Below are 111,697 nucleotides of genomic sequence, written 5' to 3'. Positions count from 1 at the left end.
GGTTGTGGCCGAAGGGCTTCTCGATGACGGCGCGCCGCCAGGAGCCCTCCTTCTGCGCCAGCCCGTGGTCCTTGAGCTGCTGGACCACCTTCGGGAAGAACTTCGGCGGCACGGACAGGTAGAAGGCGAAGTTGCCGCCCGTCCCCTGCTGCTTGTCGAGCTCCTCGATCGTCGCCTTCAGGGTCTCGAAGGCCTGGTCGTCGTCGAAGTCGCCCTGGACGAAGCGGCAGCCCTGCACCAGCTGCTGCCACACCTCTTCACGGAAGGGTGTGCGCGCGTGCTGCTTGACGGCCTCGTACACCTCCTGGGCGAAGTCCTCGTGCTCCCACTCCCGGCGGGCGAAGCCGATCAGCGAGAAGCCCGGCGGCAACAGGCCGCGGTTGGCCAGGTCGTAGACGGCGGGCATCAGCTTCTTGCGCGACAGGTCACCCGTAACGCCGAAAATGACCAGACCGGACGGTCCCGCGATGCGCGGGAGCCGCCGGTCCTGTGCGTCACGAAGCGGGTTCGCTCCGTTTACAGACAAAGTGCTCAGGCCTCCGTGGGAGCGAGGCGCTCCAGCTCCGCCTCGGTGGACTTCAGCAGGTCGTTCCAGGACGCCTCGAACTTGTCGACGCCCTCGTCCTCAAGCAGCTGCACCACATCGTCGTACGAGATGCCGAGCTTCGCGACCGCATCGAGCTCCGCGCGCGACTGCTCGTAGGTGCCGCGCACCGTGTCGCCCGTGATCTCGCCGTGGTCGGCGGTGGCCTCCAGGGTGGCCTCGGGCATGGTGTTCACCGTGTTCGGGGCGACCAGGTCGACCACGTACAGGGTGTCCTTGTACGCCGGGTCCTTGACGCCGGTCGAGGCCCACAGCGCGCGCTGCTTGTTGGCGCCCAGACGCTCCAGGGCGGCCCAGCGGTCGGAGGAGAAGACCTCCTCGTAGGCCTCGTAGGCCAGACGGGCGTTGGCGAGCGCGGCCTTGCCCTTCAGGGCCTTGGCCTCGTCCGTGCCCAGCGCGTCCAGGCGCTTGTCGATCTCGGAGTCCACGCGGGACACGAAGAAGGAGGCGACCGAGTGGATCTCGGACAGGTCCAGGCCCGCGGCCTTCGCCTTCTCCAGACCCGTCAGGTACGCGTCCATGACCTCGCGGTAGCGCTCCAGCGAGAAGATCAGCGTGACGTTGACGCTGATGCCCTTGCCGATGACCTCGGCGATCGCCGGCAGGCCGGCCTTGGTCGCCGGGATCTTGATCAGCGTGTTCGGGCGGTCCACCAGCCAGGCGAGCTGCTTGGCCTCGGCGATCGTCGCCGCGGTGTTGTGGGCCAGGCGCGGGTCGACCTCGATCGACACGCGGCCGTCCTGGCCGTCGGTCCGGTCGAAGACCGGGCGCAGGATGTCGGCGGCGTCGCGGACGTCGGCCGTCGTGATCATGCGGATGGCCTCGTCGACGGTGACCTTGCGGGCGGCCAGGTCCGCGAGCTGCTGCTCGTAGCCGTCACCGCTGCTGATCGCCTTCTGGAAGATCGACGGGTTGGTGGTGACGCCGACGACGTGCGACTCGTCGACGAGCTCCGCCAGGTTGCCCGACGTGATGCGCTTGCGGGACAGGTCGTCCAGCCAGATCGCCACGCCCTCGTCGGAGAGGCGCTTGAGTGCGTCTGTCATGGGAATTGCATCTCCTACTGGTGTTCGTACCGGCGTCAGCGCGCGGCTTCGATCGATTCCTTGGCGGCCGCGGCAACGGCCTCGGCGGTGAAGCCGAACTCGCGGAACAGCACCTTGGCGTCGGCCGAGGCACCGAAGTGTTCGAGGGAGACGATGCGGCCCGCGTCGCCCACGTAGCGGTGCCAGGTCAGGCCGATGCCGGCCTCGACCGCGACGCGCGCCTTCACGGCCGGCGGCAGGACGCTGTCCTTGTACGCCTGGTCCTGCTCCTCGAACCACTCGACGGACGGCATCGACACGACCCGGGTCGGGATGCCCTCGGCCTGCAGCGCCTCACGGGCGCCCACGGCGAGCTGGACCTCGGAGCCGGTGCCGATGAGCACGACCTGGGCGTTGCCGCCCTCGGCCTCGAACAGCACGTAGCCGCCCTTGGCCGCGTCCTCGTTGCGCTCGTAGGTCGGGACGCCCTGGCGGGTCAGTGCAAGGCCGTGCGGGGTGCCCTTGCCGAAGACCTTGGTGTGGCGCTTGAGGATCTCGCGCCAGGCGATCGCCGTCTCGTTCGCGTCGGCCGGGCGGACGACCGCCAGGCCCGGGATGGCGCGCAGCGAGGCGATGTGCTCGACCGGCTGGTGGGTCGGGCCGTCCTCGCCGAGGCCGATGGAGTCGTGCGTCCACACGTACGTCACCGGCAGGTGCATCAGGGCCGACAGGCGCACCGCGTTGCGCATGTAGTCGGAGAACACCAGGAAGGTGCCGCCGTAGATACGGGTGTGGCCGTGCAGGGCGATGCCGTTCATGGCGGCGGCCATGGAGTGCTCGCGGATGCCGAAGTGGATGGTGCGGCCGTACGGGTCGGCCTCCGGCAGCGGGTTGCCCTTCGGCAGGAACGAGGAGTTCTTGTCGATGGTGGTGTTGTTCGAGCCGGCCAGGTCGGCCGAGCCGCCCCACAGCTCCGGGATGACCGCGCCGAGGGCGGCGAGCACCTTGCCGGAGGCGGCGCGGGTGGCGACACCGGTGCCGGGCTCGAAGACGGGGAGCTTGTCCTCCCAGCCCTCGGGCAGCTCGTTGGCCTGGATGCGGTCGAACTCGGCCGCGCGCTCCGGGTTGGCGGTGCGCCAGGCGGAGAGGTCCTTGTCCCAGGCGGCCCGGGCCTCGCGGCCGCGGTCCAGCGCCTGGCGGGTGTGGCCGATGACGGCGTCGGAGACCTCGAAGGACTGCTCCGGGTCGAAGCCGAGGACGCGCTTGGTGGCCGCCACCTCGTCGTCGCCGAGGGCCGAGCCGTGGGAGGCCTCGGTGCCCTGGGCGTCCGGGGCGGGCCAGGCGATGATCGAGCGCATCGCGATGAAGGAGGGGCGCTCGGTCTCGGCCTTGGCGGCGGCCAGGGCCTCGTACAGGGCCTTGGGGTCGATGTCGCCGTTGGCCTGCTGCTCGATGCGCTGGACGTGCCAGCCGTACGCCTCGTAGCGCTTGACGGTGTCCTCGGAGACGGCCGTCTCCGTGTCGCCCTCGATGGAGATGTGGTTGTCGTCCCACAGCAGCACCAGGTTGCCGAGCTTCTGGTGGCCCGCGAGGGAGGAGGCCTCGGCGGAGATGCCCTCCTGGAGGCAGCCGTCACCGGCGATGCAGTAGACCATGTGGTCGAAGGGGGAGGTGCCCGCGGCGGCCTCCGGGTCGAACAGGCCGCGCTCGTAGCGGGCGGCCATCGCCATGCCCACCGCGTTCGCGACACCCTGGCCGAGCGGGCCGGTGGTGGTCTCGACGCCCTTGGTGTGGCCGTACTCCGGGTGGCCCGGGGTCTTCGAGCCCCAGGTGCGGAAGGCCTTGAGGTCGTCCAGCTCCAGGCCGAAGCCGGCCAGGTAGAGCTGGGTGTAGAGGGTCAGCGACGAGTGACCGGCGGAGAGCACGAAGCGGTCACGCCCGACCCAGTCCGGGTCCGCCGGGTCGTGCCGCATCACCTTCTGGAAAAGGGTGTAGGCGGCCGGGGCGAGGCTCATCGCCGTGCCCGGGTGGCCGTTCCCGACCTTCTGGACCGCATCGGCGGCCAGGATGCGGGCGGTGTCGACGGCCCGCTGGTCCAGATCGGTCCATTCGAGCTCTGTGGTCGTCGGCTTGGTGGTCACCGTGGGTCAGGGCTCCTCTCCAGATGTCGGTTCCCGGTCACGTACCGTGCACCGGCGATTCCGAGCCTACCCCCGCCGCGGCGTGCAGCTATTCGAGTGCGCGCAGTCCGTCAGAACGTTGCCGACCGCGATCGGACCAACACGAGGCGACCCCCGCGCAGGGCGCGCAGAGCGCAACGTCTAAAGTGGCGTGGTACGCGCAAGTCTTTACCGGTCCAACATGTCCGGAACTTGCTGGATTCTCTGTCAGGGGTGTGCGTGACGGCCGTCGAATCCCGTCCTTCGGGGGTGCTCGGGACGAGCCCCGGCCACCGGCCGTTCGGGGCCCGTGCGAAGGCTTTTGTGGCTTTGACCAAGCCGCGAATCATCGAACTTCTGCTGATCACCACAGTGCCGGTGATGTTCCTCGCGGAGCAGGGCGTGCCGTCGCTGTGGCTGGTCCTCGCGACCTGCTTCGGCGGCTACCTGTCCGCCGGCGGCGCGAACGCGCTGAACATGTACATCGACCGCGACATCGACGCGCTGATGGACCGCACGGCGCAGCGGCCCCTGGTCACCGGCATGGTCAGCCCCCGCGAGTGCCTGGTCTTCGGCATCACCCTGGGCGTGGTGTCGACGCTGTGGTTCGGGCTGCTCGTCAACTGGCTGTCCGCCGCCCTCGCCCTCGGCGCACTCCTCTTCTACGTCGTCGTCTACACGATGCTGTTGAAGCGGCGCACCACCCAGAACATCGTCTGGGGAGGCATCGCGGGCTGCATGCCGGTGCTCATCGGCTGGTCCTCGGTGCGCGACGAGGTCTCCTTGGCCGCCGTCATCCTCTTCCTCGTCATCTTCTTCTGGACGCCCCCGCACTACTGGCCGCTGTCCATGAAGGTGAAGGACGACTACGCGCGCGTCGGCGTGCCGATGCTGCCGGTCGTCGCCGGCAACCAGGCCGTCGCCCGGCAGATCGTCCTCTACAGCTGGGTGATGGTCGGCGTCTCGCTGCTGCTGACCCCGCTGGGCTACACCGGCTGGTTCTACACCGCGGTCGCGCTGGCGGCGGGCGGCTGGTGGCTCTGGGAGGCGCACGCGCTGCACGCGCGGGCGAAGGCGGGCGTGACCGGCGCGAAGCTCAAGGAGATGCGCCTGTTCCACTGGTCCATCACCTACGTGTCGCTGCTGTTCGTGGCCGTGGCCGTGGATCCCTTCCTCCGCTGATTACTCGCCGGTAGCATGCTGTCCATGGCTGACACCACCGCAGAGACCAAGAAGCAGGACCGGGCCGCCGCGAAGCTGGCCAAGCAGATCGGCGCCTTCGCGCGGCAGCACGGCGGCGCCGAGGGCCAGCTGGCGCACATCGGCCAGGCCGGCACCCGGATCGTGCTCGTCGGCACGGACGGCGGCTGGGGCGACCTGGTCGCCCCGAGCTACGCGGTGGCCGAGAAGGCCGCCGAGAAGGCCGGGCTCACCCTCCACGAGGAGTTCGACGGCGACTTCGCAGCCCGCGTGAAGACCGGCCCGTACGAGTGGACCCGGATGGCCGGCATCCAGCTCGGCGGGACGGCCAACCCGGCCGCCTGAGCCCGTACGGTGGCCGCTCGGTCAACAGCGCGAGCAACACCTCACACCCCGCTCACCCGTTAGGACGTGTGGAAGCCCCCCACGTCCGCAACGGGATGCCCGGATGATCGAAACGCCGCCCCTGGTGGACCAGTACTGCCACGGACTGCTCCGCACCGAGCTGGGCCTGGGCACCTTCGAGGCCCAGCTGTCCGCCCCGGCCGGGCCGCCCGCCCCCGGGACCACCTTCTTCGACACCCAGACCGGCTTCGCCGTGCGCCGCTGGTGCCCGCCGCTGCTCGGTCTGGAACCCCACTGCGCCCCCGCCCGGTACCTGGCCCGGCGGCGCGAACTCGGCGCGGCCGAGACCGGGCGCAGACTGCTGCGCGGCTCCGGCGTCGCCGCCCGCCTGGTCGACACCGGCGCGCCGGGCGACCTCACCGGGCCCAAGGAACTCGCCCTCGCGGGTGACGCCGAGGCCCTCGAACTCGTCCGGCTTGAGCCGCTGGCCGAGCAGGTCGCCGACACCTCGGGGACCGTCGCCGCCTTCCTCGCCAACCTCGCCGAGGCCGTCCACCACGCCGCCGCCGGCGCCGTCGCCTTCACCTGCGGCCCCGACGCGGGCTACCCCGCCGCCCTCGCCCACTGCGCCGAGCCGCCAGGACCGGGGGAGGTGCGCGGGGCCGCCGGGCGGTGGCTGGCCCAGCGCCCCACGGGCGGGGCCGTACGCGATCCCGTGCTGCTGCGACACCTGCTGTGGAGTGCGGTGGCGACCGGGCTGCCGCTCCAGCTGCACACGGGCGGCGGGGAGCCGGGGCGGCGGGCGGAGCAGGTCGATCCGGCGCTGCTGGCCGACTTCGTCCGGGCCACCGAGGGGCCGGGGAGCCGGTTGGTGCTGCTCGGCGGGTACCCGTACCACCGGCGCACCGCCCGACTGGCGGCCGCGTTCCCGCACGTCCACGCCGACCTGGGGGCGGCCCTCGCGCAGAGCGGCGCCCGGGCCCCGGCGGTCCTCGCCGAGCTGCTGGAGATCGTCCCGTTCGGCAAGCTGCTGTTCTCCAGCGGCGGGCGGCGGCTGCCCGAACTGCACGCGGTGGGCGCACTGGCGTTCCGGGAGGCGCTCGGCCGGGTGCTCGGCGGCTGGGTGGGGGAGGGGGCCTGGTCCCGGCGGGACGCCGAGCGGGTGGCCGCGATGGTCGCGGCGGGCAACGCCCGGCGGGTCTACCGGCTCGACGAACGCCCCTGACCCGGCCGGCGCCGCAGGAGCCGCGGGCACGACGGAGCCGGGCCGCCACGGAGGACGGCCCGGCTCGGGTGCGCGGTCAGCTGTCGGACCGGGCGGGTCAGAGAGCGGAGAGCTGCGGGTCGCTCTGCGCCGGGATCTCCGGCTGCTCCACCGGGCGCTCCCGCAGGCTCAGCGCCACGCGGAGCACCGCGATCCACACCAGGCAGGAGCCCAGCATGTGGGCGCCGACCAGGACCGCGGGCAGGTCCGTGAAGAACTGCACGTAGCCGATGGCGCCCTGCGCGAGGAGGACGAGGATCAGGTCCCGGGCGCGGGCCCGGGTGTCGTCCGGGGCGTCCACCACCCGCAGCACCAGCCACATGGCGACGGCGAGCGCGCACACCGCCCAGGCGGCCACGGCGTGCACGTGCGCCGTGGTCTCCCAGTCGAACGGCATGCGCGGCACCTCGCTGCTGTCCCCGGCGTGCGGCCCCGAGCCGGTCACCACCGTGCCCGCGGCGATCAGCACGACGGCGGCCGCGAGCAGGGCCCACGACAGCTTGCGCACCGGACCCGGCACCCGCGGCTTGGCGGCGCCGTCGCCCTCACGGGCGCGCTGCCAGGTGAGCGTGGTGACGGTGATCAGCGCGGTGGCGAGCAGGAAGTGCCCGGCCACGCTCCACGGGTTGAGCTTCGTGTGGACGGTGATCCCGCCGAGCACGGCGTTGGCACCGACGATCCAGAACTGCGCCCAGCCGAGCTTGGTCAGCGACCGGCGCCACGGCTTGGCGCACCGGGCGGCCAGGATGCACCAGCCGACGGCCGCGCTCACCACGTAGGTGAGCATGCGGTTGCCGAACTCGATGGCGCCATGGATGCCCTGGGCCTGGGTGGTGATCAGGCTGTCGTCGGTGCACTTGGGCCAGGTGTCGCAGCCCAGACCGGATCCGGTCAGCCGCACGGCGCCGCCGGTGACGACGATGACGACGGTCATGGCGAGTGCGGCGAGTGCGGCACGCTGGACGATCCGGGGTGAGGGCGTCCAGCGGGCGGCGAGGTAGGCGAGGGGGTTAAACACGCCCCTATCGTAGGCGGCCCCTTGTGCAAACTTTCACGAGGGGGTCGCCTCGGGGCCGCCCCCGCGCGGTTCGGGGCCGACGAGCAGCCGGAACCGGGCCCCGGAGGGATCGCCCTCCTCGTGCCACCAGACGAGGACGCGCCAGTAGGCGCTGTCACCGGGATGGTCCGGGGACGCCCGGAAGCTCCGTACGAGTTCGGTCCCGATGTCCTCGGCCGTCCGGTTCCGCACTTCGGCGCTGCCGCGCCAGGGGTCCCCCTGGGCCTCCCACAGCCCGTCGGGGCCGCGCACCTCGACGCGCCACACCGCCAGCCACGGGGTGACGTCCAGCATCGTCCCCACCTGCTCGGCGTCCAGCCGCAGCCGGTCCGCGATCACGGCCTCGGCCGCCCCGCCGACCCGGGCCGCCACCACCGCCTGCGGCAACAGCCGCTCGGGCAGCAGCCCCCGCCCGCGCAGGTTCACCAGCGCGTCGAGGGACAGCAGGCGCAGCCGCAGCCCGAGCTGCCGGCCGATGTGGTCGAGGGCCTCCTCCGCCTCCCGGGCCTCCTCCGGGCCGGGGCCGGCGAGCAGCATCCGGCGGAAGCCCTCCTCGGCGTCCACCGCCCACGCCACCGCCTCCTCGGCGAGGCCCAGCTCCGCCAGCCGGTCCGCGAGGAACACCTCGGCCTGTGCCAGACCCCGCCGGTTGACCGGGTCCTCCCGGTCCAGGCCGCCCCAGACCTCCACCGCGGCGCGGGTCAGGTCCCGGGCCCGCTCGCCCGCCGCCCGCTCGATGGCGCTCGGGCCGTGCTCCGCCGCCGCGCCCAGCGGGTAGCGGGGGAGCCGGTCGGCGTCGCTGAGCGGCCAGGCCAGCCACACCCCCTGGTTGATCAGTCCCCGCGCGTACCAGCGGGCGTACTCCGGAGCGTGCCCGGCGGCCTGCTGCGCGTACCGCAGGCCCTCCTCGATCGCCGCCAGCGCCCCGGCCCGGTCCCCGCCGGAGAACCGGCGGGCCGCCAGGTCGCCCAGCCGCAGCCCGAGCCGCGCCGCGCACTCGGGATCGCCCGCGGCCGGCTCCCGCAGCGCGGCGATCAGATCCCCGAGCAGCGCCTCCGCCGCGGCGTACTCGGCCGGCTCCGCCCCCGACCGGATCCGTGTCCACTGTTCGTCCAGCCGCAATGCGGCTTCCCGTTCCCCCATCTGTCCGCCCCCCGGCGTTCTGGTGGGCGCCGCCCCTGTACGGCGGCGCCGGTGGTCAGCATGACCAACGTCCGGAGGCCGGGAATCACTCCCAGCGGAAGAGCTTCCCGGCGGCGCCCAGGCCGAGGACGGCCCACCCGGCCAGCACGGCGACGTCGTCCCACGGCAGCGCGGCCCCGTGCCGGAGCACCTCGCGCAGCCCGTCGGACAGGGCCGAGATCGGCAGCAGGCCGAGTACCGCCTGGACCGCGCCGGGGAACTTCTCCAGTGGCACGATCACCCCACCGCCCACCAGGAGCAGCAGGAACACCAGGTTCGCGGCGGCCAGCGTCACCTCGGCCTTGAGCGTGCCCGCCATCAGCAGCCCCAGCCCGGAGAACGCGGCCGTGCCCAGCAGGAGCAGCAGCGCCACCGACAGCGGGTTCCCCTGCGGGGACCAGCCCAGGCCCAGCGCGATCACGGTCAGCAGTACGACCTGGAGCACCTCCGTGACCAGCACGGACAGCGTCTTGGCGGCCATCAGCGCCCAGCGCGGCAGCGGCGAGGCGCCGAGCCGCTTGAGCACGCCGTAGCGCCGGTCGAAGCCGGTGGCGATGGCCTGACCGGTGAAGGCGGTGGACATCACGGCGAGCGCGAGCACGCCCGGGGCCAGGAAGTCCACGGACTTCCCGTCCCCGGTGTCGACGATGTCGACCACGGAGAACAGGGTCAGCAACAGCGCCGGGATGATCACCGTCAGCAGCAGCTGCTCCCCGTTGCGCAGCAGCATCCGGGTCTCCAGCGCCGTCTGGGCGAGGATCATGCGGGACACGGGCGCGGCCCCCGGGCGGGGGGCGAACGTACCGGTGCTCATGCGCGCAGCTCCTTACCGGTGAGCTCCAGAAAGACGTCTTCGAGGGTGTGCCGCTCCACCGAGAGGCTGTCCGGCATGACCCCGTTCTGGGCGCACCAGGAGGTGACGGTGGCCAGCAGCTGCGGGTCGACGTCGCCGGTGACCCGGTAGACGCCCGGGAGGAGCTCGGCGGCCTGGGTGCCGTCGGGCAGCGCCTTGAGCAGGGAGGCGAGGTCGAGGGAGGGGCGGCCGGTGAAGCGCAGGGTGTTCTCGGCGCCGCCGCGGCACAGCTGCTCGGGGCTGCCGTGGGCGATCACCCTGCCGGCATCGATGACGGCCACCTCGTCGGCGAGCTGCTCGGCCTCGTCCATGTGGTGGGTGGTGAGCACGACGCCGACCCCGTCGGTGCGCAGTTCCCGTACGAGCTCCCAGGTCGCGCGGCGGGCCTGCGGGTCCAGGCCCGCGGTCGGCTCGTCCAGGAAGACCAGTTCCGGGCGGCCCACCACGGCCATGGCCAGCGACAGGCGCTGCTGCTGGCCCCCGGAGAGCCGGCGGTAGGGGGTACGGCCGCAGCCGCCGAGCCCGAGCCGCTCGACCAGGCCGTCCACGTCGAGGGGGTCGGCGTGGAGCCGGGCCATGTGGCGCAGCATCTCGACGGCGCGGGCCCCGGAGTAGACGCCGCCGGACTGGAGCATGACGCCGATCCGCGGGCGCAGGGCCGCGGCCTGGGCGAAGGGGTCGAGGCCGAGGACGCGCACGGTCCCGGCGTCGGGGCGCAGGTACCCCTCGCAGGTTTCGACGGTGGTCGTCTTGCCCGCGCCGTTGGGGCCGAGGACTGCGGTGACCGAGCCCCTGCGGACGGTGAGGTCGAGACCGTCGACCGCCGTTTTGGGGCCGTACCGCTTCACCAGTCCGCGGATCTCCACGGCGGGGTCGTTGCTCATGCGGGTGAGTCTACGGAGCGGTAGGGCTGCTCAGGGGCGTCGGGGCAAGGTTCCCCCGACCGGGCATCACCGCTGGCCAGGCGCCTGGGTACCGGCCCTTTCCTCACTCTCCGTACATAGGTTAGGTGACCCTTAGTGATGGAGGACACCAGGCGTGGCGTCCGTCACGGCTTGTCGGTCCTCAGGTAATTACGCAACAATGGCGTTGTGAAATACGGCGAACGGCTGATGGAGACCCCCCAGGGGGAGCTCGCTACCGGGGAGCGGTCAACCCGCAACCGGGTCGCGCGGTCCATCCTGGACCACGGTCCGTCCACCGTCGCCGACCTCGCCGCGCGCCTCGGCCTCACCCAGGCCGCCGTCCGCCGCCACCTCGACACGCTCGTCACCGACGACGTCGTCGAAGCACGTGAGCAGCGGGTGTACGGCACGCGCACCCGAGGCCGGCCGGCCAAGGTCTTCGCGCTCACCGACTGTGGCCGCGACGCCTTCGACCAGTCCTACGACTCGCTCGCCGCGGACGCCATGCGCTGGATCGCGCAGTCGGCCGGCGGGGGCGAGAAGGGCGAGGCGGCCGTGGCCGCCTTCGCCAGGGCGCGCATGGAGGCCCAGGCCGAGGCGTACCGCAGGTCGGTCGACGCAGCGGCCCCCGCGGACCGCACCGAGGCCCTTGCCAAGGCGTTGACCGCGGACGGGTACGCTGCTACGGCGAAGAGCGCTCCCGGTCCGCACAGCGGTGAACAGCTCTGCCAGCACCACTGCCCGGTGGCCCACGTAGCCGAGCAGTTCCCGCAGCTCTGCGAGGCGGAGACCGAGGTCTTCTCCCGTCTGCTCGGGACCCATGTGCAGCGCCTCGCCACCATCGCGCACGGCGACGGGGTGTGCACCACCTTCATCCCGCGTGGCGCGGGCACAGCACAGTCCAACACATCAGCATCTGCAAGCACGGCCGGGAGGAACCCCGCATGACCACGGAGACTGCTCACCCTGAGCTCGAGGGTCTGGGCAACTACGAGTACGGCTGGGCCGACTCCGACGAGGCGGGCGCAGCTGCCAAGCGAGGCCTGTCGGAAGAGGTCGTCCGGGACATCTCGGGGAAGAAGAACGAGCCCGAGTGGATGCTGAAGCTCCGCCTCAAGGGCCTGAAGCTCTTCGACAAGAAGCCCATGCCGACCTGGGGCTCCGACCTGTCCGGCATCGACTTCGACAACATCAAGTACTTCGTGCGCTCCACCGAGAAGCAGGCCGCTTCCTGGGAGGAACTGCCCGAGGACATCAAGAACACGTACGACAAGCTCGGCATCCCGGAGGCGGAGAAGCAGCGCCTCGTCGCCGGTGTCGCGGCCCAGTACGAGTCCGAGGTCGTCTACCACCAGATCCGCGAGGACCTGGAGGAGCAGGGCGTCATCTTCGTCGACACCGACACCGCGCTGAAGGAGCACGAGGAGCTCTTCAAGGAGTACTTCGGCACCGTCATCCCGGTCGGCGACAACAAGTTCGCCTCGCTGAACACCGCCGTGTGGTCGGGCGGCTCCTTCATCTACGTGCCGAAGGGCGTGCACGTGGAGATCCCGCTCCAGGCCTACTTCCGCATCAACACGGAGAACATGGGCCAGTTCGAGCGGACGCTGATCATCGTCGACGAGGACGCCTACGTCCACTACGTCGAGGGCTGCACCGCCCCGATCTACTCCTCGGACTCGCTGCACTCCGCCGTGGTCGAGATCATCGTGAAGAAGGGCGGCCGCTGCCGCTACACGACGATCCAGAACTGGTCGAACAACGTCTACAACCTGGTCACCAAGCGCGCCGTGGCCTACGAGGGCGCGACCATGGAGTGGATCGACGGCAACATCGGTTCCAAGGTCACCATGAAGTACCCGGCCGTCTACCTGATGGGCGAGCACGCCAAGGGCGAGACCCTGTCCATCGCCTTCGCGGGCGAGGGCCAGCACCAGGACGCCGGCTCCAAGATGGTCCACATGGCGCCGAACACCTCCTCGAACATCGTCTCCAAGTCGGTGGCGCGCGGCGGTGGCCGCACCTCCTACCGCGGCCTGGTCGAGATCGGCGAGGGCGCGGCCGGATCGAAGAGCAACGTCCTGTGCGACGCCCTGCTCGTCGACACCATCTCCCGCTCCGACACCTACCCGTACGTCGACGTCCGCGAGGACGACGTGACGATGGGCCACGAGGCGACCGTCTCCAAGGTCTCCGAGGACCAGCTCTTCTACCTGATGGCCCGCGGCCTGAGCGAGTTCGAGGCCATGGCGATGATCGTGCGCGGCTTCGTCGAGCCGATCGCCAAGGAGCTGCCGATGGAGTACGCGCTGGAGCTCAACCGGCTGATCGAGCTGCAGATGGAGGGCTCGGTCGGCTAGTCCCGGCCGCCCCCGCAGCACATTCTTTGACGTAGGCAGTGTTCTTTCAAGAGAGTGAGCAGAACGACAGCCATGGCTGATGCTCAGAACATTCCGGTGGGCTCCACCACCGCCGGCTCCATCGCGGTGGCCGCCGAGTCCACCGTCGCCACCCGGATGAGCGCGCCGCCGTCCTTCGACGTGGCGGACTTCCCCATCCCGCACGGCCGCGAGGAGGAGTGGCGCTTCACCCCGCTGGGGCGGCTGCGCGGACTCCACGACGGCACCGCCGTGGCCAACGGCAGCATGAAGGCGCAGATCGACGCGCCCGAGGGCGTCACCGTCGAGTCGGTCGAGCGCGACGACGAGCGCATCGGCAAGGCCGGCACCCCGGTGGACCGGGTCGCCGCCCAGGCCTTCTCCTCGTTCGCCAAGGCCACGGTCGTCACCGTGCCCAAGGAGACCGTGCTCGCCGAGCCGATCCGCATCGCCCTGCATGGCGAGGGCGGCACGACCTTCGGCCACACCGTCTTCGACATCAAGCCGTTCGCCGAGGCGATCATCGTCATCGACCACACCGGTGACGGCGTGCGCGCCGCCAACGTCGACGTCCTCGTCGGCGACGGCGCCAAGGTGACCTTCGTGTCCGTGCAGGACTGGGACGACACCGCCGTCCACACCTCCCAGCACAACGCGCTGCTCGGCCGCGACGCCAGCTTCAAGTCGGTCGTCGTCACCTTCGGCGGTGACGTCGTCCGCATCCACCCGCGCGTGCGCTACGCCGGCCCCGGCGGCGAGGCCGAGATGCTCGGCCTGTACTTCACCGACGCCGGCCAGCACCAGGAGCACCGCCTCCTGGTCACCCACGACGCCCCGCACTGCAAGTCCCACGTGGTCTACAAGGGTGCGCTCCAGGGCCAGGACGCCCACGCCGTCTGGATCGGCGACGTCCTGATCGAGAAGAGCGCCGAGGGCACCGACACCTACGAGATGAACCGCAACCTCGTCCTCACGGACGGCGCGCGCGTCGACTCGGTGCCGAACCTGGAGATCGAGACCGGCGAGATCGTCGGCGCCGGCCACGCCTCCGCGACCGGCCGCTTCGACGACGAGCAGCTGTTCTACCTGCAGGCCCGCGGCATCCCCGCCGACGAGGCCCGCCGCCTGGTCGTGCGCGGCTTCTTCGCCGAGCTCGTCCAGCAGATCGGTGTCGACGACATCGAGGAGCGCCTCATCGCCAAGATCGAGGCCGAGCTCGAGGCGTCCGTCTGATGACGACCTACATCAAGGCCTGTGCGCTGAGCGAGCTGGAGGAGAACACCCCCAAGCGGGTGGAGCTCGACGGCACGCCGGTGTCCATCGTGTCCACCGAGGGATCGGTGTACGCGATCAACGACATCTGCTCGCACGCGAACGTCTCGCTCTCGGAGGGCGAGGTCGAGGACTGCATGATCGAGTGCTGGCTGCACGGATCGGCCTTCGACCTGCGCACCGGCAAGCCGTCCGGCCTGCCCGCGACGCGCCCCGTTCCCGTATACCCCGTAAAGATCGAAGGGGACGACGTGCTCGTCTCCCTCACCCAGGAGTCCTGAGGCACCCATGGCAACGCTTGAAATCCACGACCTGCACGTCTCCGTCGAAGCGGAGAACGGCGCCCGCGAGATCCTCAAGGGTGTCGACCTCACCGTCAAGCAGGGTGAGACGCACGCCATCATGGGCCCCAACGGCTCCGGCAAGTCCACCCTGGCGTACTCGCTCGCCGGCCACCCGAAGTACACCATCACCGGTGGCTCGGTGACCCTCGACGGCGAGGACGTCCTGGAGATGTCCGTCGACGAGCGCGCCCGCGCCGGCGTCTTCCTCGCCATGCAGTACCCGGTCGAGGTCCCCGGCGTCTCGGTCTCCAACTTCCTGCGCACCTCCGCCACCGCCATCCGCGGCGAGGCCCCCAAGCTGCGCACCTGGGTGAAGGAGGTCAAGGAGGCCATGGAGCGGCTCCAGATGGACCCCGCCTTCGCCGAGCGCAACGTCAACGAGGGCTTCTCCGGCGGTGAGAAGAAGCGCCACGAGATCCTCCAGCTGGAGCTCCTCAAGCCGAAGATCGCGATCCTCGACGAGACCGACTCCGGCCTGGACGTCGACGCCCTGCGCATCGTCTCCGAGGGCGTCAACCGCGTCCGCGAGTCCGGCGAGGTCGGCACCCTGCTGATCACCCACTACACGCGCATCCTGCGCTACATCAAGCCCGACTTCGTGCACGTCTTCGCGAACGGCCGCATCGCCGAGTCCGGCGGCGCCGAGCTGGCCGACCAGCTGGAGTCGGAGGGCTACGACAAGTACGTGAAGGGTGGCGCGACCGCGTGACACAGCTGCCTGGCCTCCTCGACATCGAGGCGATCCGCAAGGACTTCCCCCTGCTGGATCGTGTGGTCCATGACGGGAAGAAGATCGTTTACCTGGACTCCGCGGCGACCTCGCAGAAGCCGCGCCAGGTGCTCGACGCGCTGAACGAGTACTACGAGCGGCACAACGCCAACGTCCACCGTGGCGTGTACTTGGTCGCCGAGGAGGCCACGGCACTGTACGAGGGCGCCCGCGACAAGGTGGCCGCCTTCATCAACGCGCCGAGCCGCGACGAGGTGATCTTCACCAAGAACGCCTCGGAGTCGCTCAACCTCGTCGCGAACATGCTCGGCTGGGCCGAAGAGCCCTACCGGGTCGACCGCGAGACCGAGATCGCCATCACCGAGATGGAGCACCACTCCAACATCGTCCCGTGGCAGCTGCTGTCGCAGCGCACCGGCGCGAAGCTGAAGTGGTTCGGCCTCACCGACGACGGCCGGCTCGACCTGTCGAACATCGAAGAGGTCATCACGGAGAAGACGAAGATCGTCTCCTTCACGCTGGTCTCCAATCTGCTCGGCACCGTCAACCCGGTCGAGACGATCGTCCGGCGCGCGCAGGAGGTCGGCGCGCTGGTGCTGATCGACGCCTCGCAGGCCGCTCCGCACATGCCCCTGGACGTCCAGGCCCTCGGCGCCGACTTCGTGGCCTTCACCGGCCACAAGATGTGCGGCCCGACCGGCATCGGCGTCCTGTGGGGCCGCCAGGAGCTCCTGGAGGACCTGCCCCCGTTCCTCGGCGGCGGCGAGATGATCGAGACCGTCTCGATGCACTCGTCGACGTACGCCCCGGCGCCCCACAAGTTCGAGGCGGGTACGCCCCCGATCGCCCAGGCCGTCGGCCTCGGCGCGGCCGTGGACTACCTGTCCGCGATCGGCATGGACAAGATCGCCGCCCACGAGCACGCGATCACCGAGTACGCGGTGAAGCGCCTGCAGGAGGTCCCCGACCTGCGGATCATCGGCCCCACCACGGCCGAGGACCGCGGGGCCGCGATCTCCTTCGTGCTCGGCGACATCCACCCGCACGACGTCGGCCAGGTCCTGGACGAGCAGGGCATCGCCGTCCGCGTGGGACACCACTGCGCCCGCCCGGTCTGCCTGCGGTACGGAATTCCTGCGACCACGCGAGCGTCTTTCTACCTGTACTCCTCTCCGGCCGACGTCGACGCGCTGGTCGACGGGCTGGAGCACGTACGGAACTTCTTCGCGTAGGAGCGCTGCACTGGTGAAGCTGGATTCGATGTACCAGGAACTGATCCTGGACCACTACAAGCACCCGCACGGGCGTGGCCTGCGCGAGGGCGACGCCGAGGTGCACCACGTCAATCCGACGTGTGGCGACGAGATCACGCTGCGTGTGAAGTACGACGGCGAGACGCTCACCGACGTCTCGTACGAGGGCCAGGGCTGCTCGATCAGCCAGGCCAGCGCGTCCGTGCTGAACGAGCTGCTCGTCGGCAAGCAGCTGTCCGAGGCGCAGCGGATCCAGGCCACCTTCCTGGAGCTGATGCAGTCCAAGGGCAAGATCGAGCCGGACGAGGAGATGGAGGAGGTGCTGGAGGACGCGGTCGCGTTCGCCGGCGTCTCCAAGTACCCCGCGCGCGTCAAGTGTGCTCTGCTGAGCTGGATGGCGTGGAAGGACGCGACCGCCCAGGTGCTGGGCGGCGCGGAGAGGAAGACGGCATGACCGAGAACGCGACGCCCGAGGCGTCGATCAAGCCGGCCACGGAGGAGGAGGTCCGCGAGGCCCTCTACGACGTGGTCGACCCCGAGCTGGGCATCGACGTCGTCAACCTGGGCCTGATCTACGGCATCCACATCGACGACGCGAACATCGCCACCCTCGACATGACGCTGACCTCGGCGGCCTGCCCGCTGACGGACGTCATCGAGGACCAGGCGAAGTCCGCGACGGAGGGCATCGTCAACGAACTGCGCATCAACTGGGTCTGGATGCCGCCGTGGGGCCCGGACAAGATCACGGACGACGGTCGTGAGCAGCTGCGCGCGCTCGGTTTCAACGTCTGACACCTTCCGCACACCGCGGAGCGGGACCCCGAGGGCCCCCGGCACGAACGTGCCGGGGGCCCTCGCTGTTCGTGCGGCGGACGCGCGGCGTGCACCGGGAGTTGGCCACCGCGGCCGAATCTTCTCGACGGCCGTCAGGGGACGGCCCTCGTCCGGATCCGAACGCGGGGGTCACCGATGAAGAAGCAGTTGTCCATCACCGGAATCGCGGCGCTGCTGCTCGCCGCGGTGAGCATGCCGGCGCAGGCGGTCACCTACGGCACTCCGACCATCGCGCTGTCCGCCTCCTACCTGTCGGGCGCCGTCGGAGCCGTCGGCGACCCGGTCGTGGGCGTGACGGTCGGTCAGAGCGGCGCCGAGGCCTCTGCGCTGACGGTCAGCGCCACCGCGTCGAGCAGGGCCTCGGTCGCCGGGACCGGGGACGTCACCGTCACCGGAACCGGGGCGGTGCGCCAGCTCGCCGTCGCCGCCCGGGGCCGCGGCTACACCGACCTCACCATCAAGGTGGCCGGCCTGGGCGGAAAGAGCGCCACCAGGACCCTCTCCTACGCGGCCTCGGCCGCCGTCCAGAACCCGGCCGACGCGCGGTACTTCACCGGCTCGGCGGACGCCTCGGCCGCCGTCGAGGTCGGCGGCGGGTACGCGGTCGTCGCCGACGACGAGTCCAACGTCCTGCGGCTGTACGACCGTTCCCGCTCCGGCGCGCCCGTGCGCACCTGGGACTTCAGCTCGCAGCTGGGCGTCACCAAGGAGGTCGACATCGAGGGCGGGACGCTGGTCGGCGACACCATCTACTGGACCGGCTCGCTCGGCAACAACAAGGACGGCGAGTACAAGGCCCCGCGCAACACCGTCTTCACCACCAAGCTGACCGGCTCCGGCTCGGCGGCGCAGCTCACGTACGGGCGCGCGTACAAGAAGCTCCGCGACGACCTGGTCTCCTGGGACGCCGCGAACGGCAACCGCTACGGCTTCGCCGCCGGCACCGCCGCGGGCCAGGCGCCCAAGCAGGTCGACGGCTTCAACGTGGAGGGCCTGGAGTTCGCCCCCGGCTCCGCCACCACCGCCTATCTCGGCTTCCGGGCCCCGCTGGCCCCGGCCTTCCCCGGCGGCAAGGCGCTGCTCGTCCCCGTCACCAACTTCGACAAGGTGCTCTCCAGCGGGGCCGAGGCGGCCTTCGGGGCGGGCGTCGAGCTGGACCTCGGCGGGCTGTCCGTACGGGACGTGAAGAAGAACGCGGCCGGGCAGTACCTGATCCTGGCCGGCTCCTGGGCCGCGGACGACAACTCCGACCCGTACGCCCTCTACCAGTGGGACGGCGTCCCCGGCCATGCCCCGGTCAAACGCGCCGACCTGCCGACGACCGACCCGGGCGGCTGGGAGGCCATCGTCGAGGTGCCGGACCTGTCGGTGCCGGGGGCGCGGGTGCAGCTGGTCACCGACTCGGGCTCGGCGGACCTGTACGGCGACGGGATCGAGGCCAAGGGCCTGACGCACCCGGAGTGGAAGAAGGCCCGCGCGGCCTGGTTCACGCTGGGCTGACGGCGCTCGGACCCTCCCGGCGTCCAGGGCGTGTGTACGGTCGTCCACAACGTTGTGTACTGTCGTGCACATGCCCTACGTGCTGCTTGCCGCCGCCATCGCCGCAGAGGTCGCCGGGACCACCGCCATGAAGTTCAGCGACGGGTTCACGAAGCTGTGGCCCTCGCTGGCCACGGTCGTGGGGTACCTGGTCGCCTTCACGCTGCTCGCCCAGACCCTGAAGTCGATGTCGGTGGGCACCGCCTACGCCATATGGGCCGGCGTCGGCACCGCCGCCATCGCCGCCATCGGGATGGTGTTCATGGGGGAGGCGGCGACCGCCGCGAAGCTCGCCGGGATCGCGCTGATCATCGCGGGGGTCGTGCTCGTCAACCTCAGCGGGGCCCACTGATGGGCGCCTCCGGGGTCCGCCGCCACGACCCGGAACGGCGGCAGCGGATCATCGACGCGGCGATCCGCGTGGTTGGCGCCAAGGGCATCGCCGGGCTGAGCCACCGCACGGTGGCCGCGGAGGCGGACGTCCCGCTCGGCTCGACCACCTACCACTTCAGCACGCTGGACGACCTGCTGGTCGCCGCGCTCCGGCAGGCGAACGAGGGCTTCGCCGAGTCCGTCGCCGCCTCGCCCGCCCTGGCCGACCCGGAAGCCGGCCTCGCCGGGGCGCTCGCCGCGCTGCTGGGTGAGTTCCTCGGGGCGGACCGGGGGCGGGCGGAGCTGGAGTACGACCTCTACCTCGCGGCGCTGCGCCGTCCCGCGCTGCGGCCGGTGGCCGCCGAGTGGTGCGAGTCGGTGTCCGCGGCCCTGGCGGAGCGGACCGATCCGGTGACCGCCCGGGCGCTGGTGGCGGTGATGGACGGGATCAGCCTCCAGGTGCTGCTGGCGGACGCGCCGTACGACGAGGGGTACGCCCGCGAGGTCCTGGGCCGCCTCCTCGCCCCGGCCCCGCGCCCGGAGGGCTGACCGGACCGCCCGGTGCCGCCCTCAGGCGGCGCCGCGGACCGCGGCCAGGGCGGCGGCGACGCTCGCCTCGATGTCCGTGATCGGGTAGATCACCTCGCGCACCGTCCGCTCCCGGTCCAGCACCAGCGTCAACCGCTTGATCCGGCTCACCCCCGCCGCGCGGAACGTCGGCAGGCGCAGGGCCGCCGTCAGGCCCAGCTCCGCGTCCGAGAGCAGCGGGAAGCGCAGCCGCTCGGCCTCCGCGAACTCCCGCTGTTCGTCGGGCCGCTGGGTCGAGACCCCGTGGACCGTCGCACCGGCCGCCGTGAACTCCGCGAGCTGGTCGCGGTACGTGCACGACTCCAGCGTGCAGCCCTTCGCGCCCGGGATCCCGGCCCAGCCGGGCGGGTAGGACGCGGCCCGGGCGTAGGCGCCGGGGAAGCAGTACAGGACCGTGAACGGGGTGTCGCCCGCGACCGGGTCCCGCAGCTCGCCGAACCGGTCCGGCAGCAGCAGCTCCGGTACGCGCCGGCCGCTCAGCCCGTGCACCCGCTCCGCCTCCCGCGAGGCCTCCTGCGTCGTCGCCGTCATTTCTCCCTCTCCCAGGACCCATGCGTCACCCCAGTCCTGGAGGGCGACCAGGACCGGCAGCAGCCCCCGTCCACGCGGGGTCAGCCGGTATTCGTGCCGCACCGGGCGCTCCTGGTACGGCTCGCGCGTCAGCACCCCGGCCTCGACCAGCAGCTTCAGCCGCTCGGCCAGCACCTTCCGGGACATCCCGAGCTCCCGCTGGAACTCCTCGAAGCGGTGCAGTCCGCGCGCGGCGTCGCGCACGATCAGCAGCGTCCACCAGTCGCCCACCACGTCGAGGGCCTGGGCGATCGAGCAGTCGGCGTCGCCTAGGTGCGTGCGCTGGGCCATGGGCACTCCTTCGTCCGTTGACCCAAGGCTGTCATGCTGACATAGTCCGTTCCCAAAAGGAACTCACTGATCATCCACTCATAATCGCGGGGGAGCGGCCGGCATGGTGCAAGGACTGAGGGACGTGCCCAAAGTGGTGTGGCTGCTGGCCGCCGGCGTGTTCGTCAACGCCGTCGTCAGCTTCACCTTCGTCTTCGTCTTCCTGTACCTGACCGGCCCGCGCGGCCTCGGCACCGCCCAGGCGGGACTGGTCACCGGCATCGGCGGCATCGGCCTCGTCGCCGGGAACTTCACCGGCGGCTGGTACGGCGACCGCTTCGGCCACCGCCGGGTGCTGCTCGCCGCCTCCGCCCTCGGCGGCCTCACCCTCACGGCCTTCCCGCTGCTGCCCGCCGCCGGGCTGTACGCCGCCCTGCCGCTCGCCCAGTACGCCTCCGGCGTCGTCAGGGCCGCCAACTCGGCGCTGGTCGCGGTGACCGTCCCCGAGGGCGCCCGCCGCCAGGCCTTCGCCGTCGTGCGCTGCGTCTCCAACGGCGGCTTCACCCTCGGCCCGCCGCTCGGCGCACTGATCGCGACCGGGCTCTCGTACGACTGGCTCTTCCTCGGCGACGGCCTCGGCACCCTCTTCTTCGCGCTGTGGACCGCACGGGTCGTCCCCGCCCGCGCCGCCGCCCGCACCCCCGCCGCCACCCCGGGCGGGGCGCCCGGCCTGTGGACGGAGCTGCGCGCCCGGCCCGCCGTGCTCGTCCTCCTCGGCGCGATCCTGGTGACCGACCTCGTCTACCGCCAGCAGTACGGCACCTTCCCCGTCTACCTCGCCGACCACGGCCTCGACACCCGGGACTTCGGCTACGTGATCGCCCTCAACGGCGCCGTCATCCTGCTGCTGGAACTGCCCGCCGCCGTCGCCCTGCGCGCCCAGCCGCCGCTGCCCGTCATCGGGGCCGGGCTGCTGCTGGTCGGGGCCGGCTACGCGGCGCTGCTGCCCGGAGCGGGGGTCGGGACCGCGGCCTCGATGATCGTGCTGCTGAGCCTCGGCGAGATCCTCTACAAGACCACCGCCACCGCCTACGTCGCCGACCAGGCGCCCGAGCACGCCATCGGCCGGTTCCAGAGCCTGTACGCCGGGGTCTCCGTCAGCGGCGTCGTCCTCGGCCCGCCGCTCGGCGGCGCCCTGTACGCGGCCGCGCCCGGGCTGCTGTGGCCGCTGTGCGCGCTGCTGGCCGGCGGGGCGGGCGCCGCGGTGCTGTACGCGGCCCGGCGTCCGGCGCGACACGGCCTTCGCCCGGCACCTGAGACCGGTTCGCTCCCTCGGGCCGCGGCCGGTTAGGTTTCCCGTATGACTGCTTCCCGTACCACCGGCGCCGCGGCCGCCGGACTTGCCACCCTCGCCGCCGACGGCACCGTCCTCGACACCTGGTTCCCCGCTCCCGAGCTGGTCGCCGAGCCCGGCCCCGCCGGCACCGAGCGCCTCACCGCCGAGCAGGCCGTCGAACTCCTGGGCGCCGCCGCGGCCAAGGCGATCCGCAAGGACGAGGTCCGCGGCGTCGAGGTCGTGGCCGTCCGCACCGTGATCGCCTCCCTGGAGGACAAGCCGCTGGACGCGCACGACGCGTACCTGCGCCTGCACCTGCTCAGCCACCGCCTGGTCAAGCCGCACGGCCAGAACCTGGACGGCGTCTTCGGGCTGCTCGCCAACGTCGCCTGGACCTCCCTCGGCCCGGTTGCCGTGGACCAGGTCGAGACCGTGCGCCTGAACGCGCGCGCCGAGGGCCTGCACCTCCAGGTCACCTCGATCGACAAGTTCCCGCGGATGACCGACTACGTCGCCCCCAAGGGCGTGCGCATCGCCGACGCTGACCGGGTCCGCCTCGGCGCGCACCTCGCCGAGGGCACCACCGTCATGCACGAGGGCTTCGTCAACTTCAACGCCGGTACCCTCGGCACCTCCATGGTCGAGGGCCGCATCTCCGCGGGCGTCGTGATCGGCGACGGCTCCGACATCGGTGGCGGCGCCTCCACCATGGGCACCCTGTCCGGTGGCGGCAAGCAGATCATCTCGGTCGGCGAGCGCTGCCTGATCGGCGCGGAGGCGGGCATCGGCATCGCGCTGGGCGACGAGTGCGTCGTCGAGGCCGGCCTCTACCTCACCGCGGGCACCCGCGTCACCCTGCCGGACGGCGAGATCGTCAAGGCCCTGACCCTGTCGGGCGCCAGCAACATCCTCTTCCGTCGCAACTCGGTCACCGGCGCCGTCGAGGCCCGCCCGAACAACGCGGTCTGGGGCGGTCTGAACGACGTCCTCCACAGCCACAACTGACCCCTGCGGTCGGCCGCGCGGCCGGTGTGCGCTCCCTCCCCGAGCGGGGGAGCGCACACCGGCCGCGCGTGTTCCGGGGGCCGGGCCGGGGTCGGGGCCGGGCGGCGGGTCAGTGCTGGGGGAGGCTGCGGATCGAGCGGACCAGGCCCGCGAAGGCCTCCTCCTCCGCCTCGGTCAGCTCGACCGACTCCATCGGGTGCGCGTCCCGGCGGCGCTGCGCGGGGATCGCGCTGAGATCGGCGCGGCCGACGCGGGACTCGGGCTCCGGCTGGTCGTGGAAGCGGGGGCCCCCCAGCATGCGGCCGCAGCCGGCCAGCCACAGGCCGACGGCCACGAGCAGGATGGCGAGGCCGATTTCCTGGGCGGGGGAGATCGAGGGGAGCACGCGGACCTCCGGGCGACGGGCTGGGCAAGACCGGGCGTGCACTCACTCAACACCACAACCCGGGCCCAAGGGGCCGGGATGTGGCGAGCGTCACGCCAGGGGCAAAAGTCCCCAACTCCCCCGGTGTGCCCGTTTTCCCGGTTTCGGAACCACCGGCCCCGGTCAGGGGCTGCCCGCACCTTCGCTCACGGCACCGGGCGCTGGTCGCTCACGGCTCCGGGTGCCGGTCCGGGCCCTGGCCCAGGTGCAGTTTGAAGCCCTCGTGGCTGCGGGCGAAGCCGAGCCGCTCGTAGAACCGGTGGGCGGCGCCGCGCCGCTTGTCGCTGGTGAGTTGGACCAGTCCGCAGCCGCGCCCGCGGGCCCGCTCCACGGCGAGCCGCATCAGCTCGGCGCCCAGGCCGTCGCCGCGCCGGTCCGCGCGGATCCGTACCGCCTCCACGAGCGCCCGCTCGCGGCCGCCCTGCCCGAGGCCGGGGATGTACGTCAGCTGCAGGCAGCCCACCACCTCGTCCCCGTCGACGAGGACCAGCAGCTCGTTGCGGGCGTCCGCCTCGATGGCGGCGAAGGCCCGCTCGTGGGCCCCGCCGACCCCGGCCCGTTCCGTCCCGTCGTCGGCGAGCAGGGCGAGTACGACCGGCAGGTCCTGGCGGGTGGCCTCACGGAAGATCATGACCGGAAGTGTGGCAGGGGGCCCGGCCGGGACGGCGGCCGGGCCCCCTGCGGACCGGAGGCCGCAGCCCCGTGGGTCGTCCCACGGGGCTGCGGCTGCATGGCGGTGCGGTGCGGTGGTGTTACGGGCGGAAGCGCAGCACCTGCGGGTCGTGGTCGCTGTTCTGCGCCGAGAACTCCGCGTTGATGTGCACGCTGTCGTACGTGTAGCCCTTGACGGCCGGGCTGACCAGGATCTGGTCCAGCACCTGGGCGTTGCCCTGGAAGACGTACGAGTAGCGCTCCGACTTCGGCAGCGACTTGATGGCCGAGTACAGCGCGCCGCCGTCCTCGAGCGCCTTCGCCGTGTCGGAGAACTCGAAGTCGTTGATGTCGCCGAGGGCGAGGACCTTGGCGTCCTTGTCGGCCGCCAGGAGCTCCTTGACGAAGGTGTTCACGGCCTGCGCCTGCTGCAGCCGCTTGGCCTCGGAGGAGCGCACCGGCGGCTGGTGGTGGGAGGTCAGGGCCTCGTCGCCGCCCTTCGAACCGAAGTGGTTGGCGATGACGAAGACGGTGCGGCCGCGGAAGACGAACTCGCCGGCCAGCGGCTTGCGGCTGTCCTTCCACGCGGGGTTCGCCGGGTCGATGCGGCCCGGGGAGTGGGTGAGGGCCGCGTGGCCCTTGTCCGTCGTCACGCCGGTCGCGGTGGTGGCGTCCCCGGCAGCGCGGTCGGTGAAGGAGACCCGGGCGGGGTTGAAGAGGAACACCTGGCGGATGTTGCCGCCGGGCTCGCCGCCGTCCTGGTTGTTCGACGGGTTGATGGTGCGCCACTGGTAGGACGGACCGCCCGCGGCCGCGATCGCCGCCGTGAACTTGGTCAGGGTCTGCTCCGCGGACACCGTGCCGTCGTTCTTGGCGCCGTTGTCGTCCTGGATCTCCTCCAGGGCCAGGATGTCGGGCGAGGCCAGGTTCTCCACGACCGCCTTCGCGAGCGCGTCGAACTTCTCCTGCGGGTCGGTCGGGTCGAGGTTCTCCACGTTGTACGTGGCGACCGCGAGCTCGCCCTGCGCCTGCGCCTTGGTCTTCTCGGGGGCGATGGTGCCCTTGGCGAGGGTGCCCAGGGTGCGGGCCACCAGGGTGTAGCCGCCGAACTGGTTGAAGTCCAGCGGGCCCTCGGTGGTGCCCGTCAGCTTGTCGCCGACGTTGGCGACCGGGAAGGCCTGCTGCGCGAGCGGGGCCAGCTGCTGGACCTTCAGGCGGCCGGTGTTCTGGGCCTCGTACGAGCCGTAGAGGGTGCCACCGCGCTTGACGTTGTTCTCCCAGCCCTTGACGGTGACCCACAGCTCGCCGTACTCGGCGGCGGTGGCGCCGACCACGCGCGAGGTGCCGATGGAGACGTTCATGCCCTCCAGGGACTCGTAGAAGTCCAGGGCGTAGCGCGAGGGGTCCAGGGTCAGGCCGTTGATGCTGCCGGCGGCGGCCGCGTCGCCCGCGGGGGCGTACGCGGCGGGCACGGTGTACTCGTTGACGGCGGCGGCCTCGGGCAGGGCGTTGCCCGAGGAGACCACGGTGACGGCCGGCTTGGAGATCTGCGTCACCGACTGGTTGCCGGAGCTCACACCGCCGGGGATGTACTCGCCGACCAGGCCGGAGACCTTGACCGCGTCGCCGACGGCGACGGTCGGGGCCGAGCCCGTGAAGACGAAGATGCCCTCGCTGGTGGCCGCGTCGTCGTCGGCGTCGGGGTCCTGCATCCAGAAGCCGCGCGAGCCGTAGGTGCGCACACCCGTCACGATGCCCGCGACGTCGGCGACCTGCTTGCCGTTCAGCGGGGATATCCGGGTGGTGCCCTGGATGTCGTGGATGCGGACGGCCCCGTCGGTCGCGGTGCCTTCGGCCGCGTCGGCCGTGCCCGTGAGCAGGCCGGTGGCGAGGGCGCCCGCGACGAGGGCCGCGACGGCGGCGGAGCGGGGGTGCGAGGAGTGCATGGTCAGGTACTCCGGTGTGTGGAGGAGGAAAGCGGAGGGTCGGTCGCGGTACTGCGCGTGCGGTACAGCGGCGTGCTGTGGTGCCGTGCTGCGGTACTGCGGTGCGAAATGGCCGGGAATCTACGGTGGTCGACGGGCCGGCCGTGGCCGGTCCGCAGGGATCCCCGGGGTCCCCCTAATGTCTACGCGCGTCAATTTCCTTGTTGATCAGTGATGTTGTCAAGACCTCCAGGACATACGGAAGCCGACTGTGAGATGAACCAAAGGTATGACCGCCGGACACGTCCGAATTGCGTCTACTCTGGTGCGCCGGACGGCCGCTGACGGCCTCCGACCGACCGCGCCCGCGAGGAGACCCATCCCATGTCCGCAGAGCCGCGTTCCACCCTGCCGCCGGTACGGCTGCCCTCCGACGCGGAACTCGCCCGGGACGCCCTCGGCGCCCCCCTGTTCGCCCGCGCCGTGCGGCTGGCCCGCTGGGTCGGCCCCGGCACGCAGGTCGACGGCAACGGCGAACTCGACCCGGCGCAGCTGCCCGAGGCCGCCGCGGCGCTCGGACTCGACCCCGCCGACGAGGACGCCCGCGCGGACGCGAGCCAGGCGTGGCGGGTGGCCCTGGACACGGGCCTCGTGGAGCTGACCGGACCGGAGGCGGACGGGGCGGAGACGGACGGGGCGGAGGGACCGCAGTCCGGCGGGGCCGGGGAGTTCGGCGGTGCAGCGGCCGGCGAGGACCTGGCGCTGGTCACCGGCGGCGCGCCCGCCGAGGTGCTCGACCTGTGGCTGTCCGCCCTGGACGCCGTCCTCGCCGACGCGGCGGTGCCCGAACTGGACGACCTCGTCGAGGCGCTGGACCAGGGCGGCACCATCGACTTCGACCGGCTCGACTGGAACCCGCAGCGCGAGGCCGACTTCCTCGACGGGGTCCTCGCCAACCTCTACCTGCTCACCGTCGCCGAGGGCGGCGCCGAATGGGGCCCCAGCGCGGTGCCGCTGCCCGTGCTCGCCGCCTCCATGGTGGTTCCGGACGGCATGGCCCGGCCCACGGACGCCGTGCTGGAGCAGGTCTCGGACGCGATGATGCGCCTGGACGACCAGTTCCGGCAGCTGGAGCCGATCGGGCTGGTCGAGTACCGGCCCGTCGACGAGGCGGTGTTGGCGGAGACAGACGACGAGGAGCCCGCCGCCGGGACCGGCCCGCGCGAACTCGACGCGGAGGAGGTGTCCCGGTACGGGATGGTCCGCCTCACCCCGCTCGGCCTGTACGGGCTCCGCGCGCGCATGCGGGAGGCCGGGATCGGGGCCCCCGCCGTCGGTGAACTGGCCGACAAGGGTGCGGACGCGCTCCTCGACGCGGTCTGCGACTACCCCGAGGGTGCAGCCCAGGCGGAGATCGAGCAGTGGCTCACCGGGCGCGAACTGCCCGCTGCCGTCGCCGAGCTGCTGGCCGCGGCCCGCGGCGCGGACCAGGGCGCCCCGCTGCGCCGGCTGCGCTGCCAGCAGGCCCTCGCGTCGGCCGGCCCGGACGCCGAGCCGGCGGTCCGGGCGGTGCTGGACGACCCGGAGCTGGGCGGGCTCGCCCGGGTGTGGCTCGCCGAGCGCGGGGCGGCCGACGTCCCGGCGCCGGACGGGGCGATGGTGTACTGGCTGACCGTCGACACGATCGCGGCGCAGCTGGCCACCGACCCGGACGCGGTCGAACTGCCGCTGCTGATGGAGTCCCTGACCGCCCACCACGCCGGGTTCTTCGACCAGGCCTGGCGGGTGGAGCACCCGGCGGCGGGGGAGGTGCTGGAGGCGATGGGTCGTCTGCACCCGGACAAGAAGGCGGCCAAGGAGGCCCGCAAGGCGGCGTACAAGGCCCGCTCGCGGCGCATCTGAGGCGCAGGGGGCCGCATTGCGAGGCCACGAAGACGGTATCGGGGCCGCGGGGGCCGCAGGGGCCGCGGGAGGGCGCCGCGCTGCGGGAGGGCGCCGCGGCGCGGGCGGAGGGGGCGGAACGAGACGTTCCTGAGTGGGTGTCGGTCATTGCGGCCGGGCGGTGAACGGACGGTTCCGCGCCGGGGGTAATTCAGCCGCCGTTCACGTGCGGGCGCGAGCGTGTGCGCCGCGCGGCAGCCCCCGGCCGCCGCGCGGCACCTCCGACCGCGAACGACAGGCGCACCACCTCCGACCCCCTGGAGTGACCCGATGCCGCTCAGCCGTAGAGACTTCACCGCCCGTACCGTCCTCGCCGGTGCAGGAGTCGCGCTCACCGGGGCCGTAGGCGCCCTCGCCACCGCCCCGGGGGCGCTGGCGGCCGACGACGGCTCGCACCGCGACGAGCACGGCCGTCCCTGTGAGCCCGGCTACGGCCCGCTCCTGTCCGACCCGGCCGGGATCCTCGCCCTCCCCGCCGGATTCCGGTACCGCATCCTCACCCACAGCGGTGTCACCACCCTCGAATCGGGCGAGTCCACCCCGCAGAAGCACGACGGCACGGCCGCCTTCGAGGGGCCCCGCGGGGTCACGCTCCTCGTCAACAACCACGAGCTCAAGGGCAAGCGGGTCGACTGGGCCCACCCCGTCCCGCTCACCGAGGGCCTCGTCTACGACCCGGCGGCGGCCGGAGGGTGCACGGTCGTCGAGGTCCGCCGCGGCGGCGGGCTCGCCGAATGGGTCGGCATCGCCGGTACGTCGACCAACTGCGCCGGCGGCGCCACCCCCTGGGGCACCTGGCTCACCTGTGAGGAGACCGAGGACCGGGCCGGCAAGAACGGCATGACCAAGGACCACGGCTACGTGTTCGAGGTCGACCCGCACGACCGCCGCGCCAACCGGGACCCGCAGCCGATCAAGGCCCTGGGGCGGTACGCGCACGAGGCCGTCGTCATCGACACGCGCCTCGGCCACGCCTACCTGACCGAGGACGCCTCCGGCCCCAACGGGCTGCTCTACCGCTGGACCCCGCCGAGAGGCTTCCGCCACGGGCGCGGCAGGCTCCGTACCCTCGCGGCCGATGCGGGCGTGCTCGCGGCCGCCAAGTGCTTCGACAGCGGCGGCCGGTTCGTGGACGACCTGTCGCGGGCGACGAGGACCGGCACGGTCTACGGGGTCGACTGGGTCGTCGTGCCGGACCGCGACGCGCAGACGGTGTCGGTGCGCAAGCAGTTCGGGGACGGTGCGGTGACCCGTGCGCGCAAGCTCGAAGGCATGTGGTGGGCCGACGGCGGCGCGTACTTCGTCTCCTCGTACGCGCGGGAGGAGAGCCCGGGCGCAGCGCACGACGGGCAGGTGTGGTTCCACGACCCCGAGCGGCGCACGATCACGCTGAAGGTGCTGCTCGGGGTGAACCCGGACCCGGCGGGGGGCGCGGCCGGTGACGGCCCCGACAACATCACGGTGTCCCCGTACGGCGGGCTCGTCATCGCGGAGGACGGCGAGGGCCTCCAGCACCTGCTCGGCGCCACCGAGTCGGGCCGCACCTATGCGATCGCGCGCAACGAGCTGAACATCGGGACGGCGGAGGAGCCCGAGTACTCCGAGTTCGCGGGGGTCTGCTTCTCGCCCGACGGGCGCACGCTGTTCGCCTGCATCCAGGAGCCGGGCATCATGCTGGCCATCACCGGGCCGTGGCGGCGCGGGCCGCGCTGACGGACACGACCGGGCCGGGGATACGGCTGCGCCGCCGCCCTCATGGGGCGGCGGCGACCTCGACGGTGTCGGCGCGGCTGGCGCTGGCCCATTGCTCGAGCAGGAACTCGTAAGCCGCTGCGGGCCATTCGTCATCCACCCGGGTCTCGACGAGGTGCCGTATCGCCTCGTTCGCCTCTGCGGCGGACGGGCGGGCGGGACCCGCGGGCCTGAGTGTGCTGTACATGGTTTCCAGGCTACGGGCGGACACGGACCGTCACCCCCGGTTTAAGGGTGTAATCCATCACCTTCGCCGGCGGCCGGGCCGCCGGCGCTCGCTCCACGTGCCCGCCCACCTGCTCAGAGTGTCTCGGCGCCGGGCTTCACCATGCCGCGTACTGTGCGGGACTTCACAAACTCGCCGATGGCCGTCATCTCCCATTCACCCGAGAACTGACGGATCAGCTTCGCCATCATCACGCCGGTCTGCGGTTCGGCGCTGGTGAGGTCGAAGCGGACGAGCTCCTCGCCGCTGGCCGCGTCGATCAGGCGGCAGTAGGCCTTGGCGACCTCGGTGAACTTCTGGCCGGAGAAGGAGTTCACGGTGAAGACCAGGCCCGTCGCCTCGGCGGGCAGCCGGCCGAGGTCCACGGTGATCACCTCGTCGTCCCCGGCTCCCTCGCCGGTGAGGTTGTCGCCCGAGTGCCGGATGGCGCCACCCAGGATGGTCAGTCTGCTGAAGTAGCAGCTGTCGATGTGGTTGCGCTGCGGGCCGTACGCGATGACGGACGCGTCGAGGTCGATGTCCCGGCCCTGGTAGGCGGGTTCCCAGCCGAGGCCCATCTGCACCTGGGAGAGCAGCGGGCGGCCGTTCTTGACGAGGGACACGGTCTGGTTCTTCTGGAGGCTGACCCGGCCCTTGTCGAGGTTGATCTTCCCGGTGCCGGCCGGTGCGGCGGCGGGTGCCGCGGGTGGTGCGGGTGCGGCGGGCGGGGCCGCGACCGGAGTCGGGGCCGGCGGGGGGACGGTGACCGGCGGGGCGACCGGGGGAACCGGGGCGGCGGGGGTCTGCGGGGCGGCCGCGGGGGCCGGGGCGGCCGGTTCCTCGTCCACCGAGACCCCGAAGTCGGTGGCGATGCCGGCGAGGCCGTTCGCGTACCCCTGGCCGACCGCGCGCACCTTCCACACGCCGCCCCGCTGGTAGACCTCGACGACCACGAGCGCCGTCTCGGTGCCCAGCTGCGGCGGGGTGAAGGTGGCGATCACCGCCCCCGTGTCCGCGTTGCGCACGGTGGCGGTGGGCTCGACGCCCTGGAAGGTCTGCCCCGCCGCATCCGGGCTGGCGGTGACCACGATGCGCTCGATGCCGGGCGGCAGCCCGCCCGTGTCCACGGTGACGGAGTCGGGGGCCGTCCCGCCGCCGGAGCGGTGGCTGACACCGGGCCCGGACGGCTGGTTGTAGAAGATGAAGTCGGCGTCGGAGCGCACCTTGCCGTCGGCCGCGAGGAGCAGCCCCGACACGTCGAGCCGCACCGGGGCAGCCACGTCCACCGTCACCCGGACGGCATTGAGCGGCAGATTGGAACCAGGGGTCATAGCGGTCATGCCCGGAGAACGACCGGGGGTGGCGTGCCGTTCCCTCCGGAATCCCGTGGAACGGCCGGGTGGGGGATGCCTCAGCGCCGGTTGCGGGGGTGGTTCTTCGCCGTGCGCTCGTTGCCGAACTTGTACGCGCCGGTCCAGCGGGCCATCACGAGCTGCGCGTCGCCGGCCTCCACCTCGGCCAGGAACGTCTCGGCGCGGGCTCCGCGCAAGGTGCCCGCGGCCCGGCCGCGGTGGGTGATGACGACGCTGCCGTCGCCCCTCTGCTCGTACGTGAATCCCTGCGGTCTCGGCATGGAGCGCAGCCTGCCCGCCCGGAGCAGGGGCAGCAACGGGTTTTGCGGGGCGGCGGCGCCGGGCCGCCCGCTCCCCCCTCGGTTCGTCGGGTCGACCGGATCGGCCGATCGACGTGATCGGCCGGTCCCGCCGGTCCCGCCAGCCCCGCCGGCAGCGTCGGATTCACCTGATCGGCTGCTCCGATGCCTCGGTGACCCGGCGCGGCAGCCCCAGCGGGTTCGCCTCGCGCAGCTCCGCCGGAAGCAGCGGGTCCGGCACCGACTGGTAGGCGACCGGGCGCAGCCAGCGCTCGATCGCGGTGGCCCCGACCGAGGTGGAGTGCGAGGTCGCGGCCGGGTAGGGGCCGCCGTGGTGTTGCGCCGGGGCCACCGCGACCCCGGTCGGCCAGCCGTTGACCACGACCCGCCCGGCCAGCGCGGTGACGCGGGAGACCAGCTCCGCCGCCGGGCCGGGGGCGCCCTGCGCCTCGGCGGCGGACAGCTGGAGGGTGGCGCTGAGGTTGCCGGGGAGCCGGTCGAGCACCGCCCCGGCCTCGTCCTGGTCGGCGTACCGGACGACGACGGTCACCGGGCCGAAGCACTCCTCCAGCAGCACCTCGTACGCCGAGCCCGCCAGCAGGCTCGCGGCGGACACGGCCAGGTAGCCCGCGCCGACCGCGTGCTCCCCGGCGGGGCCCGGCGTGACGGGCGCGGTGACGCCGGGCAGCGCGGCCCGCTCGGCGACGCCTGCGACGAAGTTGTCCCGCATCCGGTGGTCGAGCAGGACGCCTGTGCCGGTCTCGCCGAGCGCCTTGGCGAGGGCCGCGGCGAGCCGGTCCCCGGCCGTGCCCTCCGGGACGAGGACCAGGCCCGGCTTGACGCAGAACTGGCCGACGCCGAGGGTCACCGAGCCCGCGAGCCCGGTGCCGATCTCCTCGGCGCGCTCGGCGGCGGCGTCCGGGGTGACGACGACCGGGTTGAGGGAGCCGAGCTCGCCGTGGAAGGGGATGGGGACGGGGCGTGCGGCGGCCGCGTCGAACAGCGCGCGCCCGCCGCGCAGGGAGCCCGTGAACCCGGCGGCGGTGACGAGCGGGTGGCGGATCAGCTCCAGGCCCGCGTCGAAGCCGTGGAGGACGGTGACCACTTCGCCCGGCAGGCCGGTGGCCACCGCCGCCCGGCGCAGCAGCGAGGCGCACAGCTCGGAGGTGGCCGGATGGTCGGGGTGCGCCTTGACGACCACCGGGCAGCCGGCGGCCAGCGCGCTGGCGGTGTCCCCGCCGGGGACCGAGAACGCGAGCGGGAAGTTGGAGGCCGCGTAGACGGCGACCACGCCGAGCGGCACCTTGTAGCGGCGCAGCTCGGGGCGCGGCGGGGTGAGGGCGGGGTCCGCCCGGTCGATCCGGATGTCGAGGTAGCCGCCGTCGGCGACGGCGGCGGCGAAGGCGCGCAGCTGGCCGGTGGTGCGGGCGAGTTCGCCGCCGAGCCGGGCCGGTCCGAGCGCCGTCTCGGCGTCGGCGGCCTCGACCACCCGCTCCGCGGCCGCGTCGAGCAGGTCCGCCGCGGCGCGCAGGAACGCGATGCGGGCGGTGCGGTCCGCGAGCGCCGTGCGGGCGGCGTGCGCCGCGCGGACGGCTTCGTCCACCTCCGGGGAGCCGGCCTCCACGGCAACCTGGGCCCGCTGCTTCCCGGTGCGGGGGTCCACACTCCAGACTGGTGTCCCTGCCATGCCGCACTGCCTCCTGGATCTACGCCGACCCGCACGGCGGCGTTCAGTATTCTGAACGCCGTTCCGATGGGTGAATGATCTCCATCCGTTCCGGACTCTATTTCCGCGTCTTTCGCGTGACAAGAGAACAAGAGGGGCAGGAAGGCGAATGGCCAGAGGTGAGCGCATCGAGTTCGACGGGGCGGCGGCGGTGGCGGTGGACGGGGGCGGCGGTCCGGGTGGCCCGGGTGAGCCTGGCGGCTCCGGCGGCTCCGGCGGGGTGGCGGGCGCGGCTCCGGCGGCCGTCAAGTCCGCCGTCCGCACGGTGGTGTTGCTGGAGCACTTCGCGGCCCGGCCGGGCCTGCACAGCCTCGCCGACATCCAGCACGACCTGGACCTGCCCAAGTCCAGCCTCTACATGCTGCTGCGCACGCTCGTGAACCTGGGGTGGGTGGAGACGGACGCCACGGGCACGCGGTACGGCATCGGCGTGCGGGCCCTGCTCGTCGGCAGCTCCTACATCGACGGGGACGAGGTGGTCGCGGCGGCCCGGCCCACCCTGGACCGGCTCTCCGAGGACACCACGGAAACGATTCACCTGGCCCGGATGGACGGGCGGAGCGTCGTCTACCTGGCCACCCGCCAGTCCCAGCACTACCTGCGGCCGTTCACCCGGGTCGGGCGGCGGCTGCCCGTGCACTCGACCGCGCTGGGCAAGGCGCTGCTCGCCACGCACACCGACGACGAGGTGCGCGCGCTGCTGCCGCGGCGGCTGGACGCGGTCACCGAACACACCGTCACCGACCGGGAGCAGCTCGTCGAGGAGCTGGCGGCGGTGCGGGAGCAGGGGTACGCGGTGGACCGGGAGGAGAACACGCTCGGGCTGCGCTGCTTCGGAGTGGCCGTGCCCTACCGGACGCCGGCGCGGGACGCGGTGAGCTGCTCGGTGCCGGTGGCCCGGCTGACGGCGGAGCACGAGGAGGCGATCAAGTCCGCGCTGTTCGCGGCCCGGGACCGGCTGTCGGTGGTGACCCGGCGCATGTGAGGGGGCAACCGGGATGAGGGCGCCTCCCCCGCGCGGGGGAGGCGGTTCACCTTCACGGGGGAGGTGACGGGGCGCCGGGCACGCGACTGTTGAGCCATGACGACACGAGCGATGCGACGCATGACCGACCCGCCCGGCGACCACCCGACGAACCCGCCCGCCGCGCCACCGAGCGCCGCACCACCGGGAGACCCGCCGACCGGCCCGCCGACCGGCCCGCCGACCGGCCCGCCGACCGGCCCGTCGGCCGGGGCGGAGCCGAGAGCCCGGACGGGCACGGTGCGTCCGACGAGCACGGTGCCCGCGGGGACGGGGGTCCTGCGGGCGGCGGCCGTCATCGCCACCGTGCCGTACCTGGCCCTGAAGGGGGCCTGGCTGGCGGGGAGCCGCATCGGCATACCGGACGGCAGCGTGCTGCTGGAGCCCGGGCCGCTGCCCGCCGTGGCCAACGCCGTCACGATGGCGATGGACGCCTGCGTGATCGTGCTCGCCCTGCTGCTCACCCGGCCCTGGGGCAGACGGGTGCCCGGCCCGCTGCTGATCGTGCCCGTCTACACGGCCACCGGGCTGCTCACCCCGATCCTGACCGGCTTCCCCGGCCAACTCGTGGTCAGGGCGCTGGGCCTGGGGGCGGGGGACGCGGTGAAGGCCGCGCGGGGGCCGTTCCTCGACGACTGGGTGTACACCGTCGTCTACGGCGGCTTCATCGTCCAAGGACTCGCCCTGGCCGGGCTGTTCGTGCCCTATGCGCGCGAGCGCTGGGGCCGGTGCTGGCAGGGCACGCCGGGAACGCGGCTCCCGTCGCCCACGGGGGTGGTGGCGGGGGCCGCGGCCACGGTCGGTGCCGCAGTGGGCGCGATACACCTGTACTGGGCGTTCGGCGGGACGGCTTGGCTGAGCGCGCGGCAGGTCGCGCAGTACTCGGCGGAGAGCGGCGTGGTCTCGGCGGTCCACGGGCTGTGCGCGATGGCGGCGGGTGCCGGGGCGCTGCTGCTGGCCCGGGGCGGGGGAGTTCGGGTGCGGGGGCCGCTGGCCCTCGCCTGGATCGGGTCGTCGGCGTCGCTGGGCTGGGGGTTGTGGCTGCTCACGGCGGTGCTGGGGCCGGGGTTCGGCGACTCCGAACGCCTCTCGCCGATGATCTTCCTCGCCTACGCTGGCCAGGTGACCGTCGGATGCCTCTCCGCGGCCGTCCTGGCCCGGTTCACCCGTTCACGGCTCGCGGCCTGAGCCGGCCGCACGGGAGCGGACCGGCACGGCACCGGGCGGCGCGAGGGGACGGACCGGAGCGGGCCCGGACCGGTGGGAGATCCGGCCCGGCGGGGGCGGAGCGACGGGCGGAGCGATGAGGGGGGTCGGGTGAGGGGAACGGGGGCGCCGGCGGCCCGGATGCCGGGCGGGTCGGGGCGACTGCTGGGGTCGCGGGCCCGGCTGCGCTGGGTGCACCTGATACTCGGCGGGGCGCTGCTGATGCCGTACTTCCTGGTGGCGCAGGTGGTGGTCGGCGTCATCGCCGGGACGAACGCGCTCGCCTCCACCCGGCTGACCTTCATCGCCTACGGGGTGTCGGTGCCGCTGGCCGCGGTGACGGGCCTCCTGGGGCTGGTCCGGCAGATGTCGGTGGTCGTGGTGCGGGCGCTGTGCGGGGTGCCGGGGGAGCGGCTGGCCGACGGGCCCGCCCGGTCCTGGGCGGCCCGGGGGAGGACGGCCGCCTGGTGGTCCCTGCACCTGGGGATCGGCGCCCTGGTCAGCGGGATGAGCCTCGCGGTACCGCCCATGGCGGTGGTGCTGCTCCTGCTGCCCTTCGTGAGCGCGCTGCGGGACATGCCGGTCGGCTCGGGCTTGCTCAGCACCGCCGCCGACCCCTACGTCGCCCCCTTCCTCGGGATCGGCCTGCTGGCGGGGCTCGTGCTGTGCGCCGCCGGGGCCGGGGTGCTGCTGGCCCGGCTCGCCCCCGTCCTGCTGGGGCCGACGCCGGCGGACCGGCTGGCCGCGGCCGAGGAGCGGGCCGCCGACCTGGCCGTGCGCAACCGGCTCGCCCGGGAGCTGCACGACGCGGTCGGGCACGCCCTGAGCGCCGTCACCCTCCAGGCGGTCGCGGCCCGGCGGGTCCTCGACAGCGACCCCGCGTTCGTACGGGAGGCGCTGGCGGCGATCGAGGACACCACGCGGCGCACGGTGGGCGAGCTGGACACCGTTCTGGGCCTGCTGCGGGACGGGGACCCGGCCCGGCCGGACGCCGCGCCCGCGCCGACCCTCGCCGCCGACCTGGACGGGCTGCTGGCCCGTACCCGGGCCGCGGGCACCACCGTCACCTCCCGCCAGGACCCCGGACCGGCGGGGGACTGGGCGCAGCTCCCGGCGATCGCCTCCCGCGAGGCGTACCGGATCGTGCAGGAGGGCCTGAGCAACGCACTGCGGCACGGCGCCGGCCCCGTCGAGCTGCACATCGCCGTCACGGACGCGCGGGACGCCCCGGGCGGCAAGGACAGCACCCACCGCGAACTGGAGATCACCATGACCAATCCACCGGGAACCGGGGAGGCCCTCCCGGACCGCACCACCGGGGGCCGCGGGCTGCGCGGCGCCGCGGAGCGGGCGGCCCTGCTGGGCGGCACCGTCGAAGCGGGCCCGCACGAGGGGCTGTGGCGGCTGCGGGCCGTCCTCCCGCTCGGCGGGGGTCCCGGCGGGGGCGCCCGATGAGCCGGCCGCCGCTGCGCATCGTGCTCGCCGACGACGAGCGGATGGTCCGCACCGCCCTGCGGGTCATCCTCGAAGCGGAAGCGGACCTGGAGGTCGTGGGGGAAGCGGCCTCCGGCGCCGAGGCCGTCTCCGTGGTCCGGCAGCTGGCCCCGGACCTGGTACTGATGGACGTCCGGATGCCCGGGATCGACGGCATCCGGGCCACCGAGCAGATCCTCGCCACCCTGCCCGAACCGCCGCGGATCATCGTCGTGACCACCTTCGAGAACGACGCCTACGTGTACGACGCGCTGCGCGCGGGCGCCTCCGGGTTCCTGCTGAAGCGGGCCGATCCGGACGAGCTGCTCGGCGCCGTCCGGCTGGTGGCCCGCGGCGACTCGCTGCTGTTCCCGGCAGCGGTCCGCTCCCTGGCCGCCTCCCACGCGGCCACCGCGGCCGGCGCCCCCGCCCCGTGGGTGGCCCGGCTCACCGACCGGGAAGCGGACGTGCTGCGCCTGATGGCCGGCGGGCTGTCCAACCACGAGATGAGCGCACGCCTCGGGGTCGGCCCGCAGACCGTCAAGACGCACGTCGCCGCCGTCCTGGCCAAGACCGGCTCCCGCGACCGCACCCAGGCCGTCATCGCCGCCTACGAGGGGGGCTTCGTCGTGCGGGGGGCGGCAACATGAAGAAAAGCTGAGAACCCGGCCACAATCGGGACAGGGCGGAACGCCCGGACGCACTCGCACGTCCTTCCGGAAGATGAACAAGACGATCAGGCGTGCGTCGGTCTTCTGCCTGCTCCTCGTGCTGGCCCTGCTTCTCCGGGTCACCTGGGTGCAGGCCTACCAAGGCCAGGCCCTCGCAGACAACGAGAACAACCGGCGGAACCTCATCGGGCAGTACGAGAACCCGCTGGGCAACATCATCGTGGGCGGGGAGGCGATCACCGGCTCGGTCAAGACGGGCGGCAAGGACTTCGGGTACAAGCGGACCTACGTCGACGGCCCGCTGTACGCGCCGCTCACCGGGTACAGCTCGCAGGCCTACGGCACGAGCATGATCGAGGGCGTCTTCAAGAAGGTCCTCAACGGCTCGGACGACCGCCTGAAGACCGTGATGGACATGCTCACCAACCGGCGGGCCTCGCCGGGCAACGTCCTGACCACCGTCGACAAGGGCGTCCAGAAGGCCGCGTACGACGCGCTGGACGGCAAGCAGGGCTCCGCCGTCGCGATCGACCCCGCGACCGGCGAGATCCTCGCCCTCGTGAACAACCCCTCCTTCGACCCGGGCCGCATCTCCGGTGCCAACGACGCCGAGGCCTGGAAGGAGCTGTCCGCCGACAACGGCAAGGCCATGGAGAACGTGGCGCTGCGCAAGCCGCAGGCGCCCGGCTCCACCTTCAAGCTGGTCACCCTGGCGGCGGCCATCGAGAACGGGCTGGTCACGAACCTGGACGCGCCGACCGGCACCCCCGACCCGTACACCATCCCGGGGACGAGGACCCAGCTGCCGAGCGAGGCCGGCTCCGCCGCCTGCAACAACGTGTCGGCGCGCACCGCCCTGCGGCTGTCCTGCAACAACGTCTTCGCCGAGCTGGCGTCCAAGCTGGGCCAGGACAAGATGCGCGCAACGGCCGAGAAGCTCGGCTTCAACACCAACGTCGAGACCCCGGTCACGACCCGGGTGCCGAGCAAGTACCCGTCGAAGAAGATGTCCGTCGACCAGGTCGCGCTCACCGGCATCGGCCAGTTCGACGTGCAGGCCACCCCGCTGCAGATGGCCATGGTGACGGCCGCGATCCAGAACGACGGCAAGCTCGTCGCCCCGCACTCGGTGTCCGAGGTCACCGACTCGGGCGGCACCGTGCTGGAGAGCTTCAAGAACCCGAAGGTCCAGCAGGCCATGAGCCCGAAGACGGCCGCGATGCTGCGGGACGCCATGAGGACCGTCGTCGCCGAGGGCGGCGGCAAGCCCGCGCAGGTGTCGGGCGCCGAGGTCGGCGGCAAGACGGGCACGGCCCAGCGCGGCGTGAAGAACAGCCTGCCGCCGCTGGCCTGGTTCACCTCGTACGGGAAGGCGAACGGCAAGCAGATCGCCGTCGCCGTGATGATCGAGAACTCGGACACCGACCGCTCCGAGATCGGCGGCGGGCGGCTGGCCGCCCCCATCGCACAGAAGATGATGGAGGCCTGGCTGAAGAAGTAGCCGGCCTCCGCGCACCGCCCGGCGCGCCGGGAACCGACACGGTTCCCGGCGCGTTCCTGCTCCATGATCAGAGCTGCGCACGCCGCCGACGTCGATGCCATAGCCGCCCTCCACGCCAGGGCCCGGGCCACCTACTACCGGGGCCGCGTCCCTGAGGCGGCCTACGCGGGCGAGGCCGAACTCGTGCGCTCCCGCGAGGGCTGGACCCGTGCCGTGGCCCGCAGCGCGGCCGAGGGGAAGGTGCTGTGCGCGGAGGAGGACGGCCGGCTGACCGGGGTCGCAGCGTTCCGCACCGCCGCGGACGGGACCACCCTGACCCAGCTCCACGTCGACCCGACGCACTGGCGGCGCGGCACGGGCGCCGCCCTGCACGCCGCATGCCTCGACGCCTGGCGCGCCGCCGGCGTCGACCGGGTCCGGCTGGAGGTGTACGAGCACAACCTCCGCGCCCAGGCCTTCTACGCCCGCCACGGCTGGCGCCCGGATCCCGACCTCCCCCGCTCCGGCTCGCACCTGACGCTCTGGCTGGAGGTCGCACCCCGCTCCGGGATCGGACCCCGGTCCGGGGAATGAGACGCTCCGGCTGGTGGTTGAACGTGAAACCGCCTCGGCCCCCGGCCGGGGCGTCCACCTGAACCGAGAGAACCGAGAGAAGAAGGAACATGCGCGTCGAGATCTGGAGCGACATCGCCTGCCCGTGGTGCTACATCGGCAAGGCCCGGTTCGCCAAGGGGCTGGCCGCCTTCGCGCACCGCGACGAGGTGGAGGTCGTCTTCCGGTCCTTCGAGCTCGACCCGAACAGCGCCAAGGGCGTCACCGCGCCCGTCGTGGACATGCTCGCCAAGAAGTACGGCCGCACCCCCGACGAGGCGCGCGGCATGGAGGAGCACGTCGCGGCGACCGCCCGTGCGGAGGGGCTGGAGTACCGCACCGAGGGCCGCGACCACGGCAACACGTTCGACATCCACCGGCTGCTGCACCTGGCCGCCGCCCGCGGACGCCAGGAGGAACTGCTCGACCTGGCGTTCCGCGCGAACTTCGCCGAGGAGCGGTCCGTCTTCGACCCCGAGGTGCTGGTCGCGCTCGGCGTCGCGGCCGGCCTGGAGGAGGCCGAGGTCCGCGCCGTCCTCGCGGACGACTCCGCGTACGCCGCACAGGTGCGGGCCGACGAGCGGGAGGCCGCGGAACTCGGCGCCAACGCCGTGCCGTTCTTCGTCCTGGACCGCCGGTACGGGATTTCCGGCGGGCAGCCGGCCGAGGTGTTCACCCGCGCCCTGGAGCAGGCCTGGGCGGGTCGCGAGCCGGTAGAGCCGGCCCCGACGGCCGACGCCTGTGACCCGGACGGCGCCTGCGCCGTTCCCCAGGCGTAACGGCCCCGCAGCCCCTGCCCCTGCCCCGTCCCCGTCCGGACGCGGGCGGGGGCCCGCGGGCACCGGGGTGGGGAGGGGCTCAGCCCGTGGCCGCCGCCGCCCAGGCCCCGTCGGCCGCGGCCAGCGCTTCGGCCGGGTCCGTCGACAGGGCCGCGGCGAGGGCCGCGAGGGCGGCGCGCACCGCTTCCCGGGACGCGGCCGGGCCGTAGTGGTTGACCCGGAGCATCTCCCCGGCGAGCGCACCGCCCCCGGCCGCGACCGGGGCCGACGGGTCGGCGGCCAGCGCCTTGGCCGCCACCTCCGAGGCGTCCGCCACGCGCAGCGTCGTGGCCACCGGCGCGGCCTGCGCGGTGCGTCCCACGAACGGGGCGAGGCCCAGCGCCGCCGCACCCGCACGGGTGGCCGCCGCTGCCGCCGCATGACGGCCCGCCACGGCGGGCAGCCCCTCGGCCGCGATCCGGTCCAGGCAGGCCTCCAGCGCGAGCATCTCCAGCTGCGCCGGCGCGTGCAGCAGCGCCGTACGGCCGCCGTCGATCCAGCGCTCCTTCCAGTCCAGCAGGGACAGGTAGGAACGGCGCGGTGCGGCCGGGTTCCCCGCGAAGCGCTCCCACGCCCGCTCCGACACCGACACCGCGGAGACTCCGGCCGGGCCGCCCATCGCCTTCTGCGCGCCGATCACGCACAGGTCGACGCCCCACGCGTCCACGAGCAGCGGTTCCGCGGCCACCGACGCGACCGCGTCCAGCATGAACAACGCCCCGTGGGCCCGTACCGCCTCGCCGATCTCCGCGACCGGGTTGGTGTTGCCGGTCGCCGCCTCCGCGTGCACCAGTGACACGAAGTCGATCTCCGGGTGCTCCTCCAGCGCGGCCGCGACCTGCCCGGCGCTCACCGCCGTGTCGAAGGGCACGGCCAGGTCCACCACCGTCGCCCCGCAGTCGCGCAGCCAGTTGCCGAAGGTGTTCCCGTACGGGCCGGTGACCACGTTCAGCGCGGTCGAACCGGGCCGGGCCCCGGAGCGGATGCACCCCTCCAGCGGCAGCAGCGCCTCGCCCTGGGTGATCACCACGTCCTGGCGGGTGCGCAGCAGGTCCGCGACCTTCCGTTCGATCGACGCGAAGTGCTCGGCGGTGAGCGGCGGAAGGTCCAGCAGGGGGTGGGTCACGGCGGTGCTCATTTCGTCCGGGGTTGCCGGACGAGCCTATCGACCGCGCACGTACAGTGCGGACATGACCGATGACGTGCTGCATGTGAAGGGGCGGGTGCTCGTCGGCCCGGACGACGTGCGCGACGAGCTCTGGGTGGTCGGCGGCCGGATCTCCTACGAGCGCCCGGCCGGCGCCCGCGGGACGACCACGGTGTCCGGCTGGGTCCTGCCGGGCCTGGTCGACGCGCACTGCCACGTGGGGCTGGACGCCCACGGCCCGGTCGACGCGGAGACCGCCGAGCGGCAGGCCCTGACCGACCGCGACGCCGGCACCCTGCTCATCCGCGACGCCGGTTCGCCCTCGGACACCCGCTGGATCGACGACCGCGACGATCTGCCGAAGATCATTCGCGCGGGCCGGCACATCGCCCGCACCCGCCGCTACATCCGCAACTACGCGCACGAGATCGAGCCCGCCGACCTCGTCGCGTACGTGGGCCGCGAGGCGCGGCGCGGCGACGGCTGGGTGAAGCTCGTCGGCGACTGGATCGACCGCGACGCCGGCGACCTGACGGCCTGCTGGCCGCGCGCCGAGGTCGAGGCGGCCATCGCCGAGGCGCACCGGCTGGGCGCCCGGGTCACCGCGCACTGCTTCGCGGAGGACTCGCTGCGCGACCTGGTCGAGGCGGGCATCGACTGCATCGAGCACGCCACCGGGCTCACCGAGGACACCATCCCGCTCTTCGCGGAGCGCGGGGTGGCGATCGTCCCGACCCTGGTGAACATCGCCACGTTCCCGAAGCTGGCGGCGGGCGGCGAGGCCAAGTTCCCGCGCTGGTCGGCGCACATGCGGCGGCTGCACGAGCGCCGGTACGACACCGTGCGCGCGGCCTGGGACGCGGGCATCCCGGTCTACGTCGGCACGGACGCGGGGGGCTCCCTGCCGCACGGCCTGGTCGCGGACGAGGTCTCGGAGCTGGTGCGGGCCGGGATCCCGCCGCTGGACGCCCTGTCGGCGACCACCTGGGCGGCGCGCGCGTGGCTCGGCAGGCCGGGGCTCACCGAGGGCGCGCCCGCCGACCTCGTGGTGTACGGCACCGACCCGCGGGCCGACGTACGGGCGCTGGCGCAGCCGCTGCGGGTGGTCGTGAACGGCACCGTCCGCGCCTGAGCGCGACAGCACGGTTGACGGGGTCGGTTGACGGCACCGGTTGACGGCGCGTGACCCGGGCGTCCCGGCGGTCGTTGAGAACGGCCGACCGGGGCTCCGGGGCGGACGCGACGCACCGGTGCCTGTGGCGGAAATGAACTCCCGTTCCTTGTGGTGCCCAATTAATCGAATACATGCATGGAAACCACCCGTTGGAATGAACTCACCTCAGGTGGCTGTCCGTTCACTCTCCGTGCGTAAAAGATTCCGGGGGTAGTAGGCCGTTCGTGCGCGATGTCCCCCATTGGCGCGCGACGGCCCCGTCTCCCTGGGGGTTTCCCACCGTGAACCGCAACACCTTCCGCACGCCCGCGGCCGCCCTGCTCGCCGCAGGGGCGGTCGCCCTGCTCACCGCCCCGCCCGCCGCCGCCACGGGCGGCGGCCCCGGCGCGGGCGGCGGGGGCGAGGGCAGGGCCGGCGCCGTCGTGCTGCGCGCCGGACTGGACGTGGGCCTGCTCAACAAGGCGGTCCACGTGCCGCTGAAGACCACGCTGAACGAGGTCAGCGCCCCGGCGACCGCCGAGAAGACCGCCCTCACCGTCGCCGTGGACGGCGCCGAAGGAGGAAAACCCGTCAGCGTGCTCCGCGCCGACGTGGCCACCTCCAAGGCCACCGCGGACAAGCAGCGTGCCGTGGCCGAGGCCCAGCTGGCCCACGCCCGGGTGCACGTGCCCGGACTGCCCGCGCTCTCCCTGATCGAGGTCGAGGAGGTCACCTCCAAGGCCGTGTGCGAGGCCGGGAGGAAGCCGCAGGCCGAGGCCAACGTGCTGGGCGCGGCCACCGTGCTCGGCAAGAAGGTCACCCTGTCCGCGGGCGGCCCGTCCAAGGTGGAGGTCCCGGGGGTCGGCCTGGTCAGCCTGGACCTCTCGGCGAAGGAGACCACCTCCACCACCGCCGCCGCGGCCGCGCTCCGCCTCAAGGTGTCCGTGAACCCGCTGGACCTGAACGTGGCGCAGGTCGAGGGCGAGATCGTCCTCGCCGAGGCGCGCTGCGAGTCCCCGGCCGGGCCGCCCCCGTCAGCGGGCCCCGACGCCGAGCCCGCCACCGGCACGGGCGGCCAGCCCGACGTCAAGCCGCAGACCGGCGCATCCGGCACCGGATCCGGCATCACCACGGACGCCGACCTGGCCGAGACCGGCGGCGGTTCGCTCACCCCGTTCGTCGCCGGAGGCGCACTGGTGCTGCTCGGCATCGGAGCGGTCGCGCTCGTCGTGACCCGGCGCGGCCGCACCTCGTGACCGGGCGCGGCCGCACCTCATGACAGGGGGCGGCCGTACCCCGTGACGCGGGGCGCGGCCCCGCAGCCCGCGGCGGCGCGGACCCGGCCCGGCTGGAGGGGGCGGGCCGGCTCAGCGCGTCGCGTGCTGCAGGCCCTGCTTGTCGGCTCCGCGCGACAGCACGGCCTCGCTGACCTGCTTGTCGACGGCGGCGTACTCGGACCGCTTGGCCCCGGACCCGCCGCCGTCGGCGGCGCAGGAGGTGCACACGACGCGGAACGGGCCGCCCCGGTCCGAGAACTGGGTCAGGTACTCGGCCTTGACCACGTCCCAGCGGCCCGGGTGCACGGTCGACGGGGCGAACGTGAACCGGGGGATCGACGACATGTTGCCGCGCAGCTTCTCGGGCTCGTAGAAGCTGGCGATCTGGTCGCCCATGCCGAAGACCACCCAGGTGCCGTTGATCTTCTCGTAGGGCTGCGGCACGTGGTTGTGCGTGCCGAGGATCAGATCGATGTCCGGGAGCCCGTCCGGGCCGCGCGAGGCGGTCAACGCCTGCGCCAGGTCGCGCTGCTGCTGGTCGGGCGCCGTCTGCCACTCGGTGCCCCAGTGGACGCTGAGGACGACCACGTGCGCCCCGGCCGCCCGCGCCGCCCGCGCGTCGGCGATGATCCGGTTCTGGTCGAGGAGGTTGACGGCCCAGGGCTTGCCGGACGGGAGCGGGATGCCGTTCGTGCCGTACGTGTAGTCCAGCTGGGCGACCTTGGCGCCGCCCGCCGAGAGCACCGCCGGGGCCTTGGCCTCCTCGGCGCTGCGGGCCGAGCCGACGTGCTTGATGCCGACCCGGTCGAGGTGGTCGAGGGTGCGGACGAGACCGTCGTAGCCGTCGTCCAGGGTGTGGTTCGAGCCGGTCGAGCAGCTGTCGTAGCCGGCGTCCTTCAACGCGTCGGCGAGCTGGTGAGGGGCCTTGAAGGCCGGGTACCCGGTGTAGGGGCCGCCGGGCCGGCCGTACGGTATCTCGTGGTGGCATATCGCCAGGTCGGCGGCGGCCACCAGGGGCTTGACCCCGGCCAGTACCTTCCGGAAGTCGTGGCTCTGGCCGCTGCCCTTCGCGTCGTCCGCCGCCTGCTGGATGATCGACGGGTAGGGGATGGTGTCGCCGGTCCCGAGCAGCGTGAACGGGCGGGCGTCGGCGGGCGCTGCGGGCCCCGCCTGGTCCTTGCCCTCCCCCTTCCCGCTGCCCTGGCCGGACCTGCCCCCGGCGAGCCGCTGCTCCCCGGCCGTACCGCGGTCGTCCCCGCCCCCGTCCAGCAGGGTGGAGGCGGCGAACACCGCGCCGCCCACCACTGCCAGTCCTGCCACTGCCACGCCTGCCTTGGCGGCTGCCTTCATCGCGGATCCCCCCGTGTCTCCGTGCCGATGCGCCGATCATCACCCACACGGGCCCGTACCGCCAATCGGGTCCCCGGCGACGGATTCCGCTTCTCCGCAGGTCAGAGCCGTGCACCGGGGCCGGAGGTCAGGGCCGCGGGCCGGTTTCGGGGGGGCGGGGGGGGGGGAGGGGGGGGGGGGGGGGGGGGGGGGGGGGGGGGGGAGGGGGGCGGGGGGGGGGGGGGGGGGGGGGGGGGGGGGGGGGGACCACCCCCCCCCCCCCCCCCCCCCCCGCCGCGCTATACCGACAGCGCCAGTAGCTCGTTCAACGAGGTCCGCGCCCGGGCCACCCGGGAGCGGACCGTGCCGACCGGGCAGCCGATGGCCCTCGCGGCATCGGCGTACGGCAGCCCCAGCAACTGGGTGAGGACGAACGCCTCCCGGCGCTCGTCCGGGATCGCCGCCAGCAGCTCGGCGAGCGCTATGCCGTCCTCGAAGCCCGGCACCCCGCGGGGCTGGCACTGCTCCGCGGCGGCCTGCCAGTCGTCGCGGTCGGACACCTTGGGCCGGGCGGCGGCGTACCGGAGGCTGTCCGCGACGGTGCGCCGGGCGATGGAGAGCAGCCAGGTGCGGGCGGAGGAGCGGCCCTCGAACCGGTGCAGGCTGCCGAGGGCGCGCAGGAACGTCTCCTGCGTGAGGTCGTCGGCGGCCTGCCGGTCGGCGCTCAGGTAGGCCACGTAGCGCCAGACGTCCCGGTGCAGGGCCCGGACGAACCCGTCCACGGCGCGGCGGTCGCCGCCCCGCGCGGCGAGCGCGAGCCTCGTCACCCGTTCCTCGGTACACGCGGTGCGCGTGGTGTCGGTGCTGCGGGAGGTGTGCACGGGGTGCGTGTGGTGTGTGGGGTGTGTGGTGTGGCTGGGAGCAGTGGGGGTGTCGGGCGTGCTGAGAGTGGTGCGCGTGCTGGGCAGGCTGAGGGCAGGGGTCATCGCCACAGGTCCTTCACGAGGAGTCGGGATCCGGCCCGGCGCGATCGGCGCGGTGGTGGCGATCGGGGCGCAGGGGCCGGTGCGTCGTACGGCCGCTGCCGGACGGCAGGGCCGAGACCCGAAGCGCGGGGGTGTCCCGCGCCTTCGAGTGAGCCGGCTGTCAGACGACAGCGATCCCGGACGGCGGACCCCTGGTGCCGAACGCGTGGGCGAGCAGCAACCCGCGGAGCGTGGCGCTGTGGTGCGGCCGCCGCGAGCGGATGCGGGGCCGGTGGGGGAGGACGGCGGGCATGCGGGGCAGCAGCCCCAGCGGTGCGAGGAACCAGCCGGCGAGCGCCCGCAGGATGCGGAAGGCGGCCTGCTCGCCGTACGCGAGCCACAGGCCGCTCAGCAGCGCGGCCAGCAGGTGGGCCGCGAGCATGCCGCTCGCCGACATGTCGGCCATGGCGTGGGCGCCGTCCATGCCGGCCACCCCGTGCATGCCGGCCATCCCGTCCACGCCGGGGGCTCCGCCCAGGGCGTCCATGCCGGTGGCTGCGGCCGTCGTCCCGTGTCCGCACGGCGTGCCGTGCCCGGCGTGAAGGCCGGTACCGGCCGCCGTCGGCGGGTGGTGCGCGGGCGTCAGCGGGGAGTGGGACCCCGCACGGCCGGTCCCGGCCAGCGAGAACAGCCCGTGCAGCACGGCCTGGACGGCGACGGCGGCCGCCGTCACCGCGGACAGGCGCCGCTCCCGGCCCGCCAGGGCCCAGGCCGCGCCGGCCGTCGTCGCGAACGCCGCCGCCAGGGCCCCACCCGGCACACCGGTGCCCGACATGAGGGTGTGGCCGACGGCCGCGAGCAGCACACAGGTGGCCGCGAACACCGCGGCCCGCACTGCTCGACACCATCGGCCAGACGTCATGACGGGCTCATCCTTGCACTCCCGGATCCGGCGGACACAGGTCGGTGGGGGCAAATCCGGCGGCTGTCAACGCGTTCTCGCGGCTGTGTCGTACGCCACAAGTCCCCTCGGGAACCCGAGAGTTGCCGCTTCCGACTTCTGTCCCACGGCCACGGGCCGCTGAAACGGTGCGGAGACGGTACGAAGGAGGAAAGGCGTGGAGCAGGCCCCTGCCCCGGGCACGGCGACGGGTGCGCCCGGCGACCCGCCGGAGCGCCGTCCGCCGACGGCTCTGCTCACCTGCGCGACGGCGTTCCCGATGCTCCGGCTGTTCCCGCCGGGGGCGCTCGGGCCGTTGTCGGTGGACGGGTCCGGCGTCTCCACGACCCTGCTGGGCCTGACCACGGCGGTACGTCCCGGCACCGCCGCCGCACTGCCGCCGGTGAGCGGACGCCCGGTCGACCGGATCGGTCCGCGGCGCGCCCTGGTCGTGCAGGGCGGGCGCCGCAGGCCTCGGCGAACCCCGCCCACGCTGCCGCACCGGCCCGGCACGGGGGCGGTGACCTGCCTGCGGTCCGGTACCCGACCGGACGCCTCGGCGGGCCGCTCGCCGCGACCAGCAGTGCCAGACCGGCCCGCCGTACGGGTACCAGTCGGAGCGGGGCGCCGGGATCGGCGGTGGCGCGGATCACGGGACCTTCCGCAGCTGCCCGGTGGCCTTCGCCTGGCCGGCGAGGTCGAGGGCGGCGGGTGGGCTCCTCCGCGAGCAGCACCCCGGCCCCCACGGCGATGCAGCCGCCCCCGCAGACGGCCCGGGCGAGATGCGCGAGCGAAGGCCGACCGCCGGGAGCGGGTACGCGGTGGGCCCGCTCGGCATGGGTGCGGGCGGTGCGGCCGCCGACCGGGATGCGACCGGCGGCGGGCCGGCGCGGTCCGGGGACGGCACGCAGCAGCATGGTCTTCCCGGGCCCGTCCGCTCCGGTCGGCGCCACCCGCTCGCCGGCCGCGCCGGGATCGGTCGGCGGCGGGCGGGATCCGGTCAGCGGGGGTGGGCGGGGGCGTCGGCGGGGTCGGTCACCAGCCGAAGCGGCGGTCCACCACGGCGGAGAACTCCTCGAAGGTCAGGACGCGGTCGCCGTTCTGGTCGGCCGCGTCGAAGAGGGCGGAGGACTCGGCGTCGTCCCCCACTCCCCAGAAGGGGATCACTCCCTGGGCGGCGAGGGTCGGGCCCTTGGCCCGGAGCGCCCCGATGACCTCGACACGCGTCAGCGTGCCGTCCTGGTCGAGGTCGAGCGCGTCGAAGAGCTTGCGAGCCTTTTCGCTCATCACCATGTCCTGCTTCCGTGGGGCCGTACGCGTCGTCGGGTCGGTGGCCGCGTCCTGTGCAGAGGGACGCAGCGGCCGAACGCCGGGTTGCGCGCCGGCCAGGGGTGGCGGGCACGCCCGGCGGCGCACACGCCGACGGGGGCGTACCCGCCGGTCCGGCGGGTACGCCCCCGTGGGGAGCGGGCGGGGGAGGACCCGCTCAAGGGTTGATCAGGACCGGTCCGCGGTCTTCGGGGCGCTGTCCGCGGCCGCGGCCCGCGCTGCGATCTGCGGGTTGCGGGACTTCAGCACGGCCCAGCCGATCGCCAGGCAGACCGCCCAGCCGGCACCCACGTACAGGGAGACGCGGCTGTCGGGGTCGATGGCGATCATCGCGGTGACGAGCAGCAGGAACGCGACGGCGATCCAGCTGCACACCGTGCCGCCGGGGGCCGGGAAGGAGGAGGCGGGCAGCTTGCCGGCGTCCACCGCACGGCGGTAGCGGATGTGGCTGACGAGGATCATCAGCCAGGTCCAGATACCGGCCGCGGTCGCCACCGAGGTGACGTAGCCGAAGGCCTTCTCCGGGACGATGTAGTTGAGGACGACGCCGATGCCCATGAGGGCGACGGAGAGGGTGATGGCGATCGCCGGGGTCTTGGTGGAGCTCAGCTTGCCGAGCACCTTGGGGGCCTCGGCGTTGGCGGCGAGGTCGCGCAGCATGCGTCCGGTGGAGTACATGCCGGAGTTGCAGGACGACAGGGCCGCGGTGAGGACCACGAAGTTGACGATGGCCGCACCGGCCGGGATGCCGATCTTGGCGAAGGCCGCCACGAAGGGGCTGACGCCCGGCTGGAACTCGGTCCACTTGACGACCATCAGGATCACGCTGAGGGCACCGACGTAGAAGACGATGATGCGCCACGGCAGGGTGTTGATCGCCTTGGGGAGGGTCTTCTCCGGGTTCTCGGACTCGCCCGCGGTGACGCCGACGAGCTCGACGGCCAGGTACGCGAACATGACGCCCTGCAGGGTCATCAGGCTGGAGCCGACGCCCTTCGGGAAGATGCCGTCGAAGGCCCAGAGGTTGGACACGGCGGCGGTGTCACCGGCGGCGCTGAACCCGAAGGTCACGACGCCGATACCGATCACGATCATGCCGATGAGGGCGGTGACCTTGACCATCGAGAACCAGAACTCGATCTCGCCGAAGATCTTCACCGAGATGAGGTTGGCGACGTAGAGGACCACCAGGAACACCAGGGCCGTCACCCACTGCGGGATGTCCGGGAACCAGAAGTGCACGTAGATCGCCGCGGCGGTCAGCTCGGCCATGCCGGTGACCACCCACATGAGCCAGTACGTCCAACCGGTCACGAAACCGAAGAACGGACCGAGGAACTCGCGGGCGTATTCCGCGAAGGAACCCGAAACGGGCCGGTACAGGAGCAGCTCGCCGAGTGCCCGCATGATGAAGAAGACGATCACGCCGGCGAGGGCGTACATCAGGATGAGGCTGGGCCCGGCCTTCGCGATGTTCGCGCCCGCGCCCAGGAAGAGGCCGACGCCGATGGCGCCGCCGATGGCGATCATCTGGACCTGGCGGCTGCCGAGCCCGCGCTCGTAGCCCTCCTCGGGCGTGTTGCCCGCGGCCGTGTTGTCGCCGTTGTGCTGTTCGACCTGCGTCGAGGTCATGCTGTGGTGCGCCTTTCCGCTCCATGCCGGTCCGCGCCGCGCACGGCTGCGAACCGGGTTCCGATCCCCCGGATGCTGATGGAGTTGCTGCCGGCGGTGGCCGGCTCCAGCGCCCCTGCTCGGACGTGGGTGGTGTCCGGCAGGCGGTCGTGAAGATGTACCACGGCTGGCGACGACGGGCCGTGGCGTACATCACCGGCATAACGGTCATTCGCCTGTGACCAGGCCGAAAGACCCTCCCTCGGTGACTCGATCGTTATCCGGATCTGAGCCTCCGCTGAGCGAACACCGATTGCCATCAAGGCAATACATGTCAGGGTGAACGCGCCCGTAACGGACGGTGAACACGGAGCGTGGCCATATCCGCCTGGTCCGGTTTCCTGGGCATTGATGCTGTCTTGTGCGCATCTCCACCGTTCGACGCGCGGGTCGGGCGCGCCGGTCGCAACCGCGTAACCGTACGAACACACCCGCCCGCGACCGCAGTTGACGGCAGCCGGACCCCCGGCGGAGGACGCGGCCCCCATCCGGGTCGTCCTCTTCCCGGCCGCCCTGCCAGCCGCCGACACCTTCACCGTCACCGTCGGTGTCGGTGAAGGTGGACGGCGTGCGCGGGGGACCCTGGGCCGGCCCCCGCGAGGCTCCGCGTCGGCGGGCGCTTCCGTCAGGCCCGTGGCGCGGGGCCGAGAGTGCCCATCAGGGCCTGCACGGCCTCGACGGCGCTGCCGTCGTGATCGCTGCCCGCCGTGCCGCGGCTGCGGTACTGCACGTTGGCGGTGCGGTCGACCTCCAGGACCGAGTCGGCATGGGAGTTGTCGACCACCGTGATCAGACTCCCGTCGGCCGCCGCGGGCACCGCCGCCGCACCGAGCAGGGCCGCCGCGAGCACCGGCGTGGCCGCCGAGCGCAGCCGACCGCCCCGCCGGCTCACACCCCCACCCGCTCGGGTACCGGGCGCAGCCGGGCGACGTTGTCCTCCAGGAGCCGGGTCGCGGCGGCGACCCCGATCCCGTCGTCGGCGGTCACCGGGGGCAGCCGTCCGTCGTCGCGCCGCAGGTCGCGCAGCGCCGAGTCCATCGCCTCGTGCGCCGCGAAGAGGCACGGCGTGCTGTAGATGGCCACGTCCACCCCGAGGGCGGCCAGCTCGCCGAGCGAGAGCCGGGGCGATTTTCCGCCCGCGAGCTGGTTGAACAGCAGCGGCTTGCTGCCGACCACCTCCCGGATCCGTCGGATCCACTCGACGCTGCGCACCCCGTCGACGAGGACGACGTCGGCTCCGGTGGCCGCCAGTCGCTCGGCCCGGTTCAGGATGTCGGCCTCCTCCGTGGCGTCCGTGCGGGCCACCACGACCATGTCCGTGCGGACGGCCAGCACCATCTCCAGCTTTTCGAGGTACTCGTCGAGGGGCAGCACCTGCTTGCCGTCCGCGTGCCCGCACCGGCGGGGCCGCCGCTGGTCCTCCAGGATCACGCCGGAGGCCCCGATGCGCTCCAGCCCCTCCACCACGTGGCAGGCCACCTCCGGGTCGGCGTAGCCGTCGTCGATGTCCACGAGCAGGTGGTGCCGGGGGAACGCGCCGCGCAGGCGCTGCACGAAGGCGACCATGTCCGGCCACGCGATGAACCCGATGTCCGGCAGCCCGTAGTAGGACGCGGCGAAGCCGAATCCGGAGACGAACATCCCGTCGTAGTGGCGGGCCGCGATGGACGCCGAGTACATGTCGTACACGCCGATGAGGGGGGTGGTTCCCGGTGCGGCGATCTGTTCCCGCAACTTGTTCCCGTAGGTCAACGCCTGACTCCTCGTCATGGTGAAGCAGCACACGGACGTGGCGGGACCGCCGCAACACGACGGTCCTTTACCAAAGCCCGATACTTTCGTGGGAGAACCGGGAAACTCCTGAGGCGAGCGCTTTACTCACTCTCCAGGGGGAGCGATTTCACCAGAGAAACGTCACTGGGACCGGCCGGCCGCGGAGCACTAGCCACCGTTGCGGGGCAGATGGGCCCGGGCGTCCTCGTACGTGGCCGTGCCCGGTTCCGCGGCGGGGGCGTAGAAGAGGTTCAGCACACCCGACGGGAAGGTCTCGCCGGACACCAGCCGCAGCGGCAGCGGTGCGCCGCCCTCCTCGAACAGGCGCATGCCGGAGCGGACGGCGATCGGGTGCACCAGCAGGTTCAGCTCGTCCAGCAGTCCCGCCGCGAGGAGCTGGCGGACGACCGAGACCGAGCCGCTGATCCACACGGTGGAGCCGGTCCCGCCCTTCAGCACGGTGACCGCCTCGACGAGCCCGCCGTCGAGGACCTCCGCGTTCCGCCAGGTGGGCGGCAGCGGCCGGTGCGTCACGACGATCTTGCGGGCGTCGCCGAGGAGAGTGGCGAAGGGGGCGTCCTCCCCGCCGGCCGCCTCCCGCTCCGGCCAGGCGCCCGCGAAGCTCTCGTACGTCCGGCGGCCGAGGAGCAGCGTGTCCGCACTGCCGAGGGTGGCGTCGACGGCCGCCCCCATGGCGTCGTCGAAGTACGGGAAGTGCCACCGGTCGGGTGCCTCGACCACCCCGTCGAGCGAGATGAACAGCTGCGCGGAGATCTTCCTCATGCCGGCTCTCCCGGGACGCGGTGGGTCGGTGCACCTCCAGTAGACGACGCCGCACGCTGCGCGACCACCGGTCTCAGCGGTCGTCGCGCATGTCGTCCAGGTCTCCCTCGCTCAGCTCGTGCATCACGTCGCGCATCGTCGCGTCCTCCCGGCCGCGCTCGTGCGCCACCTCGTCGGGGCTGCGCGGCCGGCCGCCCGTCCTCAGCTGCTCCGGGTCCGGAGACCGCCCGCGGATCCGGTCCCTGTCCTGCCTGTCGCTGTCGCCGCCCATGACCTCTCACACTCCCGGGCTCTGCCGCGTCACCGCGTGGGCGCAGCACTCGACGGCGGCTGTCGCCTCCGCCGACCGGCGCCTAACCGTTTCCCCACGCGCCAAACCCCTCCCGGCACATCGGGGCCGGGGCCCGTACCGGGCTTCGTTTCCGCCGGAGCCCGACGGGCAGACGCCGTGCACCGGGGGCGGGACGGGGCGGGGACGGGGGCGGCGACGAGGCAAGGCGGTGATCGGCATGGCCAGACCGGTCTGGACCGGCGTACTGAGCTTCGGGCTCGTCAGCGTCCCCGTCGGCATGTACACCGCGACCGACAGTCACACCCTCCGCTTCCACCAGCTGCAACGCGGCACGGCCGACCGGATCCGCAACCGCCGGGTCAATGAGCGCACCGGCGACGAGGTCGCCCCCGACGACATCGTCAAGGCCTTCGACACCGGCGAGGAGTACGTCCTCGTCGAGCCCGCCGAACTGGACGACATCGCACCCGGCCGCTCCAGGACCCTGGAGATCAGCGGCTTCGTGGAACTGGACGAGATCGACCCGATCTTCTACGACCGGACCTACTACCTCGGCCCCAAGGGCAAGGAGTACGCCAAGGTCTACGCCCTGCTGCAGCGGGCCCTCGCGCAGGCCGGCCGGGCCGGCGTCGCCACCTTCGTCATGCGCGGCCGCGAGTACCTCGTCGCCCTGAAGTCCGAGGACGACATCCTCACCCTGCACACGCTGCACTGGGCCGACGAGATCCGCGATCCCCACGAGGAGGTCCCGGACCTGCCCACCGCCTCCGGCACCAGGACCGGGGCGAAGGAGACGAAGATGGCGGAGCAGCTCGTCACCGCCCTCGGCATGGACTGGGACCCGGAGGAGTTCCACGACAGCTACCGGGAGAAGGTCGCCGCCCTGATCACGGCCAAGAAGGCGGCCGAGACGGTCGAGAAGGCCGAACTCCCCGCGGAGCCGACCAACGTGGTGGACCTGACGGAGGCCCTGCGCGCCAGCGTCGAACAGGCCCGCGGCGGTGCCCCCGGACGTCACCGCGGCGGCCGTACGGAGCGGCGCGGCAGCGAGTCGGGGAAGTCCGCCCTGGCCTCGCTCACCAAGGCCGAGCTGTACGAGAAGGCGGCGTCCGCCGGCATCCGCGGCCGCTCCGGCATGACCCGCGACGAACTGGCCGGGGCCCTGGCCGCCCGCACGGACGAGGCCGCATAGGCCGCCGTGCACCGTGCGCCGTCCCCCCCGCTGTGAGCGGCCGCGGTCGTTTGCCGTAGGGCAGCGGGGGCAGGCGGGGCCACGAGGGCACACCGGAGGGAGGAACCACCCCATGTCGCAGAAGATCCGAGAGATCATGACGGAGCGGCCGGTCACCACCGCCGTACAGGTGTCGGTGGCCGAGGCCGCGCGCCGCATGCGCGATCAGGACATCGGCGACGTCCTCGTCGTCGACGACGGCCATCTGAAGGGCGTCGTCACCGACCGGGACCTCGTCGTCCGCGTCCTGGCCGAAGGCCGGGAACCGGAGAAGACGACCGTGGCCGAGGTGTGCAGCGAAGTGCTGGTCACCGTCGCCCCGGACGACGACATCGACAAGGCACTCGGCCTGATGCGCACCCACGCGCTGCGCCGGCTGCCCGTCACCGAGAAGGAACGCCCGGTGGGCATCGTCTCCCTGGGCGACCTCGCCATGGACCGCGACGACACGTCCGCACTCGCGGACATCAGCGCGGCCCCTCCCAACTCCTGACACACGACCCAACTCCTGACAAACGACCTCCTGATACACCACGCCCACACACGGCTCCGACCACGCACGATTCCGACCCCGCCCGCCCGGCGCCGTCCCTCGGAGCCCGGCGCAGCAGCCGCACCACAGGTCCTTCCTGGTCGGGGTTGCAGGCGGCGCCGCCCCGGTCACGGGCTGCTCCCCGGGGCGGTCCCGGCGGCCACCTGACCGAGGGTGCGGCCGCTGCGCGCCGAGCGGGCGCGCCGCGGATCGGTGGCGCCGGCCGCGCGGGCACGCCGGTCGGCGTGCTTGACGAGCAGCCAGGCCTCCCGGTCCCCTTCACGGCCGCCGCGGATCCGGGTGAGCGAGTAGCCGCCGTGCAGCTTGCGCCCGTCCAGCCGGAACGAGGCGTGACCCCGTTCCAGGGCGTCGGCGAAGGGGACCTCCCGGCCGGCGCGGTCCGTGGTCAGGTTCCGGTAGGTGCCCTCGTCCCAGACGATGACCGTGCCCGCGCCGTACTCGCCCGGCGCGATCAGCCCCTCGAAGTCGCGGTACTCCAGTGGATGGTCCTCGGTCGGCATGGCCAGCCGCTTGTCGTGCGGGTCGGCCGACGGCCCCTTCGGCACCGCCCAGGACTTCAGCACGCCGTCGACCTCCAGCCGGAAGTCGAAGTGCATGGCGGTCGCGTCGTGGATCTGCACCACGAACGAGGGCGTCCCGCCCGGGCCCGCGGCCGCGGGCCCGCCCTTCGGCTCGTCCGTGCGGGAGAAGTCGCGGCGCCGGCGGTACTCGCTCAGCGCGTCGGTTGCCTCGGGACTCACGGTCCCTCCTCCCGGGTCGGGCCCGGCCGGCGTCTACCCGTTCACAGGGCCAGGATGATGCCGTAGGCGAGGAAGAACAGGGCGACGACGAGGGCGAGCGCGACGATCAGGGCGAGCGGGCAGCCCGCCCAGCCCCGCTTCAGGGGGCGGTACGGACCGGCACCGGTCGCGGTGCTGGCCTCGGCCGGCGGCGTCTCGCCCGGGGGCACGGCGCCGCCCGGCGTCAGTCCCGTGGTCCACCGCGGGTCGGGGTCCGGATTGCTCGGGGAACGGTCTCTGTCCATGTCCGGCGCCTCCCCCCGAAGGGCGCGGCCATGCGCCGCCGGCCCACAGCGTTCGCGGACTCAAGCCGGGGCGCCCCCGTGCCGATGCAGGAGGGGCACCTGTGTTCCCGCAGCCGAACCCCAGGAGCCACTCGTGCCGGAAGCCGGCCCCGGCCTCGACGCCTTCAACGCCGCACTGGACGGACCCGTGTACGTGGTCACGGTCGCCGCCGGCGGCAGGCGGGCCGGGTGCCTGGTCGGGTTCGCCTCGCAGTGCTCGATCTCCCCGCCCCGCTTCGTCGTCTGGCTGTCCACCGCGAACCACACCCACGGGGTCGCGCGCGGTGCCCGGTACCTCACGGTGCACCTGCTGCGCCGGGACCAGCGTCCGCTCGCGGAGCTCTTCGGCGGCCGGACCGGGGACCGCGTGGACAAGTTCGCCCGCACCGGCTGGCGGCCCGGCCTCGAGGGCAGCCCCGTGCTCTCGGACGTGTCCGACTGGTTCACCGGACGCGTCGAGGGCGTGCTCGCGGGCGGTGACCACGACGGGTTCCTGCTGTCACCGGTCGACGCACCCCCTCCGCCGGCTGCCGCCCCGGCCACCGCGGCCGCCGTCCCACCGCTGCGGTACGCCGACGTGCGCGACCTGGACCCCGGCCATCCGGCCTGAGCGGGCCCACCGGCAACCGCGCCGGCCGCGCCGCACCCGTTCTCAACCAGCGGGCGGTGGGAGCGGGAGCCGCAGCGCGGACTCGTTCCGCTCCCAGGCCGCCGTGACGTGCGCGTCGAGGCGCTCCTCCAGCAGGACCGTCGCCGCGCAGCCGAAGGCCGCGTCGGCCTCCAGCCGGGGCTCGTCGGCGAGCAGCCCGCCGATGACCTCGCGGCGCACCACCTGCTCGTGGACGGCGTCGGCCTCGACGTGCTCGGCGTAGAACCGCTCGGCGGCCGGGCCCGCACCGCACCGCCGCATCGCGTGCAGCAGCCGGCGGGACCCCGGCGAGGAGGTGACCTCGACGCAGGCGAAATGTCCCACCAGTGCCCCGCGCAGCGACCGGTGCAGGCCGAACAGCGACATGAGGTTGACCGTGGCGAGCAGCGGGGCCGGAGCGTGCTTCAGGTACCTGCCGTACGCGGGATCGAGGCCGAGGTCGGCCATCAGGTCGGCGAACAGCCGTGCGTGGACGTCCTCGGCGCGCCCGGCACCGAACTCGTCGTACTCGACGGCGACCATGGCGGCCTTGGCCCGGCCGGTCAGACGCGGGACGACCCACAGGTGGGGGTCCGCCTCCTTGAGGTGGTACAGCGAGCGCAGGGCGGCGTACTCGCGCAGCTGCCACAGGGTGCCCCGCCGTTCGAGGTGGTGGCCGGCGCTCCCGCCCGGGCCGGCGGACTCCACCAGCAGGGGGCCGAAGGCCTCCGCGACACTGCCCGGCCCGCCGCGCAGTTCGCCGCGCAGGGCGTCGAGCATCGCGGTCTCCAGGATCCGGCGCAGGCGCAGCAGGTCCGGGTCCCATTCCCGTTCGTCGGCGGCCTCGTGGAAGCCCCGGTAGTGCAGCTCGTACAGCAGGTACAGCGCGAGCTGGAGGTCCTCGCCCCACGGGTCGGCCCGTGCGGCCGTGTCGGGGCAGTACCGGGGCGGCCGCCCCCCCCGCAGGGCGTCCACCACGGCCTGCGACAGCTCTCCGCGCCCCGGCACGAGGGCGGGACCCCGCCCCGTCATGGCGCGCCCCCGTCTCCGGACGGCGCCGCACCGCCCCGGCGGCGCGGGCGGTGACTGGTGTCGCACCAGGGCAGGTTCCGGCTGCGACGGCAGGTGCACACCGCGACGGTGAAGCGGTCCGAGCGGGCGACCGTACCGTCCTCCAGCACGATCTCCACCGGGCCCTCGACCAGGACGGGGCCCTGCGGGACCACGGTCACGCGGCGGGCGGGACACGACGCGGACGCGGAGGACGTCGCTGCGGCCGAAGCCTCGGCCGCGGCTGCGGACGCCGGGGGGCGGTCAGGGTTGCCGGGCACGGATGACCACCAGCTCTTCCCATTCCTCGCCCGCGTCCGCCAGGCCCCGGCCCTCCAGCCAGGCGCGGCGGGAGCGCAGCACCGGACCCCATGGCACGGCCGCGCGCAGCAGGACGCCCGCGCGCAGGCCGGCCCCTTCCAGGAGCCGCACGGTGGCGGGCGGGCCGCACAGGGCGGACTGCACGATCAGGAGCACGCCGCCGGGCCGGAGCACGGCCGGGGCCCACGAGCAGATCCGGTCGATGACCAGCCGCCCGGTCGGCCCGGCGTCCCAGGCGCGGGCGGCGCCGCGGACCGGCGGCCCCGGGTCGGGCGAGGGGACGTACGGCGGATTGGCCAGGACGAGGTCGAACCGCCGACCGTGCGTCCGGGCGGCGAAGTCCCCATGCAACACCCGCACCGGCAGCCGCCGCCGCAGCGCGTTGGCGTACGCGGTGAGCACCGCCGGCCAGGAGACGTCGACCGCGGTGACGCGCGCCCCCCGGCCGGCCGCGAGGAGCGCCAGGGCCCCGGTTCCGGTGCCGACCTCCATCACCGTGGTGTCGGGGCCCAGCTCCTCCCGGTCGAGGGCCGCGGCCAGGAGCCGGGTGTCCGCCTGCGGGCGGTACACCCCCGGCGGGGCGAACAACCGGGGGAGACGGGGAGTAGCCGGGACGACGGGTGGTGCGATGGACTGCGTCATGTCCCCGCGGCTACCCGCACCCCGCCGGGCTACCCCTCGTCCGCCGGATCGCGAGTACCGGGCATGAGGCGCGGGTGACGGGGCAGGCGCCTGCCAGTGGCGTCCGGGCGACCGTCCCGGACCACGTGCTGGGAGGCACCCCATGGGACACGGTGGAGACGCCGTCAAGGAACTCACCGCCGACCACGACGAGGTGAAGGACTACTTCGCCCAACTGCGCACCACCACCGAGGGCGACCGGCGGCGGCAGGTGGCCGACCTGCTGACCATCGAACTCGTCCGCCACTCGGTCGCGGAGGAGCAGTACCTCTACCCGGCGGTGCGCGAGCACCTCGACGGCGGCGACCGGATCGCCGACAAGGAGATCGCCGACCACGCCCGTGCGGAGAAGATGCTCAAGGAGCTGGAGGAACTGGATCCGACCGGCCCCGAGTTCGAGCGGTGCGTGAGCGAACTGCGCACCGAGGTCCTCGCCCACATCAAGGACGAGGAGGAGAACCTCTTCCCCGCCCTGCGGCACAACTGCCCGCAGCAGGACCTGGACGAGCTCGGCGAGCGCATCCGGCGTGCGAAGAAGGTCGCACCGACCCGGCCGCACCCCGGCAGCCCCTCCACCCCGCCCGCCAACAAGCTGCTCGCCCCGGGCCTCGGCCTGGTCGACCGGGCACGCGACCTCGTCACCGGGCGCGGCAAGACGGCCTGAGCCGCCACCGCGCTCCCGTCCACGAACGTACGGAAGGAGAAGCCATGCCCCGCGGCTCTTCCCCGAAGCGGGAACGACAGTACGAACACATCAAGGACTCCGCGTTGGACCGCGGCGAGTCCGAGAAGCGGGCCGAGGAGATCGCCGCCCGCACGGTGAACAAGGAGCGCGCCCGCTCCGGCGAGTCCAAGACCGCCAGCCGCTCCTCCACCCAGGACATGTCCTCGTCCCGGCGCGGTGGACAGCGGTCCCACAGAGGCTCCGAGGGGCCGACGAAGGAGCAGCTGTACAACGAGGCCAAGCAGCGGAACATCAAGGGCCGCTCCCAGATGGACAAGGCCGAGCTGAAGCAGGCCCTGGGCCGTTGACCCGGGCCTGCCGCCACCCGTCTCCTCGCTGACCGCCCCGCGTCAGCGGGAGGCGGCGCCCGGTGCGGCGTTGCGCCAGACCGTCACGTCCAGCGTGAGGTAGGTGCTGGGCGAGCCCTCCGGGGACAGGCCGCGGACCGTGACCAGGCCGATGTGGCCGGTCCCGGTCGTGAGGCACACCTGGCGGCCCGGGCCCAGCCGGTTGACGTAGACGTTCTCCGTGAAGCGGGTCTCGGCGCGGCAGGCGGCGAGGGACCCCTCCTGGCCGGGGTCGAGGAGGGCGAAGGTGCTGCCGGTGCTCTCGGCGTCGAGGTAGCCGCCGGTGTCGTACGAGAGCTCGTACCCCCCGTCCTCGCCCTTCTGCGGGTGTACCGGGTCCTCCCCGAGGGTGAGGTGGTAGCCCGCCGTCAGGTTGATGTTCTTGTAGTCGGCCGGCGTCGGGTCGGGGCGGGCCCCGCTCGCGGAGGGCTTCGCACCGTTCCCCGTACCGGTGGCGCCGTCGGCGGCGCTGCTTCCGCCGGAGGCCGAGGGGCCGCCTCCGGCGTCCTTGCCGTTGACCAGCCCGTACACCACGGCCCCGCCGATGACCGCCGCCGCGATGACCGCGGCCACGGCCGCCTTGCCCCGGCCCTTCGGCTGCTGCCCGTTCCCGGGCTGCGCCGGGAAGGGCGGCTGCGGGGCGAAGTAGCCCGTCTGCGGATGCGCCTGCGGGTGCGCGTGGGGCGGGTGGGCGGGCGGCGGTGCGGGGGAGAACTGCGTGGCCGCGTACGGGTTCACTGCGGGCTGCGGTTGCGGCTGCTGCGGTGCCCGCGGAGGGACCGTCGGCGGCCCGGACACGGGTGGGACCGCGGCCGCCGTCGGGGCGTACGTCGGCCCGCCGGCTGCGGTCGGAGCGTACGCCGGTCCGGACGGCGCGGTCGGCGGATGGGCCGGCATGCCCGGCGCCGTGGCCGCGGGCGCCACCGGGGCGGCCGCTGTCGCGGGCCGGGTGGAGGGCGCCGTGGGCGGCGCGGCCGGGACCGGGGCCGGAGCGGGGATCGGGCCGGGGGCGGCGGATCGGGCGGCGATCTCGGCTGTGACCGCCGCCGGAAGCCAGTCCTCGGCCCGGCGCAGCGAGGTCGCGTCGTTCGCGGACTGGCACAGGGCGATCACCTCGGCGACCGACGGGCGGTCCGCCGGGTCCTTGGCGAGGCAGCGGGTGACGAGCTCGGACAGCCGCGGCGGCACGTCCGACAGGTCGGGCTCCTCGTGCACGATCCGGTAGAGCACCCCGTGCGAGGAGCCCTCGCCGAACGCGGGCGCGCCGGTGGCGGCGTACGCGGCGACCTGGCCCAGCGCGAAGACGTCGGTGGCGGGCCCGACGGCGCGGCCGGCGGCCTGCTCGGGCGCCATGAACGCGGGCGTGCCGACGGCCACCCCGCTGCCGGTGAGGGAGGTCGCGTCGGCGGCGTGCGCGATGCCGAAGTCGATGACGCGCGGCCCGTCGGCGGCCAGCAGGACGTTCGACGGCTTCAGGTCGCGGTGCACGATGCCCGCGCCGTGGATCACCTGGAGCGCCTCCGCGATGCCCGCCACGAGCAGCAGCACGGTCTCGACCGGCAGGGCGCCGTGCGCCGACACGGCCGCGGCGAGGGAGGGCCCCGGCACGTACGCGGTCGCCAGCCACGGGTGCGGCCCGTCGGTGTCGGCGTCGATGACCGGTGCGGTGAACAGGCCCTGGACGCGTTGGGCGGACCGGATCTCCTGGGCGAACCGGCGCCGGAACTCGGGGTCCTCCGCGAACTCCGGCCGGATCACCTTGATCGCTACGGGTCGGCCGCCCGGGGTGTGGGAGAGGTACACCTTGCCCATGCCGCCGGCGCCGAGCCGGGCGCCGATCCGGTACCCGGCCACGGTCGCCGGGTCGTCCGGTCCCAGCGGCTCGAAGTACGCGGCCGGAGCGTCCGCGCGGCCCATGCCGGCTCCGGCGTCCGGATGCTGACCGTTCGTCACCTTGCTCTTCCCCCGTCCTGCCCGTGCGATGCGCACCGCACCCTATCCGAGCCACGACCGTCCGGAACCCCCGAGGCCGCCGCGAACGGGCACTCGTGTGGATCACTCGATAGACTTTCCGGTATGGGCACGGCGTCGAACCTGAGCCTGTACACGGGCGGCCGCGGCTCCGGCCTCATCGGGAAGCAGATCGCGGGGTACCGGGTCGAGCGCATGCTCGGCCGCGGCGGCATGGCCGTCGTCTACAGTGCGAAGGACCTGCGCCTGGACCGCACCGTCGCGCTCAAGCTGATCGCCCCGGAACGGGCCCGCGACGACACCTTCCGGCGCCGCTTCACCCACGAGTCGCGGGTGGCCGCTTCCATCGACCACCCCCACATCGTGCCGATCTACGAGGCGGGCGAGACCGAGGGCGTCCTCTACATCGCCATGCGGTACGTCTCCGGCCTGGACATGCGGGCCCTGCTGGACCGGGAGGGCCCCCTCCCCGTCGCGACCGCCGTGCGCATCGCCGCCCAGGTGGCGTCCGCACTCGACGCGGCCCACGAGCACGACCTGGTCCACCGGGACGTCAAGCCCGGCAACATCCTGGTCGCCGCCGGCACCGACAGCGACCACCCCGAGCACGTCTACCTCACGGACTTCGGGCTGACGAAGAAGTCGCTGTCGCTCACCGGGTTCACCACCGCCGGCGAGTTCGTCGGCACGCTCGACTACATGGCGCCCGAGCAGATCTCCGGCCGGCCGGTGGACGGCAGGTGCGACCTCTACAGCCTGGCCTGCGTGGTCTACGAATCCCTCACCGGCGGGCCGCCCTTCGAGCGCGAGGAGGACGCGGCGCTGCTGTGGGCCCACCAGTACGATCCGCCGCCCCCCGTCACCGAGAAGCGGCCGGACATCGCACCCGCCGCCGACGAGGTCCTGGGCAAGGCCCTGGCGAAGGTGCCCGAGGACCGCTACGACTCCTGCCTGGAGTTCGTGGCCGCCCTGCGCGCCGCCACCGGGACCGCCGCCCGGCACTCGGACCCCGACTCCGGGGCGCTGCGCCGGGCCCCGGAGATCCGGGTGGACGACGATCCGCCGCCGCGGCCCCCGGCCTGGGCCGCCGCGGTGTTCCACGTCCGACCGACCGAATGACCGACCGGTGGGCCGCCGGCGGTGGCGTGGGGCGGCCGGCTTTCCGCTCGCGGCGCCGTCACAGTCCCATGGAGACGGCCAGGCGGGTCATCTCCGCCGTGGTGTTGATGCCCAGCTTGGCGCGGATGCGGCGCAGGTAGGCGTCGACCGTGTGCTTCGAGAGCCCCATGTTGCGGGCCGTCTGCAGGTAGGTGCAGCCGGAGGCGATGTGGCGCAGGGCCTCCTGCTCGCGCGGGGCCAGCGTGGTGGTGGCGGTTTCGGCGGCCGGGGCGGTCGGGGCGGTCAGGGTGAGGCTCATGGGATTTCCTCCGACGAATCGGTTCGGTCATCACTGCTCACACCCTCGGAAGCAGGGGATCTATACCTGAATGTCGGTATTTGTCCCTGCTCAAAAGACTGACCGCGCGACGTCATGGCCGTGTCCGTCGACTGTCACAGGCGTGTCACAGGGCACTTCCGTCCCGTTTCACCCGTGTTTGCGCGGTGCGCAGTGGCCGGCGGGCGCCCGCGGTACGCCGCCCCGCGACGCCCTCAGAACCCGGCGAGGGACTGCTCGGCCCAGATCGTCTTGCCGATGGGGGCGGGCCGGGTTCCCCAGCGCTGGGCGAGCTGGGCGACCAGCAGCAGGCCCCGCCCTCCCTCGTCGAAGGTCCGGGCCCGCCGCATGTGCGGGGCGGTGCTGCTGGAGTCGGAGACCTCGCAGATCAGCGTGCTGTTCTGGTGGATCAGCCGCAGCTGGATGGGCGGCTGGCCGTAGCGGATGGCGTTGGTGACCAGCTCGCTGACCAGCAGCTCCGTGACGAAGGAGGCCTCCTCCAGCCCCCAGGCCGTCAGCTGGTCCGTGGTGAACCGGCGGGCCTGGCCCACGACGGAAGGGTCCGACGACAGGTCCCAGACGACGACCTGGTCGGCGTGCAGGGCCCGGGTCCGGGCGACGAGCAGGGCGACGTCGTCGTCGGGAGGGTGGGTCAGCAGGGCGGTCAGAACGCGGTCGCAGACCGTGTCCAGCGTGGCGGCCGGCCGGTAGAGGGCCGCGAGCATGCTGTCCAGGGCCTCGTCGATGTCCCGGTCCCGGGTCTGGAGCAGCCCGTCGGTGTACAGGGCGATGACGCTGCCCTCGGGGAGTTCCGCCTCGACCGTCTCGAAGGGCAGTCCCCCCAGCCCCAGTGGCGGGCCGGCCGGTACGTCGATGAGGTACACCGAGCCCTCCGGGGAGACGACGGCCGGCGGGGGGTGGCCGGCCCGGGCGAGGGTGCAGCGCCGGGTCACCGGGTCGTAGACCACGTACAGGCAGGTGGTGCCGATGCCCCCGGCGGCCTCCCCGCCGGGGTCCTCGTCGCCCTCGTCCGCGGACAGGTGGATGATCAGGTCGTCGAGGTGGGTGAGGAGCTCGTCGGGCGGCAGGTCGACGTCGGCGAGGGTGCGCACGGCGGTGCGCAGCCGGCCCATGGTGGCGGCCGCCCGCATGCCGTGCCCGACGACGTCGCCCACGACCAGCGCCACCCGCGCCCCGGAGAGCGGGATCACGTCGAACCAGTCGCCGCCCACGCCGGCCTCGGTGCCGGCGGGCAGGTAGCGGGAGGCGATCTCCAGCGCAGCCTGCTCGGGCAGCGAGTGCGGGAGCAGGCTGCGCTGCAGGGTCATGGTGGTGGTGTGCTCGCGGGGGTGCCGGCCCGCGTCGTGGATGCCGGCGGCCGCCCGGTGCCCCAGTTCCTCGGCCAGCCACAGGTCCTCCGGCTGGAAGGGCTCCCGGTGCAGCTGGCGGCCGAAGAGGGCCACGCCGAGCGTGGTGTCTCCCGCCCGCATCGGCACCACCATCATGGAGTGGGTCCCGTACTCGCCGATCCAGGCCGCCCCGGCGTCCTGCTCCGCCCACCGGACGACGGCCGGATCGCCCGCCCCGTACACGGCGCCGCGCCCCGCGGCCAGGCACTCGGCGGGCGGCGACAGCGGTGGGTACACGGTCGTCTCCCCGATCGCCACCCGGGACTGCGGACCCCCCTCCAGGACCGACCGCACCGCGGTGCGGCTGACCGTGACCGGCCCCGCCCCCGGTACGGAGGACGGCTCGTCCCCGCGCGGGAGCGGTTCGAGGAGGTCGACGACCGCGAAGTCGGCGAGCCGGGGGACGGCGACGTCCACCAGTTCCTGTGCGGTGCGGGCGCTGTCCAGGGTCGTGCCGATGTGGGCGGCGACATCGGCCGGCAGGTGGAGGTGCTCCCGGACGCCCTTCCCCGACCCGGGCCGGTCGTGCGCGGCCAGGCAGACGGCGCGCACCCGGCCGTCCGCGTCCCGCAGCGGGGCCAGCGAGGCCGCCCAGCCGTGCTCCGTCCCGGCGGCCGTGGGACGGATGAACTCCTCCACGTACTGCGGCTCCCCGGTCTCCAGTACGAGCCGCATCCGCCGCTCGGTCTCGTCGCTCACCGGATCCGGAGCGATCTCCGGCAGCCGCAGGCCGTGCATCTCGGCCTCGGTGAGGGACAGCGTGCGCTCCATGCCGTCGTTCGCCCGTACCAGCCGCAGTTCCGCATCGAAGATCGCCAGGAAGCAGGGGGACTGGGTGAACGCCCACTCCTTCAGCTCCTTGAGCGGCTCGCCCGCGGGCGCGGCCGCCCCGCTCGGCACGGCGGAGACCACGAACCACTTGGCGGTCCCGCCGCTCGACGTCCAGCGGTGCGCGAGCAGCCCCGGCTCCAGGCGGCGGCCGTCCCGGTGCCGCAGCCCGACCGTGCCGCTCCACCGCTCCTGGCCCGGAGCGATCCGCCGTACGGTGTCGGCGGCGGCGTCGGCGAGCAGCCGTTCGGCGGACAGCCCCACGATCTCGGACGGCGCGTAGCCGAGCAGTCGGGTGGCACCCTCGCTCCACTCCGTCACGATGCCCTGCTCGTTGATGGTGGCCGTGGCCGTGTACGCCCGCTGAGGGGAGGCGTCCGTCTTCTCCGGCCGCTCACCGGGAGAGGTGGGAAGTTGCTCCATCGCCGCTCACTCGCCCTCGCTCGTTCCGCTACCGGAGCCCCACGGAGAACTGCACGGCCACGGGCCCCACAGACAAGCATGATCCAGCGGGCCGGGGAGCACCAACGCAGTCCCGCCCGCACCGGCGCGCCGCCGGCCGGCGGCCGGACGCACCGCGCGTCCTTCCGCGGCGGCGATCGTACGGAAACCGCGGACGCCGGAGGGGTCCGGCCCCCTCCGGCGTCCGCGGTGCGTGCCCGTGTGCGCGCCCGCGCGGATCAGTCGCGGCCGCCGCCCGTGGCGGTCGCGTCACCGCTGACGGCGGTCGCGGAACCGCTGTTGATGGCGTCGGCGGTCGCGCTCCCGGTCGTCGCATTGCCCGTCGTGATCGTGCACCTGCCGATGCACGTGCCCACGCCGGTGTTGGCGGGGCCGGTGGTGGCGGTGCCGCCGAGGGTGTTGTTCTCGGCCGTGGCGGCGCCGCTGTTCGCGGTGGCGTTGGCGGTGGTGGTGCCGCCGTCGGTGCCGCTCCCGGCCCGCGCACCCTCCTGGACCGCGGTCATCGCCTTGACCGCGCCGGTGGCCACGACGTCGTCGCTCACGGCGGTGTTGACACTGTCGCCGCAGAGACCGGTGCACAGGCTGTGGGCGCCGGCGCCGACGGAGGTGTTGGTGCTGCTGCCGCAGAGGCCCGTGCACTCGTCGTACGCGCCCACCCCCACGGAGGTGCTGGTGCTGCCCCGGCACAGGCCCTTGCACGTGCCGGAGGCCCCGTCGCCCACGGCCGTGTTGGTGCTGTCGTGGCAGAGGCCGGTGCAGGAACCGGAGGTGGCGGCGCCCGCGGCGGTGTTGGTGCTGCCGTGGCAGAGGCCGGTGCACCCCCCTGGGGTGAGGACGGTGGCGTAGTACGGGGCTGCGGGTGCGGCCGTCGCGGTCGCCGGCAGCACCACGCCGCCGGTCAGTGCCACGGAAGCCGCGGCCAGCACGATACGACGGGTCCAGGAACGCGCTTTCATCGGAAATTCTCCGGGGTTCGGGTGCGAAGTCTTCGCCTGCGGCCGAGCGGGTGGGCGCTGGGGCTTCGGTCGGATGCGTCCGGGGGTGATGCAGACACCGGGGAGATCCCCCGGGGGCTTTTGCGAGGTGACGTTAGCGTGTGGATCATGCCGCGAGCCGGATCTCGCGCGGTGCGGCGTGTTCGCCGCGAGTTCCGGCATCCGGCTCGACCGCCGCGGGCCGGTCACCCCGTGGCGGCCGCCGTTTATCAAGATCGGTGATGGCGGTCAAGACACGTATTCAAGTGGCGTGACGCTTCTTCGCTCGCCGGGTTTATTGGAAGTACGCCCCACCGGGAACCCCCGGAGGAAACGGAACCGGGAGAAGGTCCCGGAACCATCCAGCGGGGTACTTGTGAAAAACCCTACTATTGAGTGGAGAATTCTGATGTTCGAGCGTTTTTGGACCCGTCGTATCGTTCTGGCCGGCGCTTCCGTGGCCCTGGTGGGTGGCGGTATCGCCCTCCCGGCGACGGCGATGGCCGCTCCGGCGGCCGCCCCGCAGCAGGTCGCGAAGTTCGTGCAGGACAGTGCCGACGGCATCGGCACCAGTGGCGACGCGACCGCGGACAACACCACCGTCGGCGGTACCGCCACCACCGGCACCGCCAATTCGGGGGTGGGCAGCTGCAAGGGCAAGTGCACGATCACCACCGGCAACGCCAGGAGTGGTGACGCGAGCGCCGACGCCATCAACACGGGTGACGCCACCGCGGTGACCGGCGACGCCTCGGGCAAGGGCGGAACCGTCACCAAGCAGGTGCTGAAGAAGCAGCTGAAGGAGGACCTGAAGGCGAAGCTCGGCAAGTGAGGCCCCACCCGCCCCACGGCCCCCGGGACCCCGTCCCGGAGAGCTGCCCCCTACACCGTGCCCCGGAGAGGACTGGCCTCTCCGGGGCACGGCCGTGCGCCCCCGCGCCGCCCCGCGACACGCCGGACCTTTTATTGCGGCCCCGGATCCGCATTATCAAGATCTGTTGTGGTGGTCAAGTCGCGTGTTCCAGTGGCGTGACGGGTATGTGCGCGGCTGGTTTATTGGAAGTACGCCCTCACCGGAACTCCCGGAGGAAGGGCGGCCCATAACCCCCTTTCCTTATATGAGTGGAGAATTCTGATGTTCGAGCGTTTTTGGAACCGTCGTATTGTTCTGGCCGGTGCCTCCGTGGCTCTCGTGGGTGGCGGCATCGCCCTTCCGGCGACGGCGATGGCCGCTCCGGTGGCCGCCCCGCAGCAGGTGGCGTCGTTCGTGCAGGACAGTGCCGACGGGATCGGTACGAGCGGTGACGCGAGGGCCGAGAACACGACGGTCGGCGGTGAGGCCAGGACCGGCGCCGCCAACTCGGGTGTGGCCAACTGCAACGGCGGCTGCGACATCCGCACCGGCGATGCCAGGAGCGGTAACGCGAGTGCCGACGCGATCAACCAGGGCGACTCGACCGCGGTGACCGGGGACGCCGCGGGCACGGGTGGCACGGTGACCAAGCAGGAGCTCATCAAGCAGGACCTCAAGCAGAACCTGAAGGACCTGATCAAGGCGAAGATCGGCAATTGAGATCGAGGCGGTGTCGCACGGAAACCACGGACGCCGGAGAGGCCATCGCCTCTCCGGCGTCCGGTCTTTCGCGCGAGGTCGTTATTGCTGCTGCTGCTGCTGCTGCTGCTGCTGCTGCTGCTGCTGCTGCTGCTGCTGCTGCTGCTGCTCCCGCTCGTGCTGCCGCTCCTGCGTCCCGTCGCCGGGCGGCTTGACCTCGGACTTGGGCGCCGGAGGCTCGGAGCGGACGCGCTCCGTCACCTTCGGCTCGGGCTCCGCGGGCGACGGGCCCCGGGGCGTCACGGGCGCGGCCGGCGACGCAGGGAGCGGGGCCGCCGTCTTGACGGGCCGGGGCTCCGGGGGCTCCGGGGTCTCCGGCTTTTCGGGTTCCTTGCGCACCGCAGGCGGGGACTCCGGGGGTACGGGCGCCGGTTCCTTGGACTCGGGGGCCTTCGACTCGGGGGCCTTCGTTTTCGGTGCTCTCGTTTTCGGTGCTCTCGTTTTCGGGGCCTTTGATTTCGGGGTCTTCGTCTCCGGTGCCGGGGACTCCGGGGTGAGCGGTGCCGGTGTTTTCGTCCTGGGGGGCTTCGAGGCCGGAGCCTTCGTCCTGGGGGGCTTCGAGGCCGGAGCCTTCGTCTTGGGGGCCTTCGTCACCGGCTTCTTCGTCTCGGGGGGTTTCGTGGCCGGGGTGCGGGTGGTCGGAGGCTTGATGCCGGGCGGCTTCGTGGTCGGAGGCTTGGTGCCGGGCGGCTTCGTGGTCGGAGGCTTGGTGCCAGGCGGCTTCGTGGTCGGAGGCTTGGCGCCGGGCGGCTTCGTGCCCGGTGACCTGGTACCCGGCGGCTTTGTGCCCGGCGACCTGGTGCCGGGGTTCAGCGTGGCCGGCGACCGGGTGAACGGTGACTTGGTGAAGGGCGACTTCGTGAACGGCGACTTCGTCGGCGGCGGCGGCAGCGGCCAGTGCCGCGGCGGGGGGTGGGTCTTCGCGTCGCGGCGGCCGTGGTCGCCGGAGTGCCGCTTGACCCAGTTCTTTTCCTTCACGTCGAGGATGACGAAGGTCTTGACCGCCGCGGGCGCGCGGTTGACGACCACGACGTTCTGCGGCTGGTATCCGGACCAGGTGGTCCCCTTCTGCTTGGGCGTGCCCTTCTGGGCGACCGCCCTGGCCAGCGGATTCCCGCAGGCGCAGCGCACCTTCGGCTCCCCGTGGGCGTCGACGAGGACGGCCGTGCCGGACTGGAGCACCGACTGGTAGCTCGTCGCGGTGCCGTTGCTGTAGCCGTGGTTGGTGACACGGGTGTCCGAGCGCAGTTGCATGGGCGTCAACGAACGCAGGTATCCGGGGACCGCGGCCGGCTGGATGTTCAGCGCGGAGGCGAACGCGTTGTTCCTGGCCGGGGCGGCGCTCAGGTAGCGGATCTGCTTCTCCACGTCACAGGACGCACGGTTGCGGGTTCCGCCGTACAAGCCGGGCTCCGTACCCGACACGCTGCGCAGGGTACCGGCCTGGGTGGGCGCGTCCGCCGGCGCGGCGGCCGGCACCGCGTTCGTCGTGTTCGCCGTGGACGGGGTGAACGGATCCGGCCCGGTATCGCTCGTCGGCTGCAGGATGACCTCGCCGGCCTGCGCGGGGCCGCCGCTCGGGCGGGTGAGTACGACGGCCAGGACCACCGCGATGGCAATGGCGCTGGTGATCGCCGCGATCCGGGGCACGGACCGCCACCAGGGGCGCCCCCCTTCGCCACCCGGGCCACCCGGGCCACCGGGCCCACCGGGCCCCCTGGGCGGTCCCGACGGCGGGGGCGGTGGCGGAGGCCGGGACGGCGGGCCGGAAGGAGGGCCGGAAGGCGGGCCGGACGGGCGGCCGGAAAGGGGCCCGGAAGGCGGGCCCGTGGGGTGCTCGGACCGCGGTTCGGAACTCACGTTCTCCCCTTCCCGCCGGGATCGGGACGCGTGACGTGAAAGCGCGTGACCGCTCGGGCCATGTGGCCCTGCCACCGGCGCCGGGCCCGCAGCCAGCGCCGCGGGCCCGGTTTCACACCGTTAGCCCTCATTGTGCGCTCCGGTCCTGCCCGATCCGCAAGCGGACGGCCCCGCCCCCCCTGTCCCGGACGGCGCATGCACGGACATCCGCGGCGCGCAACCCGGCGGTGCCCGCACGGCCCGCCGCTGATCGTGCAGTGGGATTTGAGCGGGCCTCCAGGACCCCTGGTGAATCTCGAGTGACTTCTTACCCGCCGTCGAGGAGACACCATGGACGACTTCGAGGAACCGCTCTGGCGTGAACTCTGCGAGTGGCGCGACGCCGGCGGCGGACCGGACTTCCCGTACGAGGCCGTGATCCGCCACCTGCGCGCCGTCGGCAAGCACTTCCTGGCGCCCCGGATCCTGGAGGCCCTGGCGGAATGCCGGGACGTGCTGTCCGCGCAGACGCCGCAGACGTCCGGCGCCACCGGCGACACCGGTTCCGCTACGACCCTCGCCCGCTTCCTCGACGTGGTCCTGGACAAGTTCGACGACCGCTACGACTACCCCAGCTACACGGCCCTGCCGCTGCTGCGCCGGTTCGGGTCGCAGGCGCCCGGCGACTGGGAGTCCCTGCGCCGCCGCCGGGACCGTACGGTCCTGCTGCTGCTCGCGGACCTGATCGGCTTCGAACGCCGGGTCCTGGACGGCCGACCCGCCGACCCGCAGGGCATGCTCCCCACGCCCCTGCTGCTGAACAAGCGGCTGCGGCTCGCCGCCCGCGTGATGGAGCCGGCCGCCCTGCGCGTCCTCGACGGGGCAGTCGACCCCGTCTCGGTCGCCACGACCCCCGGCCGCACCCCGGCCGGGGAGCTGGCCGACGCGGTGCTCGCCACCGCGACCGACGAGGAGCGGCTGGTGCTGCTCGCCAGCGTCCAGCCCGTCTACGTCCTGCACGACGAGTACCTGTTCCTGCGCGTCCTTCAGGCGTTCGAGGCCACCTTCACCTTCATGTCCGCGACGTTGGACGCCGCTGTGGGCGTCCTGCGCGGCGAGCGGCCCGCCGAGGCGGCCGTGCTCATCGCCTCCGTCGCCGACGTGCTGCGCGAGTCCCTGCCGCTGTTCTCGCTGCTGGCCACCATGCAGCCCGAGTCGTTCCAGGTGTTCCGGCAGTACACGGACGGCGCCAGCGCCATCCAGTCCGAGGGCTACAAGACCTTCGAGTCGTACTGCTCCACCCCCGCCCGAGCACGGCTCGACTCGCCCGCGTTTACCTCCGTACCGGGCGTGCGCGACGAGGTGCTCGCCGGGCGGGAGACCGTCCAGGGCACTTGGGAGGACGTGATCTCCATCGGCTGGCTGTCCGAACCGGACGCAGCCGCCGTACGCGCCGCCGCCCAGCAGCTCGAAGCGGTGCACCAGCGGTGGAAGCAGACCCACTACCGACTCGCCGTGCGGATGATCGGCCACCGGACCGGCACCGGCTCCACCGAGGGCGTGCCGTACCTGGCGTCGGTGATACGCAACCGGCTCTTCCCCGCCATGGAGACCGCCCCGGACACCGCCCCGGAAAACGTCCCGGCGGCCGACCTCGAACCCGCCCTGGAGCAGCAGTCCGCCGCCGGCTGACCGCGATCTTCGAACCGAAGGACACCGAAGCCCATGAGCAAGCGCGCCACGACCGGACGACCGGGGGCCGCCCGCCGCGCACTGAACCCGTCGGCGGACGACCGCCTGCTGGTCTACGAGTACGACCGGGGCAGCAACTACGAGGAGGACACCCGGCTCACCACCGCGCTGGACGCGCTCCTCCCCGAGGACCGGCTCGTCCACCCCGACCAGCGGCTGTTCCAGTCCGTGCACCTCATCACCGAGTACGCCTGGGCGGCGATGCACTTCGAGATGGTCCGCGCGGTCGGCCTCGTCGACGAGGGCGACCACCTCCTCGCCGCGCAGGTCCTGGAGCGGGCGGCCTCCCTCGGCCGGATCCCGGTGCAGGCACTGAACACCCTGGTGGAGTACCTGCCGCAGACGGCCCTGCTCACCATGCGCGACACGTTCCCGGAGAACACCACGGGGCTGGACTCCCCGGGCTCCCGGAACCTGCGCCGCGCCGCGCAGCCGCTGTGGCGGGCGTTCACCCGGGCGCTGGACCGGGCGGGCCTCACCCTGGAGGACCTGATCTCCGCCCAGGGCCGCACCGCCCGCCCCACCGAGGGCGAGCGCGACGCGGTCGAACTGGCCCTCGTCCGGCAGGGCCTGATGCGCCTCGACGGCGCGGTCGGTGACTGGAAGCAACTCCACCTGCGCCTCGTATGGGGCCAGCTGGGCGGCCACCCGGAGAGCGAGCCGTACACCGCGGCCGGGCCGTCCGCCGCCGGGCCGCGCTCCGCCGGCGCCCCCGGCTGCCCCGTACGGCAGCCGACCAGCCTGCGCGGCGAGTCCACGCTCTCCCTGCGCAAGATGGCCGAACGCACGCTGTTTCCGCAGCTGTGGGAGTCCGTGGACGCCATCTTCCGACGTTTCGTACCCGCCGACGCGGCGTCCTGACCCCGAGGAGTTCCCACCATGACATCCACGCTTCCCACCGACGGCACCACGGCGGACCTGGCGGCGCGCGTGCGCACCGCCTGGGCCCGGGGCCTGGGCCACGACGAGTTCCACGACGACGAGCACTTCTTCGAGGTCGGCGGCCACTCCATGTGCGCCGTGCGGATCGTGCGCGCCCTGAAGACCGAGCTCGGCATACCGCTGACCGTGCGCGACTTCTTCGCCCACCCCACCGTCGCCGGACTGGCCCTCCACCTCACCGACCGCGCCGCGGCGGCCGGCGACGGCACGGCCCGCGCGGAGGCCGGAGCGTGACCGCCGCCTCCTCCGCACAGCTGGAGATCTGGCTCGCGGACCGCTGCGAACCCGAGACCGGCCGCTACAACATCCCGTTCGCCCTGGAATTCCGCGGCCGCCTCGACGAGCGGGCCCTGCGCGCGGCCCTCGCCGACGTCCTGCTGCGGCACCCGGCACTCGCCGGCCGGTTCGACACCCGGGACGGCGCGCTCCTGCACCTCGCCGAGCCGAACGCCACCGTACCGCTGCACATCACCGTCCGCCCCGGCCCGTACGACCGCCGGGCGGCCCTCGAAGGCGCCTCGCGCGCCGCCGAACGGCCCCTCGACCCCGGCACCGCACCCCTGCTGCGCGCCGAGGTGCTGCGCCACGACGACGCCTCCCTGGTCTCCCTGACGGTCCACCACATCGTGGCCGACGGCCGGTCCGTGGACGTCCTCACCGAGGACCTGCTCCGCGCCTACCGCAGCCGCTGCGCCGACCGCGACCCGGGCTTCGACCCGGTGCCGGTGCCCGCCCCGAGCCAGGCCACCGCCCTCGACCCGTACTGGGCGGAGCTCCTCGGGGGCGAGCCCGCGCTGCTCGCCCCCCTGCCCGACCTGGTGCGCCCCGAGAACGGGCTGCGCGGCCCGGCCGGCTGGACCGAGCGCACCCTGACCGCCGAGCGGCTGGCGGACCTGCGCTCCCTGGCCGCCCGGGAGGGCGTCAGCCCCGCCATGGTGCTGCTCGCCGTGTGGAGCCTGCTGCTGCACGCCTGGTCCGGGGAGGACGACGGCGTGCTCGGCATGCCGTTCGCCGGCCGTGACGAGCCGGGCACCGAGGACGCCGTCGGGCTGTTCACCCGCGTGCTGCCCGTCCGTACCGTGCACGACGCGGCCCGCCCGTTCGGCGACCACGCCGCCGCCCTCGCCGAGCAGGTCCTCGCGTCGATGGAGGCGCACGCCGAGGCCGGCGACCCGCCGCCCGGCTCCACCCCGCTCTACTCGGCGGTCTTCCTGCACCAGCCGCAGCCCGCCGCGGCCTGGCAGGTGCCGGACGCCGAGGTCCGGCTGCTGCACCCGCAGACCGCCGTCGCCAAGTACGACCTGGCGTTCGCCGCCGTCGAGGCCGCGGACCGGCTCGTCCTGCGCATCGACCACGACCTGGCGGTCCACACCTCCGCCACGGCCGAGCTCATGGCCGAGCAGATCGACCGTATGCTCCAGACCGCGCTGTGGCCCGGCGCCACCTGCCGCGACCTGCTGGCCTCCCTCGCCGCGGCGCAGACCCCGGCCGCCGCGCACACCGCACCGTCCGCCCCGCCGTCCGCGGCCACCGTCCCCGCGCTCGTCCTGGAGCAGGCCCGCCGGGACCCGGACGCGACCGCGATCGTCCACAACGGCCTCCGGCTCAGCTACGGCGAACTCGTCCGCGACGCCGCCAGGATGGCGCACTGGCTGCGCATCCAGGGCGTGCGCACCGACGACGTGGTCGCCCTGCTGCTGCGCCCCGGCGCGGACACGGTGACGACGATGCTCGCCGTCGGCCTCGCCGGTGCCGCCTACCTGCCGCTCGACCCCGCCTACCCCGACGCCCAGCTGCAGATGGTGATCGGCGACGCCCGACCCCGCCTGCTCGTCGCCGAGGCCGACGAGGCGCACCGGGTCACCGGGCTGCCCGTGCACACCCCGCAGGACCTCCGGCGTGCCGCCACCCCGCTGCCGGTCCGTGCACCGGAGACCTCGGCCGGCCCGGACACGGCGTTCAACGTGCTCTACACCTCCGGCTCCACGGGCCGCCCCAAGGGCGTGGTCCTGCACCACGGCGGCGTGCTGCGGATGATGCACCGCCCCGAGTTCCTGCCGCTCGGCCCCGACGACGTCCTCTCGCACCTGTCGCCGCTCAACTTCGACGGCGCCACGTACGAGATCTGGGGCGCCCTCACGCACGGCGCGACCCTGGCCGTCCTCGACAAGGAGCTCGTCCTCAGCCCGCGCGAACTGCGCACCGCCCTGCGCGAACTCGCGGTCACCACCCTGCTGGTCACCACACCGCTGCTGAACCGGCTCATCGAGGACACCCCCGACCTGCTGCAGTCGCTGCGCCGCGTCTACTTCGGCGGCGAGATCATCTCCGTTCCGCACGTCGAGAAGGCGCTGCGCTGGGCCCCGCCCGGGACCCTGCTGCACAGCTACGGCCCCACCGAGAACTCCTTCACCTCCTCCTGGTACCCCATCGAGGAGGTCGAGGACGGCGCGCGCACCGTCCCGATCGGCCGCGCCGTGCCCGACACGAGCCTCCACGTCGTGCTGGAGGGAACCCTGACCCCGGCCCCGCCGTACGTCCCCGGCGAGCTGCTGCTCGGCGGCACCGGCGTGGCCCGCGGCTACCTCGGCGACCCCCGGCGCACCGCGGAGCGGTTCGTGCCGGACCCCTTCGGCGACGAGCCGGGCGGGCGGATGTACCGCACCGGCGACCGGGTGCGCTGGACCGCGGACGGACAACTGGAGTTCATCGGCCGCGCCGACAACCAGGTGAAGATCCGTAGCCAGCGCGTGGAGCTCGGCGAGGTCGAATCGGCCCTGCGGGCGCACCCGGAGGTGCGCGGCGCGTTCGTCACCACGCGGATCAACGGCAGGGGCGAGAAGGAGATCGTCGGGTACGCCGTCCTGGAGCGGGCCGCCGCGCTGGACTCCGTACGGGCCCACCTGCGGGGCGTGCTCCCGCAGTTCGCGGTGCCCTCGCACCTGCTGGTCCTCGACGAGCTGCCGCTGACCCCGAACGGCAAGATCGACCGCAAGCGGCTCCCGGCACCCGCCGACACGGCCGGGGCCGCGCCCGCCGCCGCACCGGCGCCCCTCCCGGAGCCCGGGCCCGCTCCGCTGCGCGGGACCGCCGCGACGACCGGCGGCGTCACGGACGCGGTGCTGAGGGCGTGGCGCGAGGTACTGCCCGGGCGCGCCTTCGGACCGGAGACCAACTTCTTCGAGGCGGGCGGCCACTCGCTGCTCCTCGTCAAGCTCCAGGACGCACTGGAGGCCGCCACCGGCACCGCCCCGCGCGTCGCCGACCTCATGCGGCACACCACCGTCCGTGCCCAGGCCCGGCTCATCGGGGGCGCCGCCGCCGACGAGGAGCGGTCCGACGCCGCCGTCCCGCCGCGGGCGGCGGTCCGGGAAGCCGCCGACGACGACCTGATCGCCGTGGTCGGCATGGGCGCGCGGTTCGCCGGCGCTCCCGACCTGGACGCCTTCTGGGACAACCTCGCGGCCGGCCGCGACTGCTTCAGCGAGGGACCGGGCCCGGTCGTCACCGAACTGGCGGACGGCACCCGCAGGGTGGCCCGCTGGGGCATGCCGGCCGACGGCACCGGCTACGACGCCGGGCTCCTCGGCTTCACCGCCGAGGACGTGGCGGCCGGCGACCCGCAGCAGGGCGTCCTGCACGAAGTGCTGTGGGCGGCCGTCGAGGACGCGTCCCTGCGGCTGTCCGACATCGCCCACCGCACCAGCCTGTACGCCGGCTGCCCCCGGTTCGTCCGCACCGACGGCGAGGCCCGCGTCGACGACATCGTCAACGCCGACCCGACGTTCGCCGCCTCCCGGTTCGCCTACCTGCACGACCTGTGGGGCGAGGCGCTCATGCTGGACACCGCCTGCTCCACGGGCCTGTACGCCGTCCACCTGGCCTGCCGCGCACTGCTGCGCGGCGAGAGCGACTACGCCCTGGCCGGCGCCGTCTCGCTCGACGGCTCGTCCGACGGCTCCTACACCTTCCGTCCCGGCCTGCTGTACGCCGACGACGGCGTGTGCCGGCCGTTCGACCGGCGGGCCTCGGGCACCGTCGGCGGCTTCGGCGCGGGCGCGCTCCTGCTGCGCCGGCTCTCCGACGCCGAACGGGACGGGGACCCGATCCACGCGGTGATCCGCGGCAGCGCCGTCAACAACGACGGCCGCGCCCGGGTCGGCTACTCCGCGCCGGGCGTGGAGGGCCAGGCCCGCGTCATCGGCCGGGCCCTCGCCGCGGCCGGCGTCACCGGCGCCGACATCGGCTACGTCGAGGCGCACGGCACCGGCACCCGGCTCGGCGACGCGATCGAGGCGACCGCCCTCGGCGAGGCCCTGGGCACAGAGGGACCCGGTGTCGCCGTCGGCTCCGTGAAGGCGTCGATCGGCCACTGCAACACGGCCGCCGGCATCGCCGGCCTCATCAAGACCGTCCTCGCCGTGCACCACGGCGTACTGCCCGGCACACCGAACACGGGCGAGCCGATCGACGAACTCACCGGCCGGTTCAGCCTGCTGCCCGAGAGCCGGGCCTGGCAGGCCGCCGCGGGCCGGCCGCGCACCGCGGGCGTCAGCTCGTTCGGCGTCGGCGGCACGAACGCGCACGTGGTCGTCCAGGAATACGCAGCGGAAAGGGCGTGAGCGCCAACATGAGCACGACATTCCTGACGGGTGCCGACGCGCCGCGCGTCCTCGCCCTGTCGGCCCGGGACGAGGAGGCCGTAGCCGCCTCCTGCGAGCGGCTCGCCGCCCTGCTCGCGGCGGACCCGTCGCTCCGGCCGGACGACCTGGCCGCCACCCTCGCACACGGCCGGGAGCGGTTCGCCGCACGCCGAGCCGTCACCGGCACCGACGCCGCCGGGCTCGCGGCCGCACTGCGGGACGCGGCCCGGGACACCCGGCCGACCGAGCCCGCGGGCACCCTGGTCCTCGACCTCGGTGACGGCTCGGCGGCGGCCGGGGGCACCCCCGAGCTGCCGCAGGTCACCGAGGCCGTCGCACTGGCCGAGGCCCTCGAACTGCCCGCCGGCGCCGACCGGTCCGCCGCCCGCACCGCCGCCGTGCTCCACGGCACCGGCGCGTGGCTCGCCGCCCGGGGCCTGCGCCCCGCCGCCGTCCGCGGCCGGGGACCCGGCGCGGCCGCCGCCGCGGCCCTGCTCGGCGCACTGCCCCTGGCGGACGCGCTGCGCGCCGCCGCCACCGGCAGCCCGGTCCCGGCCGGGGCAGGGGCAGGGGCAGGGACCGCGGAAGCCGCGGGGACCGCCCTGGTCGTCCGCCTCGCCGCCGCCGGCGAGGGGCGCGGCGAAGGAACCGGCACCGAGCTGTACCTGGACCCGTCCTCCGCCCGCTCCCACGCCGAACTGCTCGCCGCCCTGTGGCGGCGGGGCGTCGACGTCGACTGCTCGCTCGACCGCGCGGGCCGGCGCGTACGCCTGCCCGGCTACCCGTTCCGGCGCTCCGGCCCGGTCACCGGCCCGGCCGCCGACCTCCGCCCGCTCACCCCGCACGAGCAGCGCTGGCTCTTCCACGACCTCGTCCGCCGCGGCAGCGCCGCCGAGCACGCACAGTGCGCCACGGCCGTCCTGCCCGGGCGCCTGCCCGAGCGGGCCGCCGCCGACGCCGCCCTCGCCGCGCTCCAGCAGCGCCACCCGGCGCTGCGCACCGTCTTCACGCAGCACGGCGGCCGCTGGTTCGCCCGTACCGCCCAGACGCCCGTCCCGGTGACCCTGCTCGGCCCGGACGAGCGGGACGAGGCACGCGCTCGAGTTCGGCACGCCACAGTCGAGGAGTCCTTCGCCGTGGCCGACGCCCCGCTCGTGCGCTGCGCGCTCGCTCCGGCGCAGGACGGCTGGGCCGTGGCACTCGCCGTGTACGCCCCGGTCGCCGGGGCCGCGTCCGCGGACGAACTCCTCACCGAATGGGCCGAGCTGGCCGGAGCCTCCCTCCGCCCGGCCGCCGCCACCCTCTGACACTCCGTCCCGCCACCGAAAGGACCGCCATGACCGCCGTACAGGACCACCTCACCACCCCGCAGATCCCCGCCGACTGGGCCGGCGCCGCCCCCGCCCCGATGGGCGTCGACCAGGCCTACAACGGCTACGTGGCCGGCACCGTCGTCAACGCCCTCGACCGGCTCGGCATCTGGGACAGGCTCGCCGCCAACCCGCTCCTCGACCTGCGCGCCCTCGCCGCCGAGACCGGACCCGCCGTCCGCGAGCGCGTCCTGCGCGAGATCGTCCGCGCCGCCGCCACCTGCGGCTGGCTCCGCCTCCAGGACGGCGGCGACACCGCACTGCTGACCAGCGCGGGCCAGGAGATGCTCCGCATGCGCGGCTACTTCACCTGGGGCGTCGGCGGCTACAACGAGGTGTTCGCTCAGGCCCACCGGATCGCGACGGGCGAGGCGGAGTTCGGCACCGACGTGCTGCGCGACGAGGCGATGGTGGCCCTCGGCTCCGGCCAGAACGACCGCTCCTTCATGGCCGGGACCCTCGACGACGTCCTCGCCGACGTGGACTTCTCCGTCCTCGCCGACCTCGGCAGCGGCATCTCCGCCCGGGTCTCCCGCGTCGTCGGCGAGCGGCCCGGCACCCGCGGCCTGGGCCTGGACATCAGCGGCCCGGCCACCGAGCTCGGCCACCGCACCATCGCCGAGGCCGGCCTCGCCGACCGCGTCCAGGCGATCCAGACCGACGTCCTCGACGTCTGCCACCGGGCCGCGCACCGCGACAAGCTGGCCGAGGTCGACACGGTCATGAGCTTCTTCCTGCTGCACGACCTGCTCGCCGACCCCGCGACCCGCCCGCAGACGTTCACGCGCATGCGCGAGGCGTTCCCCGCGGCCCGCACCTTCGTCCTCGCCGACACGATGCTGCGCCCCGACTCCGAGAACTCCGCCTCCCTGCCGGTGTTCTCCCTCGGCTACGAGCTCGCGCACGCCCTCATGGGCGTACCGCTGCACACCAAGGAGACGTACGAGGAGCTGTTCGCCGCCGCCGGCCTGGTGCCGCGCCGCGTCGTCCCCTTCGGCACCCCCCACTCGTGGCTGTACGTGCTGGAGGCCTGCTGATGCGCAACCCCCTCGCGGTACTCGGGGAGTTCTCCCTCCGCACCCGGACGGTGCTCGCGGTCAACGCCGTCAACTCCTTCGGCGGCGGCCTGGTACTGCCCTTCCTGTGGATCTACCTGAGCGACGTGCGCGGGCTGCCCGCATGGGTGCCCGCCGTGACGCTCGCCCTCCAGGCCGCCACCGCGGTGGCCGGGGGTCTGCTGTGGGGCGCGGTGCTCGACCGGTTCGCGCCCCGCACCACCGTCCCGCTGGTCATGGCGGTGGCGGGCGTCGGCACCGCCCTGTACGCGCAGGCGGACGGGGTCGCCACCGCCCTGGCCGCGGCGCTCGTCTACGGCCTCGGCATCAGCGGGGTGGGCACGGCCATGCGCTTCCTGTACGCGGGGGCCGCCTCCGCGCGGGAGCGTTCGCTTGCCTACTCCGCGGACTACGCCGTGTTCAACGCGATGACCGGGGTCGGCGTGCTCGTCGGCGGGGCAGTGGCCGCACTGGACGCCGGGTCGCGGGCGGCCCGGTTCGCCGCCCTGTACCTCGCCGACGGCGCGACCTTCCTGCTCGCCGGGGCGGCCCTGCTCTGGCTGCTGCCCAAGGCCCTCGGGGCCGACGGCGAGGACGACGGCTCCGGCGCGGAGCCGAAGCAGCGGGCCGGCTACCGCGACGTGCTGACCCAGCGCCACATCGGCGCGCTGCTCGCCGCCCTGGCCGTCTGCTCGCTCGTCTCGTACGGGCAGTTCCGCTCCGGCCTGCCCGGCTACCTCACCCAGGGCGGCGCCCTCGGACCGGAGGGCATCTCCGGAGCCTTCGCCGTCAACATTCTCGTCGCCGTCGGCGCACAGTTCCTGCTTGCCGAGCGCATCCAGACCGTCCGCCGCAGCACGGTCCTCGCCGTCTCCGGCGGCGTCTGGGCGCTGGCCTGGGCCCTGGTCCTGCTCGCCGGGCTGCAGAGCGGCGGCACCGCGCTCGGCCTCGCGCTGGCCGGCGTCGTGCTGCTGTCGGTGGGCGAGGCCCTGGTCTTCCCCGTCGTGACCTCCCTGCTCAACGACCTGGCGGAGGAGAACGTCCGCGGCCGGGTCAACGCCCTGCTGTCCGTGGCGGTCTCGACCGGCTCCGTCGCCGGCCCCGCACTCGCCGGCGCGCTGCTGCCCTGGGCGGACGGCCTCGGCCTGATGGCCGCCCTCATCGCCGGCTGCGCCGGCGTCGTGGCCGTGGCCGTGCGCCTGCGGACGACGCTCACCGCCCGGGCGGACCTCCCCGCACCGGAGGAGGAGGCCCCGCAGGAAGCGTCCGGTTCCGACGCCCCCGCCCCGGCCGCCGCGGCCGCCGTCCCGGCCGCCGCGTGATCCGAACATCCCACCCCCTGCCCTGACGAGGTCCCGTACACCATGAAGCACTGGCCGCTCACCGGCATCAGCGTCCGCACGTCCCGCATCGAACTGCGCTGGCCCACCCCCGAGGACCTGGACGCCCTCGCGGACCGGGCCGTCGAGGGGGTGCACGCCCCCGGGTTCATGCCGTTCTTCTCGCAGTGGACGGACGGCAGCCCCGAGGAGGTCGCCCGGCGCGTGCTCCAGCGCCACTGGAACGCCATGGCCTCCTGGACGCCGGAGGACTGGACGCTGTACCTCGTCGTCGTCCACGACGGCGAGGTGATCGGCTCGCAGAGCCTGGGCGCCCGGGACTTCGGCGTCACCCGGGAGGTGCTGCTGACCTCCTGGCTGTCCCTGAGCCGGCAGGGCGAGGGCCTCGGTGGGCACGCCCGGGCGGCCGCCCTGGAGCTCGCGTTCACCGGGCTCGGCGCCGAGCAGGCGTTCTCCGTCGTGCGCCGGGGCAACGAGGCCTCGCAGGGGGTGTGCCGCAAGTTCGGCTTCGAGCACGACGGCAGCCAGGTCAACGCCGTCCGCGGCGAGCAGGTGGTCAGCGACCGCTTCCGGCTCGGCCGCGAACGCTGGCTCGCCCACCGCACCGTCGAGGCCGAGGTGACCGGCACCCGGTCCGCGCTGCCGCTGTTCGGCCTGCCGGCCACGCCCGCCACGCCCGCCGCGCCCGCGGCACCTGCCGGGCCCGTCGCCCGGGGAGGCGTCGCCGTCCCCCGTACGCCCCTGGCCAGCGTGCTGTCCGGCGTGCGGTACGCCGAGGAATCCGACCAGCCCGCGGCGTAGCCGGTACCCCATTCCTCCCCCCCCGCACCCCCCGCACCCCCCGCACCCCCGCACCCCGCGCATCCCCGCGCATCCCCGGCACCACCGGAGCCGCCCGCCGCCCGGGCGGCTCCCGTTCACCGTTCCCCGGAGAGGAAAGAACCGCCATGCCCGAGCGCCCCGTCATCGTCGTCGTCTACGACAAGGGCTCCGCGTCCGTCATCGACATCATCGACGGCCTGGCGCCGCTCGGCAGCCCCGTGCTGGCCCTGTGGCCCTCCGAACACACCGACGACGTCGGTCCGCTGGCGGAGGAACTCGCCCCCGTGGTCCGGCTCGACGCCCAGGACCACGACGCCTCGGCCGCGCTGCTGCGCGCCCACGCGCCGCACGCCATCCTCACGTTCAGCGAGACCAAGCTGGCCGTCACCGCCGAGCTCGCCGAACGGCTCGGCCTGCCCTACCACACCCCGGCCACCGTGGAGCTGCTCCGCGACAAGTACGCCCAGCGCAGCCGGCTGCGCGAGCACGGCGTCGACTCGGTGCGCTCGTACCGCCTGACCCGCCCGGAGGACTGGACCGGGGCCCTCACCGCCGTGGGCCTCCCGGCCGTGCTCAAGCCGTCGAGCGGCCAGGGCAGCCGCAGCACCCACCTCGTCGAGGACGCGCAGGAGGGCGCCGAGCTGGCGCGGCTGCTGCTGACCGGACCGGACGCGGAGACCTCCCTGGTCCTGGAGGAGTACCTCACCGGCCGGGACAGCGCACCGTACGGCGACTACGTCTCGGTGGAGTCCGCCGTCAGCGGAGGGCGGATCTCGCACTGGGCGGTCACCGGCAAGTTCCCGCTGGCGCCCCCGTTCCGCGAGGTCGGCAACCTGCGCCCGGCCGTCCTGCCCGAGGACGAGCGGGCCGCGGCCCTGGACACCGTCACGGCGGCCCTGCAGGCCCTCGACATCACCACCGGCGTCAGTCACACCGAGCTCAAGCTCACCCCGGACGGCCCGCGGATCATCGAGGTCAACGGCCGGCTGGGCGGCTGGCAGACCCAGCTGGCCCGGCTGTCCGGCGAACTGCGCCCCGTCGAACTCGCCGGCCGGGTCGCCCTCGGCGAGGACGTCTCACACGTGCAGGCCGACGAGCGCCGGGTCGTCTTCTCGTGGTGCGTGCCCGCACCGCCCGACGGCGGCACCTACCGCGCCGTGCACGGCCTGCGGGCCGTACTGGCCCTGGAGGGCGTGGAGAACGTCATCATCCCGCACTCCACCGGCGACCGGCTCCCTGCCGGGGTGCACTCCAGCGAACTGGCCTGGGTGGAGGCCGTGGCACCCGACCACGACGCGATGTTCCGGCTCGTCGACCAGGTCCTGGCCGTCCTGTCCTTCACGGTCGAGGGGCCGGACGGGCAGCCGCACACCGTCGCCGCGGGCAGTCAGGCCCTGCCGGTCTCCTGACGTCCCGCGGACTCCAGCGCCGCTCGAGCGGGATCGGCCAGGCTCAGCCCACCGAGAGACCGAACCCGAACAAGGAGTGGCGTCCGTGGCAACCGCCGAGATCCGCACCGACGTACCGAAGTTCCTGCCGGTCGCCGGCCACCACGATCCCGCCCCCTTCTATCTGACGGCGGACATGTTCGGCGGTGTGCCGGTGCAGATCGCGGGCGGGCCCATCGACCACCTGGTGGGCCGCCCCGTCGCCGACCCGCACCGGCACGAGGTCGCCGAGATCTACTTCCTCGTCTCGCCCCGCCCCGGCGGCGCCCGCATCGAGGTGACCGTCGACGGGGAGACCCACGAGCTGTCGTCCCCGGCCCTGCTGCACGTGCCCGCCGGCGCCGAGCACCGCTTCCTCACCCTGGAGGCCGAGCCCGGCAGCTACTGCTTCGGCGTGCTGCTGGGGGACGCCGCGTGAGCACCACCGTGAGCCCTGCCGCGACCGGCGCCGGCCCCGCCCGGCTGCACCTGAGCGAGAACCCCTTCGGCTGCAGCCCCGCCGCGCTGCGGGCCGCCCGCGAGGCCCTCGACCCCACCGCCCGGTACCCCGACCCGGCCCGCACCGACGTCGCCGCGGCCATCGCCGCACACGCCGGCGTCGACCGGACCCAGGTCGCCGTCGCCAACGGCAGCGACGAACTCGTCCTCCTGGCCGCCCTCGCCCTCGGCGACCGCGACCGCCCGGGCGTCACCACCGCCGGGACCTTCCCCGGCTACCGCATCTGCCTGAACACGGTGGGCCGCGGCTGCGAGGAGGTCCCCCTCGACGGCGGTCGCACCGATGCCGGGGCCGTGGCGGCCGCCATGGACCGCGCGGGCATCGCCTACCTGTGCCACCCGCACAACCCGAGCGGGGCCGTCCTCGACAGGGCCGCGTTCGACCTGCTGGTCGAGCGGGCCGCGGCGACGGGCACCCCGCTGGTGGTCGACGAGGCCTACCTCGAGTTCGCCCCCGCCGGCACCCCGCAGGTCCTCGACTACCTGGACGGCGGCGCCCCGCTGCTGTCGCTGCGGACCCTGTCCAAGGCGTACGGCCTCGCCGCACTGCGCATCGGGTACGCCGTCGGCAGGGCCGACCTCGTCGCCCGGCTGCACGCGGTCCAGGGCACCATGCCGTTCAGCGTCAACGCCGTCGCCCAGGCCGCCGCCGTCGCGGCCCTCGCCGACCAGGACCACCTGGCCGACGTGGTCCGCCGCAACGACCGGCGCCGCGACTGGTTCCGGGACGAACTGCGCCGGCGGGGGCGGCAGTCGCTGCCCACCACCACCAACTTCGTCGCCGTGCCGGTGTCGGACCCGGCGGCCGCCGAGCGGCTGCTCGCCGAGGAGTACGGGATCCTCGTCCGCGACGCGGGCCGGTTCGGCTTCGCCGGGCACCTGCGCATCTCCCTCGGCCCCGAGGACGCCCTCGTCCGGGTCCTCGACGCCCTCGACGTCATCGACCCGGTCGGCGCCCCCGCCGAGGACCCCCGCCCGTTCGCGGCCGCCGGGGCCCCGTCCGCCCGCTGACCATGGCCGACCGCCGGCGGCGGACCGGCGGCACCGCACTACCAGGAGGACTCCCAGTGACGCACGCCGTCATCATCAACACCCGCGAGCAGTACGCCGTGTGGCCCAGCGCGAACGACCTGCCCGCCGGCTGGCAGAGCACCGGCTGGACCGGCACCGAGCAGGCGTGCCTGGACCGCATCGCCGAACTGTGGACCGACGGCCGACCCGCCCCCGTCCGCGAGGCCGCCGCCGAGGACGCCGCCCGTCCCGCGCTCCAGCTGCTGGCGACCGCCCGGCTGTGGCTGCGCGAGGTGCTGCCCGCGGAGGCCCGCCAGATCACGGCCGGCGAGTCCGCAGGGCTCGACTGGCTGGGCGGCGCCCCCAGCGCCGAGACGCAGATCGCGTCGAAGATGCTCGTCCGGGCCGCCGACGCGGGCCTGCACCAGCCCGGCTGGGGCATGTACCTGCTGGTACGGGCCGAGGACGCCCGGGTCGTCGGCGCGATGGGCTTCCACGGCCCGCCGTCCGACGGGTCCGCCGAGATCGGCTTCGACCTCGCCGAGCCGGCCCGCGGCCAGGGGTACGCCACGGAGGCCCTGGCGGAGCTGGCCGCGTGGACCCTGCGCCAGGACGGCGTCGACACCGTCATCGCCACGACCACCGAGGACAACGCCGCCTCGCAGCGCGTCATGGAACGGGCCGGCTTCTCCCTGCTGCCCGGGCGCGACGCCGAGGGACTGCTCGTCTACCGCCTCCCCCACTGACCGACGGCCCACCGAGGAACCGCGAGACCCGAGAGAACCGAGAGAACTGAGGAACATGGTGTCCCGTTCACTGCGCGCCGAGGCCGTCCCCGCGGACACCGTCGCCGAACCCCTGCCGCAGCCGTACGCCTACCGCCGCCACGAGGCCGTCGAACCCGACTGGCGGCGTTTCCCCGGCTGGCGCGACGTCACCGAAGAGCAGTGGCGCGACCCGCAGTGGCAGCGCGCCCACTGCGTCAAGGGCGTGCGGGAGCTGCACGCGGTGGCCGGGTCCGGGCTCGACGAGGCGTTCTACGCCGACCTCGAGGCCGACCAGCGCGAACACGCCACGATGCCGGTCCTGCTGCCGCCGCACGTGCTGAACACGATGGCGCCCCACGCCCCCGTCGAGACCGCCGCCTGGTACGAGGACCCGGTCCGCCGGTACATGCTGCCGGTGGCCTCCGACCGGCACCCGCTGTGGCCCAGCCACCCGCTCGCCTCCCGGGACTCGCTGCACGAGGCCGAGATGTGGGCGGTGGAGGGCCTCACCCACCGCTACCCGACGAAGGTGCTCGCCGAGCTGGTGACCACCTGCCCCCAGTACTGCGGGCACTGCACCCGGATGGACCTCGTCGGCACGTCCACCCCGCAGATCACCAAGTACCGCTTCGTCCTGCGGCCCGCGGACCGGCTGGACCGCATGATCGACTACCTCCGCGCCACGCCGACCGTCCGCGACGTCGTCGTCTCCGGCGGCGACGTCGCCAACGTGCCCTGGCCGCGGCTGGAGGCCTTCGTCGGCCGGCTGCTGGACCTGGACTCGGTCCGCGACATCCGGCTCGCCAGCAAGGGCCTGATCGGGCTGCCCCAGCACTGGATGGCACCCCAGGTCCTCGACGGGGTCGCCCGGCTGTCCGCCCGCGCCCGCGAGCGCGGCGTGTCCCTGGCCCTGCACACCCACGCCAACGCGGCCCAGCAGGTCACCCCGCTGGTCGCCGAGGCCTCCCGGGCGCTGCTGGACGCCGGCCTGCGCGACGTGCGCAACCAGGGCGTCCTGCTGAACGGCGTGAACACCACGCCCGAGGCCCTGCTCGACCTGTGCTTCGCCCTGCTCGACTCGGCCGGCGTCATGCCGTACTACTTCTACCTCTGCGACATGATCCCGGGCGCCGAGCACTGGCGGGTGCCGCTGTCCCGCGCCCAGGCGCTGCAGCGCTCGATCATGGGCTACCTGCCCGGGTTCGCCACGCCGCGCGTGGTCTGCGACGTACCGTACGTGGGCAAGCGCTGGGTGGACCAGGCCGACGGCTACGACCGCGAGCGCGGCATCTCGTACTGGACGAAGAACTACCGCACGACGGCCGACCAGGACGACCCGGCGGCTCTGGACCGGGTGCACCACTACTACGACCCGGTGCAGACCCTGCCCGAGTCGGGGCAGGCGTGGTGGACCAGCTGCCAGAACCTGATCGGCGGGGCGTCATGACGTCCGCTGCGACGCGCACCCCCTCGCCGTTCGGACTCCACCGGGTACTGGAGCCCGCCGGTGTCCTGCCCCAGGCCGCCCTGCGGCTCGACACCGACCCGCGGATCGCGCCGGACGAGGTCCGCATCGACGTCACCTGCCTGAACCTGGACGCGGCCTCCTTCCGGCAGCTGCGCGAGGCCCACGGCGGGGACGGCGACGCCGTCCGACGCGCGGTGTGCGACCTCGTCAGGGACCGGGGCAAGATGCACAACCCCGTGACCGGCTCCGGCGGCATGCTGATCGGCACCGTCGCCGCCGCCGGGCCGCAGTCGCCGCTCGGCCTGCGCCCCGGCGACCGGGTCGCCACCCTGGTGTCGCTCACCCTGACGCCCCTGGAGATCACCGACGGGCTGCGCGACTGGGACGGCCTCGGCGAGCGGGTCCCGGCCCGCGGCCACGCCATCCTCTTCGGCCGGTCCGTCGCCGCCGTCCTGCCGGACGACCTGCCCGACGAACTCGCCCTGTCCGTCCTGGACGTGTGCGGCGCGCCGGCCCTGACCGCCCGCGTCGTCGAGTCGTACGCCCGGTCCGGTACCGCGCCCTCGGTGCTGGTGCTCGGCGCGTCGGGCAAGTCCGGGTCGCTGTCGCTGGCGGCGGCCCGCCGCGCGGGCGCCGGCCGGCTCGTCGGCGTGGTCCCCGACGCCGCGGAAGAGGCCGCGCTGCGCGCCTCCGGGCTCGCCGACGAGGTCGTACGGGCCGACGCGCGCGACGCGCTCGCCCTGCACGCGCAGCTGGAGGAGCACGGCGGCCCGGCCGACATCACCGTCGTGTGCACGGACGTCGGCGGCTGCGAGCACGCGGCGGTACTGGCCACCCGCGACGGCGGCTCGGTCGTGTTCTTCTCCATGGCCACGTCGTTCAGCGCGGCGGCGCTCGGCGCCGAGGGCCTGGCCGGCGACGTCACCCTGCTGATCGGCAACGGCTACCAGCCGGGTCACAGCGACCTCGCCCTCGACCTGGTCCGCGAAGTCCCCGGCGTACGCGACCTGTTCGACCGTACGGCCCGGAACGCGGGGAACGGAGCCGCACGATGACCGCCCCCGTCGAGGCCCCTGCCGCCGCCGAGGTTCCCGCCCCCGTCCTCGCCCCGGTGTCCGCGGCCGCGCCGGACGCCCCGACCGCGCCGGACGCCCCGACCGCGCCGGCCCGCGCAGGCCGGCCCGCGCCGGACGTTCCCGTGCCGCCCGCCTCCGCGAAGCTGGGCCTGGACCCGCGCACGGTCGAGCGGGCCCGGGAACTCGCGGCCCGCGCCGGCCGCCCCGTCGTGGAACTCGCCCGCTCGCACACCACGGTGTCCGTCGAGCGCGCCACCCTGCGCCTGGCCGGGCTGGACGGCGCCGACCCGGAAGGCATTCCGTGGGTCAACCGGCTCGTCGACACCGTCGCCGACGCCGTCGGCCTGGAGCACGGCGTGTGCCTGCCGGTGTGGGACGCCCTGAGCACCGGCCGCTACCGGGACCTGACCGACCTCGCCGCCCACGCCGCCGCCCGCACCGTCTCCTTCCGGATCCCGGAGGGCGCGCAGGCCGAGGCGGCGGCCCGCGCCGCCCACGCCGCGGTCGCCCGCGGCATCGCCACCATCGACGCCCGCCGCTCCGAACGAACCCGCCTGGCAGGGGAGTTGGGCAACCCTCCCGCGCCCTGGATCTACCTGATCGTGGCCACCGGCGACATCTACGAGGACATCCGCCAGGCCCAGGCGGCGGCCCGCGGCGGAGCCGACGTGATCGCGGTGATCCGCTCCACGGGCCAGTCGCTCCTCGACTACGTTCCGGAGGGCGCGACCCGCGAAGGGTACGCCGGCACCTACGCCACGCGCGAGAACTTCCGGCTGATGCGCGCCGCCCTCGACGAGGTCTCCGCCGAACTGGGCCGCTACGTACGGCTCACCAACTACGCGTCCGGGCTGTGCATGCCGGAGATCGCCGCCCTGGCCGGTCTCGAACGCCTCGACATGATGCTCAACGACTCGATGTACGGAATCCTCTTCCGCGACATCAATCCGGTGCGCACCTTCGTCGACCAGCGGTTCTCCCGGCAGCTGCACGCCCGCGCCGGCATCCTCATCAACACCGGCGAGGACAACTACCTCACGACCGCCGACGCCGTCGACGCCGCCCACACCGTGACGGCCAGCCAGCTGCTCAACGAGTACTTCGCCAAGGAGGCCGGCCTGCCCGACGGCCAGCTCGGCCTCGGCCACGCCTTCGAGATCGACCCGGACCGGCCGGAGTCCTTCCGGTTGGAGCTCGCCCACGCGCTGCTGGCCCGCGAGCTGTTCCCGGACGCACCGCTGAAGTGGATGCCGCCGACCCGGCACATGACCGGTGACGTCTTCCGCGGCTACCTCCTCAACGGCTTCTTCAACCTGGCCGGGGCGCTCACCGGGCAGAGCATCCTGCTGGTCGGGATGATGACGGAGGCCGTCGTCACCCCGTTCCTGTCCGACCGCGACCTGGCCCTGCAGAACGTCCGCTACGTCCTCGGCGCGGCCGGCTCGCTGGCCGAGGACTTCCGCCCCGCCCCGGACGGTTTCATCACCCGACGCGCCCACCACGTGCTCGACGAGGCCGTCGACCTGCTGGCGCGCATCTGCGACGACGGACTGCTGGACGCCATCGGGCGCGGCACCTTCGGCGGGATGCGGCGGCCCGCGGACGGCGGGCGCGGCGCGGACGGCGTGTTCCGCCGCGCTCCCGGCTACCGCAACCCGGCCGCCGACATCCTGGAAGGAACCGAGGCCCCATGAACACGGCCCCCCGGACCACCGGCACGGTCCGCCCGTACGGCGACACCACCGACGACGGCATGGTGCAGCTGTCCTTCACCCTGCCCCTGCCGCACGGCCCGCGCGCCGAGGGCGCCGCGCTGCAACTCGCCCGCCGCATGGGGATGGAGCGCCCGCTGCTCGTCCACAGCAAGGCCGTCGGCGGCACCGACTTCAGCTTCTTCGTCGTGTACGGGGCCGTGACGCACGCCGTGGACCTCGCCGAGGTGCAGGTGACCGAGCGCGACTACCCGCTGCTGTCCGCCAAGGAGGCGGACGCGGCGATCGGCGACGGGCTCGGCCGCAAACTCGTCGTGATCGGCGCCTGCATCGGCACGGACGCGCACACGGTCGGCATCGACGCGATCCTCAACATCAAGGGGTTCGCGGGCGAGAAGGGCCTCGAGTACTACAAGTCGATGCGCGTGCTCAACCTGGGCGCGCAGGTGCCGGTCGACGAACTGGTGCGCCGGGCGCGCACCGAGCGGGCGGACGCGGTCCTCGTCTCGCAGGCGGTCACCCAGCGGGACGCCCACCTCACCAACGTGCGCGAGCTCAGCGCGGAACTGCGGGCCGAGTTCGCGGACCACGAGCGGCCGCTGCTGGTCGTGGGCGGCCCCCGCTTCGACGCCTCCTCGGCCGCCACGCTGGGCGCCGACCGGATCTTCGGCCGCGGCACCACCCCGGGGGACGTGGCGAGCTACCTGGTGCACGCCCTGGTCCCGGCCGGGTCCCCGGGTCCCGCGCCGGTACCCGCCGCCGTCCTGGAGGGCGTCGTCTGACGCCCCCTGCGCCCCCGTGTCCGCCCGCAACGTCCAGCTGGAGAATCCGATGAACAGCCCCCTCGGTGACGGCGCGCCGCCCGCCCCGTCCGGGACCGCCGACCGCATCGACACCCGGTTCGCCGGGGCCGCCGCCCTCGCCGCCGCCCGTACCGCCACCTGCGACGCCGACGGGTCCCTGACCTACGGGGAACTGGACGGCCTCGCCGACGAGATCGCACACCACCTCGACGGCCGCACCGGCCCCGGCCGGCTCGTCGCGCTGCGCGCCGCCCGCAGCCGGTACGCCCCCGGCGCGGTCCTCGGCATCCTGCGCTCCGGCGCCGCGTACCTGCCGGTCGACCCCAACTACCCGCAGGCCCGCCAGGAGTACCTGCTCGGGGACTCCGGCACCGAACTGGTGCTGTCCGACAGCGGCCTGCTGGCGGACGAGACCCCGATCGCCGAGGTGGGCCCCTTCGTCCTGGCGAGCCGCGGCGCGTCCCGCGCGGACGGCTCCGCCGCCCCGCAGCTGCCCGCCGACACGGCGTACGTCATCTACACCTCGGGCTCCACCGGCAACCCCAAGGGCTGCATGGTCGGCCACGCCCAGGTCCTCGCCCTGATGGACGCGGCCGTACCGCTGCTCGGCACCGGCGCGGACGACGTGTGGACCCTGTTCCACTCGCTGAGCTTCGACTTCAGCGTCTGGGAGCTGTGGGGGCCGCTGCTGTACGGCGGCCGGCTGGTCGTCGTCGACAAGGAGGCGGCGACGGACCCGCTGGAGTTCGCCCGCCTGCTGGCCGCCCGGAACGTCAGCGTGCTGAACCAGGTGCCGTCCGCGTTCGGGAACCTCGTGGCCGAGGCCGTCGCCGAGCAGGTCCGCCTCCCCGACCTGCGCCGCGTCGTCTTCGGCGGCGAGGCGCTGGTCCCCGCGGACGTGCAGCGCTGGTGGGCCGCAGGGATCGCCCCGGACGCTCTGCTGATCAACATGTACGGGATCACCGAGACCACGGTCCACGTCACGTACTGCCCGCTGACCCCCGAGACCCTCGCGGGGGCCGTACCCGGCCGGACGCCGATCGGCCGTCCGCTGACGCACCTCACGGTCACGCTGCGCGACGCCGAGGGCCGGCCCGTGCCGGCCGGCGAGCCGGGCGAGATGTGCGTCGGCGGTACCGGCGTCAGCCACGGCTACCTGGAGCGCCCCGACCTCACCGCGGCCCGCTTCGTCGACGCCGGGGACGGCTCCGGCCGGTACTACCGCAGCGGCGACTGGGCGGTCGCCGACGGCGAGGGCCTGCTCCACTACGCCGGCCGCCAGGACGGCCAGGTCAAGCTGCGCGGCTTCCGCATCGAGCTGGGCGAGATCGAGTCGGCGCTGCGCGACCTGCCCGGCGTGTCGGGTGCGGCCTGTCTGGTGACCCTGGACGGCCACGGTGACCAGGCGCTGACCGCGTACGTCGTCGCGGACCCCGGCACCGTACGGGCGGCCGCGGTCCGCACGGCGCTCGCCGAGCGACTTCCGGGCCACATGGTGCCCCAGCACGTCCGTCACCTGGACCGCCTCCCGGTGACCCCGCACGGCAAGCTCGACCGCGCGGCGCTGGCCGCGTGACCCACGGCCGCCGAGGGGCGGTCGAGCCGCGGGCTGGCCGGCGCGGGCCCCGCCACCTTTGACTTCCTGGACAGGTGTCCATATATTCAAGACACCTGTCCAGGAAGTTTGTCGAGTGGCCGCGCGCTGCGCGGTGCGGGGGAGTGGCTGAGCCGATGGAGACGACCGCGACCGTGCTCGTGGCCCTCGTGGCCCTGTTGCACGCGTACATCCTGGTGCTGGAGATGTTCCTGTGGGAGCGCGCGCCCGGGCGCAAGCTCTCCGGCTTCGACGCCGACCTGGCCCGCGCCACCGCCCCGCTCGCCGCGAACCAGGGCCTCTACAACGGCTTCCTGGCGGCCGGCCTGCTCTGGGGCCTCTTCGCCGCCGACCCGACCGGCTTTCAGGTTCGGGTCTTCTTCCTCGGCTGCGTGGTGGTCGCCGGGGTCTACGGCGCCCTCACCGCCAACCGGCGCATCCTGATCGCCCAGGCGCTGCCGGGTGCGCTGGCGCTCGCAGCCGTCCTGCTCGCCGGGTGACCGCGGTGTCCGAGGACCCCCGTACCGAGCGGACCCGGGCCAAGCTGCGCCGGGCCCTGCTGGAGGAGTGCGCGAGCGGCCCGCTGGACAAGGTCGGCGTCGCCGCGCTGGTGCGCCGGGCCGGTGTCGGCCGCGCCACGTTCTACGTCCACTACGCCGATCTGGAGGCGCTCGCCGTCGACGCCTGCGCCGAGATCGTCCGCGAAGCCGTGGGCGCCCTGCACGCCTGGCGCGGCGTCCCCGACCCGGCGAGCCCGCCGCCCGCCCTGGTCGATTTCTTCGAGGGGATCCCCCCGCACGCCGGGCTCTACCGGGAGTTGCTCCGCCCCGGTGGCGGCGGTCCGCTGGGCCTCGTCCTCCACCGCGACCTGCGCGCCCGCAGCCGGGACGAGCGTGCGCTGGCCGGCGCGCCGGAGCCCGAACTGGTCGCCTCGGCCGTGGCCGCCGCCTTCGCCGGGGTGCTCGCCGACTGGCTGCACGGAGCCATCGGGGCGACCCCGGCCGAGATCGCCGGGAGGGTCTGGCGCCTGCTGATCAGCCTCCACCGGACGCCGCTGCCCTGACCTTCCGTTTGACGGGTCGCTCGGGAGCCCGATTATAGTGAACGGCGTTCACGTGAACGCCGTTCACTAATGTGCGGGATTCCCGAGAGGACACCCCCATGCCCCTTGACGTGATCGTCGTCGGAGCCGGCCCGACCGGGCTGCTGCTCGCCTGCGAACTGGCCCTCGCCGGAGTGCGCACCCGGATCGTCGAGCGCCGCGAGCACCCGCAGCCCCATTCCCGGGCCCTGACCCTCCACCCGCGCAGCGTCGAACTGTTCGACCTGCGCGGCATCGCCCCCCGCTTCCTCGCCCCCGGTCGGCCGGTGCCCGGCTGGCACTTCGCGGGCCTGAACACCCGGCTCGACTTCACCGCACTCGACACCCGGCACCCCTACACCCTCTTCCTCGCCCAGGCCCGCACCGAAGCCCTGCTGGAGGAGCGGGCCCGTGAGCTGGGCGTCGACCTCCGGCGCGGGCACACCGTCACCGCAGTGCGCCAGGACGCCACCGGCGCCGAGGTCGACGTACGCGGCCCCGACGGCGCAGCGGAAACACTGCGGGCGGCCTACGTCGTCGGCTGCGACGGCGCCCGCAGCCCCGTCCGCGAGGCCGCCGGAATCGGCTTCCCCGGCACCGACGAGACCCTCACCGGCATCCTCGGCGACTTCGAGGCCCTCGACACCGACGATCCGGCGCTGCGCCGGGCCCGGGAGCGCGGGCTGATCGTCGCCCCCGTCGAGGACGGCGTCACCCGGCTGGTCCTCGTCGACCCCGCCCGGATGCGGATCCCCTCCCGCGAGCCGGTGACCCTGGAGGAGTTCCGCGCCTCGCTGACCGACTACTGCGGCTCCGACTGCGGCGTGGGCGGGCCCCGCTGGCTGTCCCGCTTCGGCAACGCCACCCGGATCGCCGAGCGCTACCGCTCCGGCCGGATCCTGCTCGCCGGCGACGCCGCCCACATCCACTTCCCCGCGGGCGGCCAGGGCCTGAACACCGGCCTCCAGGACGCCATGAACCTCGGCTGGAAACTGGCCGCCGAGATCCACGGCTGGGCCCCGCCCGGACTGCTCGACAGCTACGACGCCGAGCGCCGGCCCGCCGGCCGGGCCGTCACCGAGAACACCCAGGTCCAGAACCTGCTGCTGGAACTCGTCCTGGTCGAGCAGTACGCACGGCCCGCCGCGGCCCTGCGCGCCCTCCTCGACGAACTCCTGACCCTTCCGGACGTCAACCACCGCCTCGCCGGCCGCGTCTCCGCCCTCCACACCGCATACCCGGCAGCCGGCCCCGGCTCCGGCTCCGGCTCCGGCGACGCCGACGCCGCCCCGGGCGCCCCGGCGGGCCGGCGGATGCCGGACATCGGCCTGACGACCGACGCCGCGGGAGCCGGCCGGGCCTACGAACTGCTCCACGACGGCCGCTTCGTCGTCCTGCACCTGGCCGCCGCCGAAGGACTGCCGACCCGGGGCTGGGCGGGCCACGTCCGCACCGTGACCGCGACCTCGTACGAGGCACGCCCCGAACTGGCCGGTGTCACCGACCTGTTGATCCGACCCGACGGCCACATCGCCTGGGCGGGCCGCAGCACGGACCCGCAGCAGCGCACCGCCGACCTGGCCCACGCCCTCACCGCCTGGGCCGGACCCCGCCAGGACACGCAGCCGTGGTGATCACCGCTCACTAGAGTGGGGGCATGAGTACGCCGACCCGCACGGGGCGGGGCCGCCCGCCCCGCCTCGACCCCACCCGGACGATCGAGACCGCCCTCGCGCTGCTGGACGAGGGCGGTCTCGACGCGCTCACCATGCGGCGTCTCGCCGATGCGGTGGGGGTGCAGGCCGGGGCGCTCTACCGGTACTTCGCCACCAAGGAGGACCTGCTCACCGCGATGGCGGAGCGGATGCTGGAGCAGGTCGTCGCCCCTCCCGCCGCGGAGCACGAGGCCGCGGACTGGGACGCACGGCTCGCGGACCTGGCACGGTCCCTGCGCCGGGCCCTGCTCGCCCACCGCGACGGGGCGCGCGTCTTCGCCGGCACGCACTCCACCGGCCCGAACACCCTCGGCATCGCCGAGTCCGGGATCGGCCTCCTGCGCACGGCCGGTTTCCCCGACGCCGACGCGGCCCGCGCGCTGCTGGCCGTCGTCCACTACACGGTGGGGCACACCCTGGAGGAGCAGGCCGCCCTGGGCCGGGACGGCGAGGCCCCCGCGGACCCGCAGCTCCTGCGCAACGCGGTCACGGCGGCCGGCACCTATCCGCACCTCACGGCCACCCTCCCGACCCTGACCAGCCACGACTTCGCGGCCCACTTCGAGTTCGGGCTCGGCCTGCTCGTCCGGGGCCTCGCGCGCACGTAGCCCGCCGGCGGCGATCGTCGCCGTCCCGTCCGTGTGCGTGCCGGCGTACCGCACGGTACCTTCGGTATACGTGCGTGCGTTCCGCCCACACCGCTGCGGCGTTGCCCGGCCGGGCAGCCGTGGACGTCGGCAGAGGAACGGGATCGTATGGCAAGGCACCGCATCAACGCGGCCGCCGCCGCGACCGCCCTGGCCTGCCTCGCGGCGTTCGGCCCGGCAGGGGGCGCGGCCGCAGCGCCGCCCACCCGCGCCACCGCACCCGGTCCGTCCCCGACCCCGATCGCTCCGACCGCACCGGCACGGTTCGTGCCCGGCCCCTGCCCGAAGACGCCCGAACCGATCGCCGCGCTGGCCAAGGCCCGGTGCGGCTTCCTGGAGGTCCCCGAGAACCGTGCCCGCCCCGCCGGCCGGACGATCCGCCTGGCCGCGGCGGTCGTCCCGGCCGCCTCGGCGAAGCCCGCCCAGGACCCGGTGGTGTTCATGGCGGGCGGACCCGGCGGCGACACCTTCGACGACATCCCCGTCCTGGTCGACGCCGGAGTGAACCAGGACCGGGCGCTGGTCATCATGGCCCAGCGCGGAAACCTCCACGACCAACCCCACCTCGCCTGCCCCGAACTGGACCGCTTCGCCGCCCGGTACGTGGGGCTCGGCCACGACTCGGCGCCGGCGAAACAGCTCCTGCTGGACGCGGTGAAGACGTGCCGGGACCGGTTCGCGGCCGACGGGATCGACCTGAGCGCCTACAACACCACCGAGAACGCAGCCGACTTCGCCGACCTCCGCAAGGCGCTCGGCATCGCACGGTGGAACGTCTACGGGTACTCCTACGGCTCCGACCTCGCCCTCACCTACCTGCGCAACCACCCCGACGGCATCCGCGCGGTGGCGATCGACTCGGTCACGCCCCCGCAGGCCGCGACCCTGCCGTGGACCTGGAGCAGCGCCCAGGAGGGCATCACCACCATCCTCGGGGCGTGTGCGGCCGAGCCGCGCTGCAAGAGCCGCTACCCGGACATCGCCCGTACGCTGACGGAACAGGTGCGCAGACTGGAGGCGGAGCCGCTCACGCTGAACGCCCGGCCGCCGCGCGGCGGAGCCCCGGTCGAGGTGGTCCTCGACGGGGGAGCCGTGCTGAACCTGCTGGTCGCCAACGCCGTCAAGGCCCCCGACGTCCCGGCCGCGATCGACGAGCTGGGCCGCGGACACCCGGAGCGCTTCGCGCGGGCCCGCGCGGCCGACTCGGTCCAGTCCGTCGGCACGACCGCGCACGGCCTGACCGAGTCGGTGGCCTGCAGCGAGTGGGCGCCCGGCCATACGGAGACCGACGTGCTGGACGCGGGGCGCCGCGCCTTCCCCGGCTGGCCGGCCACGGTCCTGGCCCAACCGCCCCAACTCCCCTTCCAGTACGACGTGTGCCGCCTCTGGAACGTTCCCGACCGCGCCGCCACCCAGCGGGTGGCCACCGTCAGCGCGGTGCCCACGCTCCTCGTCTCCGGAACGTTCGACGGCAAGACCGGGGCGAGTTGGGCGAAGGAGGCAGCCCGTACGCTGTCCCGCTCGACCTCCGTGCAGATCCCCGGGATCACCCACTGGGTGGTACCCCAGTCGCCCTGCGCGCAGAAGGTGCTGGCCTCCTTCCTCGCCCGTCCGACCGCACCCGACACCCGCTGCGTGGCCGGCGCCGCACCGAAACCCTTCACGATCGCCCCGGAATGAGCAGGAGGGCCGATGGCACACCACCCTGCGCCCCGTCGCCGCCGCAGGAAGGCCGCGGTGGCCACGGGGGTCCTGATCACGGGTTTGCTCACCACACCGGCCCACGCGCAACACGGCGCCGAGACCGGCGTGGGGGCCGGGGCCGGCCCGAGCCCCGGAGCTCCGATCGGCACGGTGGCCCGGACCGTGGGCGACGCCCGCTTCGAGCCCGGCCCCTGCCCGAAGACGCCCGAGCCGATCGCCGCGCTCGACGACGCCCGCTGCGGAACGCTCACCGTGCCCGAGAACCGCACCCGCCCCCACGGCCGGAAGATCACCCTCGGTGTCGCGATCGTCCCCGCGGCCTCCGCCACCCCGAAACCCGACCCGATCGTGTGGCTCGCCGGCGGCCCCGGCGACGACGCGGTCGGCGAGGCGAAGATGGCGATCGACGGCGGACTGAACCGCGACCGCGACGTCGTCTTCATGTCCCAGCGCGGGACGTACTCGGCCGACCCGGCGCTCACCTGCCCCGACATCGACCGGTTCAACGCCCGCGCCGTCGGCCTCGTCTCCGACGCGCCGTCCACCGAGCGGCTGCACGTCGAGGCGACCCGGGCGTGCCGCGACCGACTCGCGGCCCTCGGAGCCGACCTGAGCGCCTACAACGACACCGAGAGCGCCGCCGACTACACGGACCTCCGCGCCGCACTGGGCGTCAAGGAATGGAACCTGTTCGGCATCTCCTACGGCACCCACCTGGCACTCGTCACCATGCGCCAACACCCCGAGGGGATCCGCTCCGTCGGCATCGACGGCATCCTGCCGCCGTCGAAGGCCGGATCGGCCCTGACCTGGAGCAGCGCCAGACAGGGCTTCGACGGCCTGTTCAAGGCCTGCGCGCAGGACCCGGCGTGCAACCGCCGCTACCCGAACCTGTCGGCCACCTTCGAACGCCTCGTCCGTGACCTCGAAGCCGAACCGGTCACCACCACCGTCAAGGTCCCCGGCAACCCGAAGCCGGTGCAGGTCGTCCTCGACGGGGGAGCCCTGGTGAACTGGCTGACCTCCGCCACCCACGTGGCGCCCGGGGTGCCCCGCTCGCTCGACGAGCTCGCGCACGGCAGACCCCAGCGGATCGCCGAGCAGTGGGCGGGCGGCAAGCTCAGCCCCCAGGCCGTCGGCCGGGTCGCCCACGGCCTCGTCTACGGCGTCTTCTGCAGCGCGTGGACCCCGTACGAGACGCAGGCCCAGGCACTGCGCGGAGGGCAGGACGCCTACCCGTCGTTCCCCCGCTCGGTACAGGCCCAGGCCCCGCAGCTCACCTTCCTCCGCCCGGACTGCGACGCCTGGAACGTCCCCGCGGCCCCGCGCTCGATCCGGGACGCCACCCGCAGCGACATCCCCACCCTGGCCCTGTCGGGCGGCTTCGACGCCCAGACCGGCGCGGCCAACGGACCGTACGTGGCCCGCACGCTGGGCCGCGCGAAGGTCGTCACGGTCCCGTACGAACCCCACGTGGTGTTCGCGACGTCGAAGTGCGCACAGGAGATCACCGTGTCGTTCTTCGACGACCCCGCCGCCCCGAACACCGCATGCCTGAAGACCCTCGAACCCCCCGAGTTCGACACCGCCCCCTGAACGGACCCGGGGCCGGGGTCCGTTCAGGGTCCGGTCAGGGGGGAAGCCTCAGCGCATCAGCGGTGGATGTGGTTCGGCCAGTCCCGGGGGACGCGGTCCGCGGGGCCCGGGGTCGCCTGGTCGGCCGGGTGGTCGGAGGGCGGGGCCAGGTCGGGCCCGGACTCGTACATGGTGCCGGTGTCGTAGTTCCAGAACCACGCCTCGCCCGGTTCGAAGCTCTGCACCAGGGGATGCCCGGTGGACTTCCAGTGGGCGGTGGCGTGCTGGGCCGGCGAGGAGTCACAGCAGCCGACGTGGCCGCACTGGGCGCAGCGCCGCAGGTGGAACCACCAACCGCCCACCGCGTCGCAGTCCCCGCAGCCGGTGCCGCTGGGCGGGACGCTCGGGTCGATGCCGTCGATCTCGGTCATGCGGGCTCCTCGGCGCTCTCGGAATCGGGTTCGGTTTCGGGTTCGGTTTCCGGGGCGGTCAGGGGCAGCAGTACCTGGAAGCGGGTGTCGCCCGGGACGGACTCGACCTGGAGGCTGCCGTGGTGCTTGTTGACGACGATCCGCCAGGAGATGTCGAGGCCGAGACCGGTGCCCTCGCCGACCGGTTTGGTGGTGAAGAAGGGGTCGAAGATGCGGCTGCGGATGTCCTCCGGTACCCCGGGGCCGGTGTCGCGGAACTCCACGAGCAGCCGGTCGCCGTCCCGGGCCGTGCGGACCGTCAGGGTGCCGTCGCCGCCGGTGCTCCCGATGGCGGCCACCGCGTTGTCGATGAGGTTGGTCCACACCTGGTTGAGCTCCGCCGGGTAGGCGGGCACGTCGGGGAGGGAGTGGTCGTAGTCCTTGACCACCTGCACCCGGGGGCCGATCTTTCCGGACAGCATCAGCAGGGTGCTGTCGAGGAGTTCGTGGACGTCGACGTCGCGGTGCGGGGCGCGGTCGAGCTGCGCGTACTGCTTGGCCGCGTCCACCAGGTGGGAGATGCGGGTGGTGGAGTCGTCGATCTCGTCCATCAGCAGCTCGGTCTCGACGGTGTAGTTGAGCCAGCCGATCGCCCCCGGCAGGACGTCCTCGGCCACGGTCGCCGCGACCTGCTCCAGCCAGTCGATGTCCAGCCCGGCCTGGACGAAGGTGGGCGCGACCCGCCAGCCCTCCGTGATGCCGTGGTCGTCGAGCCAGTCGGTGAGCGCGTCCTCCCGGTCGGACGCCTCCAGGGGGCTCAACACCGGTGCCTTGGCGACGCGTTCGGCGGTGCGCTCCTGGATCTCGATGAGCTCGGCGAGGGCCTCCCGGGAGTACGGGCCCTGCGCGATGATCGCCAGCTTGTGCCGCATCTTGCCGACCCGCTCGCGCAGCGCCGCCGTGGCCCGGACGGCGGCCGCGGCCGGATTGTTGAGCTCGTGGGTGAGTCCGGCGGACAGGGAGCCCAGCGCCAGCAGGCGTTCGCGCTGCCCGACGGCCCGCTGGGTGTTCTTGGAACCGAAGAAGAGCCCCTCCAGCAGGTGCGCCGCCATCGGGAACCACTCCCGCATGACGTCCGCGAACGACTGCGCGGGCAGTACGAAGAACCGGGTGGACTCGGTCACCCGCATCGAGTTGGTGTACGCCTGCGGCACCCCGTCGCCCAGGTACGCCTGCATGGCGCCCGCGTACACGCCGCGCTGCGAGGTGCGGCTGACCTCCACGTCGTCGCCGCCGACCCGGCGGTACAGCACGACGGTGCCCTCGATCATCACGTAGAAGCAGGTGGCCGGATCGCCCTCGGTGTACACCGGACCCGGGCCGAACCGCTCCACCCGCCCCTCGGCGCACAGCCGTCCGAGCTGCTCCGCGGAGAGCTTCTCGAACAGGAACAGCGATCCGATCTCGTGCGGATCGCAGGGCATGACCTGCGTGCTCATGACGGCCTGCTCATGACTGCTCCAGGTAGCGGTGGACGAGCATCACGGCCATGGCCCCCTCGCCCACGGCGGACGCGACGCGCTTCGCGGACCGGGCGCGCGCGTCTCCCGCCACGAACACGCCGGGAACGCTGGTCTCCAGGTGGTAGGGCGGCCGGTCCAGCTCCCATTCGGCCGGCGGGCGCCCGTCCGGGGTGAGGTCCGGGCCCGCCAGGATGAAGCCGTCCCCGTCGCGCAGCACCGTCCCCTCCAGCCAGTCGGTGAGCGGGGCCGCGCCGATGAACACGAACATCCACTGGGCGTCGACGACCTCGGTGGCGCCGGTCCCGGCGTCCTGCAGGGTCAGCCGTTCCAGGTGCTCCTCGCCGTGCGCCGCCTCCACGACGGTCCTGGGGCGGACGGTGATGTTGTGCGCGTCCTCGATCTGCTGGATCAGGTAGTACGACATCGACGCCGTCAGGGACTGCCCGCGCACGAGCAGCGTCACGGACTTCGCGCCCCGCGCCAGGTACACCGCGGCCTGCCCGGCGGAGTTCGCGCCGCCGACGACGTACACGTCCTGGCCCTCGCAGGACGCCGCCTCGGTGAGGGAGGAGCCGTAGTACACCCCGCGGCCGGTGAGGTCCTCGCAGCCCGGCGCCCCGAGCTGCCGGTACGAGACGCCGGTCGCCAGGATCACGCTGTGCGCGGCGACCGCCGAGCCGTCGGAGAACCGTACGACGCGCGCCGCCCCGTTGACCTCCAGTCCCGTGACCTCGCGCGCCGTCAGTATCTCGGCGCCGAAGCGGCCGGCCTGGCGGCGGGCGCGGTCGGTGAGCTGTGCACCGGACACGCCGTCCGGGAAGCCGAGGTAGTTCTCGATGCGTGAGCTCTGGCCGGCCTGCCCGCCGGTCGCCGACCGCTCGACCAGCACGGTCCGCAGCCCCTCGGAGGCCCCGTACACCGCCGCACCGAGCCCGGCCGGGCCGCCGCCGATGACGACGAGGTCGTAGAACTCGGCGGCCGGCGTGGTCGCGAGCCCCACGCGGGCGGCCAGCTCGGGCGCCTCCGGCTCGACCAGCACCGTCCCGTCCGGCGCGATCACCACGGGCAGCCGGCGACCGTCGCTCCCGGCCGCCTCCAGCAGCCGCTGCCCCTCGGGCTCGTCGGACGAGTACCAGCGGTACGGGACCTGGTTGCGGGCCAGGAAGTCGCGCACCCGCGAGGAGGGCGCCGACCAGCGGTGCCCCACCACCTTCGTCGCGGGTACCGGCCGGTAGTCGCTGGAGCGCCAGACGGCGAGGAGCTCGTCCAGCACGGGGTAGAGCTTCTCCTCCGGCGGATCCCACGGCTTGAGCAGGTAGTGGTCGAGGTCGACGACGTTGATCGCGTCGATGGCCGCGTTGGTGTCGGCGTACGCCGTCAGCAGCACGCGCCGCGCCCCCGGGTACACGCCGAGCGCCTGCTCCAGGAACTCGATGCCGTTCATCTGCGGCATCCGGTAGTCGGCCAGGATCACGGCCACCAGGTCGCCCCGCAGCTTCAGCTCGCGCAGCGCCTCCAGCGCGGACTCACCGGACTCGGCGCGCACGATCCGGTACCCGCCGCCATAGCGTCGCCGCAGGTCACGGGCGATGGCACGGGAGACCCCCGGGTCGTCGTCCACCGTCAGGATGACGGTCCGGGCCGCGTCGGTGGCCTGTGCCATGCTCCTCCGCCCTGCGAGCTCGGGACGGCCGACGTGACGACCAGCCCGCGCCGGCTCCCGCCCATCGTATGCGGGTTCCCGCGCCCCCGCTCCGGCACACGAAGCCCCGCACCCCCTCCGTGACCGCACGCTCACACCGGAGCACGCCCCGGGACCGGGCAGCGGGCGGGTCGGTCCCGGGAGTGAGTGCGCTGCGGGGACAGTTGCCGTGCGCGGAGGGGACTTCGGGGGGTCCGGGGCGCTCGTAGGTTCGGGGTGTGGCGAGCCGCGGGAACGCGGAAGGCGCCTGATCCCGACCTTTGAGAGGACCCCCCATGTTCGACATCACCCAGGTACAGGCCGCGCCGAGCGCGGACCTGCTCACGGCCGACAACTCGGCCATGCTCTTCGTGGACCACCAGCCGCAGATGTTCTTCGGCACCGGCAGCGGCGACCGCGCCGCGATCATCAACAGCACGGTCGGGCTCGCCAAGGCCGCCCGCGCCTTCGACGTGCCGGTCGTCCTGACCACCGTCGCCGCCGAGTCGTTCTCCGGGCCGCTGCTGCCGCAGCTCGCCGACGTGTTCCCCGGGCACGAGGTCATCGACCGTACGACGATGAACGCCTGGGAGGACGAGGCGCTCGTGGCGGCGGTCAAGGCGACCGGCCGCAAGAAGATCATCCTGTCCGGTCTGTGGACCGAGGTGTGCCTGGTCCTGCCGGCGCTGTCCGCGCTGGAGCAGGGCTACGAGGTCTACGTGGTCGCCGACGCCTCGGGCGGCGTCAGCCCCGCCGCCCACGAGCACGCCCTCCAGCGGATGCTGGCCGCCGGGGCCGTGCCGGTGACCTGGGTGCAGGTGCTGCTGGAGCTCCAGCGCGACTGGGCCCGCCAGGAGACGTACGGCGCCGTCATGGAGATCGTCAAGGAGCACGCGGGCGCCTACGGCCTCGGCGTCGTCTACGCGCAGGCCGTCATCGGCGAGCACGCGGCCGGCTGATCCGCGTGGACACCGGCATTCTCCTCCTGCGGTTGCTGGTGGGCCTGCTCGTCGCGGGCCACGGGGTGCAGAAGGTCAGCCGGCACCTCGGCGGGGAGGGACTCGACGGCGGCACACGGGAGTTCCGCCGTGACGGGTTCCGCGGAGGCGCCCTGACCGCCCTCGCGGCGGGCGGCGGGCAGATCGGGTCCGGCCTGTTCCTGGCCGCCGGACTCCTGACCCCGCTCGCCGCGACGGGCGTCATCGGGGTCATGACCGTCGCCCTCACGGTGAAGTGGCACAACGGGCTGTGGGTGCAGCACGACGGCTACGAATACCCCCTGGTCCTGATCGGCACCGCCGCGGCCCTGGCCGCCACCGGCCCCGGAGCCCGGTCCCTCGACGCGGCCCTCGGCCTCACCCCGTACCCCCTGTGGTGGACGGTGCTCGTGCTCGCGGCCGGCACCGGCAGCGGCCTGCTCACCCGGCTCGTGCTCCACCGCCGCCCCGCGCCCGGCGACTGACCAACAGACCGGCCCGGCCGCGCGCGTACACCCCCTTTGCCCGCGCGGCCGGGCCCCCGTCACCCGTCCCGTCTCAGGAGTACTCCATGGGAACCACCACCGACGCACCACCCGCACACGGCGGCGGCCAGCCGCTGCTGCACCAGAAGGGCGGGGAGATCCAGGCCTTCGGCACCCTCAAGCAGCTGCCCATCGGCCTCGGCCACGACACCCGCACGTACGCCTGCCAGCGACTGAACCAGGTGCTCGCCGACACGCAGATCCTGTACGCCCTCTACAAGAAGCACCACTGGCTCGTGCGCGGAGCCACCTTCCACTCGCTCCACCTCATGCTCGACGCGCACGCGGAGGCCCAACTGTCCCTCGTGGACGCCCTGGCCGAGCGCGTCCAGAGCCTCGGCGGCGTCGCCGTCGGCGATCCGCGCCACGTCGCCGAGCTGACGACGATCCCGCGGCCGCCGGACGGCGTCGAGAAGGTGCCCGTCATGCTGTCGCGGCTCCTCGACGCGCACGAGCGGATCCTGGTCGACGCCCGGGACGCCGCCGCCCGGCTCTCGGCCGAGGGCGACGAGGGCAGCAATGACCTCCTCGTCTCCCAGGTCGTCCGCACCGGCGAGGCCCAGGTGTGGTTCCTGGCCGAACACCTCGTCGACACCCCCCTCGTGCGCGCCTGACCCCCCGGCCCCGTACACCACTTCCGCAGATCCACATCCGTCCCCGACACAGGGAGCACACCATGCCGTTCGTCAACGTCGCCCAGGGCGACTCCGCCCCCGTCGAGCTCTACTACGAGGACCACGGCATCGGACAGCCCGTGGTGCTGATCCACGGCTGGCCGCTGAACGGGGCCTCCTGGGAGAAGCAGACCGCCGCACTGCTCGCCGCCGGCCACCGGGTGATCACGTACGACCGCCGCGGCTTCGGCCGCTCCGACCAGCCCGCCGACGGCTACGACTACGACACCTTCGCCTCCGACCTGAACCAGCTGCTCACGGCCCTGGACCTGCGCGACGCCGTGCTGGTCGGCTTCTCCATGGGCACGGGCGAAGTGACCCGCTACCTCGGGACCCACGGATCCGGGCGTATCGCCAAGGCCGTCATGATCGGCGTCGTCCCGCCCTTCCTGCTCAGGACCGACGACAACCCCGGCGGCGTCGACGGGGACGTCTTCAAGGGCATCGAGGAGGCCATCCGCGCCGACCGGTTCGCGTTCATGACGGACTTCTTCGCCGACTTCTACAACGTCGACGTGCTCGGCGGCGAACGCATCAGCGAGCAGGCGGTGCAGGTCAGTTGGAACGTCGCCGTCGGCGCCTCCGCCAAGGGCACCCTCGACTGCGTCCAGGCCTGGCTCACGGACTTCCGCGCGGACCTGCCGCGCATCGACGTCCCCACGCTGATCATCCACGGCGACGCCGACCGCACCCTGCCCGTCACGGCCACCGCGATCCCGCTGGCCGAGCGCATCGCGGGTGCCGAGCTGCGGATCGTCCCGGGCGCCCCGCACGGCCTGCTCTGGACCCACGCCGCCGAGGTCAACGCCGAACTGCTCGCCTTCCTGGGCTGAGCCCGGCGCCCCGGCGCCCGGCGTTCCCGTACCACGACCACACCGTCCCCTCACAGGAGAACCCTCCATGCCGAACCAGCCCGTCCTCGAAGCCGCCGCCCAGGCCTTCGCCGACGCCACCGCCCAGCCCCCGTTCCTGTACGAGATCCCCGTCGCGGAGGGCCGCAAGGCCGTGGACGGCGTGCAGAGCGGTGACGAGGCGCCGCTGCCCGCCGTCGACGAGGAGTGGCTCACCGTCCACGGTGGCGCCGCCGGGGACGTCCGCGTCCGGATCGTCCGCCCCGCCGGCGCCACCGGAACCCTTCCCGTCGTCCTCTACGTCCACGGCGCCGGCTGGGTCTTCGGCAACGCCCACACCCACGACCGGCTGGTCCGGGAACTCGCGGTCGGGGCCGGGGCGGCCGTGGTCTTCCCCGAGTACGACCTCTCGCCCGAGGCCCGCTTCCCCGTCGCCATCGAGCAGAACTACGGCGTCGCCCAGTGGATCGCCCGCGAGGGACGGCACAAGGAGCTCGACGGCACCCGGATCGCCGTCGCCGGCGACTCGGTCGGCGGGAACATGACGGCCGCCCTCACGCTCCTGGCCAAGGAGCGCGGCGACGTCCGCTTCCTGCACCAGGTCCTCTTCTACCCGGTCACCGACGCCGCCTTCGACACCGACTCGTACGAGCAGTTCGCCACCGGCTACTTCCTGCGCCGCGACGCCATGCGCTGGTTCTGGGACCAGTACACGACCGACGGGGCCGAGCGCGCCTCGATCACCGCCTCCCCGCTGCGGGCCTCCCTCGACCAGCTCACCGGACTGCCGCCCGCGCTGGTCATCACCGCCGAGGCCGACGTCCTGCGCGACGAGGGCGAGGCGTACGCCGCCGGGCTCCGGGCCGCCGGGGTCCCCGTCACCGCCCTGCGCGTGCTCGGGACCATCCACGACTTCGTCATGCTGAACGCGCTGCGCGAGACGCGGGCCGCGGACCTCGCCATCGGCCTGGCGGCCGACACCCTGCGCAAGGCCCTGTCATGACCCGGACCCCGAGCATGCCCGTGGCCGGGGTCCTCCCCGACCGGCAGCCGGACGGGCCGGCGGCGGACCTCCTCGTCCGCAACGCCAAGGTGTTCACCGGCGACCCCGACCGGCCCGCCGCCCGCGCCGTCGCGATCCGCGACGGCCGGGTGGTGGCCCTGGGCGACGACCACGACCTCGCCCGCCTCGTGGGCCCGGCGACCAGGGTCGTCGACGCCCTCGGCCGGCGGGTGGTACCCGGCCTGAACGACTCCCACCTGCACGTCATCCGGGGCGGCCTCAACTACGTCCTGGAGCTGCGCTGGGACGGCGTGCGCAGCCTCCGCCACGCCCTGGCCATGCTGCGCGAACAGGCCGGCCGCACTCCCAAGGGGCAGTGGATCCGCGTCGTCGGCGGCTGGACGGCCGAGCAGTTCGCCGAGCGCCGGATGCCGACCGCGGCCGAGTTGAACGCCGCCGCGCCCGACACCCCCGTGTTCGTCCTGCACCTCTACCAGTCGGCGATCCTCAACCGGGCCGCGGTCCGCGCGGCCGGCTTCACCCGCGACACCCCCGACCCGCGCGGCGGCCAGATCGTACGGGGCCGGGACGGCGAGCCGACCGGCATCCTGCTGGCGGCCCCGAGCGCCCTCATCCTCTACTCCACCCTCGCCAAGGCCCCGGCCCTGGACGAGGACGACAAGCGGACCTCGACGCGCCACTTCCTGCGCGAGCTCAACCGCTTCGGGCTGACCTCGGCGGTCGACGCCGCCGGCGGCTTCCAGAGCTTCCCCGAGCACTACGCGACGGTCGTCGACCTGGCCCGGTCGGGCGAGCTGTCGCTGCGCATCGCCTACCACCTGTTCCCCCAGACCGCGGGGCAGGAGCTCGACGACCTCCAGCGCTGGACGGAGACGGTCAAGCCCGGCGACGGGGACGAGTGGCTGCGGTTGAACGGCGCGGGCGAGAACCTGACCTGGGCCGCCGCCGACTTCGAGAACTTCTCCGAGCCCCGCCCCGAACTCGCCCCCGGCTACGAGGCGGAGTTCGAGCAGGCGGTCCGGCTGCTGATGGAGAACGGCTGGGGCTTCCGCCTGCACGCGACCTACGACGAAACCATCCGCCGCGACCTGGCCGTCTTCGAGAAGCTCGCGGCCGAAGGCCTCTTCCCCGGCGGCAACCGCTGGCTCTTCGACCACGCCGAGACCGTCTCGGCCGAGAGCCTGGACCGGATCGCGGCCCTCGGCGGCGCCCTGTCCGTCCAGAACCGGATGTCCTTCCAGGGCACCGCCTTCCTCGACCGCTACGGCGCCGAGGCCGCCTCGCACGCCCCGCCGGTCCGGGCCATGCTCGACCGGGGCCTGACCGTCGCCGCCGGAACCGACGCCACGCGCGTGTCCTCGTACAACCCCTGGGTCGCGCTGCACTGGCTGGTGACCGGCCGCACCGTCGGCGGCACGGCGCTGAGCCCGGCCGGGCAGCCGCTCGACCGGGAGACCGCCCTCGGCCTCTACACCCGCGGCGGCGCACGGCTCACCGGCGAGCAGGACGTCAAGGGCGTCCTGCGGGAGGGCTACTACGGCGACCTCGCGATCCTGTCCGAGGACTACTTCACGGTGCCCGAGAGCGCCCTCCCCGACATCGAGTCCGTCCTCACGGTCGTCGGCGGCCGCATCGTCTACGCCGGCGCCGAGTACGACGGCCTGGACGAACCCCTGCCGCCGGTCAGTCCCCGGTGGTCGCCGGTGGCCCGCTTCGGCGGCTACCCGTCCCGGGGCACGCTCCAGGCCCTGCGCATGGCCGAAGTCGTCGCCGAGTCCGAGGAACAGCGCGCCTGGCGCGCCGCACGCGGCTCCGCGGCGCAGCCGCCCCAGCCCTTCGTCGACCCCTGCTTCGCGCACTGACGCGCACCGACCCCAGGAAGACCTGAGATGAGCACCACCCCCGCCACCCCCGACACCGGCGGCGACCGCCCCGAAGACGGCGACCACGGCGACCTCGGCGACCACGGCCCGGCGGCACCGCCCGGGCGCCGCTTCGAGCCGGACCTCCGGTCGATGACCCGCATCAACCTCCGCCCCATCGCTTCCCCGATGCCGCTCGGCTTCTTCACGGTCGCGATCGCCTCGGTGATGACGGCCTGCCTCCAGCTCGGGATCCTCGACGCCGCCGACCGCCGGGCCGTCGCCCTGTGCGTGCTGCCCGCCTTCGCCCTGCAACTCCTCGTCAGCGTCCTGGCCTTCCTGGCCCGGGACGTGATCGCGGCCACGCTCATGGGGACCTTCGCCGGAAGCTGGCTGGCGTACGCGCTCGTCATGGGCACCGGCGCGGCCGGCGGCCTGAAGGTGCTGGGCGTGTTCAACCTGGCGTTCCTGTGCTTCGGGGCGCTGATGGCCGCCGTGACCCGGCCCAAGCGCGCGCTCTGGGTCGTCCTCGTGGTCTCCCTGCCCCGCTGGGCGGCCACCGGGCTGTCGGGGCTGACCGGCGCCGAACGGCTCACGTACGCCTCCGGGGCCCTCGGGCTCCTGGTGGCGCTTGCCGCGACCTACGCGGCGTACGCCCTCATGTTGGAGGACATGCGCAGCGAGGAGGTGCTGCCCATCGGGCGCAGCGGCCCCGCCCGCACCGCGGTCGAGGGCGACCTCTCCGTACAGCTGCGCAACGTGGAACGGCAGGCGGGCGTGCGCCGCACCCTGTAGCCCCCGGTCCCCGGCGAAGACACCCCATCACCCCTCACCGAGAAAGCGACTCCTGTGCAATTCGGCATCTTCACGGTGGGCGACGTCACGCCCGATCCGACCTCGGGCCGGGCACCCACCGAACACGAACGGATCAAGGCGATGGTGACCATCGCGCTCAAGGCGGAGGAGGTGGGGCTGGACGTCTTCGCGACGGGTGAACACCACAACCCGCCGTTCGTGCCCTCCTCGCCGACCACGATGCTCGGGTACGTCGCCGCGCGCACCGAGCGCCTGATCCTCTCCACCTCCACCACGCTGATCACCACCAACGACCCGGTGAAGATCGCCGAGGACTACGCCATGCTCCAGCACCTGGCCGACGGGCGCGTCGACCTGATGCTGGGGCGCGGCAACACCGGCCCCGTCTACCCGTGGTTCGGCCAGGACATCCGCGACGGCATCCCGCTCGCGATCGAGAACTACGCGCTCCTGCAACGGCTGTGGCGCGAGGACGTGGTCGACTGGGAGGGGCGCTTCCGGACCCCGCTGCAGGGCTTCACGTCGACGCCGCGCCCGCTGGACGGCGTCGCACCGTTCGTGTGGCACGGCTCGATCCGCAGCCCGGAGATCGCCGAGCAGGCCGCGTACTACAGCGACGGCTTCTTCGCGAACAACATCTTCTGGCCCAAGGACCACTTCCGGAGGCTGATCGACCTGTACCGCCGGCGCTTCGCCCACCACGGCCACGGCACCCCCGAGCAGGCGGTGGTCGGCCTCGGCGGCCAGGTGTTCATGCGGCGCAACTCCCAGGACGCCGTACGGGAGTTCCGTCCCCACTTCGACAACGCTCCCGTCTACGGGCACGGCCCCTCGCTGGAGGAGTTCACCGAGCAGACCCCGCTCACCGTCGGCAGCCCGCAGGAGGTCATCGAGAAGACCCTGACGTTCCGCGAGGGTTTTGGGGACTACCAGCGTCAGCTGTTCCTGATGGACCACGCCGGCCTGCCGCTGAAGACCGTCCTGGAGCAACTGGACCTGCTCGGCGAGGAGGTGGTCCCCGTGCTGCGCAAGGAGTTCGCGGTCGGCCGGTCCGCCGAGGCTCCGGCCGGGCCGACCCACGAGGCCCTCGTCGCCCGCCGCGGCGGGGAGCAGCGGTGAATCCGGTGCGGCTGGCGGTCGTCACGGCCGGGCTGAGCGTGCCCTCGTCCACCCGGCTGCTCGCCGATCGGCTCACCGAATCGGTCCGGCGGCGACTGGCGGACGCGGAACGGGCGGTCGAGGCGGACGTCCTGGAACTGCGGCAGCTGGCCGTCGACATCGCCAAGCACCACGTCACCGGCTTTCCGGCGCCCGCCGTGCGGGAGGCGCTCGAAGCCGTGACCCGGGCGGACGGACTGATCGCCGTCACACCGGTCTTCAGCGCCTCGTACAGCGGCCTGTTCAAGTCCTTCGTGGACGTGATCGACCGCGACGCACTCGTCGGCAAGCCGGTGCTCGTCGCCGCCACCGGCGGCACCGCACGACACTCCCTCGCCCTGGAGTACGCGATGCGGCCGCTCTTCGCCCATCTGCGGGCCGTCGTGGCACCGACCGCCGTGTTCGCGGCCCCGGAGGACTGGGGCTCGGCCGGGGACACCCGGACCGCCGCGCTCGCCGGGCGCGTCGACCGGGCGGCTGCCGAGCTGGCCGAGCTGTTGGTCCGGCACCAGCAAGCCGCAGAACCGGACGGGGACGACGAGGTGGTGCCCTTCGAGGAACAGCTGGCCGCCCTGCACGGCACACCGTAAGGGCCGATCCCGCCGATCCCACGGCTCTCCAGGCCACCCCGGGGGGGGGGGGGGGGGGGGGGGGGGGGGGGGGGGGGGGGGGGGGGGGGGGGGGGGGGGGGGGGGGGGGGGGGGGGGGGGGGGGGGGGG

At 73.6% G+C, this 111,697-nt stretch carries 105 protein-coding genes and 1 pseudogene (1 of these 106 cut by a window edge); 67 read left to right on the top strand and 39 right to left on the bottom strand.

Annotated features, from left to right (window positions below; all coding sequences use genetic code 11):
- The 3 genes in view from zwf to tkt are tightly spaced (at most 35 nt apart) and all read right to left on the bottom strand, a layout consistent with a single transcriptional unit that may run on beyond the window.
- Nucleotides 1–526: the 5' portion of a glucose-6-phosphate dehydrogenase gene (gene zwf / locus ACZ4VL_RS04515; RefSeq protein ID WP_468195738.1), read on the bottom strand. The gene continues 1,001 nt to the left of window position 1, outside the view; 526 of the gene's 1,527 nt are visible here — the first part of the coding sequence; its start codon is at nt 524–526; the stop codon falls past the left edge of the window.
- A 5-nt stretch (nt 527–531) separates the two neighbouring features.
- Nucleotides 532–1,650: a transaldolase gene (gene tal, locus ACZ4VL_RS04510; RefSeq protein ID WP_468195736.1), complete on the bottom strand. Its 1,119-nt coding sequence runs from the start codon at nt 1,648–1,650 to the stop codon at nt 532–534.
- Between the two features lie 35 nt (nt 1,651–1,685).
- The gene (tkt, locus tag ACZ4VL_RS04505; protein WP_468195734.1) at nt 1,686–3,770 is read right to left on the bottom strand and encodes a transketolase; all 2,085 of its coding nucleotides are present in this window, start codon (nt 3,768–3,770) and stop codon (nt 1,686–1,688) included.
- A 252-nt stretch (nt 3,771–4,022) separates the two neighbouring features.
- On the opposite strand from tkt, the gene ACZ4VL_RS04500 reads away from it, so the two are divergent.
- The 3 genes from ACZ4VL_RS04500 to ACZ4VL_RS04490 all read left to right on the top strand — a co-directional run bounded on the left by ACZ4VL_RS04500 (nt 4,023) and on the right by ACZ4VL_RS04490 (nt 6,558).
- Nucleotides 4,023–4,970, top strand: coding sequence for a heme o synthase (locus ACZ4VL_RS04500; RefSeq protein WP_468195838.1), 948 nt, complete (start codon nt 4,023–4,025; stop codon nt 4,968–4,970).
- 24 nt (nt 4,971–4,994) lie between these two features.
- Nucleotides 4,995–5,333 (top strand): hypothetical protein, encoded by a 339-nt coding sequence (locus ACZ4VL_RS04495; protein ID WP_404242156.1) that lies wholly within the window; start codon nt 4,995–4,997, stop codon nt 5,331–5,333.
- A 103-nt stretch (nt 5,334–5,436) separates the two neighbouring features.
- Nucleotides 5,437–6,558 (top strand): amidohydrolase family protein, encoded by a 1,122-nt coding sequence (locus tag ACZ4VL_RS04490; RefSeq protein WP_468195731.1) that lies wholly within the window; start codon nt 5,437–5,439, stop codon nt 6,556–6,558.
- 97 nt (nt 6,559–6,655) lie between these two features.
- On the opposite strand, the gene ACZ4VL_RS04485 is transcribed toward ACZ4VL_RS04490, so the two are convergent.
- The 4 genes from ACZ4VL_RS04485 to ACZ4VL_RS04470 all read right to left on the bottom strand — a co-directional run bounded on the left by ACZ4VL_RS04485 (nt 6,656) and on the right by ACZ4VL_RS04470 (nt 10,573).
- Nucleotides 6,656–7,615, bottom strand: a complete 960-nt coding sequence (locus ACZ4VL_RS04485; protein ID WP_468195728.1) for a COX15/CtaA family protein — start codon at nt 7,613–7,615, stop codon at nt 6,656–6,658.
- Between the two features lie 33 nt (nt 7,616–7,648).
- Complete coding sequence (locus tag ACZ4VL_RS04480) at nt 7,649–8,797, bottom strand: hypothetical protein (RefSeq protein WP_468195726.1); 1,149 nt, start codon at nt 8,795–8,797, stop codon at nt 7,649–7,651.
- A gap of 85 nt (nt 8,798–8,882) precedes the next feature.
- Nucleotides 8,883–9,650, bottom strand: a complete 768-nt coding sequence (locus tag ACZ4VL_RS04475; protein ID WP_468195724.1) for an ABC transporter permease — start codon at nt 9,648–9,650, stop codon at nt 8,883–8,885.
- Nucleotides 9,647–10,573, bottom strand: a complete 927-nt coding sequence (locus ACZ4VL_RS04470; RefSeq protein WP_468195722.1) for an ABC transporter ATP-binding protein — start codon at nt 10,571–10,573, stop codon at nt 9,647–9,649. Before ACZ4VL_RS04470 ends, ACZ4VL_RS04475 begins: the two co-directional genes overlap by 4 nt.
- A gap of 228 nt (nt 10,574–10,801) precedes the next feature.
- On the opposite strand from ACZ4VL_RS04470, the gene ACZ4VL_RS04465 reads away from it, so the two are divergent.
- From ACZ4VL_RS04465 to ACZ4VL_RS04415, 11 genes are all read left to right on the top strand, one after another.
- Entirely contained in the window at nt 10,802–11,542 is a 741-nt protein-coding gene (locus tag ACZ4VL_RS04465) for a helix-turn-helix transcriptional regulator (RefSeq protein WP_468195836.1), read from the top strand.
- Nucleotides 11,539–12,954 (top strand): Fe-S cluster assembly protein SufB, encoded by a 1,416-nt coding sequence (sufB, locus tag ACZ4VL_RS04460; RefSeq protein WP_468195720.1) that lies wholly within the window; start codon nt 11,539–11,541, stop codon nt 12,952–12,954. The genes ACZ4VL_RS04465 and sufB overlap by 4 nt, the downstream gene beginning before the upstream one ends.
- Nucleotides 12,955–13,026: 72 nt before the next feature.
- Nucleotides 13,027–14,205 (top strand): Fe-S cluster assembly protein SufD, encoded by a 1,179-nt coding sequence (sufD, locus tag ACZ4VL_RS04455; RefSeq protein ID WP_468195718.1) that lies wholly within the window; start codon nt 13,027–13,029, stop codon nt 14,203–14,205.
- Complete coding sequence (locus tag ACZ4VL_RS04450) at nt 14,205–14,525, top strand: bifunctional 3-phenylpropionate/cinnamic acid dioxygenase ferredoxin subunit (protein WP_361087783.1); 321 nt, start codon at nt 14,205–14,207, stop codon at nt 14,523–14,525. The genes sufD and ACZ4VL_RS04450 overlap by 1 nt, the downstream gene beginning before the upstream one ends.
- A 7-nt stretch (nt 14,526–14,532) precedes the next feature.
- Nucleotides 14,533–15,297 carry a Fe-S cluster assembly ATPase SufC gene (sufC, locus tag ACZ4VL_RS04445; protein WP_468195716.1) on the top strand — a complete coding sequence of 255 codons (765 nt, stop codon included), beginning with the start codon at nt 14,533–14,535 and terminating at the stop codon, nt 15,295–15,297.
- Complete coding sequence (locus tag ACZ4VL_RS04440; protein ID WP_361087777.1) at nt 15,294–16,550, top strand: cysteine desulfurase; 1,257 nt, start codon at nt 15,294–15,296, stop codon at nt 16,548–16,550. Before sufC ends, ACZ4VL_RS04440 begins: the two co-directional genes overlap by 4 nt.
- A 13-nt stretch (nt 16,551–16,563) precedes the next feature.
- Nucleotides 16,564–17,025: a Fe-S cluster assembly sulfur transfer protein SufU gene (sufU, locus tag ACZ4VL_RS04435; protein ID WP_361087774.1), complete on the top strand. Its 462-nt coding sequence runs from the start codon at nt 16,564–16,566 to the stop codon at nt 17,023–17,025.
- Complete coding sequence (locus tag ACZ4VL_RS04430) at nt 17,022–17,366, top strand: metal-sulfur cluster assembly factor (RefSeq protein WP_007263433.1); 345 nt, start codon at nt 17,022–17,024, stop codon at nt 17,364–17,366. The genes sufU and ACZ4VL_RS04430 overlap by 4 nt, the downstream gene beginning before the upstream one ends.
- Nucleotides 17,367–17,543: 177 nt before the next feature.
- Nucleotides 17,544–18,908: a hypothetical protein gene (locus tag ACZ4VL_RS04425; RefSeq protein ID WP_468195713.1), complete on the top strand. Its 1,365-nt coding sequence runs from the start codon at nt 17,544–17,546 to the stop codon at nt 18,906–18,908.
- 70 nt (nt 18,909–18,978) lie between these two features.
- A complete protein-coding gene (locus tag ACZ4VL_RS04420; RefSeq protein ID WP_385678111.1) occupies nt 18,979–19,299 on the top strand; it encodes a DMT family transporter in 321 nt (106 codons plus the stop codon).
- Nucleotides 19,299–19,868: a TetR/AcrR family transcriptional regulator gene (locus tag ACZ4VL_RS04415; protein WP_468195711.1), complete on the top strand. Its 570-nt coding sequence runs from the start codon at nt 19,299–19,301 to the stop codon at nt 19,866–19,868. The genes ACZ4VL_RS04420 and ACZ4VL_RS04415 overlap by 1 nt, the downstream gene beginning before the upstream one ends.
- A 21-nt stretch (nt 19,869–19,889) precedes the next feature.
- Here the strand turns inward: ACZ4VL_RS04415 and ACZ4VL_RS04410 are convergent, their stop codons facing one another.
- Nucleotides 19,890–20,768 (bottom strand): winged helix-turn-helix transcriptional regulator, encoded by an 879-nt coding sequence (locus ACZ4VL_RS04410; protein ID WP_468195709.1) that lies wholly within the window; start codon nt 20,766–20,768, stop codon nt 19,890–19,892.
- 103 nt (nt 20,769–20,871) lie between these two features.
- On the opposite strand from ACZ4VL_RS04410, the gene ACZ4VL_RS04405 reads away from it, so the two are divergent.
- Nucleotides 20,872–22,098 (top strand): MFS transporter, encoded by a 1,227-nt coding sequence (locus tag ACZ4VL_RS04405; protein ID WP_468195707.1) that lies wholly within the window; start codon nt 20,872–20,874, stop codon nt 22,096–22,098.
- Nucleotides 22,099–22,107: 9 nt separating this feature from the next.
- Nucleotides 22,108–23,088 (top strand): 2,3,4,5-tetrahydropyridine-2,6-dicarboxylate N-succinyltransferase, encoded by a 981-nt coding sequence (dapD, locus tag ACZ4VL_RS04400; RefSeq protein WP_361087755.1) that lies wholly within the window; start codon nt 22,108–22,110, stop codon nt 23,086–23,088.
- 109 nt (nt 23,089–23,197) lie between these two features.
- Here dapD and ACZ4VL_RS04395 read toward each other — a convergent pair whose 3' ends face one another.
- From ACZ4VL_RS04395 to ACZ4VL_RS04385, 3 genes are all read right to left on the bottom strand, one after another.
- A complete protein-coding gene (locus tag ACZ4VL_RS04395) occupies nt 23,198–23,473 on the bottom strand; it encodes a hypothetical protein (protein ID WP_468195705.1) in 276 nt (91 codons plus the stop codon).
- Nucleotides 23,474–23,681: 208 nt separating this feature from the next.
- Nucleotides 23,682–24,143 carry a GNAT family N-acetyltransferase gene (locus ACZ4VL_RS04390; protein ID WP_468195702.1) on the bottom strand — a complete coding sequence of 154 codons (462 nt, stop codon included), beginning with the start codon at nt 24,141–24,143 and terminating at the stop codon, nt 23,682–23,684.
- Between the two features lie 121 nt (nt 24,144–24,264).
- Nucleotides 24,265–26,109: an endonuclease/exonuclease/phosphatase family protein gene (locus ACZ4VL_RS04385; RefSeq protein ID WP_468195700.1), complete on the bottom strand. Its 1,845-nt coding sequence runs from the start codon at nt 26,107–26,109 to the stop codon at nt 24,265–24,267.
- 363 nt (nt 26,110–26,472) lie between these two features.
- On the opposite strand from ACZ4VL_RS04385, the gene ACZ4VL_RS04380 reads away from it, so the two are divergent.
- Complete coding sequence (locus ACZ4VL_RS04380) at nt 26,473–27,990, top strand: hypothetical protein (protein WP_468195698.1); 1,518 nt, start codon at nt 26,473–26,475, stop codon at nt 27,988–27,990.
- Nucleotides 27,991–28,299: 309 nt separating this feature from the next.
- Nucleotides 28,300–29,742 (top strand): alkaline phosphatase PhoX, encoded by a 1,443-nt coding sequence (locus ACZ4VL_RS04375; protein WP_468195695.1) that lies wholly within the window; start codon nt 28,300–28,302, stop codon nt 29,740–29,742.
- A 40-nt stretch (nt 29,743–29,782) separates the two neighbouring features.
- Here ACZ4VL_RS04375 and ACZ4VL_RS04370 read toward each other — a convergent pair whose 3' ends face one another.
- The 4 genes from ACZ4VL_RS04370 to ACZ4VL_RS04355 form a co-directional block, all read right to left on the bottom strand.
- Nucleotides 29,783–29,968 carry a hypothetical protein gene (locus ACZ4VL_RS04370; RefSeq protein WP_361087737.1) on the bottom strand — a complete coding sequence of 62 codons (186 nt, stop codon included), beginning with the start codon at nt 29,966–29,968 and terminating at the stop codon, nt 29,783–29,785.
- 113 nt (nt 29,969–30,081) lie between these two features.
- On the bottom strand, nt 30,082–31,326 hold the full coding sequence (locus ACZ4VL_RS04365) for a TerD family protein (RefSeq protein WP_468195693.1): 1,245 nt from the start codon (nt 31,324–31,326) through the stop codon (nt 30,082–30,084).
- A 71-nt stretch (nt 31,327–31,397) separates the two neighbouring features.
- The gene (locus ACZ4VL_RS04360; RefSeq protein ID WP_468195691.1) at nt 31,398–31,619 is read right to left on the bottom strand and encodes a hypothetical protein; all 222 of its coding nucleotides are present in this window, start codon (nt 31,617–31,619) and stop codon (nt 31,398–31,400) included.
- A 163-nt stretch (nt 31,620–31,782) separates the two neighbouring features.
- Nucleotides 31,783–33,324, bottom strand: coding sequence for an aldehyde dehydrogenase (NADP(+)) (locus tag ACZ4VL_RS04355; protein ID WP_468195688.1), 1,542 nt, complete (start codon nt 33,322–33,324; stop codon nt 31,783–31,785).
- A gap of 148 nt (nt 33,325–33,472) precedes the next feature.
- Between ACZ4VL_RS04355 and ACZ4VL_RS04350 the strand changes: the two genes are divergently transcribed.
- The 7 genes from ACZ4VL_RS04350 (at nt 33,473) to ACZ4VL_RS04320 (ending at nt 40,608) form a co-directional block, all read left to right on the top strand.
- Nucleotides 33,473–34,348: an IclR family transcriptional regulator gene (locus tag ACZ4VL_RS04350; protein ID WP_468195685.1), complete on the top strand. Its 876-nt coding sequence runs from the start codon at nt 33,473–33,475 to the stop codon at nt 34,346–34,348.
- Between the two features lie 96 nt (nt 34,349–34,444).
- On the top strand, nt 34,445–35,575 hold the full coding sequence (locus tag ACZ4VL_RS04345; RefSeq protein WP_468195683.1) for a hypothetical protein: 1,131 nt from the start codon (nt 34,445–34,447) through the stop codon (nt 35,573–35,575).
- Nucleotides 35,576–35,734: 159 nt separating this feature from the next.
- Nucleotides 35,735–37,048, top strand: a complete 1,314-nt coding sequence (locus ACZ4VL_RS04340; protein ID WP_468195833.1) for a sensor histidine kinase — start codon at nt 35,735–35,737, stop codon at nt 37,046–37,048.
- On the top strand, nt 37,045–37,716 hold the full coding sequence (locus ACZ4VL_RS04335) for a response regulator transcription factor (protein ID WP_468195681.1): 672 nt from the start codon (nt 37,045–37,047) through the stop codon (nt 37,714–37,716). The genes ACZ4VL_RS04340 and ACZ4VL_RS04335 overlap by 4 nt, the downstream gene beginning before the upstream one ends.
- 73 nt (nt 37,717–37,789) lie before the next feature.
- The gene (locus ACZ4VL_RS04330; RefSeq protein ID WP_468195679.1) at nt 37,790–39,238 is read left to right on the top strand and encodes a peptidoglycan D,D-transpeptidase FtsI family protein; all 1,449 of its coding nucleotides are present in this window, start codon (nt 37,790–37,792) and stop codon (nt 39,236–39,238) included.
- A gap of 63 nt (nt 39,239–39,301) precedes the next feature.
- Nucleotides 39,302–39,811, top strand: coding sequence for a GNAT family N-acetyltransferase (locus ACZ4VL_RS04325; RefSeq protein WP_468195676.1), 510 nt, complete (start codon nt 39,302–39,304; stop codon nt 39,809–39,811).
- Nucleotides 39,812–39,900: 89 nt separating this feature from the next.
- Nucleotides 39,901–40,608: a DsbA family oxidoreductase gene (locus ACZ4VL_RS04320; protein WP_468195674.1), complete on the top strand. Its 708-nt coding sequence runs from the start codon at nt 39,901–39,903 to the stop codon at nt 40,606–40,608.
- Between the two features lie 79 nt (nt 40,609–40,687).
- On the opposite strand, the gene ACZ4VL_RS04315 is transcribed toward ACZ4VL_RS04320, so the two are convergent.
- Nucleotides 40,688–41,773: a pyridoxal-phosphate-dependent aminotransferase family protein gene (locus tag ACZ4VL_RS04315; RefSeq protein ID WP_468195831.1), complete on the bottom strand. Its 1,086-nt coding sequence runs from the start codon at nt 41,771–41,773 to the stop codon at nt 40,688–40,690.
- Between the two features lie 64 nt (nt 41,774–41,837).
- Here ACZ4VL_RS04315 and ACZ4VL_RS04310 point away from each other — a divergent pair, with 64 nt between their 5' ends.
- Both ACZ4VL_RS04310 and ACZ4VL_RS04305 read left to right on the top strand, forming a co-directional pair.
- Nucleotides 41,838–42,926: an amidohydrolase family protein gene (locus tag ACZ4VL_RS04310; RefSeq protein ID WP_468195671.1), complete on the top strand. Its 1,089-nt coding sequence runs from the start codon at nt 41,838–41,840 to the stop codon at nt 42,924–42,926.
- A gap of 323 nt (nt 42,927–43,249) precedes the next feature.
- Complete coding sequence (locus ACZ4VL_RS04305; protein ID WP_468195669.1) at nt 43,250–44,203, top strand: SCO1860 family LAETG-anchored protein; 954 nt, start codon at nt 43,250–43,252, stop codon at nt 44,201–44,203.
- A 111-nt stretch (nt 44,204–44,314) separates the two neighbouring features.
- On the opposite strand, the gene ACZ4VL_RS04300 is transcribed toward ACZ4VL_RS04305, so the two are convergent.
- From ACZ4VL_RS04300 to ACZ4VL_RS04260, 9 genes are all read right to left on the bottom strand, one after another.
- Nucleotides 44,315–45,574: a CapA family protein gene (locus ACZ4VL_RS04300; protein ID WP_468195666.1), complete on the bottom strand. Its 1,260-nt coding sequence runs from the start codon at nt 45,572–45,574 to the stop codon at nt 44,315–44,317.
- Nucleotides 45,575–45,852: 278 nt separating this feature from the next.
- Nucleotides 45,853–46,539, bottom strand: coding sequence for a sigma-70 family RNA polymerase sigma factor (locus tag ACZ4VL_RS04295; RefSeq protein WP_468195663.1), 687 nt, complete (start codon nt 46,537–46,539; stop codon nt 45,853–45,855).
- Nucleotides 46,540–46,699: 160 nt separating this feature from the next.
- Entirely contained in the window at nt 46,700–47,440 is a 741-nt protein-coding gene (locus ACZ4VL_RS04290) for a hypothetical protein (RefSeq protein ID WP_468195660.1), read from the bottom strand.
- 1,053 nt (nt 47,441–48,493) lie between these two features.
- Nucleotides 48,494–48,745: an EF-hand domain-containing protein gene (locus ACZ4VL_RS04285; RefSeq protein ID WP_404233566.1), complete on the bottom strand. Its 252-nt coding sequence runs from the start codon at nt 48,743–48,745 to the stop codon at nt 48,494–48,496.
- Between the two features lie 210 nt (nt 48,746–48,955).
- Nucleotides 48,956–50,419 (bottom strand): amino acid permease, encoded by a 1,464-nt coding sequence (locus ACZ4VL_RS04280; RefSeq protein WP_468195658.1) that lies wholly within the window; start codon nt 50,417–50,419, stop codon nt 48,956–48,958.
- A gap of 664 nt (nt 50,420–51,083) precedes the next feature.
- Nucleotides 51,084–51,350 (bottom strand): hypothetical protein, encoded by a 267-nt coding sequence (locus ACZ4VL_RS04275; RefSeq protein ID WP_468195652.1) that lies wholly within the window; start codon nt 51,348–51,350, stop codon nt 51,084–51,086.
- Nucleotides 51,347–52,210 (bottom strand): isocitrate lyase/PEP mutase family protein, encoded by an 864-nt coding sequence (locus tag ACZ4VL_RS04270; protein ID WP_468195649.1) that lies wholly within the window; start codon nt 52,208–52,210, stop codon nt 51,347–51,349. Before ACZ4VL_RS04270 ends, ACZ4VL_RS04275 begins: the two co-directional genes overlap by 4 nt.
- A gap of 189 nt (nt 52,211–52,399) precedes the next feature.
- Nucleotides 52,400–53,014, bottom strand: a complete 615-nt coding sequence (locus tag ACZ4VL_RS04265) for a dihydrofolate reductase family protein (RefSeq protein ID WP_468195646.1) — start codon at nt 53,012–53,014, stop codon at nt 52,400–52,402.
- A 73-nt stretch (nt 53,015–53,087) separates the two neighbouring features.
- Nucleotides 53,088–53,285 (bottom strand): hypothetical protein, encoded by a 198-nt coding sequence (locus tag ACZ4VL_RS04260; protein ID WP_468195643.1) that lies wholly within the window; start codon nt 53,283–53,285, stop codon nt 53,088–53,090.
- A gap of 238 nt (nt 53,286–53,523) precedes the next feature.
- Between ACZ4VL_RS04260 and ku the strand changes: the two genes are divergently transcribed.
- Together ku and ACZ4VL_RS04250 are read left to right on the top strand one after the other, a co-directional pair.
- Complete coding sequence (gene ku, locus ACZ4VL_RS04255) at nt 53,524–54,498, top strand: non-homologous end joining protein Ku (RefSeq protein ID WP_468195640.1); 975 nt, start codon at nt 53,524–53,526, stop codon at nt 54,496–54,498.
- A gap of 112 nt (nt 54,499–54,610) precedes the next feature.
- The gene (locus ACZ4VL_RS04250) at nt 54,611–55,030 is read left to right on the top strand and encodes a CBS domain-containing protein (RefSeq protein WP_468195636.1); all 420 of its coding nucleotides are present in this window, start codon (nt 54,611–54,613) and stop codon (nt 55,028–55,030) included.
- Between the two features lie 167 nt (nt 55,031–55,197).
- Here the strand turns inward: ACZ4VL_RS04250 and ACZ4VL_RS04245 are convergent, their stop codons facing one another.
- Together ACZ4VL_RS04245 and ACZ4VL_RS04240 are read right to left on the bottom strand one after the other, a co-directional pair.
- Nucleotides 55,198–55,830: a DNA polymerase ligase N-terminal domain-containing protein gene (locus ACZ4VL_RS04245; RefSeq protein ID WP_468195633.1), complete on the bottom strand. Its 633-nt coding sequence runs from the start codon at nt 55,828–55,830 to the stop codon at nt 55,198–55,200.
- 41 nt (nt 55,831–55,871) lie between these two features.
- A complete protein-coding gene (locus ACZ4VL_RS04240; RefSeq protein WP_468195631.1) occupies nt 55,872–56,114 on the bottom strand; it encodes a DUF6480 family protein in 243 nt (80 codons plus the stop codon).
- A 133-nt stretch (nt 56,115–56,247) separates the two neighbouring features.
- Between ACZ4VL_RS04240 and ACZ4VL_RS04235 the strand changes: the two genes are divergently transcribed.
- Nucleotides 56,248–56,763, top strand: a complete 516-nt coding sequence (locus ACZ4VL_RS04235) for a flavin reductase family protein (protein WP_468195628.1) — start codon at nt 56,248–56,250, stop codon at nt 56,761–56,763.
- Nucleotides 56,764–56,805: 42 nt separating this feature from the next.
- Here the strand turns inward: ACZ4VL_RS04235 and ACZ4VL_RS04230 are convergent, their stop codons facing one another.
- The 3 genes from ACZ4VL_RS04230 to ACZ4VL_RS04220 form a co-directional block, all read right to left on the bottom strand.
- A complete protein-coding gene (locus ACZ4VL_RS04230; protein ID WP_468195626.1) occupies nt 56,806–57,813 on the bottom strand; it encodes an iron-containing redox enzyme family protein in 1,008 nt (335 codons plus the stop codon).
- A complete protein-coding gene (locus ACZ4VL_RS04225) occupies nt 57,810–58,013 on the bottom strand; it encodes a CDGSH iron-sulfur domain-containing protein (RefSeq protein WP_468195624.1) in 204 nt (67 codons plus the stop codon). Before ACZ4VL_RS04225 ends, ACZ4VL_RS04230 begins: the two co-directional genes overlap by 4 nt.
- 82 nt (nt 58,014–58,095) lie before the next feature.
- Nucleotides 58,096–58,794 carry a HemK2/MTQ2 family protein methyltransferase gene (locus tag ACZ4VL_RS04220; protein WP_468195622.1) on the bottom strand — a complete coding sequence of 233 codons (699 nt, stop codon included), beginning with the start codon at nt 58,792–58,794 and terminating at the stop codon, nt 58,096–58,098.
- 142 nt (nt 58,795–58,936) lie between these two features.
- Between ACZ4VL_RS04220 and ACZ4VL_RS04215 the strand changes: the two genes are divergently transcribed.
- The gene (locus ACZ4VL_RS04215; protein ID WP_468195619.1) at nt 58,937–59,497 is read left to right on the top strand and encodes a hemerythrin domain-containing protein; all 561 of its coding nucleotides are present in this window, start codon (nt 58,937–58,939) and stop codon (nt 59,495–59,497) included.
- Between the two features lie 44 nt (nt 59,498–59,541).
- Complete coding sequence (locus tag ACZ4VL_RS04210) at nt 59,542–59,865, top strand: plasmid stabilization protein (protein WP_468195617.1); 324 nt, start codon at nt 59,542–59,544, stop codon at nt 59,863–59,865.
- A 42-nt stretch (nt 59,866–59,907) separates the two neighbouring features.
- Here ACZ4VL_RS04210 and ACZ4VL_RS04205 read toward each other — a convergent pair whose 3' ends face one another.
- Entirely contained in the window at nt 59,908–61,821 is a 1,914-nt protein-coding gene (locus ACZ4VL_RS04205) for a serine/threonine-protein kinase (protein WP_468195829.1), read from the bottom strand.
- 159 nt (nt 61,822–61,980) lie between these two features.
- Here ACZ4VL_RS04205 and ACZ4VL_RS04200 point away from each other — a divergent pair, with 159 nt between their 5' ends.
- Nucleotides 61,981–62,994 carry a serine/threonine-protein kinase gene (locus tag ACZ4VL_RS04200; protein ID WP_468195615.1) on the top strand — a complete coding sequence of 338 codons (1,014 nt, stop codon included), beginning with the start codon at nt 61,981–61,983 and terminating at the stop codon, nt 62,992–62,994.
- 58 nt (nt 62,995–63,052) lie between these two features.
- Here ACZ4VL_RS04200 and ACZ4VL_RS04195 read toward each other — a convergent pair whose 3' ends face one another.
- The 4 genes from ACZ4VL_RS04195 to ACZ4VL_RS04180 form a co-directional block, all read right to left on the bottom strand.
- Nucleotides 63,053–63,292 (bottom strand): response regulator transcription factor, encoded by a 240-nt coding sequence (locus tag ACZ4VL_RS04195; RefSeq protein ID WP_468195613.1) that lies wholly within the window; start codon nt 63,290–63,292, stop codon nt 63,053–63,055.
- A 233-nt stretch (nt 63,293–63,525) separates the two neighbouring features.
- The gene (locus ACZ4VL_RS04190; protein ID WP_468195610.1) at nt 63,526–65,970 is read right to left on the bottom strand and encodes a SpoIIE family protein phosphatase; all 2,445 of its coding nucleotides are present in this window, start codon (nt 65,968–65,970) and stop codon (nt 63,526–63,528) included.
- A 257-nt stretch (nt 65,971–66,227) separates the two neighbouring features.
- The gene (locus tag ACZ4VL_RS04185) at nt 66,228–66,965 is read right to left on the bottom strand and encodes a hypothetical protein (protein ID WP_468195608.1); all 738 of its coding nucleotides are present in this window, start codon (nt 66,963–66,965) and stop codon (nt 66,228–66,230) included.
- Between the two features lie 145 nt (nt 66,966–67,110).
- Complete coding sequence (locus ACZ4VL_RS04180; RefSeq protein ID WP_468195605.1) at nt 67,111–67,236, bottom strand: hypothetical protein; 126 nt, start codon at nt 67,234–67,236, stop codon at nt 67,111–67,113.
- Nucleotides 67,237–67,392: 156 nt separating this feature from the next.
- Between ACZ4VL_RS04180 and ACZ4VL_RS04175 the strand changes: the two genes are divergently transcribed.
- Nucleotides 67,393–67,815 (top strand): hypothetical protein, encoded by a 423-nt coding sequence (locus ACZ4VL_RS04175; RefSeq protein WP_468195603.1) that lies wholly within the window; start codon nt 67,393–67,395, stop codon nt 67,813–67,815.
- A 303-nt stretch (nt 67,816–68,118) separates the two neighbouring features.
- Nucleotides 68,119–68,556, top strand: a complete 438-nt coding sequence (locus tag ACZ4VL_RS04170) for a hypothetical protein (protein ID WP_468195601.1) — start codon at nt 68,119–68,121, stop codon at nt 68,554–68,556.
- Between the two features lie 591 nt (nt 68,557–69,147).
- Here ACZ4VL_RS04170 and ACZ4VL_RS04165 read toward each other — a convergent pair.
- A pseudogene (locus ACZ4VL_RS04165) lies at nt 69,148–70,455 on the bottom strand (DUF6777 domain-containing protein); the annotation flags it as partial.
- A gap of 330 nt (nt 70,456–70,785) precedes the next feature.
- Here ACZ4VL_RS04165 and ACZ4VL_RS04160 point away from each other — a divergent pair.
- The 23 genes from ACZ4VL_RS04160 to ACZ4VL_RS04050 all read left to right on the top strand — a co-directional run bounded on the left by ACZ4VL_RS04160 (nt 70,786) and on the right by ACZ4VL_RS04050 (nt 99,478).
- Nucleotides 70,786–72,126, top strand: a complete 1,341-nt coding sequence (locus ACZ4VL_RS04160; protein ID WP_468195599.1) for a tryptophan 2,3-dioxygenase — start codon at nt 70,786–70,788, stop codon at nt 72,124–72,126.
- Nucleotides 72,127–72,159: 33 nt separating this feature from the next.
- Nucleotides 72,160–73,047 (top strand): hypothetical protein, encoded by an 888-nt coding sequence (locus tag ACZ4VL_RS04155; protein ID WP_468195596.1) that lies wholly within the window; start codon nt 72,160–72,162, stop codon nt 73,045–73,047.
- A gap of 18 nt (nt 73,048–73,065) precedes the next feature.
- Nucleotides 73,066–73,362, top strand: coding sequence for an acyl carrier protein (locus tag ACZ4VL_RS04150; protein ID WP_468195593.1), 297 nt, complete (start codon nt 73,066–73,068; stop codon nt 73,360–73,362).
- Nucleotides 73,359–77,750 (top strand): amino acid adenylation domain-containing protein, encoded by a 4,392-nt coding sequence (locus ACZ4VL_RS04145; protein ID WP_468195590.1) that lies wholly within the window; start codon nt 73,359–73,361, stop codon nt 77,748–77,750. Before ACZ4VL_RS04150 ends, ACZ4VL_RS04145 begins: the two co-directional genes overlap by 4 nt.
- 8 nt (nt 77,751–77,758) lie before the next feature.
- Nucleotides 77,759–79,078: a CurL C-terminal domain-containing protein gene (locus ACZ4VL_RS04140; RefSeq protein ID WP_468195587.1), complete on the top strand. Its 1,320-nt coding sequence runs from the start codon at nt 77,759–77,761 to the stop codon at nt 79,076–79,078.
- 29 nt (nt 79,079–79,107) lie between these two features.
- Nucleotides 79,108–80,178, top strand: coding sequence for an SAM-dependent methyltransferase (locus ACZ4VL_RS04135; RefSeq protein WP_468195584.1), 1,071 nt, complete (start codon nt 79,108–79,110; stop codon nt 80,176–80,178).
- Nucleotides 80,178–81,518 (top strand): MFS transporter, encoded by a 1,341-nt coding sequence (locus tag ACZ4VL_RS04130; protein WP_468195582.1) that lies wholly within the window; start codon nt 80,178–80,180, stop codon nt 81,516–81,518. The genes ACZ4VL_RS04135 and ACZ4VL_RS04130 overlap by 1 nt, the downstream gene beginning before the upstream one ends.
- A 42-nt stretch (nt 81,519–81,560) precedes the next feature.
- Nucleotides 81,561–82,337, top strand: a complete 777-nt coding sequence (locus tag ACZ4VL_RS04125) for a GNAT family N-acetyltransferase (protein WP_468195579.1) — start codon at nt 81,561–81,563, stop codon at nt 82,335–82,337.
- Between the two features lie 146 nt (nt 82,338–82,483).
- Complete coding sequence (locus ACZ4VL_RS04120) at nt 82,484–83,767, top strand: ATP-grasp domain-containing protein (protein ID WP_468195577.1); 1,284 nt, start codon at nt 82,484–82,486, stop codon at nt 83,765–83,767.
- An 85-nt stretch (nt 83,768–83,852) separates the two neighbouring features.
- The gene (locus ACZ4VL_RS04115) at nt 83,853–84,224 is read left to right on the top strand and encodes a cupin domain-containing protein (protein WP_361098204.1); all 372 of its coding nucleotides are present in this window, start codon (nt 83,853–83,855) and stop codon (nt 84,222–84,224) included.
- Nucleotides 84,221–85,315, top strand: a complete 1,095-nt coding sequence (locus tag ACZ4VL_RS04110; protein ID WP_468195574.1) for a pyridoxal phosphate-dependent aminotransferase — start codon at nt 84,221–84,223, stop codon at nt 85,313–85,315. Before ACZ4VL_RS04115 ends, ACZ4VL_RS04110 begins: the two co-directional genes overlap by 4 nt.
- 56 nt (nt 85,316–85,371) lie before the next feature.
- Complete coding sequence (locus ACZ4VL_RS04105) at nt 85,372–86,061, top strand: GNAT family N-acetyltransferase (protein ID WP_468195571.1); 690 nt, start codon at nt 85,372–85,374, stop codon at nt 86,059–86,061.
- A 55-nt stretch (nt 86,062–86,116) separates the two neighbouring features.
- Nucleotides 86,117–87,529: a KamA family radical SAM protein gene (locus ACZ4VL_RS04100; RefSeq protein ID WP_468195569.1), complete on the top strand. Its 1,413-nt coding sequence runs from the start codon at nt 86,117–86,119 to the stop codon at nt 87,527–87,529.
- The gene (gene kdd, locus ACZ4VL_RS04095) at nt 87,526–88,605 is read left to right on the top strand and encodes an L-erythro-3,5-diaminohexanoate dehydrogenase (protein WP_468195567.1); all 1,080 of its coding nucleotides are present in this window, start codon (nt 87,526–87,528) and stop codon (nt 88,603–88,605) included. Before ACZ4VL_RS04100 ends, kdd begins: the two co-directional genes overlap by 4 nt.
- Nucleotides 88,602–90,320 carry a lysine 5,6-aminomutase subunit alpha gene (kamD, locus tag ACZ4VL_RS04090; RefSeq protein WP_468195565.1) on the top strand — a complete coding sequence of 573 codons (1,719 nt, stop codon included), beginning with the start codon at nt 88,602–88,604 and terminating at the stop codon, nt 90,318–90,320. The genes kdd and kamD overlap by 4 nt, the downstream gene beginning before the upstream one ends.
- The gene (gene kamE / locus ACZ4VL_RS04085) at nt 90,317–91,120 is read left to right on the top strand and encodes a lysine 5,6-aminomutase subunit beta (protein ID WP_468195562.1); all 804 of its coding nucleotides are present in this window, start codon (nt 90,317–90,319) and stop codon (nt 91,118–91,120) included. The genes kamD and kamE overlap by 4 nt, the downstream gene beginning before the upstream one ends.
- A gap of 49 nt (nt 91,121–91,169) precedes the next feature.
- Nucleotides 91,170–92,717 (top strand): amino acid adenylation domain-containing protein, encoded by a 1,548-nt coding sequence (locus tag ACZ4VL_RS04080; RefSeq protein WP_468195559.1) that lies wholly within the window; start codon nt 91,170–91,172, stop codon nt 92,715–92,717.
- A gap of 155 nt (nt 92,718–92,872) precedes the next feature.
- On the top strand, nt 92,873–93,235 hold the full coding sequence (locus tag ACZ4VL_RS04075; protein WP_468195557.1) for a DUF1304 domain-containing protein: 363 nt from the start codon (nt 92,873–92,875) through the stop codon (nt 93,233–93,235).
- A 5-nt stretch (nt 93,236–93,240) separates the two neighbouring features.
- Nucleotides 93,241–93,798, top strand: coding sequence for a TetR/AcrR family transcriptional regulator (locus tag ACZ4VL_RS04070; protein WP_468195554.1), 558 nt, complete (start codon nt 93,241–93,243; stop codon nt 93,796–93,798).
- A 98-nt stretch (nt 93,799–93,896) separates the two neighbouring features.
- On the top strand, nt 93,897–95,450 hold the full coding sequence (locus ACZ4VL_RS04065; protein ID WP_468195551.1) for a monooxygenase: 1,554 nt from the start codon (nt 93,897–93,899) through the stop codon (nt 95,448–95,450).
- Nucleotides 95,451–95,473: 23 nt separating this feature from the next.
- The gene (locus ACZ4VL_RS04060) at nt 95,474–96,139 is read left to right on the top strand and encodes a TetR/AcrR family transcriptional regulator (protein WP_468195549.1); all 666 of its coding nucleotides are present in this window, start codon (nt 95,474–95,476) and stop codon (nt 96,137–96,139) included.
- 147 nt (nt 96,140–96,286) lie between these two features.
- Complete coding sequence (locus ACZ4VL_RS04055) at nt 96,287–97,858, top strand: alpha/beta fold hydrolase (RefSeq protein WP_468195546.1); 1,572 nt, start codon at nt 96,287–96,289, stop codon at nt 97,856–97,858.
- Nucleotides 97,859–97,870: 12 nt separating this feature from the next.
- A complete protein-coding gene (locus ACZ4VL_RS04050; RefSeq protein ID WP_468195543.1) occupies nt 97,871–99,478 on the top strand; it encodes an alpha/beta fold hydrolase in 1,608 nt (535 codons plus the stop codon).
- A gap of 56 nt (nt 99,479–99,534) precedes the next feature.
- On the opposite strand, the gene ACZ4VL_RS04045 is transcribed toward ACZ4VL_RS04050, so the two are convergent.
- Genes ACZ4VL_RS04045 through ACZ4VL_RS04035 form a run of 3 tightly spaced genes read right to left on the bottom strand, consistent with a single transcriptional unit; the run spans nt 99,535 to nt 103,053 of the window.
- The gene (locus ACZ4VL_RS04045) at nt 99,535–99,888 is read right to left on the bottom strand and encodes a UBP-type zinc finger domain-containing protein (RefSeq protein ID WP_468195541.1); all 354 of its coding nucleotides are present in this window, start codon (nt 99,886–99,888) and stop codon (nt 99,535–99,537) included.
- On the bottom strand, nt 99,885–101,366 hold the full coding sequence (locus ACZ4VL_RS04040; protein WP_468195538.1) for an ATP-binding protein: 1,482 nt from the start codon (nt 101,364–101,366) through the stop codon (nt 99,885–99,887). Before ACZ4VL_RS04040 ends, ACZ4VL_RS04045 begins: the two co-directional genes overlap by 4 nt.
- Nucleotides 101,367–101,376: 10 nt before the next feature.
- Complete coding sequence (locus ACZ4VL_RS04035) at nt 101,377–103,053, bottom strand: FAD-dependent oxidoreductase (protein WP_468195535.1); 1,677 nt, start codon at nt 103,051–103,053, stop codon at nt 101,377–101,379.
- A 314-nt stretch (nt 103,054–103,367) separates the two neighbouring features.
- Here ACZ4VL_RS04035 and ACZ4VL_RS04030 point away from each other — a divergent pair, with 314 nt between their 5' ends.
- From ACZ4VL_RS04030 to ACZ4VL_RS03990, 9 genes are all read left to right on the top strand, one after another.
- The gene (locus tag ACZ4VL_RS04030) at nt 103,368–104,030 is read left to right on the top strand and encodes a hydrolase (RefSeq protein WP_468195532.1); all 663 of its coding nucleotides are present in this window, start codon (nt 103,368–103,370) and stop codon (nt 104,028–104,030) included.
- 5 nt (nt 104,031–104,035) lie between these two features.
- Nucleotides 104,036–104,533 carry a DoxX family protein gene (locus tag ACZ4VL_RS04025; protein WP_468195529.1) on the top strand — a complete coding sequence of 166 codons (498 nt, stop codon included), beginning with the start codon at nt 104,036–104,038 and terminating at the stop codon, nt 104,531–104,533.
- A gap of 86 nt (nt 104,534–104,619) precedes the next feature.
- Complete coding sequence (locus tag ACZ4VL_RS04020; protein WP_468195526.1) at nt 104,620–105,207, top strand: Dps family protein; 588 nt, start codon at nt 104,620–104,622, stop codon at nt 105,205–105,207.
- A gap of 62 nt (nt 105,208–105,269) precedes the next feature.
- Nucleotides 105,270–106,100: an alpha/beta fold hydrolase gene (locus ACZ4VL_RS04015; RefSeq protein ID WP_468195525.1), complete on the top strand. Its 831-nt coding sequence runs from the start codon at nt 105,270–105,272 to the stop codon at nt 106,098–106,100.
- A gap of 67 nt (nt 106,101–106,167) precedes the next feature.
- On the top strand, nt 106,168–107,121 hold the full coding sequence (locus ACZ4VL_RS04010; protein ID WP_468195523.1) for an alpha/beta hydrolase: 954 nt from the start codon (nt 106,168–106,170) through the stop codon (nt 107,119–107,121).
- Complete coding sequence (locus ACZ4VL_RS04005) at nt 107,118–109,004, top strand: amidohydrolase (protein WP_468195520.1); 1,887 nt, start codon at nt 107,118–107,120, stop codon at nt 109,002–109,004. Before ACZ4VL_RS04010 ends, ACZ4VL_RS04005 begins: the two co-directional genes overlap by 4 nt.
- 27 nt (nt 109,005–109,031) lie before the next feature.
- Complete coding sequence (locus ACZ4VL_RS04000) at nt 109,032–109,799, top strand: GPR1/FUN34/YaaH family transporter (RefSeq protein WP_468195517.1); 768 nt, start codon at nt 109,032–109,034, stop codon at nt 109,797–109,799.
- 54 nt (nt 109,800–109,853) lie between these two features.
- The gene (locus ACZ4VL_RS03995) at nt 109,854–110,939 is read left to right on the top strand and encodes an LLM class flavin-dependent oxidoreductase (RefSeq protein WP_468195514.1); all 1,086 of its coding nucleotides are present in this window, start codon (nt 109,854–109,856) and stop codon (nt 110,937–110,939) included.
- Nucleotides 110,936–111,568, top strand: coding sequence for an FMN reductase (locus tag ACZ4VL_RS03990; protein WP_468195512.1), 633 nt, complete (start codon nt 110,936–110,938; stop codon nt 111,566–111,568). The genes ACZ4VL_RS03995 and ACZ4VL_RS03990 overlap by 4 nt, the downstream gene beginning before the upstream one ends.
- Nucleotides 111,569–111,697 lie beyond the last annotated feature (129 nt).

This window comes from Streptomyces sp. NPDC029014, assembly GCF_055564695.1.
This window is presented reverse-complemented; position numbering and strand designations above follow the sequence as displayed.

Bases quoted from the DNA above. Each gene is read 5' to 3' on its own strand.
- tal (WP_468195736.1), bottom strand. From the start codon at position 1,650: ATGACAGACGCACTCAAGCGCCTCTCCGACGAGGGCGTGGCGATCTGG.
- ACZ4VL_RS04495 (WP_404242156.1), top strand. From the start codon at position 4,995: ATGGCTGACACCACCGCAGAGACCAAGAAGCAGGACCGGGCCGCCGCG.
- ACZ4VL_RS04490 (WP_468195731.1), top strand. From the start codon at position 5,437: ATGATCGAAACGCCGCCCCTGGTGGACCAGTACTGCCACGGACTGCTC.
- ACZ4VL_RS04480 (WP_468195726.1), bottom strand. From the start codon at position 8,797: ATGGGGGAACGGGAAGCCGCATTGCGGCTGGACGAACAGTGGACACGG.
- ACZ4VL_RS04475 (WP_468195724.1), bottom strand. From the start codon at position 9,650: ATGAGCACCGGTACGTTCGCCCCCCGCCCGGGGGCCGCGCCCGTGTCC.
- ACZ4VL_RS04470 (WP_468195722.1), bottom strand. From the start codon at position 10,573: ATGAGCAACGACCCCGCCGTGGAGATCCGCGGACTGGTGAAGCGGTAC.
- ACZ4VL_RS04465 (WP_468195836.1), top strand. From the start codon at position 10,802: ATGGAGACCCCCCAGGGGGAGCTCGCTACCGGGGAGCGGTCAACCCGC.
- sufB (WP_468195720.1), top strand. From the start codon at position 11,539: ATGACCACGGAGACTGCTCACCCTGAGCTCGAGGGTCTGGGCAACTAC.
- sufD (WP_468195718.1), top strand. From the start codon at position 13,027: ATGGCTGATGCTCAGAACATTCCGGTGGGCTCCACCACCGCCGGCTCC.
- ACZ4VL_RS04450 (WP_361087783.1), top strand. From the start codon at position 14,205: ATGACGACCTACATCAAGGCCTGTGCGCTGAGCGAGCTGGAGGAGAAC.
- sufC (WP_468195716.1), top strand. From the start codon at position 14,533: ATGGCAACGCTTGAAATCCACGACCTGCACGTCTCCGTCGAAGCGGAG.
- ACZ4VL_RS04430 (WP_007263433.1), top strand. From the start codon at position 17,022: ATGACCGAGAACGCGACGCCCGAGGCGTCGATCAAGCCGGCCACGGAG.
- ACZ4VL_RS04425 (WP_468195713.1), top strand. From the start codon at position 17,544: ATGAAGAAGCAGTTGTCCATCACCGGAATCGCGGCGCTGCTGCTCGCC.
- ACZ4VL_RS04420 (WP_385678111.1), top strand. From the start codon at position 18,979: ATGCCCTACGTGCTGCTTGCCGCCGCCATCGCCGCAGAGGTCGCCGGG.
- ACZ4VL_RS04415 (WP_468195711.1), top strand. From the start codon at position 19,299: ATGGGCGCCTCCGGGGTCCGCCGCCACGACCCGGAACGGCGGCAGCGG.
- ACZ4VL_RS04410 (WP_468195709.1), bottom strand. From the start codon at position 20,768: ATGGCCCAGCGCACGCACCTAGGCGACGCCGACTGCTCGATCGCCCAG.
- ACZ4VL_RS04405 (WP_468195707.1), top strand. From the start codon at position 20,872: ATGGTGCAAGGACTGAGGGACGTGCCCAAAGTGGTGTGGCTGCTGGCC.
- dapD (WP_361087755.1), top strand. From the start codon at position 22,108: ATGACTGCTTCCCGTACCACCGGCGCCGCGGCCGCCGGACTTGCCACC.
- ACZ4VL_RS04390 (WP_468195702.1), bottom strand. From the start codon at position 24,143: ATGATCTTCCGTGAGGCCACCCGCCAGGACCTGCCGGTCGTACTCGCC.
- ACZ4VL_RS04385 (WP_468195700.1), bottom strand. From the start codon at position 26,109: ATGCACTCCTCGCACCCCCGCTCCGCCGCCGTCGCGGCCCTCGTCGCG.
- ACZ4VL_RS04380 (WP_468195698.1), top strand. From the start codon at position 26,473: ATGTCCGCAGAGCCGCGTTCCACCCTGCCGCCGGTACGGCTGCCCTCC.
- ACZ4VL_RS04375 (WP_468195695.1), top strand. From the start codon at position 28,300: ATGCCGCTCAGCCGTAGAGACTTCACCGCCCGTACCGTCCTCGCCGGT.
- ACZ4VL_RS04370 (WP_361087737.1), bottom strand. From the start codon at position 29,968: ATGTACAGCACACTCAGGCCCGCGGGTCCCGCCCGCCCGTCCGCCGCA.
- ACZ4VL_RS04365 (WP_468195693.1), bottom strand. From the start codon at position 31,326: ATGACCGCTATGACCCCTGGTTCCAATCTGCCGCTCAATGCCGTCCGG.
- ACZ4VL_RS04360 (WP_468195691.1), bottom strand. From the start codon at position 31,619: ATGCCGAGACCGCAGGGATTCACGTACGAGCAGAGGGGCGACGGCAGC.
- ACZ4VL_RS04355 (WP_468195688.1), bottom strand. From the start codon at position 33,324: ATGGCAGGGACACCAGTCTGGAGTGTGGACCCCCGCACCGGGAAGCAG.
- ACZ4VL_RS04350 (WP_468195685.1), top strand. From the start codon at position 33,473: ATGGCCAGAGGTGAGCGCATCGAGTTCGACGGGGCGGCGGCGGTGGCG.
- ACZ4VL_RS04345 (WP_468195683.1), top strand. From the start codon at position 34,445: ATGACGACACGAGCGATGCGACGCATGACCGACCCGCCCGGCGACCAC.
- ACZ4VL_RS04340 (WP_468195833.1), top strand. From the start codon at position 35,735: ATGCCGGGCGGGTCGGGGCGACTGCTGGGGTCGCGGGCCCGGCTGCGC.
- ACZ4VL_RS04335 (WP_468195681.1), top strand. From the start codon at position 37,045: ATGAGCCGGCCGCCGCTGCGCATCGTGCTCGCCGACGACGAGCGGATG.
- ACZ4VL_RS04330 (WP_468195679.1), top strand. From the start codon at position 37,790: ATGAACAAGACGATCAGGCGTGCGTCGGTCTTCTGCCTGCTCCTCGTG.
- ACZ4VL_RS04325 (WP_468195676.1), top strand. From the start codon at position 39,302: ATGATCAGAGCTGCGCACGCCGCCGACGTCGATGCCATAGCCGCCCTC.
- ACZ4VL_RS04320 (WP_468195674.1), top strand. From the start codon at position 39,901: ATGCGCGTCGAGATCTGGAGCGACATCGCCTGCCCGTGGTGCTACATC.
- ACZ4VL_RS04310 (WP_468195671.1), top strand. From the start codon at position 41,838: ATGACCGATGACGTGCTGCATGTGAAGGGGCGGGTGCTCGTCGGCCCG.
- ACZ4VL_RS04300 (WP_468195666.1), bottom strand. From the start codon at position 45,574: ATGAAGGCAGCCGCCAAGGCAGGCGTGGCAGTGGCAGGACTGGCAGTG.
- ACZ4VL_RS04295 (WP_468195663.1), bottom strand. From the start codon at position 46,539: ATGACCCCTGCCCTCAGCCTGCCCAGCACGCGCACCACTCTCAGCACG.
- ACZ4VL_RS04290 (WP_468195660.1), bottom strand. From the start codon at position 47,440: ATGACGTCTGGCCGATGGTGTCGAGCAGTGCGGGCCGCGGTGTTCGCG.
- ACZ4VL_RS04285 (WP_404233566.1), bottom strand. From the start codon at position 48,745: ATGAGCGAAAAGGCTCGCAAGCTCTTCGACGCGCTCGACCTCGACCAG.
- ACZ4VL_RS04280 (WP_468195658.1), bottom strand. From the start codon at position 50,419: ATGACCTCGACGCAGGTCGAACAGCACAACGGCGACAACACGGCCGCG.
- ACZ4VL_RS04265 (WP_468195646.1), bottom strand. From the start codon at position 53,014: ATGAGGAAGATCTCCGCGCAGCTGTTCATCTCGCTCGACGGGGTGGTC.
- ACZ4VL_RS04260 (WP_468195643.1), bottom strand. From the start codon at position 53,285: ATGGGCGGCGACAGCGACAGGCAGGACAGGGACCGGATCCGCGGGCGG.
- ku (WP_468195640.1), top strand. From the start codon at position 53,524: ATGGCCAGACCGGTCTGGACCGGCGTACTGAGCTTCGGGCTCGTCAGC.
- ACZ4VL_RS04250 (WP_468195636.1), top strand. From the start codon at position 54,611: ATGTCGCAGAAGATCCGAGAGATCATGACGGAGCGGCCGGTCACCACC.
- ACZ4VL_RS04240 (WP_468195631.1), bottom strand. From the start codon at position 56,114: ATGGACAGAGACCGTTCCCCGAGCAATCCGGACCCCGACCCGCGGTGG.
- ACZ4VL_RS04230 (WP_468195626.1), bottom strand. From the start codon at position 57,813: ATGACGGGGCGGGGTCCCGCCCTCGTGCCGGGGCGCGGAGAGCTGTCG.
- ACZ4VL_RS04220 (WP_468195622.1), bottom strand. From the start codon at position 58,794: ATGACGCAGTCCATCGCACCACCCGTCGTCCCGGCTACTCCCCGTCTC.
- ACZ4VL_RS04215 (WP_468195619.1), top strand. From the start codon at position 58,937: ATGGGACACGGTGGAGACGCCGTCAAGGAACTCACCGCCGACCACGAC.
- ACZ4VL_RS04210 (WP_468195617.1), top strand. From the start codon at position 59,542: ATGCCCCGCGGCTCTTCCCCGAAGCGGGAACGACAGTACGAACACATC.
- ACZ4VL_RS04205 (WP_468195829.1), bottom strand. From the start codon at position 61,821: ATGGGCCGCGCGGACGCTCCGGCCGCGTACTTCGAGCCGCTGGGACCG.
- ACZ4VL_RS04200 (WP_468195615.1), top strand. From the start codon at position 61,981: ATGGGCACGGCGTCGAACCTGAGCCTGTACACGGGCGGCCGCGGCTCC.
- ACZ4VL_RS04195 (WP_468195613.1), bottom strand. From the start codon at position 63,292: ATGAGCCTCACCCTGACCGCCCCGACCGCCCCGGCCGCCGAAACCGCC.
- ACZ4VL_RS04190 (WP_468195610.1), bottom strand. From the start codon at position 65,970: ATGGAGCAACTTCCCACCTCTCCCGGTGAGCGGCCGGAGAAGACGGAC.
- ACZ4VL_RS04185 (WP_468195608.1), bottom strand. From the start codon at position 66,965: ATGAAAGCGCGTTCCTGGACCCGTCGTATCGTGCTGGCCGCGGCTTCC.
- ACZ4VL_RS04175 (WP_468195603.1), top strand. From the start codon at position 67,393: ATGTTCGAGCGTTTTTGGACCCGTCGTATCGTTCTGGCCGGCGCTTCC.
- ACZ4VL_RS04170 (WP_468195601.1), top strand. From the start codon at position 68,119: ATGTTCGAGCGTTTTTGGAACCGTCGTATTGTTCTGGCCGGTGCCTCC.
- ACZ4VL_RS04160 (WP_468195599.1), top strand. From the start codon at position 70,786: ATGGACGACTTCGAGGAACCGCTCTGGCGTGAACTCTGCGAGTGGCGC.
- ACZ4VL_RS04155 (WP_468195596.1), top strand. From the start codon at position 72,160: ATGAGCAAGCGCGCCACGACCGGACGACCGGGGGCCGCCCGCCGCGCA.
- ACZ4VL_RS04150 (WP_468195593.1), top strand. From the start codon at position 73,066: ATGACATCCACGCTTCCCACCGACGGCACCACGGCGGACCTGGCGGCG.
- ACZ4VL_RS04140 (WP_468195587.1), top strand. From the start codon at position 77,759: ATGAGCACGACATTCCTGACGGGTGCCGACGCGCCGCGCGTCCTCGCC.
- ACZ4VL_RS04135 (WP_468195584.1), top strand. From the start codon at position 79,108: ATGACCGCCGTACAGGACCACCTCACCACCCCGCAGATCCCCGCCGAC.
- ACZ4VL_RS04130 (WP_468195582.1), top strand. From the start codon at position 80,178: ATGCGCAACCCCCTCGCGGTACTCGGGGAGTTCTCCCTCCGCACCCGG.
- ACZ4VL_RS04125 (WP_468195579.1), top strand. From the start codon at position 81,561: ATGAAGCACTGGCCGCTCACCGGCATCAGCGTCCGCACGTCCCGCATC.
- ACZ4VL_RS04120 (WP_468195577.1), top strand. From the start codon at position 82,484: ATGCCCGAGCGCCCCGTCATCGTCGTCGTCTACGACAAGGGCTCCGCG.
- ACZ4VL_RS04100 (WP_468195569.1), top strand. From the start codon at position 86,117: ATGGTGTCCCGTTCACTGCGCGCCGAGGCCGTCCCCGCGGACACCGTC.
- kdd (WP_468195567.1), top strand. From the start codon at position 87,526: ATGACGTCCGCTGCGACGCGCACCCCCTCGCCGTTCGGACTCCACCGG.
- kamD (WP_468195565.1), top strand. From the start codon at position 88,602: ATGACCGCCCCCGTCGAGGCCCCTGCCGCCGCCGAGGTTCCCGCCCCC.
- kamE (WP_468195562.1), top strand. From the start codon at position 90,317: ATGAACACGGCCCCCCGGACCACCGGCACGGTCCGCCCGTACGGCGAC.
- ACZ4VL_RS04080 (WP_468195559.1), top strand. From the start codon at position 91,170: ATGAACAGCCCCCTCGGTGACGGCGCGCCGCCCGCCCCGTCCGGGACC.
- ACZ4VL_RS04075 (WP_468195557.1), top strand. From the start codon at position 92,873: ATGGAGACGACCGCGACCGTGCTCGTGGCCCTCGTGGCCCTGTTGCAC.
- ACZ4VL_RS04065 (WP_468195551.1), top strand. From the start codon at position 93,897: ATGCCCCTTGACGTGATCGTCGTCGGAGCCGGCCCGACCGGGCTGCTG.
- ACZ4VL_RS04060 (WP_468195549.1), top strand. From the start codon at position 95,474: ATGAGTACGCCGACCCGCACGGGGCGGGGCCGCCCGCCCCGCCTCGAC.
- ACZ4VL_RS04055 (WP_468195546.1), top strand. From the start codon at position 96,287: ATGGCAAGGCACCGCATCAACGCGGCCGCCGCCGCGACCGCCCTGGCC.
- ACZ4VL_RS04050 (WP_468195543.1), top strand. From the start codon at position 97,871: ATGGCACACCACCCTGCGCCCCGTCGCCGCCGCAGGAAGGCCGCGGTG.
- ACZ4VL_RS04045 (WP_468195541.1), bottom strand. From the start codon at position 99,888: ATGACCGAGATCGACGGCATCGACCCGAGCGTCCCGCCCAGCGGCACC.
- ACZ4VL_RS04040 (WP_468195538.1), bottom strand. From the start codon at position 101,366: ATGAGCACGCAGGTCATGCCCTGCGATCCGCACGAGATCGGATCGCTG.
- ACZ4VL_RS04035 (WP_468195535.1), bottom strand. From the start codon at position 103,053: ATGGCACAGGCCACCGACGCGGCCCGGACCGTCATCCTGACGGTGGAC.
- ACZ4VL_RS04030 (WP_468195532.1), top strand. From the start codon at position 103,368: ATGTTCGACATCACCCAGGTACAGGCCGCGCCGAGCGCGGACCTGCTC.
- ACZ4VL_RS04020 (WP_468195526.1), top strand. From the start codon at position 104,620: ATGGGAACCACCACCGACGCACCACCCGCACACGGCGGCGGCCAGCCG.
- ACZ4VL_RS04015 (WP_468195525.1), top strand. From the start codon at position 105,270: ATGCCGTTCGTCAACGTCGCCCAGGGCGACTCCGCCCCCGTCGAGCTC.
- ACZ4VL_RS04010 (WP_468195523.1), top strand. From the start codon at position 106,168: ATGCCGAACCAGCCCGTCCTCGAAGCCGCCGCCCAGGCCTTCGCCGAC.
- ACZ4VL_RS04005 (WP_468195520.1), top strand. From the start codon at position 107,118: ATGACCCGGACCCCGAGCATGCCCGTGGCCGGGGTCCTCCCCGACCGG.
- ACZ4VL_RS04000 (WP_468195517.1), top strand. From the start codon at position 109,032: ATGAGCACCACCCCCGCCACCCCCGACACCGGCGGCGACCGCCCCGAA.